This is a genomic window from Desulfoluna sp. CLI2B (genome assembly GCF_056847375.1).
Genome location: NZ_CP186557.1, coordinates 5,215,537 through 5,328,951, shown reverse-complemented (window position 1 = coordinate 5,328,951; position 113,415 = coordinate 5,215,537). Strand labels below are relative to the sequence as shown.

Here is a 113,415-nt window from a genome sequence, read left to right as displayed (position 1 = left end):
GGCTGGCATCATGGAAATACATGATGTCCGAGGTCTGGAGAGCCACAATGGCTGTTGCGGCAAGGCCCAGTGGGGCTAAAACCCATCGTTTTTTCTTAAGGCTCAGCACGGCCCCCAGCAGGAGGCACAGAAGGGTAAAAATGGCCGCCAGGGCCAGGTCAAACCGAAGGCCCCAGATCAGGCTGTAGGCGGCTTTGGAGGCGGAGAGCCCGGCAAAACTTTCCCGATGGCAGAGGTAGAAGAATACCCGCAACAGGGCGCCAAGCCCGGTTAATCCCAAAAACGATACCGTGAACAAACGAAGCCATACCATGAACTCTTGAACTCTCCATAATGGATGGTGGGGTTACGAAAACCTGCGTTTTTATCCGTGTGAACCTCACACGATTGGCGGAGTCTACCCCATGAGCCGTGGCAATGTAAATGCTTGAAATACGGTATGCTGCGGTGAGAGCGCTTCCTTACGGCGTATGGTACCGCCAGAGACCCTTTTCTGCGGTGCGGGCCAGGTCTCCTTCCCGGAGAAGGTAGAGGAGGGTGGCCTCGATCCAGCCCTGGGCAATGCTTCGCTTCAGGGGGGCCATGCGGGGGTAGTAGTCTCGGACCAGGCTCCGGCCGGTGAGGCCTTCGGGCCCTGCGGTCTCCACCTTTTCCCGGATCTCGGCCAGCCGTTTTTTGCGGTGGGCGATAAGGTGGGTGGTGCGCTTGACCGGATCGGTGACGGGCCGCCCGTGGGCCGGCAGGATGAGGCGCAGGCCGGGCAACTCCCGGATGGTCTCCAGGGTTTTTTGGTAGGTGACAAGGTCGGATCGGGGCGGACCCAGCCAGGTGGTGATGTCCGCCAAAACGTTGTCACCGCCCAAAAGGATGCCTGCCTCTTCATTCCAGAGCATGATGTGGACGTCGCAGTGGCCGGGACCGGCAAGGACCTCCCAGGTGCCTGCGTTGGTTTCGAGGCGGTCTCCCACGGCCAGGGGAGAAAAGGGCCCGGTGACCGCCCGGATGCCCATGGAAAGGGAAAAGGCCTCGTCCATGAGGCGGCCTCCCAAAGACCTTAAGGCCTCTTTCACGGCTCCTGCCCTGGGACGAAGGGCGCTTGCCCCTTCCCGGTACGCTGCCCGGTAACACGCCCGGGTGCGGACCAGGGGCACCATGGCCTCGGTGAGACGCACTGTCATGCGGTGCCGCTCCGCCAGGGCCGAGGCCCCGGAAAAATGGTCCCAGTGGCCGTGGCTGGGAAGGACCTGCCGCACCCGAGAGCCGGTCCGGTTCTCCAGGTCCAGGAGACACCGGGCCACATGGGCCACAGCCCCCCTGGTGCCGGAGCCCGCGTCAAAGAGGAGCCCGTCTTTTCCGGGCAGGGCGTAGAGGTTCATGGTGAAAGGGACCCAGCCCTTGCGCACCTGCTGGCGGATCCGGAACACCCCGGGTGCCATCTCATCATAACCGGCCATACCTAATCTCCGATGATCTTCACAAGGACCCGCTTAGGGCGCCTGCCGTCAAATTCGCCGTAAAAAATCTGCTCCCAGGTGCCGAAGTCCAGGGCGCCCTCGGTGATGGCCACCACCACCTCCCGGCCCATGACCTGCCGCTTCATGTGGGCATCGGCGTTGTCCTCCCCCACATTGTGGCGGTACCCGCTCACCGGCTCGTGGGGCGCCAGCTTTTCCAGCCATACCTCGTAGTCGTGGTGGAGCCCTTTTTCATCGTCGTTGATAAACACCGAGGCCGTGATGTGCATGGCGTTGACCAGCACCAGGCCTTCCTTTATCCCGCTCTCGGCCAGGCAGGCCTCCACGTCCGGGGTGATGTTGATAAAGGCCCGCCGGGCAGGCACCTCAAACCAAAGCTCTTTTCGATAACTCTTCATGGATGGTCTCATTTGTGTTCAGGGTAAACTCAAGGAAAATCAAAAATGCCTCCGGCGGCGAGGCGGAGCCGGGATCGCGAAAACACCTCGAAAGCATATTGCCCTTGCGCTTTGTCCCTCGGTCCTCGGGCAAAAGCGCAAGGGCCTTCGATTCAGACGGCGTCCGTCAGGCAATGTGATGAGCCAGAGGAACGAAGGCTCAAGAGCATTTCCGACCTTACTTATATTCCCAGCAGGGCCGCAGCGTTTTTTCCTAAGATTTTTTGCCTCAGGGCCTCATCTGCCACGTGGCCTTCAACCTCTTTGAGGTAGCGGGAGGGGCGGATGAGGGGGTAGTCGCTTCCGAAGAGGATGCGGTCTTCGCCTGCAAGCCGGGCCGCGGCCTCGTAGATCTCGGCATCGTAGAGATAAGGGGAGGCGGCGGTGTCGAACCAGAGGTTGGAAAGGGTCTTTTTGGCCTCTTTCTTGAGCAGGTTGAAAAAGAAGATGCCCCCGCCCCAGTGGCAGAGGACGATGCGGTTGTCCGGGTACCGGGCGGCCAGGTTGTAGATCTGCCCCAAGGTGATGGGGGTCTTGCCCGGGTATGCGTGGCCCACGGGTTCGTTGGTGTGGATCACCACGGGCACATTTGCCTCCCGGCAGAGCCCCATGACGGGCTCCATGAGGTCAAGGGCCTCGGCATCGATGCCGGAGTGGTAAAAGGCGAGCTCCCCAACTCCTTTGAGCCCTGCATCCAGGCAGCGGGCGGTCTCGGCGGCCGCGCCCTTGGCGCCCAGGTCAAAACAGGCCATGCCGATGAGCCGGTCCGGATCGTTTCGTACCGCCTCGATGACCGCGTCGTTGTTGTCTCGGAATCGCTTTTCGCTGCGCCAGGGAAACCCGAAGATCACCGATTTGTCCACCCCGTCTTCGTCCATGACGGCGATGAGGGCCTCGGCGTCCACCATGGCGGACTTGGGGGATTCGTAGAGCAGGGCGAATTCGGGCTCGTCGGCCAGGTGGGCGGCGCGGTTTTGTATCACCTCGTCCTGAAACACATGGGTGTGGAAATCAATGACCATGAAAATCTCCTCCCGTGGAATGCGTTTGGTGAAAAAGAAGCACAATTTCCACGTGTTGTAACACCGCTGACGGAAAATGAAAACGTCAAAGCCGGTGCAGGGCCTTTGTGTGACCCTGGAAGGTACGCCGGGGGCAACCCGTTTTTGCGATGTTTTGCCTCAAGGATGAAACGCTCTCAATGGTGGAGGCAGAGCCTCCGTGCATCATTCCCAGGCGGAGCCTGGGAACGAAAGCTATCCTGATACAAGGTGTTGCCCCTTGCCCTCGGTATTCACCACGGGCGAAGCCCGTCAGGGAATGCGATGAGCCTGAGGAACGAAGGCGAAAGAGCATTCACGAACCTGGGGTCCAGGGGTGGCGAAGCCACTTAGGCTAAAAATCCCCTGCCCGCCGGAGGCTTGTTATTTGTTTTTGCCCTGTCCTTCCTACCTGTCCCATCCCCCCTGCTGCCTGAGCTCTTCCACAATCGCTTCGGCCTGGTGGGTGAGGGTCAGCAGGTCCACCTTGTTGACTTTGTTGACGGGGAACTGCTCACCCACGGGCCAGAAGTGGACGTGGCAGGGGCGCTTGTAGGAGGCGATCTGTTTGCAGTGGGCGGCCAGCTCCTCTTCGGTGACGCACCCCTCTTCCGTGGGCTGCACAAAGGCAAAGACTCCGTCGGTGAAGAGGGCGTGGGGGGCGCCCACCACCTGTGCCTGGCTCACCTTGGGGTGGCGGGTGAGGTGGTCGGCCACCTCGTCCGGGAAGACCAGGTAGCCCTTGGGCTTGATGACAAACTTGCGGCGCCCGGCAAAGACGATGGCTTCGTAGCCGCCCATGGGTTTTAAAGAGCCCATGTCCCCTGTGTAGAGGATACCTTCGGTGGTGCGGCAGGCTCGGGTGGCCTCCTCGTTGTTGACGTAGCCCAAAAAGACGATGCCTCCCTCCACGCAGATCTCGCCCACCTCGCCTTTGGCCACCTCCTCGCCTGCGGTGCCGTCCGGGTTCATGGGCTTGCGGATGGTCACCGGGGCCAGGTCCGGAAAGAACTGTCCCACCTGGCCGGACATTTCGGAAACGGAGATCCCCTTGGGGGTGGCGGAGAAGAAGCCGCCGGATTCGGTCATGCCGTAGGCTGTGCCAAAGAGGGGGGACATCTCGGCCAGCTGTTCTAAAAAGGCCGTGTCCACGGCGCTGCCGCCGTAGAGGGCAAAGCGCAGGCTGCTGCGGTCGTAGGATTCGTAGTCGGGCAGGGCCCAGAGCATGCGGAAGTGGGTGGGGACTCCGCCGATGAAGGTGCTCCGGTAGGTTGCCATGGCTTCCATGGCCTTGTCCGGGGCGAAAAAGCCCATGGAGCACACGGAGCCCCCGGCGAACCAGGCACTCATGGGCCCCTGGGAGGTGCCTGCCACGTGGCTGGTGGGCATGACGTTTAAAAGGCGGAAGTTGGTGCCGTAGAGGCTGGCGCCCCGGCCGGCCACCATGTTGTTGATGAGGATGTTTTCGTGGCAGAGCAGGGCGGGCTTGGGATCCCCGGTGGTGCCGGTGGTAAAGATGATAAGGGCCGGGTCGCGGGTGGTGAGGGCGTTTTCCACGCTGCGCACGGCGTCTTTGAGGGCGGTGTCCTGCCTGAGGGCGTCAAGGGCCTCTTCCCCGAAGAGGCTGTCGAACCCAAGGGATCCCTCGGCCATCTCCTCGGGCAGGCCAAAGGGCATCCACTGGACGATGTGGGCAACCGAGGGACACGCCTTCTTGACGGCTTCGACCACCTCGGTGAAGTCTTTCATGGGGGTGGTGCCCGGACAGAAAAACGCTTTGGCCTGCACCTTGCCGATGTCCCTCACCACCTCGTGGGGCTGGAGGCGGATGTCCACAGGAGAGATGATGACCCCGGCCTTGAGGCAGCCGTAGACCAGGAGGAAGAACTCCGGCACGGCCAGGAACTGGGTGACAAGGATGTCGCCTCTTTCAAGCCCCATCTTTGTCAGGGCCATGGCGTAGAGGTCGCTGGCCTCGTCAAACTCCCGGTAAGAGAAGCGTTGCCCGGTTTCCGCCGATATCAGGGCGTCGTTTGTGGGGGTCTGCTTTGCCCATTTTCGCACATAATCCGAGATGAGGGGGAGCTGCCAGCTGTCGTAATCTTTGATCTCCGTATCTGTCGTCATTTTCTCTCTCCTTTGCCTTTGTTCGCATACCAAACAACCATCAAGGTCATAAACCTCTGACACGGGTGGTGTAAAGCTTTTTGGGGCAAGGAGAGCCCGGAGCGGAAAAGCCTGCGGCCAGGGGCATGGGGCCAAAAGGCGGGAATAGAACTGTGGCGGGGCTGCAACGCGTTGACATAAAAACGTATTCCATGCCACGATTGGGGGGCGCCACTTCCTTTAACACGCAAGGGCTTTCCTTTTTTATGGAGGTGTTCATGCGATACCGGGTTGTCAGCGAAGAGCTGGAGCACGACGGTCGGGCCTCGATCCATTTTGCCCTGCTCGTCTGCGTCATGGGGGTGTACGGAGGGCAGGTGTGCCCGGTGGTGGAGAGTTTTCCCCTCTGGCTCTGGGGACTTCACCTGCTGGTGCTGCTTTGTGTGTGCCGGGGGCTTCGCATGGCATCAAGCCGGTGGGTCTTTACGCGGGTGGGGCTCCAGCGGCAGGTGGGGGTGCAGCTGGTGGTGGACCTTTCTCTCTTTGCCCTGGCCGGGTACGGCATCGGGGTCCACAACATGGTGCGCTACGGCGCGGACATGGAGAGCACCCTCAGGCTGGGCACCGGGTTTCTGATCATGGGTTTTTTCATCGGCGCGGACCTGGCCCTGACCCAGGATCGCCTCCTGGCCCTGCGGCGCGGGGGCAACCCCCTGGCCGTTGCCGTGCCGCTGTTGACCGTTCCCCAGAAGTTTACCCTGGTGACGGTGATCTCCCTGTTTTCCGTGATGGTGATCCTCTACTTCGTCATCTCCTTTGACCTGAACTGGCTCATGACCGTGGGCATCGACAACCTGGCCATGGCGCGGCGGGCGGTCCTGGCCGAAATCGGCTTTATCATCCTCATCCTGGCCGCCTACACGGCCAACCTCATCGTCACCTACGCCAAGAACCTTCGCCTTTTTGTCTCCGAAGAGACCCGGACCCTCACGGACGTGGCCCAGGGAAACCTGGACACCCGGGTGCCCGTGGCCTTTAACGACGAGTTCGGTATCATCGCAGGGTACACCAACCGCATGATCGAGGGCCTTAAAGAGCAGAACGCCGCCATGGAGCTGCTCCGGGATGTGATCATCAACAGCATGGCCACCCTGGCCGAAACCCGGGACAACGAAACCGGTGCCCACCTTCGCCGCACCCAGCACTACGTTCGCCTGCTGGCCGAAGAGATGGCGGAGTCCCACGATCTGGATGGTCGTCTCATCGATCTTTTTTACAAGACGGCCCCGCTGCACGACATCGGCAAGGTGGGGGTGCCCGACGCCATACTCCTGAAACCCGGGGCCCTGACCGAAGAAGAGTTTGAGATCATGAAAAAGCACACCACCTACGGGGAGGAGGCCATTGCCCGTGCCGCCGAGCAGATGGGGGAAGACGCCGCGTTCCTCATCCATGCAGGGGAGATCGCCTCGGCCCACCACGAAAAGTGGGACGGCAGCGGCTACCCCAGGGGCCTGTCCGGCACGGCCATCCCCTTGTCCGCCCGGCTCATGGCCCTGGCCGATGTTTACGACGCCCTGCGTTCGGAGCGTGTCTACAAAAAAGCCCTCTCCCATGAAGAGGCCAAAATGTTTCTCATGGATCAGGGAGGCTCCCACTTCGACCCCGACGTGGTGGCGGCGTTTCTGCGGTGTGAGGCGGCTTTTATCCGGGTTGCCGAGCGGTTCCGGGATGAGGTAGAGACAGCGCCTTGATGATGGGTAACGTGAGTGGAAAAAGCAGGCCTCCGGCGGCCCTGCCGGGGGCCAAACTTTTGAAAAGTTTGATAAACAGGTTTTGTTTTTTGAGGATCCGTTCCTGCAGGGCATAGCCCATCTTCTTTTTTACTTTATCAAGGCGCTTCCCTTCAGCACCTGTGGGGCTGAAGAGAAGCGCCTTGATTACCGGAACGTTTTTGCGGAGCTTTTTTCAAAAAGCGACCCGCCGGAGGCAACCGGATTTTTAATTGCGCTGGCCCTGGGGCCGAGCCCCTAGGTTCTTTTTTTCGCGTCTTTGAGGTATTTGGCCACGTCCCGCCATTTTTCTTTTTCGATGCGGTCGGCGGTTTTGGCGTCCCGGTCGGAGAGGAAGGTGAGCTCCAGGCGCATTTTAAGGAAGTTGGAGAGGCGGTCCGGGGCCAGGGTGCCCTCTTCCACGGCCCGGATGACGTTGCAGCCGGGTTCGTGCTGGTGGGAACAGTCGTTGAAACGGCATCCTGCGGCGAGCTCTTCGATGTCGGGGAAGGTGTCTTTGACGCCGCCCTCTTCGTCGGAAAGAGAGATCTCCCGGATGCCGGGGTTGTCGATGATCATGCCCCCGGAGGAGAGAAAGATCATGTCCCGGGTGGTGGTGGTGTGCATGCCCTTGCCGTCGAAGTCGCTCACCTCGCCCACGATGCGGATCTCATCACCGGCGATGGCGTTGACCAGGCTGGACTTTCCCGCACCGGAGGAGCCCATGAGGCAGACGGTCTTTCCTTCGCTGATGTACGGGGCCAGCTCGTCCACGCCATCACCGTCCGTGGAGGAGATGAGGTGCACGGGCACGCCCACGGCAATCTCTTCCACCTCGGCCTTGAAGGGGGCGGGGTCCTCGTGGAGATCGGCCTTATTCAGGATCACCACCGGGGCCATGTTGCTGTTGTAGATGAGGGTGAGGTAGCGCTCGATGCGGCGCAGGTTGTAGTCCCGGTCCAGGCCGGTGACGATGAAGACCGTGTCGATGTTGGAGGCGATGACCTGCTTGGCCTTGGGGGCGGCGTCCAGCTTGCCCCGCCGTCCGGCGGCTCCCCTGACCAGTTGGTTTTTCCGGGCAAAGACTCGGGTGACCACCCCGTCCTTTTCAATGACAAAATCACCGGGCACTGGAAAGAGGGTGTTCTTGCCGTGGCCCCGGACAATGCGTCCCCGGGCCTTGACCACCACCTCTTCCTCTCCGTCATGGATGCGGACGTGGTTTTTCTGCAGGCCCGTGACCCGCGCAAGGCGGCCGTTGACCTTTTTCAGGGCCTTTTTCTGGTCTTCAAAAAACTCATCCCATCCCATGGTGGAAAGGTGCATCCGTTCTTGTCTCCTTGGCTTGCGGGGGCTTTTTGCCTCCGGCGGGTCGCTTGTTAAAAAAAGCTCCGCAAAAACTTTTCGGTTGAATGTTCGATACGTTTAAAACGCGCCAGCGTGCAGATAACGTTCGGTCTTCGGCAGGGCCGCCGGAGGTGGTTTTATGTGTTCTTTGGTTCTTGCTTACCCAAAGCCCATCATACACCATGAAGGTTTTTTTTGCGCCTGCCTCCTGTTCTCTGCGGCCCCATTTCCTTGCCCTGATCGCCCTGAGTGATATAACCGAACGCAAGCGGGTGTCAACGTTTTCCAACCCAGGATCAAGGAAATGAAATCACCATGGATTTTGACGTGACCGTTGTGGGAGCCGGGGTGGTGGGGCTGGCCGTGGCCGAGGCCCTTTCGAAAGCCGTTGGCCGGGTCCTTGTCATCGACAAAGAGGAAAGCTTTGGCCGGGGCGTGAGCAGCCGTAACAGCGAGGTGATCCATGCGGGGATCTACTACCCCCAAGGGTCCCTCAAGGCCCGGCTCTGCGTGTCGGGCAGGGAGCTGCTGTATGGGTTCTGCGGGCGTCACCGGGTGCCCCACCGCCGTTGCGGTAAATTGATTGTGGCCACCTGCAACGAGGAGATTGCCGAGCTGGATCGCCTTGAGGCCAACGCCCGCGCCTGCGGGGTGATGGATTTAGAGCGGCTCACCGGGGATCAGGTCCGGGCCATGGAACCTGTCGTCCGGGCCGAAGAGGCCCTGTATTCGCCTTCTACGGGCATTGTCAGCGCCCACGGCCTCATGCGAAAACTCTTCGCCCGGGCCAGAAAGGCAGGCACCCTCTTCTCCTTTGAGACCGAAGCCGTGGCCGTGGAAACCGAAGCCTTTGGCAGCCGCCTGACGGTGCGCTACCGGGACGGCCGACAAGAAGCCGTCACCACCCGGCTTTTCATCAATGCCGCCGGTCTTTTTTCAGACCGCGTGGCAGGCCTTACGGGGGTCCCTGCAGAAACAGCGGCCCTTCACTGGTGGAAAGGGGAGTATGCCGCCCTGGACCTGCCCCGCGGGCATCTTTCCACCCTGGTCTACCCGGTGCCCGAACCGGCCAACCAGGGCCTGGGCACCCACGCCACCTTGGGCCTCGACGGCACCGTCCGCTTAGGCCCCAACGCCCTGTACCTTGCCGACAAAGCCGAGGACTACCGGGTCGACCCCAGCCATCTCGCCGATTTTCACCGGGCCGCAAGCCGCTACCTTCAAGGGATTACCCCTGCCATGCTTCGCCCGGACATGGCAGGCATCCGCCCCAAGCGCCAGAAACCAGGCGACCCGGTGGCAGACTTTCTCATCCACAGCGATCCCCTCAAAGGCCAGGTCCACCTCATCGGCATCGAATCCCCGGGCCTCACCGCCTCCCTTGCCATTGCCAGGGAGGTGTGCGCCCTGATCGGGGGGTAGGCAGGGGCTGGGGAAAAGCGCCTCCGGCGGGCAGGGGCTACAGCCCCTGCACCCCAGGGTCGCGAATGCTCCGGGGCTCGTACCTCGCCCCGTCGCATTCGCTGACGGGCTGCGCCCGTTGTTTGTTGTGGTTGTGTCGGTTGTTTTTCTGTCTCTGTCAAGGGAGAGAAGTGGACAGGAAAAGCATGCCTCCAGCGGCCAAGGAATTTATAGCCTAGGTGGTTTCGCCACCCCAGGACCCCAGGTTGCGAATGCGTTTTCCCCTCGCTTTTCGGGAAAATCAAGTCCGTCTTTAAAACGGCATTCATGCAAATATTTTTTAAGACCTGTTTGTTAAACTTTTTAAAAGTTTAGCCCCCGGCAGGGCCGCCGGAGGCATCCTCAAACGCCACCCAAGGAGCATCTGATGAAACTGACCGTTCTCGTGGACAACACCACGATCATTGACCGCTATTTTCTGGCCGAGCCCGCCTTTTCCGTTCTGATCGAAGCCGATGGGCAGAGGGTGCTCTTTGACTGCGGGTACAGCGACATTTTTTTGAGGAACGCGGAGAAGATGGGGGAGGACCTGTTGCACCTGGACCATCTGGTGTTCTCCCACGGGCACGCGGACCATACCTGGGGGGTGGAGCCGTTGATGCGGGCCTTTTCCGTGGCTGCCATGGAGGGGCGGCCCCACCACCGGCCACAGGTGACGGCCCATCCGGATGTGTTTGTAACCCGCACCTTTCCGGGCATGGGGGAGATCGGAGCCCTGGTTTCGGCGGCAAAGCTCGGGGAGCACTTTCCCATGGGCCTGACCCGGGAGCCGGTGCAGCTGACGGAGCGCCTCTGGTTTCTGGGGGAGATTCCCCGGGAGAACGACTTTGAAGGAAAAAGTCCCCTGGGGGTCATGAACGGGGCGCCGGACATGCTTTTGGACGACACGGCCCTGGCCTGGAAGGGGGACGATGGGCTGGTGGTGATCACCGGCTGCTCCCATGCCGGTATTTGCAACATTGTGGAGCAGGCCCGGCGGGTGTGCGGAGAGGAGCGTGTGACCGACATTGTGGGAGGGCTTCACCTGCTTTCCCCGAGTCCCCGCCAGCTGGAGGGGGCCCTTGCGTACCTCAAAGCGCTCAATCTGTCGGCCCTTCACGCCTGTCACTGCACGGATTTTCCCTCCCGCAAAGCCCTGGCCGAGGTGGCCCCCCAGCAGGAGGTGGGGGTGGGCCTGGTGTTGAGGTATGACTGATCCCCAGGCATTCCTGGGCAATGGGGGCGGTACAGAGCAGCCGGTGTGGAAAGGGACGGGACGTTTTCGGCACGATACCGGGGGAGCGAAACGACAAAGGGGAGGCCTTTTAAGGCCTCCCCTTTGTCGTTTTGGCACAGGATCATGCCGGCGTGCGGGTCGCCCCCGGGGGATTCCGGGGGGCGGGCCCTTTGCGTTCGATCCATCCGCATAAAAAGAACGCGCACGTTGCCTGGGAGGAGCCGGTCAGCCGTGAAAGCCACCGGCACCCGAGATTATTTGACGAAGAGCATCTCCTGGTAGGTGGGCAGGGGCCAGAACTCGTCGGCCACCATCTCTTCGATGGCGTCGGCCACGGCCCGGAGCTCACACATGGCGGGGATGATCTTATCGCAGCAGTGTTTGGACTCGGCCAGGGTGTCGGCGTGCTCTTCGGCGATGAGGGCCTTGAGGTTTGCCGATGCAGCCCGGAGCTCTGCAGAGAGGGTGGTGATCCGCGTCAGGGACTCATCGTCGCAGGGCAGGCCCAGCTCCCGGAGCTTGAGACAGCTGTCTGCCAGCATGGCCTGGTGGGCCACGGCCGCGGGGTAGATCTGGGTGTCGGCCATTTTGATGGAGGTCTTGGCTTCCACGGCGATCTTGAGGTTGTACTGCTCAAGGTAGATCTCCGTGCGGCTTTCCAGCTCTGCCTTGGACAGGACGTTGAAGCGGCTGAACAGCTCCACGATGTCGTCGTCCATGAGGGTGGGCAGGGCGTCCGGGGTGGTCTTCAGGTTGGGAAGGCCACGCTTTGCCGCTTCTTCCTGCCAGGCGTCGGTGTAGCCGTCGCCGTTGAAGATCACCTCGCCGTGGGCGTCGACGATCTCTTTGATGACCTTTTTGACGGCGTCGTTGAGCTTGGCGCCGTCGCCGCCGGTGCGTCGCTCCAGCTCGGTGGCAATGTAGTCGATGGAGTCGGCAAAGATGGTGTTCATGGCCACAAGGGGCCCGGACACGGACTGGGCAGAGCCCACGGCACGGAACTGAAGCCAGTCCATCGGCGAAGATGGTGGCTGAATGGCCGCGTCCTTGGGAAGGTTGGGCAGGGAGTCCACGCCGATGTTGAGGGTACCGCCGCCCTTGGAGGAGGTGGCGTCTCCGTTTTTGATCTGCTTGAAGACGTCGGTGAGCTGATCCCCCAGGAAGATGGAGATGATGGCCGGGGGCGCTTCGTTGGCACCCAGGCGGTGGTCGTTGCCCGCTGTGGCCGCCACCGCCCGCAGGAGCTTGGCGTATTTGTGGACACCTCGGATCACCGCGGCGCAGAACACGAGGAACTGGGCGTTCTCGTGGGGGGTGTCACCGGGGTCGAGGAGGTTGCCCTGGGAGGCGTTGCCAAAGGAGTAGTTGACGTGCTTGCCCGAGCCGTTGATGCCGGAAAAAGGCTTTTCGTGCAGCAGGCAGGTGAGGCCGTATTTCCGGGCGACCTTTCTCAGGGTAACCATGACCAGCTGCTGGTGGTCTGTTGCCAGGTTGGCGGTTTCAAAGACCGGGGCCACCTCGAACTGGGAGGGGGCCACTTCGTTGTGCCGTGTCTTGACGGGGATACCGAGCTTGCAGAGCTCCCGTTCCACCTCGCACATGTAGGCCAGGACGCGGTCCGGGATGGCGCCGAAGTAGTGGTCGTCAAACTCCTGGCCCTTGGGAGCCGGGGCACCGAAGAGGGTGCGGCCGGCGGTGAGGAGGTCGGGGCGGGCCGTGACGAAGTTGCGGTCGATGAGGAAGTACTCCTGCTCGGCGCCGCAGGTGGAGTTGACGATTTTGTTGGAGTCGTCCCCGAAGAGCCTCAGGATACGCTGGGCCTGGGTGTTGAGGGCCTGCATGGAACGAAGGATCGGGGTCTTTTTGTCCAGGGCTTCGCCGGTCCAGGAGACAAAGGCCGTGGGGATACACAGGGTGGCCCCGTTGGGGTTTTCCATGATGTAGGCGGGGCTGGTGACGTCCCAGGCGGTGTAGCCCCTGGCTTCAAAGGTTTCACGCAGGCCGCCGTTGGGAAAACTGGAGGCGTCGGGCTCGCCCTGGATGAGGGTGGACCCGGAGAATTCGGCGATGGCGTTGCCCGCCAGGTCTGGCATGAGGAAGCTGTCGTGCTTCTCGGCGGTGAGGCCGGTGAGGGGAAAGAAGACGTGGGCGTAGTGGGTGGCGCCGTTGTCCAGGGCCCAGTCCTTCATGGCCGAGGCCACCACGTCTGCCACCGAGGGGTCCAGGCGGGTTCCCTCTTCCATGGTCTTGCTGATCTTCTTGAAGATGTCCTTGGGCAGGCGCTTCTTCATGATGGAAATACTGAAGACATTGTCCCCGAAGAGATCAATGGACGATGAGTTTTTAAAGTCAATGGTTGTCTCGAACGAGTAGTTGTTGATGGCCCTGATGGCTTCCCTTCTCACCGTGTTGCCGTTCATAATGCTCTCTCCGTCTTGTGGATTGATGAAGCACCGTTGCCCTGGGGGGCGTTTGCGCGGTTTCGTTATGGTTGTCCCGAAACAGTTCCGCAACGGGTTACGGGAGGATGGTACTGCAACAGGTGTGCCAAGGTGTGGGTTGGTGGGGTAGGATCCTGTTATCCAAGAATATTTCATTTAAACCGTCAGGGCAAGGGCGAATTCTCGAAATGACATTTTTGTGAAAAGCTTGCGGGTAAGTCTTACAAATTTGTGAATTGTTCCCGGTTCGTTCTCGGGGTATTTGTCGGATTTTCGCGGTTTTTCAGGGGAGAGGGGGGCTGGACGAGCCTGTTCCGGGGGGCTGGGCAGGGTGCCTGGGTGTGCCGGGGGCCAGTTAACAAAAATGTAAGGGGGAAAATCCACAGGGGGGACCCGCGGCCCCCCCTGTTTGCCCGTCATGGGGGCGATGCCTTGCCGTTTCGTGGTTAGAGGGCGTCGTAGCCCTCTTCACCGGTGCGGACCCGGATGGCGCGCTCCACGGGGATGATGAAGATCTTTCCGTCGCCGATTTTGCCGGTGTTGGCCACGTTGCGGATGGTCTCCACAATCTGGTCCACCCGGGACGCCTCGGCGATGATTTCAATCTTGAGCTTGGGCACAAAGTCCACATCGTATTCTGCGCCGCGGTAGATCTCTTTGTGGCCCTTCTGGCGGCCGTAGCCCTTGACTTCCGAGACGGTCATTCCCTGAATGCCGATCTCCCCCAGGGCCTCTTTGATTTCGTCGAGTTTAAACGGTTTGATAATCGTTTCGATTTTGCGCATACCCCACTCCTTTTCGTTCTGATCGCGTGTTTTTTATAATCTCATTCGTAAAATGGCTTCGAGGATGGCTTCCTTGACCCGGGCGATGGTATCGGCCCCGGTGACCTTCTGGCCGTCCACGGTTCTGACGTAGAAGATGTCCACCACCTGGTCCACGTGGGTGGTGATCTTGGCGTAGTAGATGTTGAGGTCCAGGTGAAAAATGGCATCGGTGACGGCAAAGAGCAGGCCCGGAAAGTCGTCGGAGTAGACCTCGATGATGGAGAAAAAGCTCGAACCGAGGTTGTCCAGCTCCACCCGGTCGGGTTTGTCGGAGATGGTGACCTTTTTCCGGATGGCCGGGTTGAACTCCTTTTCCATGAGGGCCCAGTGAATGTCCAGGCGGCCGTCTAAGGCCTCTTTGATGTTTTTTTCCACCCGCTCCCAGCGCTCCTCCTCCCGGGTGAGGTCGAAAAAGGGCTTGACCGTGAATATGTCCAGGGCCGTGGAGTACCCCCAGGTGTAGACCTGGGCGTAGAGGATGTCGAGGTCGTTCAAGGTAAAGACCCCGGCAAGTTTGGAGAAGAGGCCGGGCCGGTCCGTGCCGCAGACCTCGGCACGCCGGGTGGCGCTCCCTTCCTTTTTCTTGATGCTTAAGGTCACCCCCTCCTTGCCCATTTTGCAGTAGAGGCGCAGGTGCTCCACGATTTCCTCCACCGAGGCGTAGAGGAGGTAGCGGGGGGGCATGGTGTGCAGGTATTTTTCGATTTTTTCCGTGTTCACCAGCTTCAGGACGGCCTGCTTCTTTTTTTCGATGCAGCGTTCGCTCTTGGCGGTGGCCAGCTCGCCCTTTTCGATGATGTCCAGCACCTTGAAGAAGAGGTCGCGGAGCAGGTTTTCGGTCCAGGCGTTCCAGGCTTTGGGGCCGGTGGAGATGGAGTCTGCCACGGTGAGCAGGTAGAGCATCTTGAGCCGGTTGGGGTCTCGGATGGTCCGGGCACAGGAGACCACGGTCTCTTCGTCGTCAATGTCCCGCCGCCGGGCCACGTTGACAAGGTAGAGGTGGTGCTGGATGAGAAAGACGATGTCGTCCACTTTTTTCTTGCCCATGCCCCAGGAGAGCAGGAGTTTTTTGGCCAGGCGGGCCCCGGAGATGCCGTGGTCTTCTTCCCCTGGCACCCCTTTGCCGATGTCGTGGAGGAGGGCTGCCCAGAGGAGCCGCCCCTTGCCCTGGACCTCGCCGAAGATCTTGCCGTAGAGGGTGCAGAGCTCGGATTTGGGGTTTGAAAACTCGTTGATGGTCTGCACGGTGTAGAGGCTGTGCCGGTCCACCGGGTAGATGTGGTAGCGGTTGTACTGGATCCGGTTGACGATGCCCTCGAAGCTGGGGAGCAGGGTCTGGAGGAACCCGGAGATCAGCATCTTTTCAAGGACGTTGAATTTTTCCGTGGCCGTGGAGAGGATCCGTTCCATGGCCTTCATCACCGTGACATCCCGCCTGAAGCCCCGGACCAGGTGGCTGAACTCGCCGATGGTGCGCAGGGCATCGGCGCCCAGGGCGTACTGGAGCCGGGCGCTCTCTTCAAAGAGGTCCATGATGAGGGAGGGGCGGTTTACCACCTCGGCCGGGTCGGCGAAGTTCACGAGGCCGCCGTCGGAGACGATGCCGGGCTTGCGGGAGCGCTTGAGGAGGCTCCGTCCCAGGAACCCCTTGGTGGAGCGGGTGCACTGGGTGAGCATGAGGGTGAGGTGGTGCTTGATGAACTCCATGTGGCCGTGGAGTTCCCCCATGAAGCGCTCCACGGGCTTCTGCCCGTGGGTGTGGCCCCGAAACCGCATGGCTTCGGCCAGCTCCACCTGGTGCTCGAAGTGGATCTGGTCGAGTTTGCGCCCGCTCATGAGGTGAAGGTGGTTTCGTACCTTCCAGATAAAGGCCAGGGCCTCTTCAAGCCGCTTGAACTCCTTGTGGGAGAGAAACCCGGCGTACTCCATGTCCCGGGGCTCCCCGGCCGCCACCAGCACCCGGGAGAGCCAGTACATGCTGTGGTAGTCCCTGAGGCCCCCCTTGCCGTTTTTGATGTTGGGTTCCATCAGGTAGGAGGCGTCCCCGAAGGTCTCGTGGCGGCTCCGGCACATGTCGTTGATCTGGGTGACGATGCGCTTGGGGTTGCCCTCCACGAAGCGGCTGCGGAACTGCTGGATAAAGGCGCTGTAGATGGGGGACATCCCGCAGAGGAAGCGGGCGTCCAGGATGGAGGTCAGCACATGGAGGTCGTTTGCCGCCATCTCCAGGGACTCGGAGATGGAGCGCGTGGCATAGCCCACCTCCATCTTCAGGTCCCACAAGGGGTAGATGACTTCCTGGATGAGGCCGCCTGCTTCGTCGGGGACCTCTTTGTCAAAGAGGAAAAGGATGTCCACGTCGGAGTGAAGGCAGTGCTCCCTCCGGCCGTATCCCCCTAAGGCCACAATGGCAAAGGGGTGGCCTCCCATGGCCAGGGCCTGGCCGGTTTCACTCTCACCAAAGCTCTGGGAGAAGTAGTTGTCCACGGCCACGGTGCTGTCCATGAGCAGGGCGCTGCCCCGCCCCTTGCGAACGAGGGCTTTTAGTTTTTCGCGTGATTTTTTCAGCTCGACGGCTGCCGATTGTTCCATCATCCTGCTCCGATATCACCGGTGGCCGCCTGCCCTGGACCATCCTGCAGGCAAGAGGGAAAAAAGGGGCGCCTTGCTGAGGCGGGAACGGTTCCCGCACCAGGGGGCGGTTTCCTTGCGGCGGCCCGGTGATCCATCTGTCTGAATTGCTCTTCACTGTACGTGGCTATCATATTTCCATTTTCGGAATTTTTCAAACACCAAAATGATGTGACAATTTTGTATTTTTTAATCCCTGGCCCAGGCACCGGTGGGGCTCCTGGTGCTCACCGGCCCCCTGAGGCCGTGCAGGCCCGCGGGCGGCCCTTTTTTTTATGGCTTATCTGGTAGGAAAAAAAGAAGTCAATAATTTGTCAATCATCCCTCAACCATCCCGCAGGTTTTGCCGAAACCCTTTAATAGATTGGTTTTAGAAAAGTTCAGCCACCTGTTGCCTGAGCAATCCCATGACAACCGTGCGGCCTGAACAGGAGACCCGATGACGCCATGCGTCTTCCCCCCCGGCTCCGGTGAGCTTCCCCTCCCGGCCCGGGGAGCACGGCATTCGGGTTTTGATGTGGTTTCACCCCAATGCGGTCCTTTCAGGGGGCCGCCATGTAAGGATGGATGTATGTTCAGCAAGCTCAATCTCAAGGCCAGGCTTCTGCTCTTTGTCTGCCTGGTTACTGTGGTTTCGTTTTCGGTTACCGTTTGCGTGATCTCCTTTAAGGCCTTTCACTCCTCCCGGGAGGCCACCCTTGCCACCACCCGTGAGATGGCCTACCGCCACGGCGGTGAGGTGGGGGCGCAGATTCAGATCGCAGCCGACGCAGCCCGGTTCATGGCCGAGGCCATGGCCGGCATGGCAAGCGGCGACACCCCGCCGGAGCGGGCCCGCCTCAACACCCTTTTAAAGGGGGTGTTCGACAAGAATCCGGATTTCTGGGCCGTCTACACAGGCTGGGAGAAGGACGCCCTGGACGGCCGGGACGCGTCCTTTGTGGACACCCCGGGCAGCAACGGGGAGGGGCGCTACCAGGCCTTGTGGCTCCGCGGGGTCTCGGGCAACACCCTCTCCACCCTGAAGACCTATGCCCAGGGTGATCCCAAGGGCAAGTGGTACTGGATCCCCATGACCTCGGGCAATGTCTACGTGTCGGAGCCCAACGTGTACAATGTGGGGGGAAAGGACCGGATGCTGGTGAGCATCGTGGCCCCCATCCGAATCAACGGCACCTCCGTAGGGGTCTGCGGGGTGGATTACGCCATGGACCGGTTTGCCGACATGGTGGGTAAGATCGCGCCCCTGGGCGCCGGATATGGGGCCCTGTTCTCCAATGAGGGCAAGGTGGCGGCCTATCCCAAGGCCGATGCCGTGGGCAAGAACATCCGGGAGCTGGGCATGTCCGAGGAGGTTGCCGGGGCCGTTGCCGCAGGGCAGGAGACCCGGTTCGTCTCGTCGACCAATGCCCTGAACAAGGAGGCCTTCACCGTCTTGACCCCCATCGCCGTACCCGGGTGCGCCACCTCCTGGAGTCTTGCCGTGACGGTTCCCATGGACAAGGTGCTGGCCGGGGCACGCCATATCCGAAACATCAGCATCCTCATCGGTGTGGTCTCGGTGCTGGCCATGGTGTGGGTGGTGCATCTTGTCACCGGCGCCATGATCCTTCGGCCCATTCGCCAGGTGTCCGAAGGGTTGCAGGACATCGCCCAGGGGGAGGCGGACCTCACCAAGCGGCTCTCCATTGCACGGCACGATGAGATCGGGCAGCTGGCCGGGTGGTTCAACACCTTCATGGGGAACCTCCACGGGGTCATCTCCGATGCGGCCCGGAGCGCCCGGGAGGTGGGGGAAGCCTCGGTGACTTTGTCCGGAATCTCCGGGACCCTGGCCGGGGCCACCCAGGAGACCGAAGAGCGGGTGACGGACGTGGCCGATGCCACCCGCACCCTGAGCGACAACATCGATGCCGTGTCCGCGGCCATGGAGCAGGCATCGGCCAATGTGAACACCGTGGCCACGGCCACCGAGGAGATGACCTCCACCATTGCCGAGGTGGCCCGCCAGGCCGAGAGCGCCCGGGGGGTCTCTGAGACGGCGGTGCGGCAGTCCACGGGAGCTTCCGATAAGATGGGACGCCTGGATGCGGCCGCCGCGGACATCGGAAAGGTGACCGAGGCCATCTCTGAGATCTCCGAGCAGACCAACCTGCTCGCCCTGAACGCCACCATCGAAGCGGCCCGTGCAGGGGAGGCGGGCAAGGGCTTTGCCGTGGTTGCCGGTGAGATCAAGGCCCTCTCCAACCAGACGGCCGAGGCCACCCGGGAGATCCGGGAGCGCATCGCAGGGATCCAGAAGGTGGCCACCGAGTCGGTGGGTGAGATCAAGGGGGTGTCCGGCACCATCCGGCAGGTGGACGGGATCATCGCGGCCATTGCCACGGCCGTGGAGGAGCAGTCCGCGGCCACGGGGGAGATCGCCCAGAACATCACCCAGGCGGCAGGAGGCATCGGCCATGTGAAGGACAACCTGGGCGAGTCCGCCGGTCTGGCCTCCCGTATTTCCGGAGAGATCGCCGACGTTAACCAGGCCGCAGGCGATATCAACCGCAGCAGCGCAGAGGTCCAGGCCAGTGCCGGGGACCTGGCCGGGCTCTCCGAGGGGCTTGGCGGCCTTGTGGTGCGGTTTAAGCTGTGATACCACAATAATAACGGTGCCCTGAGGTGGCCCGGGGATTTCCCCCGGCCACCCCGGGGCCGTCCGGTCAATACCCGCTTGAGCCAATGCAGGAACGGATCTTAAAGACTCCTGCGTGTCACACCTTTCAACGACTTGCCCCCCGGCAGCATCGCCGGAGTCGATTTTCAGCCGCAGCATCAGTGTGTTTTCATCCTTGCGCATTTCCTTAAAATTTAAGGAGGACCATGACCATGGTGGAGGTGACGGAGGTTCGGAAAGTGTACAGGCAGGGGGATGTGGAGGTGCCGGCCCTGTCCGGGGTCTCTTTGTCCATCGATCCGGGGGCGTTTCTGGCCCTGGCAGGGCCTTCGGGCTCGGGGAAGACAACCCTTTTGAACCTCATCGGGGGGCTGGACGTGCCCGACGGCGGGCAGATTACGGTGGATGGTCTGGATTTAGGGAGCCTTTCGGCAACGGCCCTCACCGAGCTTCGCCTTCACCGCATCGGGTTTGTGTTCCAGGCCTACAACCTGATCCCCGTGCTTACGGCGGTGGAGAACACCGAGTATGTGATGCTGCTTCAGGGGGTGCCCAAAAAGGAGCGTCGGGAGCGCTCCATGGCCATCCTGGATGAAGTGGGGCTCTCCGGGCTCTACCACAGGAAACCCTCGGAACTCTCCGGGGGGCAGCAGCAGCGGGTGGCCGTTGCAAGGGCCGTGGTCTCCGGCCCGGCCATCGTTTTGGCGGACGAGCCCACGGCAAACCTGGACTCGGCAACGGGAGAGGGGCTCCTTGCCATGATGCGGGAGATGAACGAGGCACGGGGTGTGACCTTTGTCTTTTCCACCCATGACGCCATGGTGATGGGGGCGGCCCGGAAGGTGGTCCGCATGAAGGACGGCCGCCTGGACGGGGACCGGGAGCTGTGAGAGTCTGGTGGGGGGCCGTTGCGGCAGCGCTGGTCCTGGTAAGCGCCACCGGGGCGTCGGCCTTATCCGTGGAGGTGGGGGGGCAGGTGAAGGCTGCTGCCCGGGGAATCGCCTATGACGATGACGACGTGCGCGGCACCCTGGACCCTGTGGGCGAGTCTCCCTACGACGATTTGGAGAGCAGCGCCGGGTTCCGGGTGGCTTCCCGGACGGAGATCGTCCCCACCCTCACCCTGGATGTGGACTACGAGCTTTTCTACGAAGGGGGCGATGCCACCAAGCGCCGATCAGACCTTGCCGGGGCAGGCCTTTCCGTGCCGGGTGACGCCCGGGGCGATGAGGACCGCTACCGTCTCTTTGACCTCACCTCCGTGATCTCCGACTCCTCCCACCACCGCACCGTCCATCGCCTGGACCGCCTCAGCCTCAACAAGGAGCTGGGAAACCTCGATCTGCGCATCGGCCGCCAGGCCGTCACCTGGGGGGGCGGGCTTCTCTTCAACCCCATGGACCTTATCAATCCCTTCTCCCCCACCGACACCCTCAGGGACTACAAGGCAGGGGATGACCTGGCCTCCCTTCGGTACACCACGGCCCGGGGCATGGAGCTCCAGGTCATCGGCCGCCCGGGCCGCGAGGCCGCCACAGGCGACGTCTCCTCCGACGGGTCGAGTTACGCCACCAAGCTGCACGGCACCTTCGGCAGCCTGGAGGGGGACATCCTCCTGGGCAACCAGCGGGGACACAGCCTTTCCGGGGTGGGCTTTTCCGGGTATGCCGGGGAGGCGGCCTGGCGGTCGGATCTTGTCGTCTCCGACGAGGACGGAGGGACCCTGTCGGCCGTGGTCAACATGGACCTCTCCTGGGTGGCCTGGGACAGGAACTGGTACGGTCTTGTGGAGTTCTACCACAACGGCTACGGCACCTCGAACTACGCGGCCGCCCTCACCGACCCCGACACCCTGGAGCGCCTGGACCGCGGGGAGGTCTTCACCCTGGGGAAAAACTATCTTGCCGCCAGGATCCAGCTGGAGGCACACCCCCTGGTCAACCTTACCCTCACCGCCATCACCAACACAGGGGACCCTTCGGGGATTCTCCAGCCTTCGGTGATCTGGGATGCCCGCCAGGACCTTCGCCTGGACATGGTGGCCCAGCTGCCCTGGGGCGGCTCCGAAACCGAGTACGGGGGTTTTTCGCTTCCCGGCGGGGGCTGGCTTGCCCCGGCCGAAGAGCTTATCGTCCGGGGAACCTGGTTTTTCTGACGCCGGGCAATGGGTTGGAACGTTTGACAAACAGGATTCAAAAGCGATATCCGTGGTGCCGGTGCCGGTGCCGGTGCCGCAACGGGGCTGTGTGTCAGGAATGAATAAAGCCGGGTAACGCTCACTCAAGGCCTGTGTGTCTAATTCTTTAAATGTTTGGCCCCCTGCAGGGCCGCCGGAGGCAGCGGACGCGTTGCCTTAATATTAGGGAAGGATGTGTTGTGATAGATCGACAGGAAGGGGAGCCGGAGCGCCATGTGGTGCTGGTGGCCCCTGAAGTCCATTGGAATACGGGAAATGTGGGGCGGACCTGCCTCGGGGCCGGCGTGCGCCTGCATTTGATCAAGCCCCTGGGGTTCTCTCTGGACAGCGCCCAGGTGAAGCGGGCCGGGCTGGATTACTGGGAGCATGTGGATTTGTCGGTGTGGGACAGCCTGGACGCCTTTACTGAGGCCATGGCACCCGAAGACGGGGAGGTGGCCCTTTTTGCCAAGCTCGGGTCCCGCCCTTTCTGGGAGATGCCCAGGCCAAAGCGCCTTTTTCTCTTTTTCGGTTCCGAGACAAAGGGGTTGCCGGACTCAGTGCTGGATCGGTACCCGGACTCCCGGTACCACATCCCCATCAATCGGCAGATACGCTGCCTCAATCTCTCCACCAGCGTGGGCATCGCCCTTTACGAGAGCCTTCGCGTGGAAGGTCTCTCCCATGGCTGGGCCACCTGACGCGCTTCTCGCCCAAAAAAATGGGCGACCCATTGCGGGTCGCCCTTGGCGTGAAACGGAAGGGAAATATGTGGCGGGTAAACAGGTGATCATGATTATAGGGTGGGGGCGAATGTGAGTCCATAAGGGCAGCCCTTCATTTTACCGGGAGGATCTCCCTGTCCCCCCGTTTTTCTGGGGCCGACCCTCAAGGCTCTGCCTATCTATTCAGCTTTACAAACAGCCTCCGGCGGCAAGGTGTGCCACCTTGAAAGCAGGGTGCGGATGCGTTTTGCCCCTCGTTCCTCGGATCACATCACATCCGCCTTGAAACGATATCCATAAACATGTTTTTTTAAGACCTGTTTGTTAAACTTTTTTAAACGTTTGGCCCCCGGCAGGGCCGTCGAAGACACTCACCATCCACCACAAAAGAAGGGAGGCCCCTCACCCATGGCACGAATCACCCTCCTCGGAACGGGGACCTGCGTCCCCTCCCTAACCCGAAGTGCCTGTGCGGCCCTGGTGCAGACCGGGACCGAGACCCTGCTCATCGACTCCGGCCCCGGGACCATGCGCCGCCTGCTGGAAGCTGGGGTCTCCATCGACGAACTCACCGGTATCTTTTACACCCACATGCACCCGGATCACACGGCTGAGCTTGTGCCCCTGCTGTTTGCCACCAAGTATCCGGCCTGCACCCGCACCCGTCCCCTTCCCATTTACGGAGGCAAAGGATTCGGCGCCTTTTTCGAACAGCTTAAAGGGGTGTACGGGGAGTGGATGGACCCTGGGCCGGGCCTGGTTCGCCTCACCGAGCTCTCCGTGGAGCAGGAGGACCTGTTTCACCAGGGAGACCTGGCCGTAAGAACGGCCCCGGTGGCTCATCGCCCGGAGAGCCTGGCCTGCCGGGTGGTGCTCTCCGGGGGGCGCTCCGTGGTCTTTTCAGGGGACACCGGCCCATCCGAGAACCTGGTTTCCCTTGCCTGGGGAGCCGATATTTTTGTGTGTGAGTGCTCCACCCCGGACGCTGAGGCCGTGCCCAACCACCTGACCCCCTCCCTTGCCGGGGAGGCGGCAAAAGCCGCGCAAGTCGGGATGCTTGTGCTGACCCATTTTTACCCGGCCTGCGACAAAGTTGATGTTGAAAAAGAGTGCCGCAAAACATATGATGGGCAGCTGGTCCTCGGAGAGGACCTGAAACCCTTTGATCTTTAAAGGTGATCTGCGCCGGTTTGGCGGCGCGCGTCACAGACTGAAAGAGAGCAGACCCATGCGATACTATCCCGTAAGCCTTGATATTATGGGGAAGGCGTGCCTGGTGGTGGGCGGTGGTGCCGTGGGCACCCGCAAAGTCGAGACCCTGGTGCGCTGCGGAGCCCATGTGACCGTGGTGAGCAAGGCCTTTACCGATGAGCTGAAAACCATGGCGCAAGATGCTCCCGTCACCCTGGAGGAGCGGGCCTACGCCCCTTCCGATATGGACGGGAAGTTTCTGGTGATTAGTGGCCACCGACGATCAGGAGTTCAACACCCGGGTGAGCCGGGACGCCGAAGCGTCCTGCACGCTCTGCAACGTGGCCGACTATCCCAGTGCCTGCAACTTTATCCTCCCCTCCATCGTGCAGCGGGGGGACATGACCCTGTCCATCTCCACCTCCGGAAAGAGCCCCGCCTTTGCCAAGTGGATGCGTCGGCGCCTGGAGACAGAGTTCGGTGACAGGTTGAGGGAGCCTGACTCGTGGGCTGGCGTGCGGCGTCGGAGAAGCCTTTCGCCGACCCACGCCAGCCCGAGGCTCACAAGCCCCTTTTTGAGGCGCTCATTCCGGCGGGCTCCTTGGGATGGTGAAGGCCGGAGACAAAAAAGGGGCAGACGCCTTCCTCACCGAGGTGCTGGGAGAGGGCTACACCTGCGAGACGCTTGGTTTTTCTCTGTAATCACGACACCGTATGGTATCGGCTTCAACCATGGGAGGCGGGATCATGGACATACTGACAGCGGCGCTCTACCTGGCCAGTGCGGTGGCCTACCTGCTCTACCTCTTTTTTCAGAAGGAGAGGGTCCAGAGCGATTCTCTTTGGGGCGGGGTTTGCCGTTCACACCCTGGGGCTTGTCATTGCCTCGGTGCAGACCGGGTACCTGCCCGTGCACAACCTGCGTGAGACCCTGGGGCTGGCCGCCTGGGCCGTGGCCCTGGTGTTTCTTTTCTTAAGGGCCCGGTATCGCATCAAGGTGATGGGGGTCTATGCCGCGCCCCTGGCCCTTCTGGCCTACACAGCGGCCTTGCGGGTCCCGGACCTGCCGCCGACACAGCCCGAGGCGGTGTACGCCAACTTCTGGTTTTTTGCCCATGTCATCACCATCTTCGTGGGGGAAGCCGCCCTGGCCATGGCCTGCGGTGCGGGTATTCTCTATATCCTCCAGGAGAACGCCATCAAGGAGAAGAAACGGGGTTTCTTTTACCGTCGCCTTCCCTCCCTGGAGCAGCTTGACGGCATCGGGTATGCCAGCATCATCGCCGGCTTTACCGCCCTGACCCTGGGGCTGGTCACCGGCCTGCTCTACTCCAAGATCATCTGGCACCGGTTCATCAGCTGGGACCCGAAAGAGGTCTGGTCCGGAATCTCCTGGGTGATCTACGCCGTGCTCCTCCACGAACGGCTCGTGGGAGGGATGCGGGGACGCAAGGCCGCCTGGCTCGCCATTGCGGGGTTTGCGGTGCTGCTTTTTACCCTTTTCGGGGTCAATTTTTTCATGGAAGGTCACCACGGGGAGTTTACCCGGTTTTAGGTGAGTTCATCCGGTTTTAACGGACGAGAGACACGGCGTTATGCGAGAAATTGTACTGACAGGTTTGAATCACAAGACGGCCCCGGTTGCCCTCAGGGAGCGCCTTGCCATGAGTCGGCAGGAGTGTCTGGAGGCCATCGACGCCCTGAGGGAGCATCCCCATGTGGACGAGGTGCTGCTCTTTTCCACCTGCAACCGGGTGGAGGTGCTCATGGCGGCCAAGGACGGCAACGCCGCCCTGGACGCTGCCAAAGGCTACATTGCCACCCTCAAGGGGCTGCCCGTGGAGGAGTTCGACTCCTGCCTCTACGAGTACCACCGGGAAGAGGCCGTGCGGCATATGTTCAATGTGGCGGCAAGCCTTGACTCCATGGTCATCGCGCTTCTCCACATTGTCCTGGGGGCTGCGCAAGGATGCCTATCACCTCACCGCTTCCAAGAAGGCCACGGGCCCCCTTCTCAACCGGCTGATGCACCGCACCTTCCATGTGGCCAAGCGGGTGCGCAGCGAAACGGGCATTGGCGACAGCGCTGTTTCCATCAGCTACGCGGCCATTGAGCTGGCCCGGAAGATCTTCGGCTCCCTGGAAGGGCGCAAGATCCTTCTGGTGGGGGCCGGTGAGATGGCGGAGCTGGCCGTGGAACACCTGATCCAGCACCAGGCCGGGGACATCTTTGTGGCCAACCGAACCCTGAACCGCGGGGTGGAACTGGCCCGGCGATTCAACGGAAGCGCCATTGCCTTAGAAGAGATCCCCGAGACCCTCACCGAGGTGGACATCATCATCAGCTCCACGGATTACCACCCTCGTCATTACCCGGGAGATGGTCAAGCCGGTGATCAAGCGCCGAAAGGGGCGCTCCATTTTTTTCATCGATATTGCCGTGCCCCGGGACATCGACCCGGCCATCAACCGGCTCTCCAACGCCTATGTGTACGACATCGACGACCTGAAAGAGGTCATCGACGGCAACATCGAAACCCGACGGGCCGAGGCCATCAAGGCCGAACGCATTGTGGAGGAGGGCGTGGTGGCCTTCTCCCGCTGGGTGGAGGGGCTCCGCACGGTGCCCACCATCAAGGCGGTGCGTGAGAAGGTGGCCTCCATTGCCGAAGGGGAGGTGGAAAAGACCCTGTCGGGCATGGCGGGCCTCTCCGAGGAGGAGAAGGCCGCCATTCGCCGCATGGGCCAGGCCATCGTCACCAAGGTGGTGCACGATCCCATTAGGTTTATCAAGGACGGCTGCCACAACCGGGACGAATCCCGTGCCCTGAGCTATGCCCGCAGCTTATTTAACATTCACGATTAGGCCGGCAACGGCGCGCAGAAGGGGCCCGGGCGGTCTCTCTGCGGTATAGGGGAGGTCCAGACGTGACACAGACCGCTTTTCTTTTTCCCGGACAGGGGTCCCAGGCCATCGGCATGGGAGAGGACATTTATCAGGAGTTCGGGGTGGTGCGCGAGGTCTTTGAGATGGCCGACGAGATCACCAAGTCCCACCTGACCCGCCTCTGCTTTAAAGGCCCCATGGACGAGCTCACCCAGACCGTCAACCTGCAGCCTGCGGTGACCGCTGTGAACCTTGGCTTTCTGGCCGCCCTGGCCTCGGTGGGGGGTGACCGGTTCGAGGTGGCCTGCGGCCACAGCCTGGGTGAGTACGCCGCCCTTTGCGCCGCAGGGGTTGTCTCCCCGGAGGACACCCTTACCCTGGTCAAGACCAGGGTCCGTGGCTTCATGGACCAGGAGGCCCGCAAGCACAAAGGGGCCATGGCCGCGGTGCTGAATCTCGACTATGCCACGGTGGACGCACTGGCCGCGAGCCTCCGTGAGGAGGGGGCACCGCCCACCAAGGGGGTCTGGGCCGCCAACCACAACGGCGAAATGCAGATCGTGGTGAGCGGTGACCCCGACTCCGTGAAGCGGTTCGGTGCCGCCGCCCGCGAAAAAAAGGGGCGCGCCGTTCCCCTGAAGGTGAGCGGAGCCTGGCACAGTCCCCTGATCCAGGGGGCGGAGGAGCCGTTTCGCCGGGTCCTGGAATCGGTCTCTTTTAAGGGGCCTGCCAAGGGGCTTTTGTTCAATGTGACGGCGGAACCCGAAGAGGATCCCGTGGCCATGAAGGAGAATATGGCCCGCCAGCTGGTGAGCCCCGTGCGGTGGTACGACACCATGACGCGGCTTCTCGAAGACGGGGTGACCCGGTTTGTGGAAGTGGGGCCCGGCAAGGTCCTGTCGGGCATTGCACGAAAAATCGTCCCGTCAGACGGTTCTTGCGAGGTGGTGAATATTTCCTCCATGGCAGAGCTGGATGCCTGGATGAATACCCTGGCATAATCTCTTTTTTCTCTCATCAATTCGGTGTGTTGTTTCGCTTTTTCGGTGCCCTTGCCTCCCTCGCGGGGCCGGGGCGCCTTCCTCAATAGATCTTTACAAAATTCGTAAACTGTGTTTACAGTAGGCAGGTTAAACAAAAATTCGCCAACCAAGCTCAGAGGAGAGGTTTGAGTATGGATCAGGAAACACTGGAATATTTCAGGAAGTTTTTAACTGATCGGCTTAATGACCTTCTGGAACAGGCTGACAGCACTGTTGAAGGAATGACTGCCCAGAAGGAGAGCTTCCCCGATCCCACGGACCGAGCATCGCACGAGGAAAACAGGAACTTCATGCTTCGTATTCGCGACCGCGAACACAAGCTGATCAAGAAGATAAAACAAGCCCTGGAGCGCATTGATAACGGGGTTTTCGATATGCAAACCCGAAGAGTATGCATACCCATTGAGCGACTCAAGGCACGCCCCGTCACCACGCAGTGCATCGACTGCAAGACCCGGGCGGAAGCAAGGGAAAAAGCCCTTGGCCTCTGATCGCGCTTCGGCGGGGATCGACCTTCACATCCACACCACCGCCTCGGACGGGTCTCTGTCGCCGCAGGAAGTGGTGCGACGTGCCCGCAGAGCCGGCCTGGCCGCCATTGCCATCACCGATCACGACACCGTGGAGGGGGTCCGTCAGCTGATATCACACGGACTCCCGGATGATTTGGGTTTTATCACCGGGGTTGAGATCAGCTCCCTTCCCCCTGCGCCATATCGCAGCAAGGGCAGTTTCCATATTCTTGGTTACGGTATCGACCCTGAGGCTCCGCCCCTTGCGGAGGCCCTTGAATCTCTGCGTCTTCAGCGCGAGACGCGAAACCCCCAGATGATTGACCGCCTTAACGAGCTCGGCATGGATCTGACCCTGGCCGAGGTGTCGGCCGAGGCCGGCGGTGCCGTGGTGGGCCGTCCCCACATGGCCGCCGTGATGGTGCGGAAAAAATGGGTTGGCTCGGTTGCCGAGGCCTTTGACCGGTACCTGGCCACAGGGCGTCCCGCCTATGTAGAAAAGGGTCGCATTGATTTTGAAAATGCGGTAAGTCTCATTCGTGCCGCAGGGGGGCTCCCCGTGCTGGCGCACCCTGTGACCGTGGGGCTCTCCCCGGATGACCTCAAAGGGCTCCTTGAGAGCCTGGCCCGCCTGGGCCTGGCCGGTGTGGAAGCCTACTACTCCACCCACCCTCCGGAGCTCACCCGTTTTCTTCTCGGCTGCGCCAAGTCCCTGGGACTTGTGGTGACCGGCGGATCGGATTATCACGGGGCATATAAAAAAGGTATCGAGTTGGGCGTGGGGCGAGGCGATCTCCATGTACCCTTTGATTGTTACGCCACCTTAACCGCTGCATTGCCATGAATCACATTGAAGACCTGTCACAGTTGGAGGCCCACCTCAACTACACCTTCGGCGATCGAAGTTTCCTTGCCACGGCCCTGATGCACAGCTCCTATGTCAACGAACAGGGAGATGCCGTCCTGGAAGACAACGAACGCCTGGAGTTTTTGGGGGATGCCGTTTTGAACCTGGTTGTGGGCGACGCCCTGATGCACAACTTTCCCGAGCTCAACGAGGGAAACCTGTCTCGCATGCGCTCCAACCTGGTCAACGAGACCCAGCTGGCCGAGATCGCCAGGCAGCTGGAACTGGGGCAGTTTATCCGCCTCGGCAAAGGCGAGAGCCAGACCAACGGCCGGGATAAGAATTCCATTCTCTCCGACGTCCTTGAGGCGGTCATCGCCGCGGTTTACTTAGACGGCGGGTTTGATGCGGCCTATCGGCTCATCAGCCGTCATTTCAAGCCCCTCCTGAGCGGTGCGCGCCCCTCGCGCCTCAACAGCGACAGCAAGAGCCTGCTCCAGGAGTACTCCCAGGTCCACCTCAAGGAGATTCCCCGCTACCGCGTGGTCTCTGAGATGGGGCCTGACCACGACAAGACCTTTCAGGTCTGTCTCAAGACCCGCGATATCGAGACCATGGGCTACGGAAAGAGCAAGAAGGCCGCCGAACAGGATGCCGCCCGCATTGCCCTGGATCTTTTAAAGGAACGGGGGCTTTAAGTCCATGGCCCCTTTGAGCCGTCGGTGACCCGTCCATGGCCGCCGACACCCCCCGCCCCTTTGTCGTTCCCCTCTTTATTCCCCATGCGGGATGCCCTCACCACTGTATCTTCTGCAACCAGCATGCTGTCACCGGGTTAAAGCGCACAGGCGCCCCTGCCATGCCCTCCCTTGCCGCCATGGAAGGGGAGATCGAGCGATGGCTGAAATGGTCTGCAAACCGCCATCCCGTGGAGATCTCCTTTTACGGGGGCACCTTTCTGGGGCTGCCTCTTGAAACGGTGAGGGCCTGCCTGGACCTGGCCCATGGCTACGTCAAGGCAGGGCACATCCAGGGGATTCGTTTTTCCACCCGCCCCGACACCGTCACCCCGGAGACCCTTGAGCTTCTGGCCGGGTACCCCGTCACCACGGTGGAGCTCGGGGCCCAGTCCATGGAAGATGCCGTGCTCACGGCCAGCACCCGGGGCCATACGGCCGCAGACACCGAGAGCGCCGCAGCACAGTTGAAGGCAAAGGGGTACGTCACCATTCTTCAGATGATGCTGGGGCTTCCCGGGGAGACCCCGGCCCTCTTTCGCTCTTCCCTTCAGCGCATCCTTGACCTCGATCCCGAGGGCATTCGCATCTACCCCACCGTGGTCCTGAAGGGCAGCGGCCTGGCCGCCCTCTGGCGTGACGGGCGCTATGAGCCCCTCTCCCTGGAAGAGGCGGTGCAGCGGGGCAAGGAGGCGTGGCTCATGGCTGCCCGACGGGATATCCCTGTGATCCGCATGGGCCTTCAGGACAGTGAGGAGATGCGTCTTACCCATGTCCTGGCCGGGCCCCATCACCCCGCCTTCGGCCATCTGGTCCACAGCGCGCGGTTTCGGGACATGGCCGATGCCCTTGCCCGGCGGCTTTTTTCACCTGGGGATGCCCCGGTGTTTCGCGTCCACCCCAAAAGCGCCTCGCGCCTTCGGGGGAATAAAAACAGCACCCTGGAAAGCCTTAAGGCGCGATACGGCCTTGCCGGGATTGAGGTGGCCCTGGACGATACCCTGGCCGAGAGCTCTCTGGCCGCAGGTGGCTGGGTGGTGGACTCGGTACGACAATGCTTTGCAAAAGATCTGGAAAGTTGATAAAGAACATCGGATGATCAGCAGTGCTTTCCGTGAAAACATAAGCCAACCGGGACGCCTGCTCATCTGACTCCCGCCCGACAGACACCGGTCGATTCATACGAAGCGATTTAGATTTCAAGTGTTCCAAAGGAGCAGAGAATGACCAACGCAAACTACTTTTTTACTTCGGAGTCCGTAACGGAGGGTCACCCCGACAAGGTGGCCGACGCTATTTCCGACTCCATCCTGGATGCCATCATGGCCCAGGACACCCGATGCAGGGTTGCATGCGAGACCCTGGTCACCACCGGCATGGCCTTTATCGCCGGTGAGATCACCACCAATTGTTACGTGGACATGACCCAGATTGTCAGGGACACCATCCGCGAGATCGGCTACGACTCCTCGGACATGGGCTTCGACTGGCAGACGTGTGCTGTGATTTCCAGCATCGACAAGCAGTCCGAAGACATTGCCCAGGGCGTTAACGAAGGCGAAGGCCTCTTCAAGGACCAGGGCGCCGGCGACCAGGGCCTGATGTTCGGCTACGCCATCGACGAGACCCCCGAGCTCATGCCCATGACCGTGGTGTTCGCCCACAAACTCACCCAGCGCCTTGCCGAGGTGAGGAAAACCGGCGTGCTTCCCTACCTTCGCCCCGACGGAAAAGCCCAGGTCACCATTGAATACGAAGATGGAAAAGCTACGCGCGTGGACACCGTGGTGGTCTCTTCCCAGCACACCCCCGAGGTGAGCCACGAAGACCTTCAGGAAGGCATCATCAAAGAGGTTGTGCTCAAGGTCATCCCCCTTGAGATGATCGACGACAAGACCCGCTTCTTCATCAACCCCACCGGGCGGTTTGTTGTGGGTGGCCCCATGGGCGACTGCGGCCTCACCGGCCGTAAGATCATCGTCGACACCTACGGCGGCCGAGGAAGCCACGGCGGCGGTTGCTTTTCCGGAAAAGATCCCTCCAAGGTGGACCGAAGCGCCTCCTACATGGGCCGTTACATCGCCAAGAACATCGTGGCCGCTGGCCTTGCCAAGGAGTGCGAGGTCCAGGTGGCGTATGCCATCGGTGTTGCCGAGCCCGTTTCTGTCCTCGTGGACACCATGGGCACCGGGGTTATTCCCCAGGAGCGCATTGCTGAGATTGTCCGCGAGGTCTTTGACCTGCGCCCGGCAGCCATCATCGAGCAGCTCGACCTTCTGAAGCCCATTTACAAAATGACCTCGGCTTACGGCCACTTCGGACGTACCGACAGCGAAGGCTTTACCTGGGAGCGCACCGACAAGGTGGACATCCTTCGGGAGAAAGCAGGTATCTGAGGTTTTGCCGTATCACGGGTCTGACGGGTAGATGATTAAAGGGGTGCCTCCCTCATGGGGGCGCCCCTTTTTTATTTCCGGCGCTTGTCCGGGGGCGGGTCCAGGACAATGACGACCCGGCACTGGCTGAGGAAGGTGGTGTGGGAGACGTCTGAGCGGATGCGGGCGGCGTCCTGGCTGCTGATGATGATGTCGGTGCGGGCGCCCTCGGTGGTGCCGATGCCGGTGACCATGAGGGGGTTCTCTCCGGCTGAGAGGCCCTGGCCGGCCCGGGCCAGGGAGCTTTCATAGACAGCCACCCCACGCTGGACCGCGTATTCCCGGCTGATGACGGTGGGGCCGTAGACCTCTTCCCCGGATTCGGTGACCACGCGCGGGGCAAGCCCAGGAATGACGTCTACCCCTCGGGCATCGACGATGAGGCCGGTGTAGGCGTCGTGGGTGGAAAGGGCATCCGAGGCTTCGGACGTGAACAACGGCCTGATGGGGTTGATCTGCCGGATCTCTTCCGGAAGGATGAGCTGGGAGAAGGCCCCCCTGAGGGGGAGGGTGAGGGTGACCTGGACGGAACCGTCCGTGAGGAACCGTTTTTCCGTCATGGGGGTGGACAGGAACATCAGGTCCACCTGGGCGACCACCTCCCGGCTGTCTCCCATGACATCACCGCCGGTGGTGTCGCCGTGGATGGTCAGGTGCCGGAGGATGGACGAAAGGTTGGACCGGGCCGCCTCAACGGCCCGGTTGACGTAATGCTCCCTTGCTTCGGGGGAGGCAGGCTGCCCGGCCTTCTCATTGGGGGCATGCATCCCTTCGGCCCGCACCGAGCCGTTGCTCCAGTCGATGAGGCCGTGATCAAAGTTTTCTGTTATCCCCTGGCCCGCGGCACCGAAGAGGGGCCCGGAAGAGAGGAGCATCAGCGCTCCCAGGAGAACAAGGGTCATCAGGCGTCGTTTCATGACGGGCCTTATAAAAAGGTCGTAGACAATACCGCTCAGGGGAAAACCGAAGGGCCCTTGGAAAAAACACCGATTCCGGGGTCTTTTGACGGGGCCCGTGTCGTGGTTCGCAAAAACCCGATATCAGCGAACCCCTTCTTTGTCAATGGTGACCAGCGAGACGTTTTTGTAGTAGTGGTGCAAAATGGTGTCGTAGGTGAACCCGGACGCGGCCATTTTCCGAGCCCCCCACTGGCTCATGCCCACACCGTGACCGTAGCCGCACCCCTCGAAGGTGAAGTGCCTCTTTTTCCGGGTGACCGAGAACCGGGCGCTCTTGATCACCTCGGGGCCCATGGCCAGCCTGAACTCGTTGCCGGTGAGCTCAAGGCGTCCCCGGGAGGTGCTGATGATCACCCGGCCGTTGCGGCCGGAAGGGGAGGGCTCACTGGTTTCCAGGGAGATGATTCCCCCGGGGCGGTACCCCTTTTCCCACAACTTCCTGACCATGCTGTCGGCGTCCACCTCTCCTGTCCAGCAGGCATCCGGGGCCAGTCGGCTGAAGCTGTCCTTGACCCCCTTCAGGTAGGGAAGGGCCGCTCCCCAGACCGCGTCGGCGCTTTCGGTCATGCCGCCGCTGTTGGCGTGGAAGCAGGCGATGATGGGCAGGCCCTGAAAGGCGAGGTAGTGTCCCTTTGTGCTGTCCACCGGGGCGGTGGTCTCCGGGGTCTCGGCATCGGCGCCCCCGTAAACCTGAAAGGCGGTGGTGGCCTCCAGGTCAAAGCGGGCGTGGGCCTTGCGGTTTAGGAGGGTGTGGTAGGTGTAGGAGCGTGAGGCCACGGCCTGGGCTTTGAGTGCCTCTTCCGGCCAGAGGGGGCTCATCTCTTTGGGGAGGACCCCGTAGAGATACTCTTCCACCGGCAGGGTGTTGACCACGGTGATGCCCTCTTCATCCGGCCAGAGGGTCACCTCACCGCGGTAGGCGTGTCCGTCCACCCGGGGGCGCCCGGAGCCGGGCCCCAAGGTCAGGGTGAGGTTGCCGGCCACGACCCCGTTGACCACCAGGCCCTCCTGGCCCGTGGTGACGGTGACCGGCCCGTTGCCTTCAAACAGGGGGGTGCCGTCCCGAAGCACGGTCATGGGCTCACCGGTTCGGCCGAGGATCACCTGGTCCACCTGGTGGCGCAGCAGGACCCGGACCTTTTCCGGGAGTTTTGCCATGGCTTTGTCCTGGGCCTCCGGTGCGGGCTGTTCACCGGCCAGGATCTCGGCCTGGCGCAGCCAGGCCCGGGCCGAGGAGCTGCGCATGTGCTCGGGGTAGAGCTCCACAAAACGCTGGAAGTGGGTCACGGCTTCGGCAAAGCGGCCGTTGCGGTAGGAGACCGCTCCCAGGGCAAAGCGGGCGTCGATGATCACCGCGGTGTCGGGGTAGGTGGTCTCGATCTGTTCCAGGCAGGCCACGGCCGTGTCAGGCAGGTTCAGGTTGCGGCTGTAAAGAACGGAGAGAAAGAGAAGGGCCCTTGCGCGTTCCTCTCGATCGGTGCTGCCTTCCAGGATGCGTCGGTAAAGGGCCGCGGCTTCGAGGGAACTGCCCTGTTCAAGGAGGCCGGAGGCCTCTTCGAAGAGGTCGTAGCGGGGTGCGGATGCTGCAAAGACGGGCGGGACGACGAACAGGAGCAGGCAGAGGGTGACAAGGTATTTCAGGCGAATCATGGGGTGAGTTCCCTCCGGGTGAAACGGTTAAAATCGGTTGATCTTTGTCGATTGAATTGACTATACTTTTCCGGCAGAACAAGAGTAGCGGATAATGCGGATATTGACAACCAATCCACAGGGGCTTGCGTTGAAATGGATCGGACGAACATGCGGCTATGTCGGGCGAGTCACCCTGGACTTTGTGGGGATGGCCCTGGTTCGGGCCGCCTTTACCTTGCGTATTCTCACCCTTCTGGTGAGGCGCCCGGCCGACGGGCGTGCCCAGGTGAAGCGGGCGGTGGTGGAGCAGATCTACTTTACGGCTGTCCAGGCCCTGCCCCTGATCATCCCCTTGGCCCTGCTCGTGGGCAGCGCCATGATCATTCAGTTTACCAAGGTCTCCGGGGAGTTTGAGCTCGGAAAGGCCGCTGTCATTCTCGTTGTCCGTGAGATCGGCCCCCTCATCACCGCCCTGGTGGTCATCCTGCGCTCGGCCACGGCCGTCACCGCCGAGATGAGCTGCATGACCGTGTTCAACGAGATCGAAGCCATGGAGATGTCCGGGGTGGATCCCATGTGGGTTCTCTCCTACTCCCGGTTCACCGGCATCACTTCGGCGGTGGTCTGCCTCTTCGTGGTCTTTGACTTAGCCGCCCTGTTCGGTGGCCAGGTGGTGGCCTGGGCCACCACAAGTCAGTCCGGGGACATCTTTATCTTTCAGGTGGCCAAGGCCATCAGCGGCACCGACCTGGTAGTGAGCCTTGTCAAGGCACTGCTCTTTGGCCTGATTATCACGGTGGTGAGCCTGTTCCACGGGTACACCACCGTCCGCAAGGTCTCCCGTATCCCCGTGAGTGTCTCCCGGGCCGCCGTGGAGAGCTTTTTTGCCTGCATGCTGGTCAACGCCTTTGTCTCCATCGTTTTTTACCTGTAGAGGATGCCATGCCCATGTCGACACCTGCCGCCGGGGATGCCGGTACAGATCCCACACCGGTGGTCCGGTTGACGAATCTTTCGGTGGAGGACACCTGGAAGGGCAGGACCCTTACCGACCTGGATCTTTCCCTGCCCCCCGGGGCGGCGGTTCATCTCTCCGCCGACAACCCGGCCGACGCCCACCTGCTGCTTCGGTGCCTTGCCACCTTGAGCTGGCCCACCCGGGGCCGGTATTTTTTTGGCGGCGAAGAGCTGCCCTTTACCTGGTATGAGAGGCTTCTTCCGGTGAAGCGCAGGATCGGGTATCTCTACCCCATGGCCGCCATGGTGAGAAACCGCACCGTGGAGGAGAACCTCGATTATCAGGCCCACTACTTCAGCGACACGGATCTCGTCCGCCACCAGGGGCTCAAGGAGGAGCTGGTGAGGGCCTTCGGCATCCAGGACGCCCTTCCCTTCTGCCCGGAGCTGGTGAGCGCCATGGAGCAGCGGCGCGCCATCGCCGTGCGGGACATCCTCAAGGAGCCCCTGCTCTTTCTGGCCGAGTACCCGGAAGAGTTTGTGGGGCGCGGGTATTTCTCCTGCTTCATCGCTGAGATCCGGAAGGTCCTCTCGCGGGGGGGCGTGTTTGTCTACACCACCAACTACCGCGGGTTCGGCAAAGAGCTGACCCCCCTGGATCTTCGCCTGGAAAACGGCACGCTCGTAAAGGAGCTGGCACCATGATTGTTCGCTACGACACCCGCGAAAAGGTGGTGGGGGCCTTTATGCTCTCCATCATGATCCTTCTGGCCCTCACCGTGCTGGCCATCGGCCGGAGCAAGGACTGGTTCCGGGAGAAGGTGACCTACTTCACCACCTTTAAAGAGAGCTACAACCTGGAGACCAATGCGGCGGTGAAGCTCTTCAATGCCGATATCGGCAAGGTGACGGAGGTGAGCCTCGTGGGCAATGTGGTCCACGTGCGCATGGCCATTTTTGCCGAATACGCCCCGCGCATACGAAAAGACTCCGTTGCCACGGTCCAGAGCGTCAACTACATCGGCAACAAGTACATCTCCATCACCCCGGGCACCCCGGAGTCGCCCGAGCTTCTGGCCGACGAGGAGATCTCTTCGGAAGAGCAGCCGTCCGTGGCCGACCTCCTGGCAAAATTTGAGGTGGAAGAGACCGCCAAGAAGGTGATCCGGGCCGTTCAGGATGTCTCGGAAGTGGCCACCCTGCTCCGGGATCCCGAAGGGCCGTTGTTTGAGGCCTTGAACAGCATCAACAACTCCTTGAACGCCGTGGAGGTTCGCGTGGGGGCCATCCTGGACAGCCTGGCCGTGGCCGTGGACAAGGTGCCCCACACCGTGGATCTGGTGGATCGGGACCTGGAGAAGGTCCACGAGATCGGCATGGAGATCCAGACCAACATCGCCCTGTTGCAACAGGTCCTTGAAAATGTGGAGGTGGGAAGCCGGGACGTGCCCACCATCACCGAGACAACGGTCAAGGGGATTGAGGAGATCCGGGTGGGGGTGGAGCAGATCGATGAGGTGGTAAAATCCCTTAAAAAGAGCATCCTCATCCGGGGGAACCTGCCCCCGGGACCCGAGGTGAAGGGGCAGGACGCGGGGAGCCGTCCCTGACCCATTCGGGAGAATCGCTTTGGAGCCACCGGCAGGCATGCCGGTGGCTTTTTTATGCCAGAAAGGTCTCGGCAATGAAGTCGGCGACGCCCTGGGGATCGTCCGGATCCAGGGTGGGAAGGCCGTCTGCCTGGGGGGCATCGGTGATGCGGGCCACAAGCCTGGTGAGGCCTTTTAAGGGGGCTTTTCCCGTTTCCCGCCTGTGGACCTCGATTTTGGGGCGGGCCGAGCCCTTGTAGCCTTCGGTGATGATGAGGTCCAGGTCCGCCATCTGCCCTTCCAGCTCTTCCAGCCGCACAGGAGTGACCTTTCTCACCAGGGCGTAGGCTGTCTCCGAGGCCACCATCACGGCGTCGGCTCCGGCCTGCTGGTGTTTCCAGCTGTCTTTTCCTTCGTGGTCCATGGAAAACCCGTGGGCCGTGTGCTTGATGACGCCCACCCGAAAGCCTTTTTGCTGCAGCAGGGGGATGATGCGCGTGATGAGGGTGGTTTTTCCGGACCCCGATGTGCCCACAATGGAGAGGGTGACAGCCATGTTTTTGTCCTTGGTTTGGAAGGTTGGCCGCTGCCGACGGGCAGGGACATCGCTACCCTAAAAGATGGCCTTTGGCCTTGTCAAGGCCAATGAGGCCCCGGGGCAGGGCCAACGCATTTACCAATTCCGCTGCCTCCGGCGGGTCGCTTTTTGAAAAAAGCTCCGCAAAAATAAGAGGGGCTATGGCCGGTTGCGACGCATCCGAAAAAAATCAAACCTGCTTGTCTAACTTTTCAAAAGTTTGGCCCCCGGCAGGGCCGCCGGAGGCTCCTGGGCCCCGGGTTTTGGCCTCACCGACATCTTTTTTTGTGCATTGGGAAGGATCCTTTGAAAGCGCGGAGGCAATGGGGTATTCTGGCCCCCTTGAAGGCTTTGGATTCACGAGATGTAATGTCAGGAGCGCAACGCATGATAAAGAAAAACGTGGTACTTACCGGCATGCCCGCCGCGGGCAAGAGCACCGTGGGGGTGATTCTGGCCAAGCGCCTGGGCCTGAACTTCACCGACAGCGACGTCTACATCCAGACGTGCGAGGGGCGGCGTCTTTCGGAGATTATCCGGGAGGAGGGGCTGGATAGATTCAAGGAGATTGAAGAGGGGCGCCTGTGCGAGATGGCGGTCACCGGCACGGTCATCGCCACCGGGGGCAGCGTCATTTACGGGCAGAGGGCCATGGACCACCTGGCTACAGACGGGGTCATCGTCTACCTTCACACCCCCCTTTCCGTTCTCATGGAGCGGCTCAGCGACCTGGGCGCCCGGGGCGTGGTGATCCAGCCGGGGATGAGCGTGGAGAGCCTTTACCAGGAGCGCCATCCCCTGTACATGGGGCGCGCTCACATCGTGATTCCCACCGACGGCCTCACCCCGTCCGGGGTGGCAGACGCCATCCATGAGGCCTTGATCAAGAGGGAAGGCGAAACCTGGCGGTAGATCCGCTTAGGCGTCCTCTTTGGGGGCGTCTTCATCGCTTTGGACCGGGGGCTCGGTTTCGGGCTCCTCATCCTCATCGGCAGCGCCCAGGGGCCGCCTCCCAAAGGCCATGGCTCCGAAGATGCTCAGCTCGTAGAGGAGGATCATGGGGGTGGCCAAAAGGATCTGGGTGACCACGTCCGGCGGGGTGAGGATGGCCCCGAAGACAAAGAAGAAGACCACGGCGTATTTGCGGTTTTTTCGCAGGAAGGCAGGGGTCACAAGGCCCAGGGCGGCCAGGATGGTGATGAAGATGGGCAGCTCAAAGGCAAGACCAAAGGCCATGAGCAGCTTGGATGCAAAGGAGAGGTACTCCTTCATGGTGGGCAGGGCCCTCAACGACTCCGAGGCAAAGCCCAGGAAGAACTTGAACCCGAAGGGGAAGACAAAGAAATAGCCGAACAGGGCGCCGCCGGTGAAGAAGACGACGGAGAGCAGGACGGCCGGTGCCATGACCCATTTTTCCCGCTTGTAGAGACCCGGTGCGATGAACATCCAGATCTCGAAGATGATCACCGGGCTGGCCAGAAGCAGTCCGGCCAGGAGGGAGACCTTGAGGTAGGTGAAAAAGGCCTCGGGCAGACCCGTGAAGATGATGGCGTCGCCCTTGGGAAGCACCTCAATGAGGGGGCGTGTGAGGAGGTCGAAGATCACCTCCTTGAAGCCGTAGGCGACGGCCGCTCCGATGGCGATGGCGATGAAGCAGCGGATGAGCCGGGTTCTCAGCTCGTCCAGGTGCTCGGTAAACGGGAGTTTGTCCTCTTCCTGCATGATCCGTGTCTCTTTATAGGTGATCTCGGGGGCAGGATGAACGTGAACCCTCGGTCTGTTTCGGCGTTTCCGTGTCGGGGGAGGCGTCGTCTTTGGCGGCCAGGGTCACTTTTTTCATTTCACCACCGGCCTTTTCGGTGGAAGGGGTCTCTAAGTCCACCGTAAAGGTCTCCTTGAGATCGCTTGTTGCCTTGCGAAATTCTCCAAAGGCTCTGCCGAGGGTCTTGGCCAGTTCCGGCAGCTTTTTCGGGCCGATGACAATGAGTGCCACGGCCATGATCAGGAGGATTTCGGGCATCCCCATTCCAAACATGGTGGTCATCTCCTTGAAAAAATTGAGAGTTGTCTCGGGTAAAACGCAAGGACGGTTGTACTTGTTTTGGGGGGCGGTGTCAAGGTGAAGGGCCGCGGCTACAGGGTGAACGCATTTAACAATTCCGTTGCCTCAGGCGGGTCGCTTTTTGAAAAAAGCTCCGCAAAAACGTTTCCGCTGCGCTTGTCCGCAGCTGAGGGCATTTCGGCGATTTACGGGAAAGATTTGGGGTCCGATTGACAGGGGTCCGGGGAATGTACTACAAGGGATTGGCTGAAACATAAAGGGGTTGGGTTGGGTGCGCCGCTGTCGGGCGCCGTCTGAAACGGTTTTTGTGCTGTATGGAGGCGATCATGGCAATTCAATCGGTAAAACGGGCACTTGACATACTCTCCCTCTTTACTCCGTCCCAGCCTTCCCTGGGCATCACCGATATGGCCCGCCTTTTGGGCCTTGCCAAGCCCACCATCCACGGCCTGGGGACCCCAATCTTGCCGATGAGGCGTTCCTCAGCCAGAGCGATGAGACGAAAAAGTACGCCCTGGGCCTCAGGGTGTATGAGCTGGGGACCTGCGTGGTCAGCCACCTCAGGGTCAACCAGATCGGCGGCCCTGCGGCACGGCGCCTGGCACGGCAGACCGCCCTGATGTCCCGCATTGCCATCTGGGATCGGGGCATGGCCCTGGTGACCTTGAACCAGCTGCCCAACGACCCCTCCCTTCCCTTTACCAACCTGGGGCCCAAGGTCCCTGCCTATTGCTCGGCCGTGGGAAAGGCCATGCTTTCCACCCTGCCTGTGGACGCCCTTGACGCCTATTTTGATCGCACCCGGATGACCCCTTTGACCCCCAAGACCCTCACCGACGAGGGGGCCCTGAGAAGGGAGCTTGCCACGGTCCGGAGCCGGGGTTACGCCCTGGAGTCCGAGGAGTACATCATGGGCCTGGCCTGCATCGGCGCTCCTCTTTTTGATCACACCGGCAGGGCCGTGGCCGCCATCAGCGTCTCCGGTTCCCCGGAGCTTCTGGAATCAAAGGAGGTGCCGGCCATTGCCACGGATGTGATGCGGACGGCCGGCGAGATCTCCTTTGCTTTGGGCTTTACCCCGGAATCGACTCCCGATCAGTCGCCTTCGAATTCACACATGGCGTAGATCGGCGTGTCCCCGGTTTTGGCCCGGCCGCCCAGGTCGGGAAGCTCCACGATAAACCCGCACTCCACGATATCCCCGCCCAGGCTGTTCACCAGCTTGATGGCGGCTTCAATGGTGCCGCCGGTGGCGATGAGGTCATCGATGATCACCACCTTCTCGCCCTTTTCGATGGCGTCTTCGTGCATCTCCACTTCGGCCTCCCCATACTCCAGGGCATAGGACTCCTCAATGGTTTTCCAGGGCAGCTTGCCTTTTTTGCGCACCGGCACAAAGCCCACGCCGAGCTGGTAGGCCAGCACCGCTCCGAAGACAAAGCCCCGGGCGTCGATGCCCACAACCTTCTGGATGCCCTTGTCCTTGTAGCGTTCGTAAAAGAGGTCGCAGGCCTTGCGGTAGGCCTCGGGGTCCTGCATAAGGGTGGTGATGTCCCGGAAAATCACGCCCTCGATGGGCCAGCCGGGGATGGAACGAATGGTCTCTTTGATGTTCATGCTCTTTCCTGACATGGGGTTATATCGATCATTACTGTTTTTTTATGGGGTGCCGATCCTGGGAATGGCTTTGGTGAGAAGCCCTTTGACCCGGTCGGTGTTCTTGTGGAAGACCTCGAGGATCTCCTCCCAGGAGACGGGGGCCTCGTCCTCTTTCCAGCAGTCGTAGTCGGTGCTCATGGCCACGGCAGCGTAGGGAATGCCCGCTTCGTTGGCCAGGGCCGCTTCGGTTGCCACGCTCATGTTGATGACGTCGGCGCCCCAGGAACGGAACATCCTGGACTCTGCGCGGGTGGAGAAGCGGGGGCCTTCGATGGTCACCACGGTCCCTTTTTCGTGGGTGTGGTTGCCGTGGGTCATGCTGGTTTCGTAGAGCACCTTGCGAAGATGGGCATCAAAGGGAGTGGCCATGCCGGTGTGGACGGCGCCTCCGGAAAAGTCTTCGTGGAAGGTGTTGCACCGCTTGCGGGTGAAGTCGATGAACTGGTCCAGGATCACAAAGTGGCCCCGGTCGATCTCCTCGCGCAGGCTGCCGCAGGCCGTGGTGGCCACGATATGGGTGGCGCCCATCTCTTTCAAGGCGTGGATGTTGGCCCGGTAGTTTACCTGGCTGGGGCTGTACTGGTGCCGTCGGCCATGACGGGCCAGGAGCAGGACCCGGCACCCGTCGATGACGCCTCGGGTGATGGGGGACGAGGGCGCGCCGTAGGGGGTGGTGAGGGTGACCTCCTCGGCCTGTTGCAGGATGTTCGGATCGTCGAGTCCCGATCCGCCGATGATACCCACCTGAATCATGTGCATCTCCTTAGGGAATGTCTGTGGCCTCGTGTCGGTGCATGGGCGATGCGCTGAGAAATCATGAAGCGCCAAGGCCGGCTCCCGAGGGGTTGTCAACCCGTTCGGTTTTCACTCAATCGTGCGGCCGAAAGGGCGGGGCCGGTGACGCTCCGGTGGCCCGGATTCCCTTGAAAACCGCCGGATACCGCTATACGAGGCCCTTGAATTATGGTAATAAGGCTTATACGTTAATACGTGATATGAGACAATATTTTTGTTCCAGCCCCTTTGCTCACCCCCGGACAGGGGGGAGCCCACGATAGATATGAGGTCCCTATGAAGGTAGACGGCAAAGAGATGCGCCCCATCTGGCTCAGCAGCGACAACCCTTTGGAAGTTCATGTGATTGATCAGCGGATGCTCCCCCACGAGCTGGTGATTGCTCCTTTAAAGGACGTGGACGACACCATCCATGCCATCCGGGAGATGTTTGTCCGGGGGGCCCCCCTCATCGGCGCCACCGGTGCCTGGGGTGTGTACCTCGCCTGCATCAACGCCCCGGGGGGAGAGGTCTCTGATGCCTGGGTGCAGGCCGAGGCCGACCGCCTCAAGGCCTCGCGCCCCACGGCGGTGAACCTGGCCTGGGCCGTGGATCGCATGACGGCGCGCATCGCTGCCGTGGAAGGCGACGGCCAACGGGTGCGAACGGCCCGGGAAGAGGCTGCCGCCATCACCGACGAGGAGGCGGAGAACTGTCGCCTCATCGGAGAGCACGGCGTCTCCCTCATTGAGGCCATCAGCAAGAAGAAAAACGGGGAGACCGTCAACATCCTGACCCACTGCAACGCCGGGTGGCTGGCCTGTGTGGAGTACGGCACGGCAACCGCCCCCATTTACGAGGCATTCAACCGGGGGATCGATGTCCACGTTTGGGTGGACGAGACCCGGCCCCTGAACCAGGGAGCCCGCCTGACGGCCTGGGAGCTGGGCAAGCACGGGGTTAAGCACACCGTCATTGCCGACAATGCCGGCGGCCATCTCATGCAGCACGGCATGGTGGACCTGGTCATTACCGGCACCGACCGCACCACCTGGACCGGGGACGTGGCCAACAAAATCGGGACCTACTTAAAGGCCCTGGCCGCCAAAGACAACGACATCCCCTTCTGGGTGGCTCTTCCGTCCTCCACCTTTGACTGGGAGATGAACGACGGGGTTGGCGAGATTCCCATTGAGGTACGCAACCCCGATGAGATCCGCTACATTCAGGGGAAGGTGGACGGCAAGCTGGTACAGGTGCTGGTACCCCCCGCAGGGTCTGCCTGCGAAAACCACGCCTTTGACGTCACCCCGGCCCGCCTGGTGACGGGGTTCATCACCGAACGGGGCCTGTGCGAGGCCAGTGGGGAAGGGGTCCTGGGCCTTTTTCCCGAGAAGGGAAAGGAGGCGTCATGTCGCTAAGTGATCAGGAAAAGCAGGTGATCTCAGCCATTCAGGGGGACATCCCCGTGTGCGAAAACCCCTACCGGGAGCTGGCCGCAGGGCTTAACATGAGTGAAGAGGCCTTCCTTGAGGTCCTGCAGGGGCTGAACGACAAGGGGCTCATCCGCCGCTTCGGGGCCACCCTGCGCCACCAGAAGTCGGGGTTCACCGCCAACGCCATGGTGGCCTGGCAGGTGGAGGAGGCCCGTGTTGAAGAGGTGGGGTCCACCATGGCCACCTACAAAGAGGTGTCCCACTGCTACCGGCGAAACCCGGCCGAGGCGTGGCCCTACAACCTCTACACCATGATCCACGCCACCAGCAAAGAGGCCTGCCTCGACACGGCGCGCCGGATCTCCGAGCAGGCCGGGGTGGCTGTCTACCGGGTGCTCTTCAGCAAGCGGGAGCTCAAGAAGATCTCCATGACCTACTTTTCCCAGCCCGGGGCGTCGGCAGGAGCCTGATGCCTGGCTGACCCCGTAAGAATGGTCGTTTTGGCTTGTTTAAGGTGTTTGGACGTATTACCTTGTCACCTGGTCGAGCCGACCCCCTCCTTAAATGTTTTGTGAGCCCTTTGGATACCCAATCTCCTGACGGCGTTCCGGTGAGCCGGGGCGCCCCTGTGATGAGAAAAGGCTTGATGACCATGCATGTGGAACATGTCGCCCTTACCGATACGGGATGCAGGCGATCCCGGAATGAAGACGCCTTTTTCGGCTGCGATGCGCTGAAGCTCTATGTGGTCTCCGACGGCATGGGGGGGCACCGGGCCGGGGACGTGGCCAGCCGCCTGGTGGTGGAGGGCATGCAGGAATACATCCGGCGGGAGGCTCCCCGGAACGGGGGGCCGCTGGTCCCTGCGGACTCCGGGCTCTCCTGTCAGGCCGCATGCCTCGTGGACGCCATCGGTTACGCCAACCGGAAGGTGTGGGACGAGGCCCGTCGCCGGAGCGAATGCGAGGGCATGGGGGCCACGGTATCGGCGGTGTGGATCTGCGGAGATACTTTTGTGGCGGCCAACGTGGGAGACAGCCCGGTCTACTGCGTCCACGGCCAGGCCATCGAGATGGTGTCCGTGCCCCACACCTTTCCCAAGGAGGGCGACCACGTGTTGACCCGCGCCGTGGGAGTGGACCGGGAGGTGCAGGCCGATGTGTGCGAGAGCCAGTGCTATGGCGGGGATCGCTTTGTCCTCTGCTCCGACGGGTTGAGCAATCTGGTTTCCGAGGAGGAGATTCTGTTGACGGTGTGTCAGCAGTCCGCAGAAGAGGCCTCCCGGTCCCTGGTGGAGCTTGCCAAGGCCCGGGGCGGGGACGACAACATCACCGTGATGGTGGTGACGGTGGGTGCGAAAGGGGCCGTTTCAGGATGGCTGCGCCGGGTGTTCGGGCCCTTTTTGCCAGGTATGAAAACGAGCGCACGGCGCCATGGGGCATGATGAAAGGATAATTCGATGCCGGTAGTTCAGTTGCAGTACAAAGATCGGGTGATCAGTCGACACAGGGTGGAGCCGGGGGGAAGCCTGACCATCGGCCGGCACCCGGAAAGCGATGTGGTGATCGACAACGCCGCGGTGTCGGGAAAGCATGCCAAGATCGACGGCCTGGAAGGCGGCTATTTCATCACCGACCTCAAGAGCACCAACGGCACCTTTTTAAACAGCATCATGATCACGACCAGCCAGCTCCGGCACGGAGACAGCATCGTCATCGGGCGGCACCGGTTGATCTTCGGGTACGCCAAGGGGGAAGCCCGGCCGGAAAAGGAGCGGGCGCCCCTGGACAAGACCGTGGTGATGGACGCGGGCAGGCATCGCACCTCGGTTCCCTCGGCAGACGTCAACGCCTACCTCTCCGTTCTCAAGGGCGGAAGCGGTGAGATCCCCCTGACCAAAAAAGTGACCAAGGTGGGCAAGGACCCGGTGTGCGATATCGTGGTCTCGGGCTTTGGCGTGGGCAAGGTCTCCTTTACCATCAGCAAGATGCCCAAGGGGTTCCAGGTGAATTACATCAGCGGTTTTAAGCGTCCCAAAGTCAACGGCGAGCCCTTGAAGACCTCGTTGAAGCTCCGGGAGTTCGACACCGTGGACATCGGTGCCATGCGCATCCAGTTTGTCTACCGGGAGTCCCTTTTTATGTAGCGTTTGAAACCCTGTGGCGAATGCATTCGCGTCATGTGTGACATGTGGCAACCGTTTATGCAGGAGAGACCTGCATTTAAAAATTCTTGTAACTATTCAGCTCCAAAAAACAGCCTCCGGCGGCAAGGTGTGCCACCTTGAAAGCAGGTAGCGGAAGTGATTTGCCCCTCGTTCCTCGGGGCAAATCACTTCCGCATTTAAAACGGCATTCATGCAACTATTTTTTTTATGACCTGTTTGTTAAACTTTTTAAAAGTTTAGCCCCCGGCAGGGCCGCCGGAGGCTTTTTTCAACAAAGAGTGAGGTGGACGTGGCCACACTGCTTGTCGTCGACAACTACGACTCCTTTACCTACAACCTGGTTCAGATGTTCAAGGGGATCCCCGGGCTCACCACCAAGGTGTTCCGAAGCGACGCCATCTCCCTGCGCCAGGCCGAAGTCCTTTCCCCCGATTACATTCTCATCAGCCCGGGGCCCAAATCACCGGCCTACGCCGGGATCTCCATTCCCATGATCCGTGCCTTTTACAGGCGGGTACCCATCCTGGGGGTCTGCCTCGGCATGCAGTCCATCAACGAGGCCTTCGGGGGCAAAACCGTCCGTGCCCCGGTGCCGGTCCATGGCAAGCAGAGCCCTGTGGCCCATACGGGATCGGGGGTCTTCAAGGACGTGCCCTCCCCGGTGCGGGTGGCCAGGTACCACTCCCTCATGGTGGAGATGGCCGACGAGGCCCCCCTGGAGATCACGGCCCACTCCGAAGACGGGGTGGTCATGGGCCTTGCCCACCGCGATCACCCCTTGTGGGGGGTGCAGTTCCACCCGGAGAGCTTCATGACCGATCACGGCCGGACCATGGTCGCCAACTTTCTCAATCTCGGCCCCTTGAAGGGGCATGCATAGCCGCTAAAATTCATGGCGCCGGTTTCAGCCCGGCGGAAGCAGGGAGGCCCCACGGTGTTGGACAGGATTTTCAATTCATGGCCCCACGGCCTGGTGATCACGCGCAGAGCGCTGACGTTGACAGAACCCTTTGAGACCCTTGCCTCCCGGTTTGCACGGGACGAGGGCACCGTGGTGCTGCTCAGCGGGGGAGAACTCGACTCCGCCCGATATCATATGCTGGCCACCATGCCCTTTCTGACCCTTTCCGGGTACGGTGAGGAGATGACCCTTGCCGTAAAGGGGCGCACCGAGCGCTTCACCGCCGACCCCTTTGACGCGGTGCGGGCCCTGGCCCGGCGGTTTCCCCTGGACGGAGAGAACGATTGGGGGCCGGTGGCCTCCGGTCTTTTCGGGTACCTTGCCTACGACCTCAAAGATGCCGTGGAAAAACTGCCCCGCACCACCCTGGACCGCCGAAGGCTGCCCCAGCTCTGGTTTGCCGCCCCACAGGCCCTGGCGGAAACTGCGTCACGGCGAGGCCTCCCTCTGGGTGACGGCGGCGAGCCGGGAAGAGGCGGGCCGCACCGAAGAGGCCTTCCTGGAGCGGCTCAAAGGCCCTGCCCCTGCCCCGGGGCGCTTCGGCGGTATCGGCGGGTTCACATCCAATTTCGACATGCCCGGCTACATGGCCGCCATCGAGCGGATCAAGGAGTACATCCGTGCCGGGGACATCTATCAGGTCAACATGTCCCAGCGGTTTGAAGGGGGCTTTACCGGAGATCCCTACGCCCTGTTCACGGAGCTCTTTGCCGCCAACCCCGCACCCTTTTTCGCCTATGTCCAGGCAGGCTCCCACCAGATTGTCTCTACCTCCCCGGAGCGGTTCCTCAAGCTGGAGGGACAGGCCGTGGAGTCCCGGCCCATCAAGGGCACCCGTCCCCGGGGCAAGACCCCGGAGGAGGATGCGGCCCTGCAGCGGGAGCTGGAGACCAGTCCCAAGGATGACGCCGAGCTCTCCATGATCGTGGATTTGATGCGCAACGACATCGGCAAGGTGTGCCGGGCGGGAAGCGTTTCCGTGGTCCGGCACAAGAAGGTGGAGGCCTACAAAAACGTCTTTCACCTTGTCTCCACCGTGGAAGGGGAGCTTGATAGCGGCGCCGATGCCGTGGACCTGCTCCGGGCCACCTTTCCCGGTGGGTCTATTACGGGCTGCCCCAAGATCCGTTCCATGGAGATCATCGACGAGCTGGAGAGCGATTGCCGCCATGTCTACACCGGGTCCATGGGGTACCTGAGCTTCCACGGCACCATGGACCTGTCCATCGCCATCCGCACCGCGACCCTCTGCGAAGGGCGGGTGAACTTTTCCGTGGGGGGCGGGGTGGTTTACGACTCCGATCCCGAGGCGGAGTTCCATGAGACCCTCCACAAAGGAGAGACCCTCATGAACGCCTTTACCGGGCATCGCAAGGGAAAGGCCCGGGAGACGATGGTGTGGCTGGACGGCCGCCTGACGTCGGCAACAGGGGCGGGGTTTCCCGTCATGAGCCGTGCCGTGCAGTACGGGGCCGGGGTGTTTGAGACCCTGCGTGTGGAAAAGGGCAGGGTTCCCTTTCTCAGTCACCACCTTTCACGCCTTCACAAAAGCTGGTCCGGGCTTTTCGGGGGAGACCTGCCCGAGTTGACCTGGGAGGCCATTATCCTGGAAGTTGTGGCGGCCAACGGGCTTGCCGGAAAGACCGCGGCGGTCAAGATCATGCTGGGGCAGGGGGAGGATCAGAGCCAGGCCTTCGGCGGTCACGTGGCCGTCACCGCCCGGCCGTATACCCACCGCCTGGAGGTGGTGCAGAAGCCGGGGCTCAGCGTGGTCTCCTTTCCTTCGCTTCGGATGACCTCTCTGGCCGATCACAAGAGCCTGAACTACCTTCTGAGCCTCAAGGCCCTGGCCTATGCCGAGGGCATGGGGGCTGATGAAGCTCTGTTGATGAACGGAGACAACTCGGTGTCGGAGCTGGCCACGGCCAACCTGCTTGCCCTGTCCGGGGACCGGGTGATCCTTCCTGCCTCGCCCATGTGCTTCCCGCGGGTGCCCAGCTCCAGGGATCCTGATCCCGCAGCAGCAGCAGCAGCAGAGACAGAGGAGCTGCTTTCGGTCGATCTGGTTGCCATGGACGGGGTGGTGGCCACCAACGCCCTCATGGGGGCGGTGCCGGTTCTTGAGGTGGATGGGCAGGCTGTGAAAGGGGCGGTGACAGGGCTATGCGCGGATATGAATGCGGAGCTGGGGATTCGGTGAGGTGGGCTGGCCAACAAAAAAGCAGGCCTTTCGGCCTGCTTGGTTTGCTTGGCGGGGTGCCTCGGGTAACCGGGCATGGTCCGGGCGGCTAATCGTCGATGCTGGCGGCCCGAAGCATCTTGCAGAGGAGGGCGGAGAGTCGGTTGACGTGCTTTTCGATCTCTTCACGGGTTCTGCCGGGGTAGTTCCTGAAGGTCATCAGGATGCCGTTGAGGGAGGCGTAGAAGGCGTGGGCGTGGATGCGGTCGGCACAGGCAATGCCGTTGCGCTGGAGCACCTTCTCAAATTTGTTCAGCATGGCGCGCTGGACGCCGTTGTATTTGCGGAGCAGGTCCGGGGTCATGGACCCCTTGATCATGAGGTAGCTCATCATCTGGAAGGTGGGCTCTCGGTCGATCAGGTACCTGATCAGCGATTCCGAGAACTCTTCCAGGGTGAGTTCCTCGTTTGATTCCAGCAGATTCCCGAGCCACTTTTCCATCTCCCGGAGGTCCTTGATGAAGGCCTCCACAAAGAGATCTTCCCTGCTGGGGAAATACCGGTACATCGATGCGGGGGAGACGCCGACAGCGGCTGCAATGTCCCTGACGCCGATCTCATCGAAGGGTTTCTTGCCGAAAAGTTCCAGGGTGGCTTCAATGAGAATCTCTCGTCGAGCCTCCCGCTCTCCTTCTTTCAGCTTGAGAAACTTTGATTTATTGTCCATCATGTCCAAGAATCCTGATTGTTGCGTTTAAACTTCCCTTACCCGCATGCAAGCGGTCACTTCCATCGTGCGCAAAAATATCCATAGAGGAAGGTACAGCTCCGAATTGTGACGGATTGATCCAGCTTGTGTGGAAGGGGCTTTGATAAAACCTCTAATGACAGATATCGCTGTTTGGAAGGATTCGAGCTGAGCTGAGCTGTGTAATGGCTTCCAGAAATGAAAACGATATACCGTAAAGTTAACACCAGTATACCAGACGGAATGTGACTTATCAAGGAGAATTGACAGGGTTGCCTTGCCATGGGAAGCGGGCAAATGTATGATGCGTTTTTTGGCTGTTTCCCCTGCCCTGGGCTGGGGTTATGCTTCGAAGACAAGGCCGCGGACAGACGGTTGAACAACGGATACGATGGGCTCCTTTGCCGGAGCCATCGGTACGTCACGCACACACCGGCGAGATGCCGGAACCATAAAGCCCGAAAGGGCCCGGGAGAGACAAAAAAGTGAAAGAACTACAAGGGTTTCAGAGAAAATATTTGCGGGGCCTGGCCCACGGCATCAAGCCGGTGGTCTTTGTGGGACAAAAAGGGGTGACCGATGCCGTGATCCTCTCCATGGAAGAGGCCTTGAACGCCCATGAGCTGATCAAGGTCAAGTTCATCGACTTCAAGGAGAAGGAGTCCAAGGAGACACTCTCCGAAGAGCTGAAGGAGCGCACGGGCAGCTGCCTGGCCGGGATGATCGGTCACATGTCGATTTTTTACCGCCCCCACAAAGACCCGAAAAAGAGGCATATCGTGGTACCCAAAACACGGAAGGATATTCCGGTATAGCCGCATACCGGCGGATTTCCGACGAAGCAGGCTTGATAATCGATCAAAAAAAGGCGAGAGCCCCGAAAAGGGCACCCGCCTTTTTTTATTTGGGCGGACGTAACGACTCAACGCCTGAAAAGCTGCCTCCGGCGGCAAGGTGTGCCACCTTGAAGGCAGGTTACGAACGATATTACGCTGCGTTGGTGCAGGCTTCGTCAAAGCGGGCCTTGAGGTAGGCCAGCTTGTCCGCGTCGAACTCGTCCATGTCAAAGCAGTAGCCGTCGCTTCCCTTGAGGCCGTCGGGGATGAGGTCCCCCTCTTCGTCCGGGTCGGTGATCATGTCCCCGTAAAAGCAGACGGAGAGCCAGCGCTCGGCCGGGTCGTCGTCAATGACATCCACCATGACGAATAGATCTCGGTCGGTCTGGGCTGCGTGGCGTGCCCTGAGGGAGTAGCTGACACCGGGGCGGCTGTGGAAATCCAGGGTGACGCCCTCTTTGGTGTTCAGGTAGTCTTTGAGGCTGAGGAAGGCTTCTTTCATGCGTGTATCCGTCTCGGTCCAGCTTTCGGCGAAGGCGTTTACGGCATCGAGAATGGTCGAATCGGTCATGGTCGGGCTCCTTGGTGATGGGGTCTGGGAAAAAGAAAGAGAGGAAGACGGCCCGGGCTGGCCGTGGGTCTCGTTGCTTTTTGCCCTGGCCCGTAAGTAATCGGCGCTGTGGGTGCAGGGCCGTGGGTTTTTATAAGGTACTTTGCATGTAAATGGGGAGTATAAAAGATGGCTCGCCGCGGTGTCAAGGCAGCTGTTTATTGGCCGTTGATGTCTCGGGATTTCCGGTGTATAGGGGTAACCGACATAAAAGAAACGGCAATACGGCAAGGATGTTCTACCGGGAGGGAAACCATGGGGTGCGGGGTGTTGGAAGAGGCCGGTTACACGGAGAACCTTTACCGGGGCGTTCTACGCGGCGACCTTTGCCCGGCACGAAATCTGGCACGGGCAGCGGGCGGATGTGGGGGCCCTGGTCCGCATGGCCGCAAAGGCTCCGGCCGTGGTGGAGGCGCTGAAGGCACGGCTTGCCGACGGCGATGTCTCTCCCCGTCCCTTTACTTCGGTGAAAACCCCGTCGGGCACAGGATGCCTCATCGACACCTTGGACCAGGTCCTCTGGGTGGCCTTGGTCCAGGCCATGGGCCCCCGGGTGGAAGCCCTTATGCCCCGGTGGAGCTACGGGAGCCGACTGCACCGGTCCGAGTGGATCCATCGCACCGGGGGCATGGCCCGGTTCCGGGAAGGGTGGGTATCGACGCAGACGGCTCTTTTGTACCGCCACCCCACACGGGTCTGGCCGGCCTATCGCCGCCATATCCTCCAGGCGACCCGGGCCATGACCGGCCTCCAGAGCGAGCTGGATATCCCCGGTTTTTTCCGGGGGGACGAAGGGCGGATTTTGTTGGATGAATCAACCCCCTACCTTACCGGGGCCCCGGGTGAGGGGCCGGTGAGGCGGCTTCACTGGGCCAGCTTTGCCCTGGACACCGGGGCCGCAGACCCTGTGGCCGCAACGCTCAGAGGGTTTGCCTCGGTCTCTTCCCATATTGGGGAGGAGACGGTTGAGCTCCTGCAGCGCATGCTCTCCTTCGGGGCCCACGGGGTGCCGGAGGAGCTTGCCGTCTCCGGGTTTCTCCACAATGTCCGCATGCTGCCCGCGGACCGCAGCGCAGAGGCCGCTCTGGAGGCCGAGGGCATGAAGGGGGCTGTGGCCCACTTTCGCCATGACCTGGAGCACGTGATCATTGCGCGGGATGCCCGGCGCCTGACTCGGTGGATTGACCTTTATGAGAGCCTGCTGGCAGAAGAGGGGCTCGGGATCATCCGCCGCGATACCCTCTTGCCCCCCGGCCTGGGCGCCAAGGGGGCGGACTCCGACCACGGGGTGCGGCTGGACGCCATCAACCCCCTGCCTGAAGTGACCCGCCCCGTGGAGGCCATGGCCTCTATCCACACCACCGACTACACCCTCCTTGACCGCGCGGGGAAACGGGACTACATCGCCCGCCTTGAGACCTTGCTTCTCGACCCCTTTGCCGGGACAGGGCTCTCCGAGCGCCTGCGCATCGATTTTGCCTCGGCCCTTCTTTCGCGACGGGCTGCCCATGCCTCGGAGCCCGACCACTCGGTGGTCTGCTCCCTGGAGCGGGTCGGCGGCGAGGTCTCCGAGGCAGAGGCGGGGCATCGCCTTTACCGTCAGCGTGCGGCATCGGTTCGCCAGAGGCGGCGGAGCCTGCTGGTCCTCCTGGAGGCAGCAGAGCGCAATCCCCGGGTGCCGGCCCTTTGGAGCCGGGCCCTGGGCCATATGCGCCGAAGCGGATTCACCTCCCTGGCCCCACTGCTGGATCGCCTTCCCCTGGACCGGGACCACGCCCCATATCTCACCGCCCTGGTTCTGGGGCGCATGGCCCGTGAAGTGGGGATCTGCATGGAGACGATTCTGGATGCCCGGCGCCTGGAGAGCTACAGGGCCGATGCCCGGGGTTTTTTGGAGGCCGTGGCCCGGGAAGGGCTCACCTTTGGGGCAACGGGTCCTGCCTGGGTGGACTCGGCGCGAAAGGCGTTGGGGGAGGCCCTGTGCGCCGCAGGGGAACTCCTTGTGGAAGCGGGGCTGGCTCCGCTTCGGGCCAAAGGGTTGCCCGCAGACCCGGACCCCGAAGGCGTCGCCGCTTTTCGGCATTTCATGGCCAGGCATCGTTCCCGGGGGCCGGTGCCTTCCGGTTCGGGTCACAAGGCCCCCTCCCTTGCACCGGGGGAGATCTCCCTGATGCAGTGGGTCGGGGGGCTGACCCCGGATTCGGCTGAGGGGTTCGACCCCCGGGCCTCGGAGTGGACCGCCCTGTTTGTGGTGCGGGAAGCGTGCCGTGGGCTTATGGCACAGGGGCCTCGTTTTCTCCGGCCTAACGAGGTCTTTGTTCCGCTGTCCTGGGCAGGCCATGGGAGCGAGGGAGCCTCCTGGGATGCCTGGCGCCACCAGGTGACCGAGGAACTGCCCCGCGTCCTGCCCGACATCCAAGGCGAACCGTGGGGGCCGCCGGTGGAGGCCTTAGGAGACAAGGCCCGGGACTGGGAAGCCACACGGGGCCTGGCGCTTCTGCTTTTGGGCATCCTTCGGCGACGCTTTGACCTGCCGGTGGGGCTGGCCCATGCCTTCGGCCATCTGACGGATGAGCCCGTTCACGGCCTCGTGGAGTCCCTTTCCATCTCATCTGAAACAAGGCGGCTCCTGCTGGGGGTGCTGGAGCCCAGGCAGCTGGAGACCCTGATCCTAAGGCGGCAGGGGGCCGATCCCCAAGGGGACGACGCAAGGCTTGATCCGCCCGTGTGCGGAGCGCTGCCCGAGTTCATGGAATTGCTGGAACGTGCCATGCAGGCCCTGGAAGGCCATCAGGCCGGAGGCCGCACCCGCCACGCCCGGCAGCTGATACCCGTCTCCATGGTTCACCACGCCACCGCGGCCCGGGATTTTGCCCGGGGCGAGTATCGGCCCATGATGCGGGTGGGCTTTATCCAGACCACCACCGATGCCCGGGCTGCCTGGCGCAACGGTCCCCGCATGAGCCGGGCCGAGGGAGATCGCGCCTGGCACCAGATCCGGGAGGGGTTCCGGATTCTCACCCAGGCGGGCCCTGCGCCGTCATTTATCATCATGCCGGAGCTGGCTCTTCCCGTGCACCGGCTGGAGAGCCTCAAACGCCTCTCCGTCCGAAGCGGGGTGGCCGTGGTCACGGGCGTGGATTACCTGGTGGACCCCGCGGCCCGGCAGGTGCGCAACCGGGCCGTGGTTACGGTTCCCAGGCACTGGCTGAACCCCCGAAGGGCCGGGCGGTGCAGCACCTTCTGGTTCGGCAAGAGCTTTATGGCCCCTCCGGAGGCCAGCGGCATCCAAAAAAGCGGGAACACCTTTGTGCCCGACCCGGCGGTGTGGATCATCGATGCCGGTGCCTACGGGCGCATCGGGGTGTGCATCTGCTACGACTTCATGGACGTGGAACGCTACGCCATCTACCGGGGACGGATCCACCACCTCTTTGTTCTGGCCTACAACCGGGACATCGACTCCTTTTATCATCTGGCCGATGCCCTCTCCAAAACCCTCTTCTGCAACGTGGTGATCTGCAACACCGGTTTCTACGGCGGGAGCCTGGCGGTCTCCCCCTACTACGAACCCTGGCGGCGGACCCTTTATCGCCAGGAAGGCGCCAACCTCTTTTCCGTGCAGTCCGTGGGCCTGCCCGTGGCCGATCTGGCCCACGCCCAGGGCGGCGGGGTGGGAGACCCCCGGCTCTTCAAGAGCCTTCCGCCGGCCTATCAGGTCCCTGGCTCGGCAATGCACCGGCCCTTCGAGCCCTAAGCCGGCCCCGAAGTGGCCCTTGGGGTGTTTGTTGGGAGGTTTCAGAGGATTGACCAACGGCGAGGCCGTCGGGGCGCATGCTTTTTTATGCGTGGCGTGTTACAAAACAGGGGCGTCCCGGAAGGGTTTTGCGGCGTTTTTTAAGCGGCCCGCCGGAGGCTTTTATTGCAACGATGACCAAAGAGGGCTGCCTTGAGCTGAATGGTTACATGGATATGAAATGGAACAACGCGGATGACACCGGAACGTTTTGAAAAGTTAAAGGCCATCCTCACGAGCCGTCAGATGGATCTGACCGTGGTGATGGAGAATGTGCACAAACCCCATAACCTGGCGGCCGTGGCACGGAGCTGCGACGCGGTGGGGGTGTTCGAGACCCATGCCATCAGCGAGATCCAGGATGTGGTGCTGCGGCCCAGGGCGGCCAGCGGGAGCCGGAAGTGGGTGGGCGTCAGGCGCCACGGCAGCGTGGATGAGGCCTACGGCCATTTAAGGCGCAAGGGGTTTCGCATTCTCTGTGCCCATTTTGACGAGGAGGCCGTGGATTTTCGCTCCGTGGATTTTACCCAGCCCACGGCCCTTGTGGTGGGGGCGGAGCTGGAAGGCATCACCGACGAAGCCGTGGAAAAGGCCGACGGGTCCATCATCGTGCCCATGCTGGGCATGGTGCAGTCCCTCAATGTCTCCGTGGCAACGGCCCTGATCCTGTATGAAGCCCAGAGGCAGCGCCAGGAAAAAGGAATGTACGACGAGCGTTCCATGGACGACGAGACCTACCGGACCCTGTTGTTCGAGTGGGGCTACCCCCGGCTGGTTCCTTATTATAAAAAGCAGGGCAAACCCTACCCCGCCATGGACGATGAGGGTTACCTGGTCCTGGAAGAGCCCAGGGGAAAAGGACTGCCCCTTCCCTGAGGCTGGAGCTGCCATGGCCCATGAATCGATGTGTCGCCTGTTTGTGGGAATTCCCCTGACCACCGGGGTGCGCAGGCACCTGGTGGCTGCCCGGAAGGACCTGGCCCGGGCCGTTCCCGGAAATGCGGTGCGGTGGGTGGCTGAAGCCAACCTTCATCTGACCCTGAAATTTCTGGGGGAGCTGCCCCCGGGGCGCCTGGTAGAGCTCTCCCGGGGACTTGCCGACGCCCTGGCCGGTTGGCCGGCTCTGGCGGCCCGTGTGGACGGGGTGCTCCTGCTGCCCGGAACCCGTCGGCCCCGTGTGGTGGCCGCAGGGGTGGCGGGCGGAGAGCCTTTGCTGCAGCTGGCTGAATGTGTGGCGGAGTGGGCCCTTGGGGAGGGCGTGCCCCGGGAGAAACGAGGTTTTACGCCCCATGTGACCCTGGGCCGCGTGCGAAATCCGGGCGTCTCCTTGCCCGGGCTTGCCCGTGGGCGTATCATGCCCCTTGCGTGGGAGATGGACCGGGTCTGCCTGTATGAGAGCCGACTCACGCCCACAGGGACCGTCTACCGCGTGCGCCACACCGTGATCCTGGAGATGCCCCGATAACAACGAGACCCTTGATGGAAAGGAGAGACCCATGACCTCAGAGGAAAAATCATGGCTGCTGGAGAGGCGGGCCCACCGCTGCGTGGAGAATCTTGTTAAGCACCGGTTTGACGCCCATTTTCTGGAGAGCGGGGCGGAGGTGACCCAACACGTGAAGCCCCTGCTGGAGGCTGCCGCCACCGTAGGGTTCGGCGGTTCGGATACTGTCCGGTCCCTGGGCCTGCACACCCTGGCCGCAGAGATGGGCAAGACCCTCTTTGATCACCACAGGCCCGACCTCTCCTATGACGAGACCCTGGCCATGCGAAAGGGCCAGCAGGGCTGTGACCTGTTTTTTACCAGCGCCAACGCCCTGAGCGAGACCGGGGAGATCATCAATGTGGACGGCATCGGCAACCGCACCAGCGCCATGGCGTTCGGCCCCTCCCGCGTGGTGGTGGTGGCCGGTACCAACAAGATTGCCTCGGATCTTCACGGGGCCCTGCGCCGCATCCGGGAGGTGGCTGGTCCCATGCGGGCCAAGAGCCTCGGGGTGGAAACCCCCTGCGCCGTCACCGGCGTCTGCTCCGACTGCAACGCCCCCATGCGCATCTGCAACATCACCACCATCCTTCACCGCAAACCCATGCTCACCGACGTCACCGTCCTCATCGTGGGCGAAGAGCTGGGGTATTAATAGGCCTCCGGCGGGTCGCTTTTTGAAAAAAGCTCCGCAAAAACTTCCCGGTAACATCATTTTTCGCACCGGTAACCAAGGCTTGTCGTATCGCTCGTAAAAACCACCAGCATATGTTTCGGGCGAAGCCCGAGCCGAAGGCCGTTGCGATTTGGCCCGAGGAACGAGGGACAAAACGCAACGGCAATCAGCTTTCGAGGTGGCTCATCTCGCCGCCGGAGGCATGCTTTTTTTCAGCAGCTTTGACCATAGAAGGCAGGGCTTTTTAAAGCTCGGGTGCGCCCTTGGGGACGAGGCAGACGAAGGTCAGGGGAGAGGTGCCGGTGTTTCGGATCTGATGGGGTGCGCCGCCGGGCACAAAGGCCACGGATCCTTTTTTTACGGGAGTCCAGGTGCCATTGGCCAGGACCTCCCCGCAGCCTTCGTGGAAGAAGATTTCGTGTTCCCAGTCGTGGGTATGGCTGGGGGTGTGGCCCTCCGGGGCCAGCTCAAACAAGCGCATGCAGAAGTTTTCGGCCCCTGTTTCCCGGCCGATGAGGATGCGGCCGGTGACCCCTTTGGCCGGGCCGTTGTCAAAGGTTTTTGCCTCTTTGTCCTGCGCGTTGAATACCTGGGTTTCCATTGGCGTCTCCATAAATAATGAGGGTGCGTTGCTTCGGGGGACCGGGCAGCCGGTACCGGAATGCTTTTTATATCACAGGTTGGGGGACACAGGGAAAGGGGCCTTGGGAGCATGGCAAGGTCGCGGAGGGCAAAAGTCTAAAGACCAAAACAAAAAAGCCCCCGTATCCTTGCGGATCCGGGGGCTGTATCGTCATGTTGGAGCGGGAAACGAGATTTGAACTCGCGACGTCAACCTTGGCAAGGTTGCACTCTACCACTGAGTTATTCCCGCTCAGCACGGGAGACTTTATACCCCCATCCCTTCCGCGGAGTCAACCCCAAAATCCAAAAAAAATGGATTTGGCCTTCATTGACCCAAAGGCGGGCTCTCGGGCACCTCCGACCGAAGGACTATGGAGCAGGGGCGTCGCCCATCCGCTTTTTCCCTTCCCGGAGGGTGGGCGTCCCCGGGAAGGGGGCGTTGCGGGACAGGCGTGTTCCCTGATGGGTGACGCAATGTGTGTGGGTGCGGGGTACCAATCGCCGGAAGCCTCCGGCGTTAGGGGCCGAAGGGCCTTGAAGTCGTAAATTTCTTTGTGTGGTAACCGGTCGCAATCATGCAATTTTTAATTGGAAGGTCACTTTTTTGCGAAAAAAGCGCAGCTTTTGGTTGACACCATGGGCAAATTTCTTTAAACCTTCTCTCGTTTGGTGAGCCCAGGTAGCTCAGTCGGTAGAGCAGGGGACTGAAAATCCCCGTGTCGGTGGTTCGATTCCGCCCCTGGGCACCACCTGACAACCTTTTTAGGTTGCGGGGGTGTAGTTCAGTTTGGTTAGAACGCCAGCCTGTCACGCTGGAGGCCGCGAGTTCGAGTCTCGTCACTCCCGCCACAAACCTGAAAGAGAAAAGAAATCTTTGCGTCCCCATCGTCTAGCCTGGTCCAGGACACCGGCCTTTCACGCCGGCGACAGGGGTTCAAATCCCCTTGGGGACGCCACATTTCTCTTCTTTTTCGGTTTTTTTTTGCGTAAAAATCCTGAAAAAGGTTTCACTTCACCCATATGATGTGCCGGCTTCGCCCCATTTGGGCGGTGCCATCATGGCCGTCGTATTCATATATAGTATGCTCTGCTTTTGTATTGCATATCCGGTTTCACAGGCCGGGGTCCGCGTCTTCCAAACGCCATAACTCTCTCCTGAACCAAAGCACGCAAGGGTTTCGTCGCCCACGCGTGTGGCACTGTTTTGTCTGGGCGCGGGCCCGCCTGTGAATTCTCCGGATACCTCTCTTCTCCCCACACACGTTTTCCCCTTTAGACCCATCTCTCATCACGTCTGTGCGTAACGATTCCGTTGCCTCGGGCGGGGCTCTTTTTGATAAAATCTTCTACAAAAACGTTCCGTACCGACAAAACAGTCGGCTTGTCGATCTCTTTCGGCCTGAACGAGGCCCTCGCACGATCTGTTTATCGAATTTTTCGAAAGCCAAGCCTCCGGCAGGGCCGCCGGAGGCCATTTGGCGCTGACGGGTTACGCCCTGGTTTGAAAAAATTCGGTCATGGCCCGGTACAGGTAAAAGGCGTCCTCGCACCCGGCGGTTTCCCGGATGGAGTGCATGGCCAGCATGGGCACCCCGACATCCAGGGTCGGAATGCCGGTGGCAGCGGCTGTCAGGGGGCCGATGGTGGTGCCGCAGGGCATGTCGTTTCGCATGGCAAAGGCCTGGACCGGGACCCCGGTGCGCCGACAGATCTCTTTGAAGTACGCTGCGGTGGTGCTTGACGTGGCGTAGCGCTGGCTGGCGTTGTACTTGATCACCGGGCCCCGGTTGAGGCGGGGGCTGTGGTCGGGGTCGTATTTTTGCGGGTGCGCCGGGTGGACGGCATGGGCGTTGTCCGAAGAGACCATCAGGGAGCGCGCCGATGCCATGGCCCGCTCTTCCGGGTCCGGGATCAGCCGTTCCAAGACCTGCACCAGAAAGTTTCCGCCCGCCCCGGCCGGGGTGTGGCTTCCCACCTCCTCATGATCATTGAACACCACCAGGCTGGGCGCTTCATCCGTGGCCCCCACCATGGCGTGGGCCAGGGTGAAGCAGGAGAGCAGGTTGTCGATGCGGGCTCCGGTGATGAACTCCCGGTCCCAACCCAGGAAAGCCGGGGGCTGGGCATCGTAGAGGGAGAGCTCGTATTCCAGGATGGAGCCGCTGTCCACGACGATCTCCATGGTGGCCAGCTCCTTTTGCAGCAGAGCGCGGAGATCTCCCGGGAGTTCACCCGGAAGGGCCGTGAGGGGAGGCAGCTCGGTCTGGGGGTTGACCTGTCGTTGCTTGTTGGCGTTTCGGTCCAGGTGGATGGCCAGGTTGGGGATGACGGCCACCGGGCGTTTCAGGTGGATGTGTTGTTGCGCCACGGGGATTTTTGTCGCCGTCCCGGGTGGTGCTTACCCGCCCGGCCAGGGAGAGGTCCCTGTCGAACCAGGTGGTGAGCAGGGGGCTGCCGTACACCTCCACCCCCAGGCGGTTGCCGCCGTTGTTTTGCATGTCGGGAGAAGGCTTTACCTTCAGGCAGGGGCTGTCCGTATGGGCACCGGCCATGGAGATGCCTGTGTCGCAGAAAGGGCTGCGGCCCGTGGTGAAGGCGATGAGGGAGGAGTCGTTCCGGGTGACCACGTAGCGCTTTCCGGGGCGCAGGTCCCATCGGTCTGTTTCGTGGAGCCGCTCAAAGCCGTTTTGTTCAAAGAGGCTCACCAGAAGGGCCACGGCATGGTAGGGAGTGGGAGACGCGCCGATAAAAGAGAGGAGTTCGTCGTTAAACTGAAGCTTGTTCATGTCGGGGTCCTTTTTTGCCCGTGGGCGAATGGTGGTTGATCCAAAAGTGTACCACCGCCTGGGCTGCGCTGTCGAGCCCCTCAGGCCACGGTGCGCTCCCGGACGGTACGCTCGGCAGGGACCTCGATGCGCAGGCGCGTGCCCGCGCCCAGGGACGAGGTCAGCTTCATGGTGCCCTTGAGGAGGCTCACGCGCTCTTCCATGCTTCGGACACCCATGCGCTTTTCATTGACTGCTTCGGTGAGGCGTTCGTTGACCACAAACCCCCGGCCGTTGTCCTCCACGTTTAAGATAAGGTGGGGGTGGGAGGCGGTGAGACGGATGGTCACCCGGGTGGCGTCCGCATGCTTGCGCACGTTGGAGAGGGCTTCCTGCACCAGGCGGTAGAGGTTGATCTGGGTGTCGTAGGAGAGCTTGAGTTCCTGGACCCCTGCGGTGAATAGGTCGATGGGCAGGTTGAAGTGGGTGGTCTGCTCTTCGCAGTAACGCCGGATGGCCGTGATGAGGCCCAGCTGCTCCAGCTCCGGGGGTTGCAGGTTGTAGGCCAGGCCCCGGATGCTGTCGATGGAGCCCCGAAGCAGCCGAGACAGGGCCCGGGTTTTTTCCAGGAGGACGGGGTTGGTCTCGGAGAGTCCGTCCAGGAGGGTGTCCCAGCCGATTTTCAGGGTGGCCAGGTTCTGGGCCACGTTGTCGTGGAGGTCCCGCGCAATGCGCTGGCGCTCGTTTTCCTGGGCCTTGATCAGCTCCTGGGAGAGGGTTCGGATCTGGCGCTCCGCCGCCTTGAGGTCGGTGATGTTGGTGATCACCACAAAGCTGCCCCGGTTGGTGCCCTCCTTGTCCACAAGGGGTTCCGGTGAGATCTGGATGTGAAGGGTCTTTCCCGAGGCCGTGGTGAGCCGGGCCTCGTAGGAGGTGCGTTCCCCACGGGCCTGGGTGGTGAGCTTCTCCTTGGAAAGGGAAGGGGGCTCCGGGGACATGACAAAGGAGCCCAGTTTGCCGGTGAGGGTCTCCCGGCTGTAGCCTGTCATGGCGCAGAGGCAGTCGTTGATGTAGGTGAAGCGCCCTTGGGTATCGAAAATGGCCAGTCCTTCGTTCATGTTCTCCACCAGGAGCCGGTAGTGGGTTTCGGCCTTGGCCAGGGCCGCTTCGGTGGCGATGCGTTCGTTGATTTCCCCTTTGAGGCGGATGTTGATGTGCTCCAGCTCTTCGGTGCGCTCCGTGACCCGCTCTTCCAGGCGCCTTCGTGATTCTTCCAGCAGCGCCTCCCCCTCCTTTCTCTGGGTGATGTCCCGGGCGATGATGAGGATCATCTCCCGGTTGTCCACGTGGAGCATGGAGGCATGGAGCTCCAGGTGGATGTCTCTGAAGCCCTTGAGGGAGACTTTTTCCAGTTCGCAGGGCCCGGAGCGGCCGCAGATGAGGGTTTCGCGAAGCATGCGCTCCACCTGGAAGAGGTTGTCGCCTTTAAGGACCTTGAATTCATGGGGCCGCTTGTGCTTGACCCCCTTGGACGTCCTGCCCATGAGCTCCAGGGCGGCGCGGTTGACGCGGTTCACCTTGCCGGTGGGGTCGGTGAGGATGTAGGCGTCCGGGGCGTATTTGAAGGTATTTTTGAACTCCCGCTCCGATCGGGAGAGCCGCCGCATGATCTTTTCCCGCTCGCGGATTTCCCGCCTGAGTTCCTCGTTGGACCGGGTGACCTCCTGGAAGAGGAGGTAGTCCCGGATAAAGGTGGTGGCCACGGTGCGCGAGATCACCCCGCCCAGGAGGAAGAGGCCGATGAGGTGCATGTTTTCAAGGAGAAAGGGGCTCAGGGAGCCCTGGGTGACCCGGACCGAGGCCAACAGGCAGGTGAAGGTCCAGGCAAAGGAGAGGATCAAGGGCCCGGGGGGGAGGATCAGGGCGGTGCAGAGGCCGAAGATGGTCAGGTAAAACCGGGTGATCCCGCCCACCGAGGCGTACTCCACGCCCGCCACCACCGAGAGGGTTCCGCCCAGGCTGAAGACGGTCATTCCCAGCAAAAAGGGGGCGTGCCATCCTTTTTTGCGGTGGTCGATGCGCCGATGGATCAGTAGCAGGGTCAGGGCGGTGGCGATGATCACCGCCCCCATGGACAGGAAGAGGCCGTGGTGGTCGGGGGGGCCGAGCCTGCGGGCCATGATGGCCCGGAACGAAGAGAGGCCTGTGGTGGCCACGATGACCGCGGCAAACACGAGGTTGAGCCGCTTGGCGTTGGTGAGCCGTACGTGGGTGTTGAAGTCGGCCAGCATGGCCTCGGGAATCGGGGCCCAGTGGCGCTGAAGCCCTGCCAGGGTTGCGGAAAGGGGCTTCATGCCTTACTCCATGGGTTTGAAGAGGCGGGGCTGGCCGTAGATGCGGGACTTTTCCACATAGATCTCGGCCGAGGCGCGGATCACGTCCAGCACCTCCTCGGAGAGGGTTTTCTTGACGGTGCCCGGCATCCCCGCCACAAGGGAAAAGGGGGGGATCACCGCCTGTTCCAGGACAACGGAGCCGGCGATCAGGGCTTCACCGGAGCCTGTACCCACGCGGGCCCCGTTCATCACCACGGCGCCCATGCCGATGAGGCAGTGCGATTCAATGGTGCACCCGTGGAGAATGGCCCGGTGGCCCACGGTCACCCCTTCCCCCACGGCAAGGGGACGGCCCGGGTCCACGTGGAGCATGCACAGGTCCTGGATGTTTGTGCGGGCGCCGATGGTGACGGTATCGCCGTCGCCCCGGATAACGGTGTTGAACCAGACCGAGACCTCTTCGGCGAGGGTGACGCGTCCGGCCACCACCGAACCTGCCAGGTGAACCGCGGAGGGGTGGCAGCAGGGGCTGTGCTCTTTCAGGCTGTAGAGGGGCATGGGGCTCTCCTTGCCGGAGGTGGCGGGTGATCCCGCCGGGTTGTTGCGGGCCGCTGCCTCGGGTGTTGACGCCGGCCCGGGGTGATGAGAAGGTGAGCCGAAGCGGTAACATTGTGTGTCAATGGCGCGTGCTCGGGGAACAGGCAGGCATCTCGTAACTGCCTGTTCGTTAAGGCATAAGTCATAATGCATTTTATCTTGTTTTACAACCGTATTGGAGGATTATGGGACGGTCTGCAGCCGGTGAGTCAAAAGAGGAAAAAAAGGCCTGGGTGGAACTGCCCGAGTTGTATTGCGGCGTGCTTGTGAAACGTTACAAGCGGTTTCTCGTGGATGTGCGCATGGAGGACGGCACCCTGGTAACGGCCCATTGCAACAACACAGGGTCCATGAAGGGGTGTGCGGAACCCGGATCCCGGGTCTGGCTCAGCCACCACGACAATCCACGGAGGAAACATGCGTACTCCTGGGAGCTGGTGGAGGCCGGGGACTGCCTGGTGGGCATCAACACCCTGCTTCCCAACCTGCTGGTCGCCCGCGCCATTGAGGCCGGGGCCGTACCGGCCCTGGCCGGCTACGACAGCCTGCGCAGGGAGGTGACCGTGGCCAAGGGGACGCGTCTCGACATGGTCCTCTACAAGGAGGGACATCCCCCCTGCAACGTGGAGGTGAAAAACTGCACCCTGGTACGGGACGGGGTGGCCGCCTTTCCCGATGCGGTGACGGAGCGGGGCAAAAAACACCTGCTCACCCTGGCTGAGCTCAAGGCCAGGGGGGAGCGCAGCGTGATCTTTTTTTTCATTCAGCGACCCGACGCCCGGAGCTTTACCCCGGCCGACGACATCGATCCCGCTTACGGCAGGGCCTTGCGGGAGGTGGCATCCAAAGGGGTGGAGATCGAGGCGTGGCGAGCCCGTGTGACGGAAGAGCGTGTCTCCCTGGAGTGCCGTCTTCCGGTAACTCTTTAGTTGCCGGGGGCTTTTTCCCTTGACAGGCCCCATGGGAAGCAAATACTTTGTGCACAAACCATGTGAGGGCGCCTTCTGTTTCTGAAGATCCGCGGTTGATTGTTTGATGTTCCTGTAACGGGTGGAATCAACCGGGTTTTTTGGGTGTGATGCAGGGTGGCGCCTCTCCGGCCGGCCGCTGTGGGGGCTTATAGTTCGTATACGAATAATGGGCGGCCGTATCTGCACCGGGCACCGTACCGAGGTGGGACCGGGTGCTCCATGAACCGACAAGACCTGTTTGGCCCGAAGGGTGAGAAAATCGAGCAGAAAACCGTGAATTATAGTGTGTGTTTTTTTACGTGCCTCAGCTTTTCTCGATAACCACCTATCATAATGCTTTATTGCTTCGGCTCGGTCGTTTTTTATGAAATATCCGGGCGAAGAAGGGGGACCCATGAGAGATCCGATATATGAACCGATTCGCATCAACGGGCTGGAGCTGAAGAACCGCATCTGCCTTCCGGCCATGCACCTGGGCATGTGCGAGGATTTTCTGGTGAACGATCGCCTGGTGGCATTTTATGCGGAACGGGCCAAGGGAGGGGCCGGTCTCATTGTGGTGGGAAACGCCACCGTGGACGAGCGATCCGGCAATTCCCTGTACATCGGTGCCCATTCGGATGCCCACCTTCCCGGCCTCACCCGGCTGGCCGCAGCCATCAACGGCAACGGGGCCTGCTCCGCCGTGCAGCTTAATCACGCCGGGCGGTACAGCCACTCCCTGCTCATGGGGGGCAAAAGCCCGGTGGCCCCGTCGGCCATTGCCTCCCGCATGACCGGCGAGGTGCCCGAAGCCCTGACCCCGGAGGGGATCCGTGCGGTGATTAACGCCTTTGCCGACGCAGCGGCCCGCGTGAAACAGGCGGGGTTCAATGCGGTGGAGGTCCTGGCCGGAACCGGGTACCTCATCAGCGAGTTCCTCTCACCCCTGACCAACACCCGGGACGATGCATACGGGGGCTCCCCGGAGAACCGCATGCGCCTGGGCCTGGAGGTTGTTGCGGCCATCCGTGGTCGGGTGGGGGACGAGTTTCCTGTGATGGTACGCCTGGACAACAACGACTTCATGGAAGGGGGCACCCCCCGGGAGGAGCTGGAGTCCTTTGCCGTGAAGCTGGTGGCGGCGGGGGCCGATGCCCTGTGCGTCAAGGGGGGCTGGCACGAGGCCAGGGTGCCCCAGCTTACCCCCAATGTGCCCCGGGGCATGTACGGCTACCTTGCCCGCAACGTGAAAGAGAAGGTGGGGGTGCCCGTCATCGCCAGCCACCGCATCAACGACCCGGCCGTTGCCCGGGAGCTCATCGACGAGGGATGCTGCGACATGGTGGCCATGGGCCGGAGCCTCATTGCCGACCCGGACCTTCCTGAAAAGGCCCGCACCGGCCGGGAAGATGAGATCCTCCACTGCATTGCCTGCGCCCAGGGCTGCTTTGACAACCTGTTCAAGCTCAAGCACGTGGAGTGCCTCTGCAACCCCCGGGCCGGTCACGAGTGGGAAACCCCTCCCCTGAAGGCGGCCGAGCCCCGGCGCGTCATGGTGATCGGCGGGGGCGCCGCCGGGATGAGCGCGGCCCTTTCGGCCCATGCAAAGGGCCACGTGGTGACCCTCTATGAAAAGGGCGCGCGTCTGGGCGGGCAGCTGCACCTGGCTGCGGCACCTCCGGGAAGGCGCGAGTTTCTGACCCTGGCCGAGGACCTGGCCAACCAGCTGGCGGCCACGGACATCCGCCTGATGCTGAATACCGCGGTGGACGAGGCCCTCATCGATGCGGAAAAACCGGACCATGTCATCCTGGCCACCGGGGCAGAGCCGTTGACACCGCCCATCCCCGGGGTGGGCAGTCCCCAGGTGGTGCAGGCCTGGGATGTCCTGGCCGGAAGGGCCCGTACCGGGAAACAGGTGGTGATTGTGGGCGGGGGGGCCGTGGGGGTGGAGACGGCTCTTTTCCTGGCGGAGAAGGGGACGCTTTCGGCCGAGGCCGTGAAGTGTCTGCTGGTTAACGGCGGGGAGTCTCCGGAGACCTTGAGGGCCCTGGCCTCCCGAGGCTCCAAGAAGGTGGTGCTCATCGAGATGGAAGGCAGCGTGGGACGGGACATTGGAAAAAGCACGCGGTGGGGGATGCTCCAGGAGATGAGACGAAGCCGTGTTGCTGTCCGTACCGGCACCCGGGCCCTTGCCATCACCGATGAGGGGGTTCGCGTTCAGTGCGGGGAAGAGATTGGCGTCCTGGCTGCAGACACCGTGGTCCTGGCCTCGGGGGCTGTTCCGGTAAATCCCTTTGAATGGGTGGTGAAAGCAAAGGGAATCCCCTGTGTCGTCGTGGGGGATGCCGGGGGCATCGCACTGGCCTTTGATGCCGTGCATGAGGGGTTTGCCGCCGGGCGGGCCGTGGACTGATGGGCCTGGGAAGGGGCTCGGGGGCAGGCTGCGCGGTTATCTGCGGGCTGCTGCCGAGCTAATGGGCCCGACCCCAATTCCTTTGGTGTCGTGTCGGAGCCCATTGAATATCATCGTGGCGGCCGTTTGGTGTCGGTCCGGGGCGGGTGTCCCGGGCCGAGTGCTTGTGTGTGCAAAAGGGTCCCGCCCCTGAGACGGGCGGGCCAAGGCGCTTTAGGCGACCCTGTTGTATTTTCCCGAGCGGAAGAGTTCCAGCAGATGGATGTAATATTCCCTGGGGACCCGGTGGTTGCGGAGCCGCTCGCAGAAGAGATCCTCCATCTCCGATTTGGTGACCCGCAGGTCGTCGTCGGTATAGAGGTCCAGGAGGGCTTCAAGTTCTTCCTTTTCGGGTACGCCGCGCATCAGGGTGTAAGGCGAGATGCCCAGGGCTTCCGCGATTTCAGCGATGCGATTGATGGAGACACCCACGTGGCCGTTTTCCAGCTTGGCCACATACGAGCGAGAGGTGCCGATCACCTCAGAAAAGTCCTTCTGGTCATGGCCTTCCAGTTTTCGCCAGAATTGCATGGCTTTGCCGATGGACTTTACAACCTGCTTACCTTTGCCTGAGTCATGTTCCATGGTATTTTATCCCCCTTGGTGAGTAAAAAATCAAGAACGTCCGCCATAATTTTCCACTCGTATGAAAATCTGGGTAAAAAACGGATATAAAAAAATATTTTTCCCATTTCAATAGTGAAATTATTGTTTTTTCTTTGACCCGTGGTCAGCAATCGACCCTGCCTGCATATACTTACTGTCATCGTGCCCATTTAGGACGAGTTGCCGGAGGGGGATCGGAACGATGTTTTTTTTACCACCCGGGCAGTTTTCGAGTAAAAAAGGTCGGGCAGAGAGCATTTTGTGAGTGATGGTACCTCAGGGCTGTTGCTGGGTGCTTGAAAGGCGTGTTTTTATTCCCTCTCTGTGCCCTTTAGGGGTGCGTGGCGGGCTGTGGTTTGTCTCCAATCTATACCGGAATGGTGGGGTAAAAGAGCCCGTAAATTTCTGGGAAAAAAGGTCTGAAAGGTAGACATTTCCCGTGCTGTTGCGGGGAGGGTCAGGGCTGCGGGGATCGGGAGGCGACCAGAAAGAGCAGGGCCGCGGCACCCAGGGAGATGCCGGCGCTCATGAGAAAGAGGCCGGCCCCGTATCGGTCGTAGAGCCAGCCGTTGACCAGAAAGCCTGCCATGAGCCCCAGCCCGTATGAGACGGCGTTGTTGGCCACCTGGGCCACGGTGCGGTTGCCGGGGGTGGAGAGGCGGTCCGTGTAGAGGATACAGGCAATGTGAAACAGGGCGTAGGTTGCGGCATGGAGGAGCTGGGACAGGAGAATGGCCGCCGGGGAGGTGAAGGCAAAGAGCACCACCCACCGGAGGGCCGCCAGGAGACAGGCAAGCCAGAGGGCCCGGTGGATGGGAAGGTGCTTGAAAATCCGGGACGAACCCGTCATGACGGCCAGCTCTGCAAGGGTGGCCAGGGCCCAGGCCAGGCCGATGAATCCCGGGCCGTACCCCGTCTGTTCCAGGTGAATGGAGAAGAACCCGTAATAGGTGCCGTGGCCGGCCAGCATGAGGAAGTTGGCCAGGAGGAACCCCAGGGTCCTGCGGTTGAAGAGGCTCCTTATCTCCGAGGCACCGGCGGGCCTCAGGGGGGAGAGGTCCCTGGGCACGGCTGGGGTGCAGAGGGCAAGCATCAGGGAGGCCAGGAGGATCAGGGGCGGCACAAGGCGGGTGGAGCCGATCTCCATGACCTTGCCCATGAGCATGACCACCCCGATAAAGCTCAAAGATCCCCAGGCCCGGATGCGTCCGTAGGCGTTGGGGTCTGCGCCGGGGCGGTTCAGGGCCTCCATGGTGAAGGCTTCCAGAAAGGGGATGACCGGGCCGAAGAAGAGGGCATAGACCACGGTGACGCCCAGCATGGGCAGAAAGGTGTCGGTGAAGAGGTAGCCCCCGAAGGCAAGGGCGCTTAGAAAGCTGGTGAGGATGAAAACGGGCCGCCTCAGGGCAAGGCGGTCGGCCAGGGCCCCCCAGAGGATGGAGAAGAGGACCATGACCACGGTGCGGGTGGAGTTGATGGCCCCGATTTCAAAGCCGGACAGGCCGATGTTGTGGCAGAAGAGGTTGAAGAAGGGCAGGAAGATGCCCATCATGCCGAAGTAGAGGAAATAGTGGGCCGACAGAACGACCGAAGGGGGGCGGGCTCCCGATGGGATTGTGCTTATGTTGCGAGGGGTTGGGCCCATCTTTCCTTTACATCAATCCTGGGAACGTGGTATTTATTGATAACCCGGCGATTTAATCCAACCCAAAGGTTTTGTTTTGGTTCCATGAGCACCGCAGGTCGAAGTGCGTCCTGTCGTCACCTCAATGGTTGCCGGATTGATTGCAAGCGGTACCCGTGGCGAGCTGGCTTGAAACCCTGGGGCTGAAGCCCTTTCAGGCGGTCGCTTTCTGCGTTGCCGTGTCCCGGCGTTTCCGCCGGCAACTCCCTTAAAACCGGATCACGCGTTTCTTATCTTCATTCTCTTCTTCCTTGTCGAGCGTTATAGCACACCCACCTGACAATGCACACCACACGCCATGTAAAATCCTTCCCCGTAACGGTTTGATTTCCCGGGGTGGGTCACACAACCCGCAGGGTGCTTTTCCCCTGTTCTTGATTTTGGAGGCGACCATGTCCACGGTTCCAGCGGGACCCTGGCACCTGAAGAGATCCCGGAAGAGCTCTCGATTCTCCCCGTCTATGATGTGTCCCTTTTTCCCAAGATGGTGCTGCCGCTTCAGGCCACGGAAGGGGCTGCTTCGGATCTGGTGGAAGACGCCATGCAGGGAAGCCGGATCATCGGGCTGCTCTTGTCCAAGAAAACGAGCCCCGAAGGGCGCCACATCCCCTCGGAACTCCACCAGGTGGGAACGGTGGCCATGATCCTTAAGATGGCCAAAGAGGACGACGGCAAGATCCAGATGATGGTCCAGGGCATGGGGCGGTTCGGGACCCGTGACTACGTTCAGGAGCGGCCCTTTCTCCGCGCCGGTGTGGAGTTGATCCACGACATGCGCATGGACGAGAAAGAGGCCGGAGCCATGGCGGCCAACCTGCTGACCCAGTACCAGAAAGTGGTTAAGCTCACCCCGGCCCTGCCCCAGGAGCTGGGGGAGATGGCCCGTTCCATTCCCGACCCCGGCACCCTGGCGGACATGATCACCTCCACCATCAACGTCGGGCTTGAGGAGAAGCAGGCGGTGCTGGAGCTCTCCCGGGTCCGGGATCGCTTGAAAAAAGTGACGGAGCTGGTGAACTACCAGCTTGAGATCCTGGAGATCGGCACCCGAATCCAGACCCAGGTCAAGGAGGACATGAGCAACAAGCAGAAGGAGTTCTATCTCCGACAGCAGATCAAGGCCATGCAGGAGGAGCTGGGGGAAGAGGGCGAAAACGCGGCCGAGGTGTCCGAATACCGGGCCCGCATCGATGCGGCCAACATGCCCGAGGAGGCGAAAAAGGAGGCGGAGCGAGAGCTCTCTCGCCTGGCGCGCATGCACCCCTCGTCGTCGGAGTATACCGTGGCCATCACCTACCTTGAGTGGGCCACCTCCGCCCCGCGGTGGCAGGCAAGGACAACTCGTGGACAACCTGGACATCGTGCGGGCGAAAAAGGTGCTGGACGATGACCATTTCGGGCTCAGCAAGCCCAAGAAGCGCATCATAGAGTATCTGGCCGTCCGCAAGCTCACCCAGGCCTCCAAGGGGCCTATTCTCTGCCTTGCCGGGCCTCCGGGCACGGGAAAGACCTCCCTGGGGCGCTCCGTGGCCCGGGCCATGGGCCGGGAGTTCATCCGCATCGCCGTGGGCGGGGTCCGGGACGAGGCCGAGATCCGGGGGCACCGGCGGACTTACGTGGGGGCGCTGCCCGGGCGGATCATCCAGGGGCTCCGGCGCGTGGGGTCCCGCAACCCCGTGGTGGTTCTGGATGAGGTGGACAAGATCGGCAACAGCTTCCAGGGAGACCCCTCATCGGCCCTTCTGGAGGTGCTGGATCCCGAACAGAACCACACCTTCACCGATCACTACCTCGACGTACCCTTTGACCTCTCCCACGTGATGTTCATCACCACGGCCAACGTGCTCCATACCATTCCCCCTGCCCTTCTTGACCGCATGGAGGTTCTGGAGCTGCCCGGCTACACCGACGATGAGAAGGTGAAGATCGCCAACCGCTACCTGATCCCCAAGCAGCGGCGGGCCCACGGCCTTTCCGCCGGGAATTTTTCCATGACCAAAGGGGCCGTGAAAAAGATCATCTCCGGGTACACCCGGGAGGCTGGCCTTCGGAACCTGGAACGGGAAGTGGCCGGTGTGTGCCGGGGGGCTGCCACCCTCATCGCCCAGGAGGAGGCCGAGAAGGTGGCCGTCAACGTGGTCACCGTGCCCAAGTTCCTGGGCCCGGAAAAGTTCAGCCACGACGTCAACGACCGCATCAGCGTGCCCGGCGTGGTCATGGGCCTGGCCTGGACCCCTGCAGGCGGCGAGATCCTCTACATTGAGGTGACGGCCATGAAGGGAAACAAGGGCCTCAACCTTACCGGCCAGATGGGCAGCGTCATGAAAGAGTCGGTGAGCACCGCCCTCTCCTTTGTGCGGAGCAACAGCAGGGGCCTGGGCATCGACGACGAGATCTTCAAGGGCATCGACCTGCATGTCCATGTGCCCGCAGGGGCCATTCCCAAGGACGGCCCTTCGGCCGGGGTGGCCATGATGACGGCCCTGGTCTCCCTTCTCATCAACCGGGTGGTGAGAAAGAACCTGGCCATGACCGGAGAGATCACCCTAAGGGGCAAGGTGCTGCCCGTGGGCGGGGTCAAGGAGAAGGTGCTGGCCGCCCACCGCGTGGGAGTCAAGACCGTGATCCTGCCGCGCCAGAACGAAAAGGACCTGGCCGAGCTGCCCAAAAAGGTGGTGAAGGCCCTGACCATCCACCTGGTCTCCGACATGGTGGAGGTGCTGGAACTCTCCATCGACCGCCGCACCGCAGGGGAGCGGCGGGCCGCCCAGAAACGGGTCTCCCAGGACCGGCGCTATGCCGAAGGAGACCGCCGCCGACCGGCCATGGCAACGCCCATGCGCGGGAAAAAGGGCTGAAGCCCAGGGGCGGGCATGCACCTTCGCCTTCGTTAACCGACCCGCCGGAGTCAGTTTGGTTAAAGCGGATACTCAAGGGGTTACGATAGCGAGTCCTGGCCCTTAAAGGCTTGTGGGACAGCTCGGACAAACCACCAGCTTATGAATCGGGCGAAGCCCGAGCCGAAGGCGCTTGCGTATTTTTCTGAGGAACGAAGGAAAATGCGCAAGCGCAATGAGCTTTCGAGGTGGCTCCACCTCGCCGCCGGAGGCTCTTTTTTGTTTTTTTTGACTCCTCATTGACCATAGAAGGCAATCTGAATAGGAACAGAACGTCACCAATTGCCATGATTTCCGCACTCTGGTACATAAGTGTGGATGAAAATCGTCTACACCGCGGGCGGCTGTTGCGCTCAATCCCCGGCCCGCCGCCTCATCCTATCCTTTATGTCCATGATCGCCATCGGCGCGTTGCTGCTGATGCTCCCCGCCTCGTCCCGCACGGGGTCCCTCTCCTTTGTGGATGCCCTTTTTACCGCCACCTCGGCCGGGTGTGTCACCGGCCTTTCGGTGCTGGATGTGGCCTCAACCCTGACCCTCTTCGGCCAGGGGGTGCTCCTTGCCCTGATCCAGCTGGGTGGCCTGGGCATCATGACCATCTCCACCCTGTTGATCCTGGGCGCCCGGGGACGGGTGGGCTTTGCCGGAAACCTCATTATTCAGGACAGCTTCACCCACAGCGGGAAAAAGAGCCCCGCTGATATCCTGCGGGCCGTGATCCGGGTGACCGTCACCATTGAGCTTCTGGGGGCGCTTTTTCTCTTTATCCGGTTTTACCCGGTCTCCCCCACCGCAGCCCGTGCCTTGTGGCTCGCGGTGTTTCACAGCGTCAGCGCCTTTTGCAACGCCGGGTTTGCCCTCTACCCGGACAGCCTGACCCGGTTTCGGGGGGACCTCCTTGTCAACGGCACCATTTCCTTTCTGATCATCGCAGGGGGCCTGGGCTTTCTGGCTGTTTCAGAGCTCCAGGGGCGGCTGCGCCCCGGGCGCTGGCGCTGGGAGCGGCTCAGCCTCCATACCCGCCTTGTGGTCACGGCCTCGGCCATCCTCCTCCTTGCAGGGACCCTGGTTACCCTGCTCCTGGAGTGGCGCAACACCCTGGCCCCGTTGCCCATGCATGAAAAATTCCTGGCCGCCTTTTTTCAGTCCGTGACCCTTCGCACCGCGGGCTTCAACACCCTTGATTTCGGATCCATGGCCAACGGCACCCTCTTTTTGTCACTGATCTTCATGTTCATCGGCGCTTCGCCGGGCTCCTGCGGCGGCGGGGTCAAGACCACCACCGCAGCCACCCTCTTTCTCATGGGCCGGAGCCGCCTCAAAGGGGCTGCTCACGTCTCTGCCTTTTCCCGGACCATTCCCGCCAAAAGTGTGGAGAAAGCCACCCACCTCATGATGATGTCCGTTGCCGTGGTGATCCTCGGTACCCTGGTGCTCCTCTCCAGCGAGATGGGGAGCCTTGCCCACACCCAAAGCCGCGGCCGCTTTCTTGAACTCCTCTTTGAGAGCGTCAGCGCCTTCGGCACCGTGGGACTCTCCATGGGCGTCACCCCCACCCTCTCCACCCCGGGGCGCCTCTGCGTCACCCTCCTCATGTTTGTCGGCCGCCTCGGCCCCATGGCCATTGCCGTGGCCGTCAGCCGCGACATCGCCCCCCCCCACCGCTGGGCCGAAGAGGACATCATGATCGGATAAGGGGAAGTCATGAGCTAAGCCTTCTATGGTCGAAGTGGCCGGAAAAATCATGCCTCCGGCGGCGAGGTGGAGCCACCTCGAAAGCGGATTGCGCGTGCGCATTTTCCTTCGTTCCTCAGAAAAATGTGCACGCGCCTTCGGCTCGGGCTTCGCCCGATACATAAGTTGGTGGTTTATGCAAATTATCCCACAAGCCTTGGAGGGCCAGGATGCGTTACCGTAATCCGTTGATGATCAGCTTTAGCAGGCCAGCCTCCGGCCGATAGGGAGGCATCCCCTGGACCCCAGGGGCGCAAATGCCCGGGTGTCCCCTCTTGATGCATTTGGCTCGTGTAAAGCAATACGCAAAATCCATCAGCGTTTATGGTGGGCATAGCTCGCAGGGAACGCTTCTGGGCTTTTTTTGAAAAATAAAAAGGGCTTAACGATGATTTACATGGTTGGGTTTTAACTATGAACACCCCACTCCACTGACTACGGGCGAAGCCCGTCAGCAAATGTAACGTCCCTGAGGAACGAAGGGACGGAACATTTGCGAACCTGGGGTGCAGGGGATGTATCCCCTGCCCGCCGGAGGCATGCTTTTTTAGCTTTTTTCCTGCACCATCTGGACGGCCATGCGGTGGGTGGGGAGGTCCCAGGCCATGGAAGCGGCGGTTTCCAGGCAGTGTTGTTCCAGGGCCATGGCGATGAGGGGGTGGTCTTCGGCGCAGGAGCCGGGGAAGTCGGCGAGGATGGAGAGCTCCAGGAAGGAGGGGAGGGTGCGTCGGTATTGCACGGAAAGGTCCTCGGGGATCCAGCGGGTTTCGGCGAAGCGTGTGGTGAGGCTTTTTTCAAGGGTAGAAGGGATGGTGGTGGCGGCTTCGGTTCGGTGGCGCGGATCCAGTCGGAATCGGGCCTCCAGGCGGAACCCCTGGGAGAGGTTGGTGGGGGCCAGGGACAGGAACTCCGCCGGGGTGATCCGGCGAATGGCTCCGCCCAAAAGGCGCAGGCTTACCACATCGGGGCTCTGCACCGTCACCTTGGCGTGGGTGGTATCGGAGAGGAGCACCCAGTCTCCGCTCAGGGTGGGGAACCAGGGCTCGTCCGGGTGCCAGGGGCGGGAGCGCAGGTCAAAGAGGTCTTTCAGGGGCAGGCGCAGTCGGCCGCCCTGGAGGGCCTGGTTTTCCAGTTCCGAGTAGAGGTTGATGCTGGTGACTTTGTACGGGACCCCCTGGTAGATGAGGCGCTCTCCCTCGCGCACCGCCCCCAGGTTAAGGAGCATGCGGACCTGGCCCCACACTTTGGGGATGGCCTCCTTGGAGGTCCAGACCAGGCCGAACACAAGGATCAGCAGGATTGAGAGCAGGACCCAGTCGCTCACCAGGTAGAGGGAGCCCATGGTGAAGAGGAGGGCAACGGTGACGGTGACGATCATGTAGCTTAAGTCGAAGATACGGGCGTAGACGGTCTGGGCCTTGCCGTAGAGGCGGCTGTGTTTTTCGATGACGGACCTGAACTTGCCCATGGCAAAGAGAGTGCCGAAGAGGACGGCCAGGGCCATGAGGAGGTTGCGGCCCCGGCTTTTGAAGAAGAGGCGGGTGACGTCCTGGAATGATCCCGACAGGGTTCGTTTGGTGGCCTCCTTCTCCTCCAGCTTCAGTTCGGCCAGGCCCTTTAAGGAGATCAGCTCCTGTTCGCGGTGTCGCCACTTGGAGGCCAGGGTGTCCAGCTCCAGGGCCAGGGCCGGGGAGAGGTCGGGTTTGGCCTGCAGGTCGGTGATATTCTTCATGGCTGTGGCAATACGGGAGAGCTCCTCGTCATAGCCCTCCAGGGTGCTGCGGAGTCCCTGGATTTCCCGGGGACGGGACGTCATGTGCTTGATTTCCATGATCAGAGGGGCTAAAAGCTCTTTGAGTTCCGTGTTCCACTCAAAGGAACTGGCTCCGCCTGCCTGGGCCGTGGCTGATTTTTCCACGCCGGTTGCCAGCTGTTCAAATCCCTCTTCCAGGGCGGTGAGTCGGGCGCTGAGCCGGGTGATACGTGTTCGGTAGCGTTCCTCCTTGCCCAGGGCTTCCGGGCTGGAAAGGGCGCTTTGGGCCTCTGCCACCTCCCGTTTGACCTGGTCCATGGTGGTGAGGAGCCGCGTGAGCTGATCGACTTTGCGGTCGGGGCTTTCTGCGGGTGCCGACACCGGAACGTCGGCCCGCACAGGGGGGGCTGAAAAGAGGCTGAATCCTGCCAGGAGAAGGGCAAGGGCTGATACGACGAGACGTGGAACGGCGCGTGTCATGGGGACTCCCTGGGAAAGAGGATGAAAGAAGAATCAGGGGCGGACTGGGGACGCCCGGGCATCCATGTACCCGAAACCATGTATGCCATTGTACCCCTCAAAGTCAAGAAACGCTATTCCTGAGATACCTCATTGAAATCGTGAAAAAAACACGGGTTGACAATTGGGGCTTCCGCTGTTTTTTTCTTTACAATTGCTTTACAATAATAAAATATATTTTGGATTGTAAAAAGTTAGATTGTCAGACTGCAGCCGCCCCGGGCGGGGCAAAGGCTGCGTTTACAGTTCCGACGGCAAGGCAAGGCCAGGAAGGATCGCAGTATCGGCTTTTTACATGTTTTTCAACCGCGACAAAGGGGCCCTGTCGGTCCCTAATATACAAGGAGAAAAAGAGAGACCATGTCTGACTTTGATCGCGCACTCAAAATCGGTCGTCCCCCCACAGTAGAAAAACTTTTTCCCAACTCCAAGGCTCTGCTCGTGAGTGGTCGGTACATCGACCGCGCCATGCGAAAGAAGGGCGGGGCCATGACCATTGCGGCCAACGGACGCAGCCACCTTGTGATTCGCGGCGTTCTGGCCGCGGCCCAGCGTGCCGATGCCGCCATCATCATCGAGATTGCCAAGTCCGAAGGCGGGGCCAACGCCTATTGCCCCACCAGCCTCTGGAACATGGCACGCCAGGTGGATGCGGTGATGAACGAGCTGGGGGTCACCGTGCCCGTGGCCATCCACACCGACCACTACGCCATCAAGACCCAGGCCGACCTCGAGGCGGGCAAGGTGGAGATCCCCTCCATCTTTGATGCCGGGGTTACCTCCATCGCCATCGACGCGTCCCATCAGCCCGATGACGAGAACCTGTTGGCCAACATCGCCATCAACCCCTACATCCCCGAGTGGGCCGGTCTGGAGACCGAGGTGGGTGAGATCAAAGGCACCGAGGGACTCTCCTCACCGGAAGAGGCCCTGTTCCTCATCCAGGGGCTCAACGCCCACGACATCCATGCGGACTGGATCGCCCTGAACAACGGCACCACCCACGGCATTGAGGCCAGCGGCTCCGGCATCAACGTGGAGCTGACCGAAGAGATCCACAAGGCCCTGGAGCCCTACAAGGTCTCCGGTGCCCAGCACGGCACCAGCGGCAACGACTCCGACCGCCTGCGCGCCATCGCCGAAAAGACCGCCACCACCAAGGCCAACGTGGCCACGGCCCTGCAGCTCCTCTCCTGGGGCATGGAGGTCAACGAGTTCGGCAACGCGGTGATGGATGAAAACGGGGACCTCATCAAGATCAAGGGCGAAGGCCTTGGCGAAGAGCTTTGGGCGGAGATGAAGGCCTACGCCGATGAAAAGGGCATCAAGGGCAGCAACTTCAAGAAGCTGAACCTCCCCTTTGAGAACAAGATCCTCGGCCAGGCCCGTGAGATCCGTGAGCGCATGACCAAGCGTGTGGAAGAGTTCACCTACACCCTCCTCACCGAGGTTTTCAACGCCGGCGGTACCGGTTCCCTGTGTGTCCAGGACATCCTGGAGACAGGTTCTTACAACCCCGGCCCCAAGGCCGAGGTGGTGGAGGACAAGGCAGAGTGGACCGAAGAGAAGATCCGCGCCAAGGCCGCACTGATCTGCTCGGACAAAGGACCCGAAGGTGACTTTGACGAGTAGCAGGCGGCAACGGATCCCATGATCCGAACCCTGGGGACGCGTTGGTCTGCGGTTTGTTCCGCGGCCTTCGGTTTTGTCCCTTCAGTCTGCTGAAAGCGTTTCAGGCGGCCCGATGTGTGATCGGGCCGCCTTTTTCTTTGTTTTTGGGAGGGCCCATGGCACCTGATGCAATGCACTCTGCGTGCAGCAATCCAAAAGATTCCGTGACCACGTCTCGACAGAAGACCCATTGCCCCTTTTGCGGGGGGCTCCTCTCCAGGCGTTTTGTGGAGGGGCGGGATCGCCTCTACTGCGAGGCCTGCGCCACCCCTTTGTATGAAAATCCGGTTCCGGCCTCCTGTGTGGTGGTGGTGGACGACAAGGAGCGTCTGCTCCTCATCAAGCGCAACGTGCCTCCCAAGGTAGGGATGTGGTGCCTTCCCGGAGGGTTCATGGAGCTGGGGGAGTCCCCGGAAGAAGCTGCCGTGCGGGAGCTCCGTGAGGAGGCCGGCATCGACGGCCGCATCCAGAGCCTGCTGGGGGTGACCACCAACCCCAACCCAGATTACGGAACCGTCCTGCTCATGGGGTACCTGATTCGGTCCTGGACCGGCGTGCCCGTTGCAGGGGATGACGCGGACGACGCCTGCTTCTTTCCCCTGGACGACTTGCCGGAGGTCGCCTTCCGCAGCCATCGGCATTTTATCCGGAACTATCTTCTGACCCGCAACTGACGGGCTCTACGGCTTCCCTGTTAATTTTGTTTGTTTTTTTCCTTAATGTCTGGGCAATTTTTGCCGATGCCAAGACTAAGGAGAAAGATGTCATGCATGTACCGTCATACCAGATAAACAATGTTTTAAAGACTTACAGCAAGCAGGTGAGCCAGAATAAGGCATTGAATCGTCAGAAAGATCTCGGTCTTGACAATGCACCGACCCATGATAAGATTACCTTATCGGCGGAAGGGAAGCGGAAGGCCGTTATCGACAAAGTGGCTTCTGACATCATCAATCGCCTGACTACCACCGGCGCATCCGGTGACAAGGACGTGGAGGCGGCCGCCCAGGTCTGGAAAGAGAAGGGCGGGGAGTCCGAGCTCGAACGCAAGAAAAACGGGCGGTTTGTGTACAATTACATCGGTGAAAACGATGAGAAGACCACCAGCACACTCACCGTCGGCAACAACGGTCCCCAGGGACAGAGGATCCGCTCCCTGATGGACCATTACAGACGCGAGGACGGAAACCCCGACCCGGAGGAGAGACATGAAAATCTCTGAATCAAATGCCAATTACGGCAGGCAGCTCTACATGCGAGAGGTGTCGGAAGCCAACCCTGCAAAGCAGGGGACGCAGGCCGGTAAGGGTCCAGAGCGTGCTGCGCAGGACAGGGTCACCCTCTCCAGGGATTCCCGTGACATGCAGATCGCCCGTGACGCCATGATGAACACCCCGGACATCCGCACCGAAAAGGTGGAGGAGCTCAGGAACGAGGTGAAGGAGGGGCGCTACGCCGTGCCCGCAGACAAGGTGGCCGACAAGATCATCGCCTCGGCCATCAACGAGTACGTCTGACCGGACACCGGGGTACCGTGACCCCGGCCGACTCGTTATTACAGACAGCCCGACGGCACCGGTGGGAAAAATTTTCCCCTACACCGGTGCCTTTTTTTATCCAAAGGGCGGTACAATCCCCGTCAATGTTGGGTTTTGACGAAAAACAGCCAGAAAGCTCCATCTGTGGCACACCTTTTGAATAGATTTGAGGGTGGCAGGCTTTGCTTCGTACCGTGGGGCAAGGCGTACAGATAAACCGTCGGATCGCGTGGCGGGCGTGTTTAACCGGAACCGGAAACGCGCGCACGGGGGTGAGGCCCCGGTCAACCGATCCCACCACAGGAGTCCACCATGAAACTCAATTCCATCAACCCCATGGGGCCCGCGGGAACCGCGAAACCCGCAGCAGGCGCCGCCACGTCCCGGGAAGGGGCCGCCTCCTTTGATCAGGTGTTGAACCAGGCGTCCCGGGAACAGGCCGGCCCCTCCGAGGGGACTGCAACCAAGGCCCCGGGAGCTGCTTCCGCCGCCGCTCCCCTGGGCGAGATCCGTGCGGTGATGCCCCCTGTTATTCCCGCAGCAGGCCCGTCACCCACGGCCGAGCGCACCGCCGCCCTGTTGAATCTTCTGGAAGACTATTCCCAGAAGATGGAGTCCCCGGATGTGCCCCTGAAAGAGGTGGCGTCCCTGGTGGGGGAGATGGGGTCCCTGGCCACGGAGCTTGCCGCCTCCTTAAGCGATGAGCCCGACCCCAAGGTGCGGGAGCTGGCCGAGCAGAGCGCGGCCCTGGCCGGTATCGAAGCCGTGAAGTTCAGGCGCGGTGATTATGTCTGATCCCTTTAAGGGCGTTCATTCCAGGCCTTGATGATGAAGGCCGCTGAGATTTTACACAAGGCGCGGGTGTCCGCAGCGACACGTACAAAAAAAGGCCGAAAACGATTTGAAAAAGATCGTTTTCGGCCTTTTTGTTTTTTACGGGGGTATTGGCGAGCCGGTTGTTACCAGCGGTGCCTGACCTTGACCCCGGCGTCATGGAGGTAATCCTTGATGCCCGGGACCGTGTAGTCGCCGTAGTGGACCATGGAGGCGATGAGGGCGGCGTCTGCCTTGCCGTCGGTTAACACCTCCCGGAGGTGTTCGGGCTCTCCGGCGCCCCCCGAGGCGATGACGGGGATGTCCACGGTTTCGGAGATGAGGCGGGTGAGGTTTACCTCGTAGCCGGTCTTCATGCCGTCGGCGTCGATGGAGTTGAGGCAGATCTCGCCGGCTCCCAGCTCCTGGGCCTTGAGGGCCCACTGCACCGCGTCCATGCCCATGTGCTTTCGTCCGCCGTTGATGACGATCTCATAGCCCGAGGGGATGGCTTCGCTTGCTTCCACCTGCTTCACGTCCATGCCTAGGACCACGCACTGGTTGCCGAAGGCCTCGGCGCCCTGGCGGATGATCTCCGGGTTTTTGACGGCCGCGGAGTTGACGCTCACCTTTTCCGCACCTGCAAGGAGCACGGCACGCATGTCTTCCACCGTACGGATGCCCCCGCCCACGGAAAAGGGGATGAAGATGGTCTCTGCCACGCGGCGGACCACGTCGATCATGATGTTGCGTTTTTCATGGGAGGCGGTGATGTCGTAGAAGACGATTTCGTCGGCGCCCTGCTCGTAGTAGAGCTTGGCCATCTCCACCGGGTCCCCGATGTCCACGTTGTTCTTGAATTTGATGCCTTTGGTGGTGCGCCCTTCGCGCACGTCCAGGCATGGGATGATGCGCCTGCTTAACATGGTTGCCACCTGCAGAAGTTGTCTAAGATTTTAAGGCCTGCCTTGCCGCTCTTTTCCGGGTGAAACTGGGATGAGACCAGGTTCTTGTGGCCCAGCATCACGGGAAAGGTGATCCCGTAGGTGCACTCGGCCAGGGCATGGGTCCGGTCCGCGGGCTCTGGGTAGTAGCTGTGGACAAAGTAGAACTCGTCCTCTTCGGTGATCCCCTCCAGGATGGGGTGGTCTGCCACGGGGCGGATGCGGTTCCAGCCCATGTGGGGAATTTTCAGTCGGGAGCCGTCGGTGTCGTTCATCTTCGCGGGGAAGGCTTCCACCTCCCCGCCGAGGAGGCCGAGGCAGGGGGTGTCGTGCTCACGGCTGTGGGAGAGGATGATCTGGGTGCCGAGGCAGATGCCCATAAAAGGGCGGCCCGATGCGTAGACCTCGTGGATGACGGTGTCCAGGCCGGTGCGCTTCAGGCTTGCCATGGCGCTGCCCGCCTGGCCCACGCCGGGGAAGATGACCCGTTCGGCCTCTCGGATGGTCCGGGCGTCACCGGTCACCACACAGTCGCGCCCCAGGGACCGAACGGCCCGCTCGACGCTGGTGAGGTTGCCGGCTTCGTAGTCGATGATGGCTATCATGGTGTGTCACATCTCCAGTTACGTGTTGGGGGCATCGTCTGCCCCGTCGTTGATCTCTTTGGCGCGCTCCCACATGGCGTCCACAGAAGAGGAGCTGCTTCGGTCCGGTCGCTGTCCCTCTTTGGCCAGGAGTTGCTCCATGAGGCGGTAGCGTTTTTCAAACTTGGCCACCGAGGAGGCCAGGGCTGCGTCGGCGTCGATACCGGCAAAGCGGGCCACGTTGACCAGGGTGAAGAGCAGGTCGCCGAACTCTAAGGAGGCGGCCTTTCTGTCCCCCGAGGCCAGGGCCTCGTTGAACTCGGTCCACTCCTCGTCCACCTTGTCCATGACCCCGTCCATGTCGTCCCAGTCAAATCCGGCCTCGGCCGTGACCTTGGAGACGTCCCGGGCCCTCATGAGGGGCGGGGTGCCCGAGGTGACCGTGTCCAGGAGGGAGGCGGGGGTCTCGGCCTTCTCCTCTTCCTTGACCCTGGCCCAGTGGGTCTTCACCTCATCCACGGTGTCGGCACTCTCTTCCCCGAAGACGTGGGGGTGGCGCCGGATCATTTTGCGCTGGTTGGCCTTGACCACTTCGGGAAACGAGAGCCCGTGGGCCTCTTCCAGCAGGTGGATGAGAAAGACCATTTGAAACCAGGTGTCTCCAAGCTCATCGGCCATTTCACCGATGTCCCCGCCGTGGATCGCTTCCTGGAGCTCGTAGCTCTCTTCAATGAGGTACCGGACCATGGAAACGGGGGTCTGTTTACGATCCCAGGGGCAGCCGTTGTCGGCCCTGAGGCGTTGGATGAGTTTTCGTGTGTCGTTCACAAGGGTGACCTTTTAATAAAAAAGGCCCTGCACAGGGCAGGGCTGGTTTTTTCGGGGGTGGGGACGGGTCGGCCAGTGGCGCTATAACCGTTTTTCCCAAATTTTTCTTGCATCTTCGATTTTGGAGGTGAATTCCTGGCGAAGGTCCTTGGACGCAAAGCCGGAGAGGGCCTCCGAGACGATGGTGATGTAGGGCGCTGTTTTGGACTGCCGGATCAGGGGAGAAATCCTCGTCGAGGAAGGTGGCAAAGACCATGAGGACTACGGCGGAGATCAAGACGCCCTTGACCAGGCCGAAGCCTGCCCCGCAGAGACGGTCCACCCAGCCCAGGAATACCACCTTGAGGAGGTACTTGACGAGGATGCCCAGGGCGGAGACAGCGGCAAAGACGGCGCCGAAGATGACAAGAAAGCTGATGATGTTGAGCCAGGCGGCAGAGTCGATGAACCGGCTGAGCTGGTCGGCCAGCAGGGGGTAGTAGTTGTAGGCGGCGAAAAAGCCGCCGAAGACCCCGATGATAGCGGAAGCTTCCTTGACGATTCCCCGAAAGGCGCCCCGGATCAGGCAGAAGGCGATTACGATGCAAAAGGTGATATCCAGTGGGTTCATCAGCGGGCCTCCATGGTGAGATGCGCCTGGTAAAACGGTAAGGTGAAAGCGTCGAATGCCACGGCACGGTGCGGCCTTCGCACCGATCAATCTGCTTGCTTAGCAGAAGCTGCTGCGGGGAGTCAAGGCATTTTTCCTTGGGTTAAAGGGGGTTACGTTTCAGTTTGCATTCGGCAAATCATGTGTGCTAAGAATGCATACATGTCAAAATGACTTTCACTCTCAGGCAGATACCCCCGAAATGGTGACCCTGAGGGGCACCGGGCGGCTGTACCGTTCCGGTTTTCTGACGTTACCACCGTTTTTGATTTTCCCTGCTGAAATCGGGTCAGGCAACATACAAGGGAACGCCCGGCTTTGTTTCATGTTGTGACAGGGCAGGGCATCGCGAAGGCTCATACATGGAAGAAAATTTGGAGAACAGCACCAGCGAGTTGTCGTTTTCAAACAACGCGCACGTCATACAGCTGTTCGGTGAGAAGAACCGTCACCTCACCAAGATCGCAGACGCCCTGGCCATAACCATCCATGCCCGGGGCAACAAGGTGACCCTTCAGGGGGATGCCGTGGCCCGCAAGCTGGCCGTCACCCTGCTGAACCAGCTTTATTCCCTCGTCAAAGAGGGGCTGCCCCTCTACCCCAGCGACATCGATCACGCCATTAAGGCGGTGAGCGGTGATCCCGAGGTGAACCTGAAGTCCATTTTCATGGACACGGTGTTCACCACCGCCACGAAACGCCCCATCACCCCCAAGAGCCCCCATCAGAAAGCGTACATCGATGCCATCAGGGAGCACGACATTGTCTTCGGCATCGGCCCGGCAGGGACCGGAAAGACCTATCTGGCCATGGCCATGGCCGTCGCCGCCCTGACCAGTGGCCAGGTGAACCGCATTATCCTCACGCGTCCGGCCGTGGAGGCCGGGGAGTCTTTGGGGTTTCTGCCCGGTGACCTGGCCGAGAAGGTGGACCCCTACCTTCGCCCCCTGTACGATGCCCTGCACGACATGCTGCGTTACGAAAAGGTGACGGAACTCATGGAGCAGGGAGCCATTGAAGTGGCCCCCCTGGCCTTTATGCGGGGGCGGACCCTGAACAACGCCTTTATCATTCTGGATGAGGCCCAGAACACCACCTCCGAGCAGATGAAGATGTTTTTGACCCGCATCGGGTTCAACTCCAAAGCGGTCATCACCGGTGACGTGACCCAGGTGGACCTTCCCAACGGAAAGGTGCCTGGATTGAAAGAGGCCCGCGGTATCCTTAAGGGAATCCGCGGGATCTCGTTTGTGGAATTCACCAAGGACGACGTGGTGCGCCACAAGCTGGTGATGAAGATTATCTCGGCCTACGAGAAGAACGACCTTTCCAAGCGTCGACGCGCGGAACAGGCACTTTAAGAGGCGTACGATACAAGATGAATCTTCGACCTGAGAAGCGGCTTCCCTTTCGGGAGTCGGTCCGTGCATATTTTGTGACCAGTGGCCATGTGCTCTGGATCCTGCTGGGGCTGATCACCCTGTTTTTTACCCGACGCACCCATCCTATTTTCCGCCACCAAATTCTCCTACAGCGTGGGAGACATCGCAGAAAAGAACATCAAGGCCCCCCGTGACTTTCTGATCCAGGACGACGCCGCCACCGAGGCGAGCCGGAAGCTCGCCATCCGTTCGGTCCTGCCCGTGTACGACAACAACACGGAGGTGGTGGGCCGCCAGGTGGCCAATGTCCGGAGCGCCTTTTCCGAGTTTCGGACCATTCTGACCCAGCCGCCGGTTCCCCCGCCTCCCCAGCCCACGGTGGAGCCCGGCAAAGAGTCCACGGCTGCGGCCACGCCCCTGGACGAGGTGTGGCTGAGAAAGCAGGAGTTTGAGGACAAGATGGGCATTGAGGTGAGCCGGGGCGCCTTCCAGGTCCTTGAGACCCACCTCTTTTCCAAGACCATTGAGGACCTCATCTGCCGCATCTACACCGAGATCATGACCAACGGGGTGGTGGCCAACAAGGAACTCCTGCTTCGCCAGGTGGACAGGGGCATTACCCTGCGCACCGTGGACGGCAAGGAAGAGTCCGTGGCCAAGAACCTCAAGGCCTACTACGGCCTGGAGCAGGCCCAGACCATGGTGCGCATCGTGGCCGATCCTCTGTTCAAAAAAGAGGCCGCGGATGTGGACTACACGGCCCTGAACCTCATCGTGGATTTCACCCAGCGCATGCTGCAGCCCAACATCACCTTGAACGGCAGCGAGACCGAAAGCCGTGCCAGGCGTGCCGCCGAAGAGGTGAAGCCGGTCCTTTTCAAGGTCAAGGTGGGGGAGATGATCCTGCGTGAAGGGGAGCGGGTCACCGAGCTTCAACTGGCAAAACTCCAGGAACTCCAGCACCAGACCCGGAATCGCCACCTGTTCTCCCGAAGCATCGGTGCGGCCATGGTGACGGCCTTTTTCCTCATGATCGCCTTTCTGGTCCACTACCGGCCGAAAAACGAGGGCATCGAAGACCGCAACAAGAACATGTTCTTTCTGGCCACGGTTCTTGTCACCTTTCTGCTGGTGGCCAAGATCTCCCTGTCCGTGCCCGGTGTCATCGGGGCGTCGGTGGAGTTCGATATCCATGAGATCTCGGTCTATTTCGGCATGCCCGTGGCTGCCGGGGCCATGGCGGTCTGCCTTTTCATGGGCATGGAGGCGGCCCTTTTCTTCTCCATTGTCTTTGCCGCCCTGGTGACCCTGGTGTTTGCCAACCAGTTCCCCATGTTTATCTACATCTTCCTGAGCTCGGCCATGGCCGCCTTCTGGCTGAAAAACTGCCGGGAACGCAAGGTGTTCATCAAGGCCGGCGCCAAGCTGGGGCTCCTCAACGTGGTTCTGGCCACCGGGGTGGTCACCTACACCAGCGACATTTCCCTGGAGATCTACCTGTGGAGCGCCCTGTTCGCCTTTACCGGGGGGATCGCCTCGGGCATCGTCACCGCAGGCATTGCGCCCCTTCTGGAGATGCTCTTCGACTACACCACGGACATCAAGCTCCTGGAGCTGGCCAACCTGGACCAGCCCATCTTGAGGCGGCTCATGATCGAGGCCCCGGGCACCTACAACCACAGCGTCATCGTGGGGACCCTGGCCGATGCCGTGGCCTCGGAGATCGGGGCAAACCCCCTTTTGGCGAGGGTTTGCGGCTACTACCATGACATCGGCAAGATCGAGAAGGCCCAGTACTTCATCGAAAACCAGAGCGACGGGAAGAACCGCCACGACAAGCTGGCCCCCTCCATGAGCGCCCTGATCCTTACGGGACACGTCAAGGCCGGTATTGAGATCGCCAAGCAGTACCGCCTGGGCAAGCCCATCATGGACACCATCCAGCAGCACCACGGCACCAGCATCATCGAGTTCTTCTATGAAAAGGCGAAAGCCCAGAAAGAGGACTCCGAAGAGACGGTGAACCCCGACGACTTCCGGTATCCCGGACCCAAGCCCCAGACCGTGGAGGCCGCCATCGTCATGATGGCCGACGTGCTGGAAGCGGCAACCCGTTCCCTGGACAATCCCACCCCGGCCCGTATCCAGGGCCTGGTGCAGAACCTTATCAACAAGATTTTCGCCTCGGGCCAGCTCGACTATTGTGAGATCACCTTAAAAGACCTCCACATCATGGCCAAACGATTCAACGTGGTGCTCAGCGGCATCAACCACCACCGCATCAAATACCCCGAAAAATCGGGCAACGGACAGAAGGCAAAAAATGGAGATTCAAATCGACAATCGGCAGGAGACGCACCCGGTCCCGCAGAGCGCGATCCTGGAGAAGGGGAAGGTCATCTTAAACGCCTTGGCATTAAGTGACCGGGAGCTCTCCCTCTCCTTTGTGGACGACGAGGAGATGCGCGAGATCAACGGCCAGTACCGGGGAAAAGACGCCACCACCAATGTCCTCTCCTTTGCCATGGACGACGGCGACTCGCCCTTTGTCTCCCCCCTTCTGGGGGATGTCATCATCTCCTGCGACACCGCGGCCCGTGAGGCGGACGATCGGGGCGTGACCCTTGATCAGCGCTACAGCCAGCTTCTGGTCCACGGCATTCTCCACCTGGCCGGGTACGACCATGAGCTGGGGGAGGAAGAGGAGGTCGCCATGGCCGAAAAGAGCGTGGAACTCCTCGGCCTCATCGAACCCGGGGCCGGGCTGGACTATTTTTGATTCGCAAGACACCTCAACGATATGTAAGGGCTCCAATCCGGAGCCCTTTTTTTATGGGGCGTGGCAAGGCAGGGAACCTGTTGTCATCAATCCTTCTTGGAGAACTCGCAGGAGGTGATCAACGGGGGTTGATCCGGGATAACCCCGGTGTTACACTCCGGAAAAAGCAGCCGGGTACCGCCCTCTGCGGCCCCTGCTTTTCCATGCTCGACAACTCCTTCGCTTCGCCTTTTCCATGTTCGACGCAAGCGGAGCCATCACAACCAACCGATCCAATTGGGAGTACCCATCCATGGCAGGACTTGCAGTCAATATCGATCACATCGCCACCCTTCGCCAGGCCCGCAGGGCCACCTACCCCGACCCCGTTGCCGCTGCCACGCGCGCTGAAATGGCCGGTGCCGACGGCATTGTCGCCCACTTGAGAGAAGATCGCCGCCACGTGCAGGACCGCGACATCCGCCTGCTTCGCCAGGTGATCCAGACCCGCTTCATCCTGGAGATGGCCGCCACCGAAGAGATGCTGGCCATCGCCTTGGACATCAAGCCCGAGCTGGTGACCCTGGTGCCTGAAAAGCGCGAAGAGGTGACCACCGAAGGGGGCCTGGACCTGCTGGCCCAGAAAGCCCACATCGCAGAAGCCGTCAAAGAGCTCCAGGACGGCGACATCCCCGTGAGCATCTTCATCGACCCGGACCTGGACCAGATCCGCTGCGCCAGGAGGCGCGCTCGATCATCGAGATCCACACCGGGGCCTTCTGCGACGCCGTCACCGACGCTGAAAAACGCGAGATGGACCGCATCAAAGCCGCCGCCAAACTCGGCCACGAACTGGGCCTGGGCGTCAACGCCGGCCACGGCATCAACTATGATTCCGTGAAAGCCTTTAAAGAGGTCCCGGAAATCGACGAGTACAGCATCGGCCACAGCATCATCGCCCGTGCCTCCATGATCGGCCTGGACCAGGCCGTCCGCGATATGGCTCAGCTCGTGAAAGAGCTGCATAACTAACTGCAAAAACGCCTCCGGCGGCAAGGTGGAGGCACCTTGAAACCTGAATGCGAATGCACGAAGGCCATCGGTACCCAAACGGCTTCGAGGCATTCGCGTGGAGGGGGACATATGGCAAACGCCTTTGCAGGAGAGGCCTTTTCTATTTATATGTAATACCCGGTGCGAGTTTTTTTGATTGGTTCGCCTGTCTTCCTGATTCACATCGGGTAAACCCGATAATCAACGGGTTACGATAAGGAGACCTTACCCTTCAAGGCTTGTCGTATCGCTCGTATAAACCACCAGCATATGTTTCGGGCGAAGCCCGAGTCGAAGGCCCTTGCGCTTTGGCCCGAGGCACGAGGGACAAAGCGCAAGGGCAATCAGCTTTCGAGGTGGCTCACCTCGCCGCCGGAGGCTGGTTTTTTTCTGCGATTTTGAGCATAACAAGGCATATTTGTAAGGAGGCTCCCATGCAGGTAACCACCGCAACGCAGATGCAGGAGATCGACCGTCGGACCATTCTTGAGATCGGCATTCCCGGGCGCGTGCTCATGGAGAGTGCGGGGCGCGGGTGTGTGGCGGCCCTTGACCGGTTGGCCGGGGGCAGGGCTCTTTCGCGTGTGGTTGTGGTGGCGGGCCGGGGGAACAACGGGGGTGATGGGTTTGTGGTGGCCCGGTATCTGGCCGAGCGCGGGGTGGAGGCCCCGGTGTTTGTGGTGGGGGGCACGGACGGTATCTCCGGGGAGGCCTTTGAGAACCTTTCGCTACTGGAGGCCCTGGGCGTTGCGGTGGTGGAGGTGGTCGAAGAGGTGGACCTGACGGCCTTAACGCGTGCCTTGTCCCACTGCGACATGGTGGTGGACGCTCTGTTCGGGACCGGTCTTCAGCGGGAGGTCACCGGCCTTTACGCAGAGGTGGTTTCGGCAGTGAACGCTGCCAAAGGCCCGGTGCTGTCCGTGGACATTCCTTCCGGGGTGTGTGCGGACACGGGGCGGGTGCTGGGGTGTGCGGTGAGGTCCCAGGCCACGGCTACCTTCTGCCTTCCCAAGGCGGGGCATTTTCTTTATCCGGGCAGGGAGCACTGCGGCGAGCTTACCGTCGTGGACATCGGCATTCCAAACCGGGCCGTGGAGCAGGCCGGCATAGCCTGCAGTCTGATTACAAGTCAGCAGGTCATGGGTCAGATGGCTCCTTTCAGCCCCCACGCCCACAAGGGCACCCGGGGACATCTTGCCCTGATGGGGGGCTCTTCGGGAAAAAGCGGGGCCGTGATCCTGGCTGCCGGAGCCGCGGTTTCCGGCGGTGCCGGGCTGGTGAGCGTGGCCCTTCCCGCGTGCATCAACACCGCCTTTGAGTCCCGTTGTCTGGAAGCCATGAGCCTGCCTTTACCCCACGGGGAGGACGGCAGCTTTCACCCGGGGTGCGGTGAGGCTTTGGCCGGGTTTCTTTCGGGCAAGGACGCTGTGGCTGCGGGGCCCGGCCTGACCACCACAAAGGGGGCATTGGCCGCCCTTGCCGCTCTTCTTGAGTTTTCCGTGGTTCCCATGGTCCTGGACGCCGACGCCCTGAACCTTTTGGCTGAAAAGCCCGAGCTGATGCGAGAGATCAAGGTCGAGGCCGTGATTACCCCGCACCCCAAGGAGCTGGCGCGGCTCACCGGCGCATCGGTCCGCGAGATCCAGGAAGATCGCCTGGGGGCTGCCCGGGCCTTTGCCGAACAGACAGGGCTCCATGTGGTCCTCAAGGGGGCGGGTACCGTGGTGGCTCACCCGGACGGCAGCTGCGCCGTCAACCCAACGGGCAATGCCCTTCTGGCAACCGGCGGCACCGGCGACGTGCTTACCGGACTCATCGGCGCCCTTTTGGCCCAGGGGTTTTCCTGTAGAGAGGCCTCGGAGATGGGCGTGTACCTCCACGGCGAAGCCGCCAACCGCCTCATGGACCAGGGGCTTCAGACCGGCATGGCCGCTTCGCGCCTCATTGATCTGTTGCCCGGCGTCCTCTCCGACGCCATGGCCGGCAACCTTGAATCCCGAGCCCCCGAAGCTCGGGTCATCTAAATGGCGCCTCCGGCGGGTCGCTTTTTGAAAAAAGCTCCGCAAAAACTTTCCGGTATGTCCGTAATGTTTAAAACAGTCGGCTCACCGAGAGCTTTCGGCCGGTCCGCGTCGTTCGTAAGACCTGTTTGTCAAACTTTTCAAAAGTTTGGCCCCCGGCAGGGCCGCCGGAGGCTGTTTTCAACCCTTTGACCCGGCGGCCGGTGATGCGCCGCAGCATGGCAGAATCAATGACCCAACATTCATCGTATATCGGCGAGTTGCTCGCCCGGGGCCGCGTGGTCCTGACCACGGCATCCACGGAAGAGACCGAAGAGGTGGGACGCCTTATGGGCTGTGCCGTGAGCGGCCCCCTTGTGCTCACATTGGCCGGGGATCTGGGCAGCGGAAAGACCTGTTTTGCAAGGGGACTTGCCCGGGGCCTGGGGGTGGACGAGGCGTATCACGTGACGAGCCCCACCTACACCATCGTCAACGAGTACCCGGGGCGTCTGCCCCTGTTTCACCTCGACCTTTACCGGCTGGGCGGGGGGGATGAACTGGAGGAGATCGGGTATCGGGACATGCTCCAGGAGGGCGGTGTCATCGTGGTGGAGTGGCCCGAGCGCTCCGATGACACCGAGCTCGGCACGGATCTGGTGGTCACGATTCGGGAAGAAGGCCCGGACGAGCGCGTGATCACCATGGCGTGTGTGCATCCGGATGTGGACTTGAAGGCGCAAGTCTGATACAAGACCCTGAAACATATACGGCTTTTACAATGGAGAAACAATGGCACTGATCGTACAAAAATATGGCGGCACATCCGTCGGGGATCTGGAGCGCATTCACAATGTGGCCAAGCGCGTTGCCAGGGCTTACGACGAGGGGAACGACGTGGTGGTGGTGCTTTCGGCCATGAGCGGCGTTACCGACAGACTGATTGAGATGGCCCATCAGGCCTCGAGCAAGCCCTGCAAGCGGGAGATGGACGTGCTCCTCTCCACCGGCGAGCAGACAACGGTTTCCCTGATGTCCATGACCCTTCAGGAGATGGGCTACAAGGCCGAGTCACTCCTCGGGTTCCAGGCGGAGATCCAGACGGACAACGGGGCGGGAAAGGCCCGGATCATGCGCATCGGCGCAAGCCGCATCAAACGTCTTCTGGATGAGAAGAAGATCGTCGTGGTGGCCGGGTTCCAGGGCATGGACTGCGACGGCAACATCACCACCCTGGGGCGCGGCGGGTCCGACACCTCGGCTGTGGCCATTGCCGCGGCAGTGGGAGCCGACGCCTGCGAAATCTATACGGACGTGGACGGGATCTACACCACCGATCCCAGGATCTGCGATAAAGCGAGAAAACTTGAGAGGATCTCCTATGACGAGATGCTCGAAATGGCAAGCCTGGGGGCCAAGGTCCTTCAGATTCGCTCCGTGGGCTTTGCCAAGAAATACAACGTGCCGATCCACGTTAGATCATCTTTCAATGAGGAGGAAGGGACCATGGTTGTCAACGAAGATTCCGGCATGGAGCAGCTTGTCGTCTCCGGTGTTACCTTAGATAAAAACGAAGCGCGCATCACCGTCAAGAAGGTTCCGGACCAGCCCGGAGTCTCCGCCAAGATTTTCTCTCCCCTTGCCGCCTCCGGCATCCAGGTGGACATGATCATCCAGAACACCCGCTCCGGCGGTGAGACCGACCTTACCTTCACGGTCACCAAGGCCGACTACCAGGAAGCCATCGAGATCACCCGTCGGGTGGCCGAAGAGCTTGGGGGCAAAGAGGTCCTCGTGGCCGACGACATCGCCAAGGTGTCTGTCATCGGCGTGGGCATGAAGAACCACTCCGGCGTGGCGTCTCGCATGTTCCAGGCCCTGGCCGATGAGAACATCAACATCCGCCTGATCACCACCAGCGAGATCCGCATCTCCTGCGTCATCGACGAACGCTACGCCGAGCTGGCCGTGCGCATTCTCCACGACGCGTTTAAGCTGGACGAGCTGTAGGCCCTGCCTGCAGGCATCCTGGGTGCGATTTACATAAAAAAGGCCCGCCGATGAGGCGGGCCTTTTTGTGTTTTGCGCTTGGGGTCGTGAAAAAAGAAACTAGTTTTTCCGTTTTAACGGGCCAGCCCCGTCCGGGTCTGCCAAGGGGCGCTTGAGGTGGGAGAGGTTGCCGTCGATGGTGCGGTCAAAGGAGACGGCAAAACCGTTGCCTTCGCCCCGGACCACGGTGCCGGAGACGCGGATGTGTTCCCCTTCGGGAAGTTCAAAGGAGAGGATGATCTTCTCGCCGGATTCGGCCACATCCGGGGTGTCGATGAAGACCCCTTCGGTGCTGATGTTTTTGATAAATCCTGTGTATGCCCTACCCTTTACCACATAGACCGCCTCGCCGTAGTACTCGAATCGCGGGGACTTCCGTTTCTTCTCGAAGTGTTTCTTTTCGACAAGCTCCAGAAGATCCATGATTTCTGCCTGGCCCATTTTGAGGATATGGGAGATCAGGCGGGAGGTCGCTTCAGACAGGGACATCTCTCTTTTTGCTTTGGATCGCTTTTCCATAGGTCCTGAGTTATGCATCTCTATCTGTGGATAAGAAGAAATGATTTGTCCGGGCTCGGATAGACATTACCAAACCGATTATCGATGCGGGACGCCTTGTCTTCAGGCGTATGAATCAAAAAAACACTGGCAAAAAGCTCACTGGATTTGACCACCCCGTCAAGGTCCGGGGGCGGGCCTTGAATACACCTCTTATTCCTTTTTCCGCTTCAGTATATCTAAATGAGTTGTCTCCGGTTTGTCAATCGGTTATCGGCATAAGGGTCAGGATCGCATGACGATTTTTTCCGGTTATCTGCCATGCAATCCCGTGTGGATTGAAGATTTACTTGCTCGGGCAGGGCGCTTTACTCATCGTCTTCATTTTCTTCATTTTGATAATCTTCGGGCCAGTCCAGGGAAATGCGGCCCAGGTCACCGGCTTTGATCTCTTTGCAGACGATCTCAGCGGCCTTGTGCAGGTCCACCACCCCGCCCTTGCGAAGGCAGCCCCGTTTTTTGCCGATTTCAGCCAGGAGATCCAGCCCCTCTTCGGGAACGGTTTTGAGCTTGTATCGCCCCACCAGCAGCTCCCGGTAATGGGTGAGAAGGTCCACCACGGCCTGGGGGGCAACTTCCAGGTAGTCCAGGGCCGTGTCCCGCACGGCGCCGGTTGCGCCCAGCCGGATGCCGCCCCGATGGTCTGCGAGGTTGGGCCAGAGCACCCCGGGGGTGTCGGCGATGTCAAAGCCGTCCCGGCCGCCGTCGATGCGGACATGCTGCTGGTGGCGGGTTACGGCGGGCTCGTCGCCGGTCTTGGCCACCTTGCGGCCTGCCAGGGTGTTGATGAAGGTGGATTTCCCCACGTTGGGGATGCCCACCACCAGGGCCCGGACCCCGCGTTTCATGTCGGGTGGGGCCAAGGAGGCGGCAAGGTTCTTTACCTTGTCCACCTCTTTTTTCTTGAGGGCCTCGATGGCCACGGCCCGGGTGTTCGCCTCTTTTTCCATGGTCTGGATCCAGCGGGCGGTGACTGCCGGGTCGGCGAGGTCCTTTTTATTAAGGACTTTGACGCAGGGTTTGGAGCCCCTGAGCTCTTTGAGCATGGGGTTGGAACTGGATACGGGAATGCGGGCGTCGATGATTTCGATGACCACGTCCACTTTTTTCAATGCGCTGCGAATTTCATCGCTCGCTTTTTTCATATGGCCGGGGTACCACTGGACCGCCATATTGCCTCCTCACAGGTTGCGATATCGTCACCGTGGCGTCGCATCTTTTCGGAATGAACGAAAAGGGGATCGCACGGGGTCTGGTTGCGTTTGGATGAAGGGGGGAACCTTTGCTGGTCAGGACCCCTTGTGCAATAAAAAAGTTTGTTTTCTTCATAGCATGGAGAGGGTGGTCAATGAAACGAGATTCAGAGCTGACGCCTTGAAATAAAGATCACTTTGTGCCACAAATAGAACGACGGTTTCATAAAATAGACATTGATGAAAAGGGGACCGAATCCTCATGTTGAATCGACTGATTTCCACTTTGTTTCTGGCTTACATCGGCATTACCTGTGTCTTTTTCTACCTGGGTGCGGTGCTTATCTGGCTGGTGACCCGCCCCTTTGACAAACGGCTCGTGGTGCTTCACCTTTACTCCTGTTTCTGGGCCTCGGTCTATATCTGGACCATGCCTGCCTGGCGCATCTCCACCAGGGGACGCGGCAAGGTGGACTGGAAGAAGACCTACATGGTGGTCTCCAACCATCAGTCCCAGCTGGATATCCTGGCCGCCTTTACTCTGTTTTTCCCCTTTAAGTGGGTCTCCAAGGCTGAGATTTTCAAGGTGCCCTTTGTGGGGTGGAACATGGTGATGAACCGGTATGTTCGCCTGAAGCGTGGGGACAAGGAGAGCATCGCCGAAATGATGGATGTCTGCGAAAAGACCCTGAGGCAGGGAGCCTCGGTCTACTTTTTCCCGGAAGGCACACGGTCTTTTGACGGGCACCTGAGGCCTTTTAAGCCCGGGGCCTTCATCCTGGCCCACAAGCTGAAACTGCCCATCTTGCCCATCGCCATCAACGGGACCCGCAAGGCCCTGCCCAAGCACAGCATGAACTTCCACGGCAAGCATCATCTGGACATTGAGGTCCTGGACGAAATCCCCTACGCGGATTACGCCCATCTCTCCGTGGAAGAGACAGCCGAGATGGTCCGACAGCTCATCGGTTCCCATGTGGAAGAGCACGTGTGTGCAACGGAGACCACCGTGACCGGTGGAAAGGCCAGGCGAGCCGGGAACCAGGGGCTCACCGCAGGCTCCTGATCCGCATCCATACCGGGCAGCGGATGTGATGTACCATGGCTGCCCGGTTAAAGATGCCTCCGGCGGCCCTGCCGGGGGCTAAACTTTTAAAAAAGTTTAACAAACAGGTCTTAAAAAAAGATTGGTGAGTAACCCCTGATTTTTAAGGGCGAATGTGATTTTCCCTGAGGGACGAAGGGGAAAGCGCCTTCGCAACCAGCTTTCGAGGTGGCACACCTCGCCGCCGGAGGCTCGGTTTTTGTTTTTTTGGCTATTTTACTTATCAAGGAAGGCTTCATGAAGAGTCACGGTACCCAGCGGATTTGTCACATTGTGTCCGGTGAGGTGCGGGAAACCACCCAGGAGCTCCTGGCCGAAGAGCCCCTCTCCATCCGCGTGCAGGGCAACCCCTACACCGTGGTGATGCGCACCCCCGGCGATGAGATCGCCCACGTGGCGGGGTTTTGCCTCGGGGAGGGCATCGTGGATGCGGTGGAGGATTTCGGGACCCTTGCCTTTTGCGATGAAGACGTCAACGTGGTCACGGTGACCCTGACACCCCAGCGCAGCGATATCGTCCCGGAGATCCTGGACCGACGCGGCTTTATCAGCCAGACCAGCTGCGGCATCTGCGGCAAGGAGCTCATCGACGACCTGCGCCAGGCCACCTCAATGGTGGACGCCTCGCCCGTGGCCTTTGGGGTGGTCAGCAACGCCCTGGACGAGCTCGGTTCCCACCAGCCCCTTCGAGAGATCACCCGGGCTTCCCACGCCGCGGCCCTGGCAGATGCCGCAGGCACGATCCTCTCCGTTGCCGAAGACGCCGGTCGCCACAACGCCCTGGACAAGGCCGTGGGCAAGCTCTTCCTTGAAAAGACCCTGGGCCAGGCCCGTTTCCTCGTCCTCTCCTCTCGCATCAGCTACGAGATGGTCCAGAAGGCTGCCCGCGCCGGTATCGCCATCATCGCAGCCGTCTCCCGCCCCACCGCCCTTGCCGTGGAACTGGCCGAAGGCCTTGGCATCACCCTCTGCTCCCTTGCCCGGGGCGAAGGGCTTTTCGTCTATACCCACCCCCATCGAATCCAGACCCAATCCCCGGAATAACAGCACCAACGTGAATGAAAAAGCGCCTCCGGTGGCCAGGTGAGGGCACCTGGAAACCCTATGGCGAATGCATGGAGGCAGCCATGATGCTATCGTTTTCGGGGCATTCGCGTGGGGTGTGACGTGGGGCAACCGCTTATGCGGGAGAGGCCGTTTCATTCTTCTGAAAACACGATGAAAGTCACTTGGGATCCGTTTGGCTTGAACCGGAATAACTCCGGCGGCAAGGTGTGCCACCTTGAAAGCAGGTTACCGCCGGGCTTTGCCCCTCGTTCCTCGGGTCAAATCACAGCGGTATTCTGGTGAATCATTGTCTGTTTATGTAAATCAGCCGGTTAACCAACGCACCCGGACAAGATGAAATAGCTTTCAAAACCTGTTTGGCTACCTTTTTAGTAACTATTCAGCTTGCCTCCGGCGGGTCGCTTTTTTGAAAAAAAGCTCCGCAAAAAACTTTTCTAATGTGAAAAGGTGGAAATTATTTCGGCGGAGCCTGGAAAGGCTTGCTTAAGACCTGTTTGTCAAACTTTTTAAAAGTTTGGCCCCCGGCAGGGCGGCAGGGCCGCCGGAGGCACGTTTGCTTGGTTCTGTCAAAACGTATGAAAGATACCGGCGTTGAAAGTCCAGCCGCCCAGGTCGATGGTGTTGTCGCCGAATCGGTCGATGACAGAGTAGACGGTTTCGAGGATGACCCCGGCCTTGTTGTCAAAATAGGGGTCGCGGGTGAAGAGTTTGATGCCGGCGCGTCCGTGGTACCCTGCCACCCCGTAGTCCCCGTCATCCCATGCATCCACTTTATGGGTATCGCTCGTCTCCCTGTAGTACCAGTAGTCCAGCCCTCCGCCTGCAAAGAGAATGACCTCTTGTGCCACGCGACTCTCCCAGGTGAGGCTTGCCGTGAGCGGGACAAGGATCAGCTCGGTTTCGGCCTTGCTCTCCTGGCCTGAGTCCGTGCGTTTGGTGCCGGTGCGCTTGACGTAGCCTGCTTCCAGGGAGGCTGTGAGAGGGCCGTTCAGTGATCGTTGGTAGAAGAGGGTTCCGGAGATGGCGTTTTCACCGTAGATGTCTTTGTAACGGTCGTCTGTGAGGCGGTGGAAGCCTGCCTTGATGCCGATGGTGTTGGGGTCTTGGGTGTGGCCGGTGGCAGGCGGGAGCAGGAGAAGGGTGGCCAGCAGGAGGGGGTTGACCCGGGGTTTTACGGCAAGGCCCAGGACCGCAATGGCCAGGGCCAGGGGGACGACGGGGAGTGGCCGGGGGGAGGCCCTCTCTTGGGAAGTATTGACAAAGCAGCCCCCTTCAAAGGTTTCCGGATCGTCCAAAAGGGCGTGCACTTCTTCCACGAAGATGGAGACGCTTTGGGCGGACTGGGGGGCTTCGTTGATGCTGGTGTCGATGGCCGAAACGCGGAAGGTGTAGTGGGTATCTTCGGCAAGGCCGGAGATGACGGCATCATCTTCGGGTGAAAAGTCCTGCTGGTCGGTCAGGTTGGCGGGGTCTGTGCCGTAGTACACTCTGTAGACCGACAGGTCGGCCATGCCGTCGTTGTTTCCGTTAAAAAGGATGCGTACGCTCAGGTTTTCAAGCAGTTCAGGGGGTTGGTCGTCCTGGGAGAGGATGGGTGTCTCCGGGGCCAGGTTGTCTCGGATCTGCCCTGCGGCGAAGGTATCCACCACCAGCCAGGACGACGGGTCGGAGTTCCCCTGGGCGTTGGTGGCCGTGACCCGGAAGCGGTAGCGGGTGTCGGCATCGAGGCCGGAGTAGGTGGCCTTGGGGTCGTTAACGTCGATGGGAGAATCCGGTGTGAGGGAGATGCTTTGAAAGACGCCTGCGACTCGTTTTTCCACGCTGACCGTATAGGCGGTGACATTGTCGGAGTCCGCGGCTTTGTCCCAGCTGATGGTGATGCTGGCATCGGTGCGCAGGTCCAGGGCGAGGTTGGCCGGGGCGGGGGGCACCTCGGGGTCGGTATCCGTGGTGATGGATTCGATGCCGGAGAGGGCGCTGTCCCGGTCGCTTTCAAAGGCGGAAATGGCCACATAGTAGGTGGTGTCGGGCTCCAGGGTCACCCCGGAGGCGGCGCCTATGGTAAAGCTCACATCCTCGCCTGCGTCCACCGGGTCCGTGAGCCCCAGCTCGCTGTTGGTTCGCTTCAGGGGATTGGTTTCGTCCGTGACTTCGGTTTCGGTTTCGCCCCAGAAGATGGTGTACCCGTCGGCATCGGCCACGGTTTTCCAGGAGACGGTGATGGTGTTGTTGGTGGCGGACAGGGTCGGGTCATCCGGGACATCGGGCAGGGCAAGGGCAACGGCCGCCAGACACAGGAGGACGACGAAAAAAACCGGGGACACCAGGCGGTGCGGTTTCATGGAGTGCTCCAAAGGGGATTGACCAACGTGATTGTAAGATGGGTGTTTTTATAAGGAATGAATTAATGGTTGATTTTACGGTTTTTTCCGTACGGTGTCCAGTTTTTCAGGAGGCGGCACTGGGCCGCCTTTTTAAAACCTGTTTGGCAACCTTTTTAGAAGGTTGGCCTCCGGCAGGGCCGCCGGAGGCTCTTTTCCTTTCTTCTTACCCCGCCTTGCGGGTGAGGTAGAACATGTGGGGATCGATCATGCGGTTGGGTTTGTTGGTGCCGTCGTAGAAGAGATCGATGACGGGCACGCCGTAGCGCTCCTGGATCTTGCGGAAGATGGAGGCGCTGATGACCCCGGGGCAGCAGAAGACCGGGTTGACGTGGATCACCGCCGAGACAAGGTCGTGCTTCACGTAGTAGAGCATTCTGCCCAGGGAGACGGCGGTCTCACCGGCGATGAAGCTGGTGAGGCCGAACTCTTCCATGAGGGCCTGGCATTCGTCCAAGGGGGGCTCGGTGACCCCTTCGAGGAGGCCTTCGAAGATGGCTTCGAACTTTTCCTCGTAGCCGGTCATGGTGGCCAGGAGTTTCTCCCCGGTATCGTTTTGGCGGGTATCCGCGAAGATGGAGTGGACCACCAGCTCGTTGTAGGAGGGGAGGATGATTTCACCGCCCAGGGCTTCGGCGTGGTCGCAGATGGCTTCGTTCAAGACCTCGTTGTACTTGGCGTACATGTCCCCGAGGATGCCGATGCGGGGTTTGCGTTCAGGTGTCAGGGGCAGGGTGTCGAAGAGCTCCCGAACTTTTTCCGCAGCGGTCATAAGGGATTTTCGGTTGGCGATATGCCAGGCGATGATGGCCTCTGCTTCGTTTACGGCCTTCATGGTGGCCCCTTCCTCGGTTTCGTAGGGGAGGAAGCGGAACCTCAGCTTGGAGAGGATGGAGCTTAAGATGGTCACCGAGAGGAGCTGGGCGTTGTGGCGGGCGGAGATGCCCGGTACGGCGGCCTGTCCGTTGGTGTTCATCACCTTGATGCCTGCAAAGCCTGCCTTGGCGCCAGCAGCCTTGATGAGGTTGGCGTACTGGTTGAAGTTGCAGGAGAGGCAGATGTTGGGCAGGTAGACAATGGCGTTGTCCGGGTTCAGGTCCCCCTGCGAGAGCCTGGAGACCACAGAGCCCACGATGGCCACGTTGGGCAGGCACTCCCCGCCGCTGGCAAAGCGGTACCCCAAGTTCAGGGTGGTGTTGTCCATGGGGAGGACCTCGGCCTTGTAGCCTGCGGCCTTGAAGACCTCGGCCTGGAGGCGGTTGATGCGGGCGTCCACCATGGGGATGAGGACGGTGTCCCCTTCTGCCGGGGTGTCCGGGGCAAAGGTGGTCCTGGGGATGACGATCTCGTTGCTTTCGGCTTTCCTGCGGTCGTAGTCGGCCACAAAGGTGTCAATGGCCGCTTCGATGCGGGTGAGGTAGCCCACGTCGCTTGCGTGCTCGTCCAGCTGGAGGATGAGGTAGGGCTTGCCCATCTTCTCCATGGCGTCCTTGATGTGGTTCATCAGGTAGGCGTCTGGGCTGCATCGGAAGCAGGTGAGGAAGACCGGGTAGAGGTCGGGGTGTTTCCGCACCGCGTCCAGGGCCAGGAGGATCTGCTGGCCGAAGTACCAGTGCATGTTGGCCAGGTGATCGGGCAGGTCATCGGGTGTGGGCGTCAGGTCCAGCATGGACTGGGAGACGAGTTCAAAGCCCATGGACTCCATGCGGGCGGGGATACCCAGGTTGACCCGCTTGTCGAAGAGGGCGTAGGGGCGGCCCAGCAGGAGGATTTTTGGTTTGTCGACCTGGGCGGCCAGGCGTTTGGTCCCTTCGGCTGTCCAGGCTGTCTTTTGTGCGGTGAAGGCCTTTTTGGCGTCGATGAAGGCGTGGACCACGGCCTCTTCCGAAAGCCCCAGCATCGGCGCAAGCTCGGCGGCGAGGCGCTCTCCCACGATCTCGTCGGCCACGTTGTTCATGCGGACGGTGGGGTGGAGCAGGCGGCCGCCAAAGTCCATGCCGGGCAGGTTGTTGATGATGGTGGCCGCATAGGAGGAGTAGTAGCAGAAGTAGCTGTCCGTGCTCTTCTCCGCAAAGGGCTGCTCCATGGGAAGGGTCTCAAGGAGGTTCTGCTCGCTGATGAGGGTGGGCAGAAAGATATAGTCCACATCCGGGCGATCCAGGGCGGCCACCATGCCGTGGGTGAGGGCCATGGGGGTGCAGAAGTCGGCGTTGATGAGCTTCATGCCCTGGGCCAGTTTTTTGGCCGTGCTCTTTTCCACCACCACCTTGAAGCCCAGGCGCTGGAAGAGGTCCTTGAACAGGGGAGCGTACTCCACCATGAAGAGGGTCTCGGGGATGCCCACGGTTTTTTGGCCTTCGGCCGCTGTGTCCTCGGTTTTGAAGGTGGCCTTGAACTGTTTTTCAAGGCGGGAGACGGTCTCTTTTCCCCCCACTTTTTTCTCTTCGTAGTCCCTGCCGCACTTCAGGCCCCAGGCGTTTTTCTTGCCTCCCACGGTGTAGACCCGCAGCTCGCAGCGGTTGGTGCAGAGCTCGCAGATCTCGGTCTCCACGGTGCAGGAGAAATCGATGCCCGTGAAGGTGGAGGTCGCAAGGCCTGCATCTTTCAGGGCCACGGCGCAGCCCAGGGCGCCGGTGAGGTGGCAGAACTTGGAGACGCGGACTTCCTGGCCCAGCTCCCGCTCAAAGCAGGCCACCAGGGCTTTGTTGCGGGCTGTGGCCCCCTGGAAGTAGACCCGGCTGCCGGGGGTGCTTTTGCCCACCACCTTGGAGAGGTAGTTGTCCCGGACGCTGTGGAGCACCGCGGACATGATCTCTTCCCGTTTCCATCCTTCGGCCAGGAAGGTGTTCAGATCCCGCTCCATGTAGACGGTGCAGCGGTCTGAGGTAAAGGGTGCCTTGGCCCCTTCCACGATGTCGGAGATTTCGGGCAGGGTCATGTGGAGGCGTTTGGCCTGCTCTTCGATGAAGGAGCCGGTGCCTGCGGCGCAGACGTAATTCATGACGGCGTGGGTTACCACCCCGTCGTTTAAGAGGGTGAACTTGGAGTCCTGGCCGCCGATTTCGATGATGGTGTCCACGGCAGGGTCCAGGAAGGTGGCGCCCTTGGCGTGGGCTGTGATTTCGTTGATGGCAAGGTCGGCGCCCACGACCTCCTTGATGAGCTCCCGGCCCGAGCCGGTGGTGGCCACCCCGCAGATGACGAGGTCCACCTCTTTGAAGAGCTCTTTGACCTGGCCGAAGAGGCGGGTGACGGCATCCACGGGGTCGCCCTGGGTGCGGCCGTAGAGGCCTGCCAGGATGGCGCCCTCTTTGTCCGTGAGGACCGCCTTGGTGCTGGTGGAGCCCACGTCGATGCCCATGTAGGCTTCAGAGTTGTTGGGGAGGGTGAAGTCGATGCCGTCGGCCTCGTAAGCGGAGAGCCCGTCAAACACCGGGTAGTGAGGCATGTTCGTGTCCAGGCTGGGGCGCACGGAGCGCTCCCGGCCCATGCGGGCGATGAGGTTCGTGCTTGCCTCCCAGGGCTGGTCGGCCAGGGAGGCAGCCCCGATGGCGTTGAGGGCCTGGGCGTTTTCAGGGACCGTGACGGCAAGGCCAAGGGCCGCCTCCACCTCCCGGACAATCTTGGCGTTGGCCGCCATGCCGCCGATAAAGAGCAGGTCTCCGGTGAGCTCGCGGCCCCTCACGGTGTTGGCCAGGACGCTTCGGGCCACCCCTTCGCACAGGCCGGTGGCGATGGCCTCTTTGGCGTAGCCCTGGGCCTGGGCGTGGATGATGTCGCTCTTGGCAAAGACCGCGCAGCGGGTGGCAATGGACGGGGCCTTGCCGGTGAAGGCAGCGGCCTTTTCGGCAAGGGCTTCGGTGGAGAAGCCGAGGCGCTCGGCCTGCTGGTCGATGAAGGAGCCGGTGCCCGAGGCGCAGTCGGAGTTCACCACATGCTCCATGTAGTTGCCCTGGTCGTCCAGGCGGATGAGGTAGAAGCTTTCGCACCCGATGGAGAGGATGTTCCGGCAGGTGGTCTTGAGAAAGGACGCCGCCTCCACAGAGGCAATGACCGGGTCAAAGACGCGGGCCTCGGAAAGGGTGATGTTGCCGGTGACCCCGAACCGGGTGATGGTGCCGCCCGCTTCGGCTTCCATGGCCTGCCTGGTCCGGGCAAGGGCCTCTTCCAGGTTGCCGTTGTGGAGGGTGCTGCCGCTGGCAACGACGCGATGGGCGTCGAGGACGGCGTAGTGGATATATTTGGATCCGAAGTCAAGTCCTGCTTTCATGGGTGGGCACCTCTTGTCTTTCTCTCTCTCGTAAAGGTCGTGCCCCCCCGGAGGTGGGGGATCAGATGGGGCTGAGGGTGGCGGTCCGGGGGGAAGGGGTTCGAGTCTAGAATATGTGTTCTACGTTAACGCATGCGCTTTTTTAAACATTTTCTTTGGGGTGAGTCAAGATCAAAGGGTTGAACGACACCGGTGGGTCGAATCGAATTTAGGGTGGGGGATCTTTGTTTTTATAGGGGTGAAACACGAAAACGGAGGCCCAGGCTGCCCCTGAGATCAGGAGAGCGGGTTTTCTTAACAATCCAGTTGGCATTCCGGATTAGTACAACCTGTCGGATGCAACGGCCTTAGGCGTTGACCTCTTCTTTGATCTTGGTGGCGATCTTGTAGAGGATGGTCACGACCAGAAGGCCCACTGCGTAGACACCTACGGTGATGAGGATCTCCAGGGGAGTGGGGACGTACTCATGGTAGGTGTGCATGGGGTTGGGCACAAAGCCGCCGGCGATCATGCCCATGCCTTTGTCGATCCAGGTCCCTAAGAACACCATGATGCAGAGGAAGGGCATGTACTTCTCGTTGTTCCGGATCTTGGGAATCACAAGAAGGATAATGGCCGCAAACATCAGGAACATGGAGGACCACATCCAGGGCACAAGGGCTGCCTTGTCGCCGTGGCCGAAGAAGAGATACTTCATATGGTCCATGTGCTCGGGGATCTTGCTGTAGAAGACGGTGAAGACTTCGCACAGGAAGAAGAACACGTTGGCGATAAGCGCGTAGGTGATGATCTTCATGAGGGTCTGCATCGCTTTTGTGCCGGGATCGAAGTTGGTCACTTTGCGAACGATGAAGCAAAGGAGGATCAACACCGAGGGACCGGCGGCAAAGGCCGAGGCCAGGAACCTGGGAGCCAGGATCGCCGTGAGCCAGTAACCGCGACCGGGAAGGCCGCTGTAGAGGTAGGCTGTCACGGAGTGAATCCCGAAGGCCCAGGGGATGGAGACGTAGATGAGGAACTTCACCCACTTGGGTGCGGGAACCGCATTGCGCTCAGCTTCCAGGAGCTTCCAGCCGATGATGATGTTCAGGAAGAGATAGCCGTTGAGAACAATGGCATCCCACATGAGCATCGAGTGGGGCGTGGCGTTTAAGATCACGTTCATGGCACGCGTGGGCTGACCAAGGTCCACCACGATGAAGAGCATGCACATGACCACGGCGGCCACGGCCAGGAATTCACCGAGGATGGTGATGCGGCCGAAGGCCTTGTAGTCGTGCAGGTAGTAGGGCAGGACCAGCATCACGCCCCCGGCGGCAACACCGACGAGGAAGGTGAACTGGGCAATGTAAAAGCCCCAGGAGACGTCCCGGCTCATGCCGGTGACACCGAGACCGAAGTGCCACTGCTCCATGTATCCCATGAAGGCCACCGCAATGACGGCCGTCAGACCGGCAAGCCACAGCCAGTAATTTCTGCTTCCGCTTAATGCTTTTTCAAGCATGATGACCTCCCGTTAAACGATGTAGAAGACCGAAGGCCCGGTACCGAGACTGGCCTTTCGCCGAATGGTGTAGTTCTCTTTGAGGACCTTGCGAACTTCCGAGTTTTCATCGGAGAGGTCGCCGAAGACGATGGCGCCTTCAGAAGCCTCCACGCAGTAGGGATTCTTACCAACGGCCAGTCTTTCCGCGCAGAAGTTGCACTTCTCCACGACACCCTTGGTACGGGTGGGGAACTCGGGGTTGGTGGGCTTCCCGTCTTCCAGGCCGTTTCTGGGGTCCTGGAAGTTGAAGCTGCGGGAGCCGTAGGGGCAGGCAGCCATGCAGAAGCGGCAGCCGATGCAGCGGTGGAAGTCCATGAGAACGATGCCGTCTTCCCGCTTGAAGGTCGCCTTGGTGGGGCAGGCCTGGACGCAGGGAGGGTTCTCGCACTGGTTGCAGAGGACCAGGATGGGGGCGTGGTGAGCCTTCTCAGACTGGAACTCGTTGGGCTGCTGGGTAAAGGCGTGCTCGTAGTGCTCTTCCCAGATCCACTTGATCTCGTGGTTTTTGTTGTTAAGCTCGGGAACGTTGTGGTTCAGGTGGCATGCCTTCCCGATCTTTTCGTTCAGCTCGTGGGTGAGCTTGCGGGTGTCGATGACCATGCCCCATCGATCCGCTTCGGTGACCTTCTGGTCTTTGATGGCTTTGCCTGAAGGGATGAAGTACTCGCCGATGGCATGCGCATTGGACGCGGCTGTCAGGCCCAGTGCGGATACGCCGGCGATCTTCAGGAAGCTTCGTCTGCTCTCTTTCATCACTACTTCTCCTTCGGATTCACGTGGCAATCCCAGCAGTAGGGGTTAACAGAGGCGTACTCATGGCACTTGTCGCAGAAGTCCGCCTTGTTGGTGTGGCACTCAAGGCAGGTGTTGGACAGGCTCATGTTGTACTTCTTGCCGTCATCCGCCACATAAATGCGGTGACCGTCGCGAACCACCGAGTTTCTCCAGCCGTCCAGAAGCTGCATGTGCTCCTTGGCCATCTGGTCCTTGGGGAGGATACATGCTCCGGCGGCTTTGGCTTCCGGAGCGATGACCAGCTCCGGCGCAGGCTTGGCCGATCCCGTGTTGTACCAGAACGGGAAGGAGACCAGGACGGCGAAGATGGCCACTCCGGCTAATATTTTACCTTTATCATTCATCAGAATCACCCTCCGCTCCAGGTAAATCCTCAAACCTCAGGTTTGTGGTTCGTTCAATTTCACCGTCCATGACCAGGGCGTTGGCTACCAGCTCGTGGAGGCCGGTGACTTCCACGCCGGGTACCCAGTAGTCCATGAGGGGAGGCAGGGCCGCCCTGTCGATGGCGCACATGCAGGCCAGGGTGTTGACGTCGTACTTGTCGTGGACGTATTTGACCGCGTTGGCACGGGGCAGGCCGCCTCGGAGGCGCTGTTCCATGATCTCTTCGGTGTTGAGGCCCGCACCGGAGCCGCAGCAGAAGGTCTGCTCGCGGATGGTGTTGACAGGCATTTCGTGGAAGTTGTTGCAGACGCTCTTCAGCACGTAGCGGGGCTCGTCGAGCATGCCCATGGCACGGGCCGGGTTACAGGAGTCGTGCCAGGTGACCTTCAGGTGGTCGTTGCGGCTCGGGTCGAGCTTGAGCTTGTTGTGCTTGATGAGGTCGGCGGTGAACTCAGCGATGTGGATCATCTTGGTGGACGCGGCGTTCTCGAAGACGGTGCCGGTGATGGGGTTCACCGGGGTCTCCAGGAAGTTGGCCGGGCCGTTCATGGTGCCCATGTACTGGTTGATGACGCGCCACATGTGGCCGCACTCGCCGCCCAGGATGTACTTGACGCCGAGGCGCTCGGCTTCGTGGTACATTTTGGCGTTGAGTTTTTTCATCTGGTCGGCGGAGGTGAAGAGGCCGAAGTTGCCGCCCTCAGACGCGTAGGTGGAGAGGGTGTAGTCCAGGCCGATGTGCTCGAAGAGCATCAGGTACCCCATGAAGGTGTAGGTACCGGGGTCGGCGAAGGCGTCACCAGACGGGGTCACAAAGAGGATCTCGGCACCCTTGCGGTTGAAGCTGGGGTTGATCTTGACGCCGGTGATCTCTTCGATGTCTTCGCAGAAGAACTCAATGATCTCTTTGAAGTTCTGGGGCTGGATGCCGAGGTGGTTACCTGTCTTGGAGCAGTTGGCCACGGGATCCTTGATCCAGTTGATGTTCACGCCGAGGAGGTTCAAGAGCTCGCGGCCCATCATGGTGATCTCGGCGGTGTCGATGCCGTAGGGGCAGAAGACGGAGCACCTTCGACATTCGGTACACTGATAAAGATAGGAGAACCACTCTTTGATGACCTGGGGGGTCATCTTCCGGGCACCGCCGAACTTACCGAGGAGCTTGCCCACGGTGGTAAAGTCGTTTCGGTAGATGCTTCGGAGCAGCTCGGCCCTTAAGAAAGGCATGTTCTTGGGGTCACCCGAGCCAATGTAGAAGTGGCACTTGTCGGCGCAGGCACCGCAGCGGACACAGATGTCCATGAAGACCTTGAGGGAGCGGTATTTGTCCAGGCGCTCCTTGAAGCCTTCGTGAATGATCTGCTGCCAGTTTTCGGGAAGCTGCCAGTCCTCGTCGGCGGGGGACCAGTCGCGACCGTTGGGGAGCCCAAGATAGTCCAAGGTCTTGGCCTTGGCGGGATAGCAGAACTTGCCTTCGGACAGGTCCGGCGGCGTGTCCATCCACGACTTCTTGGGAACAGCGTTGTCTATTTTGATCATCTCTTCCGGTTTGATATCCACGATTTATGACTCCTTTTCCACTGGGAGACCCGCCTCGATCATCTTCTCTCTGAACTCGTTTTCGTATTTCTCGTAGGTTACGAAGGGAAGATCGGGGTTCCAGGGGTTGATGTGTCTCTTGGCTCGGCTGTTGTTGGCCATGTTTCGGGTGGGAGAAAGGAAAATACCACCGGCATGCATCAGCTTGCTGAAGGGGAAGTATACGAAGAGTACGCATACGCAGAACAGATGCACGTAAACGAAGGGGTCAATGTTGGCCGGAATCGTGGGGTGCAGTGTCGCCAGGCCCATGGTGAGCTCTTTGACGGCCACTACGTCCACCCTCAGGAAGTATCGCATGTAGATGCCGGTACCTGCGATGGCAATGATCAGGAAGAGGGGGAAGTAATCGGCTGCCAGGGAGGCGTACCGGAGGTTGGGTTTGGTCACGCGCCGCAGGAAGAGAAAGCAGGCCGCGGCAAGCAGGACCACCCCGGAGAGCAGTACGATGGGAAGGCCGATCTGGAAGAAACCGTCGATGAATTCCAGGGCTTCGATGCAGAACGGCACAGGCTCCAGGAAGAAGCGCATGTGACGGACGAGCACCGCCAGGAAGCTGTAATGGAATGCCAGGGCAAACAGCCAGAGCCAGATTTCCAATTCATAAGAGATCCGGTCACCCTTGATTTCGGCCTTGGTGTTGCGGAACAGAGACCTGAAGGTCAGGATCTCAAAGGCCATGCGGCCCACCACACCGAGTCCGGTGTAAGGGTTCTCAAGCTTGTCATGCTTGATCCAGGGCAATGATTTTTGCTGACCGCAGGTGGTCGGGATGCGGAAGGGAACCGGTGACTTGGCCCACTTCATGATACGCCAGATAAAACCGCCCAGGAACACGACAAAGGCGATGTAGGGTATCAGGATCCCAAACACTCCCTGCAGCGCAGGCGCACTGCCGCCCAGAAAGGCGAGTGCACCCAGCACAACGACCGCTACCAGGGACAACACAATATTAACGTTCATACCTTTTCCTCACCCTTTGGTGCTTGATCAAACGAACGCACCCGGATTGAAAGTTTGTAAAAGACGGACACAACCTCACATGTCGGGAAGGCCGGCAACCCTCCCGGAGAGGCTGACACACCCCCGCCCTACAGCCCTCGATCCGGTTCCTCGTCCGATTTCTCAAAGCCCCCGTTTTTATAAACATCATGTGGTAAAATTTCGGTCCCGACTTCGGGAACCTCACACAATATATCCTTGTTCTTCAAAATGTTGAGCGTGCGGGTACGCACCTCGCTGGCCCGCAGGCGGTAGATCTGCTCCCGGCAGGCCATGTAGATGTCAAAGGCCGCCAGGCTGATCCGGTCCACGCGGTTGTAGAAGCCGTCGAGATCCTTCTGGGTCACCTTGCCCTCTTTGATCTCTTTTTTCAGCGCTTCTTTCACCACGGTTTTCAGCGCAAAGACAAAGGCCACCCCTTCGCTGGGGACAAAGGCCTGCACCGCACGCAGTCGAATGAGCGGGTCGAGCTTCTGGCGGAGTACCTCGGGGTCGGGCTCGTTTTTCGCGGCCACCAGGTTAAAGACGTCGGTGAACCCTTCCTTGGCCATGGCGCCGATGGGGTTGTTGAAGGGGTCTTTCTCCTTCATGATGAATCGGCTGCCGTCGGAAGAGTAGTTTCCGGCAAAACGGGCGGTCCATGCGCTGATGATCTCTTTGGCATGGCTGTCGAGGTGTTTGTAAATACCCATGGTTCCTCGCACCCGCCTGCATGCGCACGCGGGTTTCCTAAGAATTACATTTGTAACAGCAACTTAATGATGAAACGGAACTTTCCGAGTTTAAACGATTGATATAGAACAATTTCCGTTTTTGTGTCAAGAACTACTTTCCTTTCAAACGAGGCTGAAGTATGCACCGTTAAAGGATATTGCGTTTGCCTACCCGTAAGGATACGAACCTGTTTTTCCTTCGTTACCTTTCACGGTTTTGATAGTATAAACGGTATCAAAAGCCGTGGCTTACCCCAGGGCGAATCCTGCGGGATTCATGCTCTGTTCGCCGCCGGGCAGTGGGCTTGCCGGGCCGGAGGCCAAGGTGACAAAGGAGAAAATCGCAGGGTAACCCGGCCATGCTCGTCGGTTGTCGGCGCACTGGTTTGCCGCCGGGCACCGTGCTCCGGTGCAGCGCGGCTTCCTTCGTCCTAAGGTTCCATCGTTTGATTATGTTCCTGATAAACCGCCGCACTATAGCAGAAGCGCGGGACCAAATAAATGGTGCTCAAACGTGAATTATTTTGATTTCATTGTTCATTTGGCTTGATGGATGGTTGCGGTTCGTAGGTCACGTGATCTTGCACGGTTTTCCCTTTTCCTGTATATACGAATAGTCAATCAGGTGTCATCCGGCGATTTTACCTCATCACGGAGGCAAACCCGGTGGCACCCTTCATTTATCGGGTTGTCAGGGCCATACTACCCTGCTCCGGCGGCGTGTCGCCCTGCTCCCGGCATCGCTCTCTTTACCTGAACCCCAGGCATCACCATGCAAAAGTTGACCTCTTTTCCTGTTGCGGCATGTTTTTTCTTTGGATGGCTCCTGTCGTGTCTTCTGCCGACGGGGCCGTTGTGCGCCACGGCCCGGGCCGAAGGGCCCGAGGTGCTCGTCATTCCAATCTCCGGTGAGGTTTCTCCGGCCATGGCCGCCTTTGTGGAGCGGGCCACACGGGACGCCGAAGGGGCTTCCCTGGTGATTTTCGAGATGGACACCTTCGGCGGTCGGGTGGATTCGGCCTTTAAGATTGTCGATGCCATCACGGCCCTTGAATCCCCCAGCGTGGCCTGGGTGAAGACAAAAGCCATCAGCGCCGGGGCCCTCATCGCCCTGTCCGCCGACGCCCTGACCATGTCTCCGGGCACCACCATCGGGGACTGCGCCCCCATTGCCGTGAGCCAGGAAGGCCCCAAGATGCTGGGAGAGAAGTTCCAGTCCCCGCTGCGGGCCAAGTTCCGCGCCCTGGCCCGGAAAAACGGATACAGCGAAGCCCTGGCCGAGTCTATGGTGACCGCCGAACTTGAGATTGTGGCCTACGAGGCCGACGGCAAGACCGTCTATCTGGAGAGGCAGGCCTACGAGGACTTGAAGGAGAAGCCCGACCACGTGCGAACCGTGGTGCGGGAAGGCGAGCTGCTGACCATGGACGATGTGGAGGCCAACGAATTCGGCTTTTCCAAGGCCACCTTGAAAACCCTGGCCGAGGTGGTGGCCGGTGAGGGCAAGGGCGGGGTTGTGCCGGAGCGCGTGGACCCCTCCTGGTCCGAAGACCTTTCCGGGTGGATCCTTTCCATCGCCCCCATTCTCATGATTATCGGGCTGGGGGCCCTCTACACCGAACTCAAGGCCCCGGGCTTCGGGATCTTCGGCATCGTGGGGCTCAGTGCCCTGGCCCTTGCCCTGTTTGGCCATCACATTGCGGGCCTTGCCACCTATGCGGAGATCATCATCATCGTCATCGGCGTGCTTCTCCTGGTGGTGGAGATTTTCGTGCTTCCGGGCTTCGGACTGGCTGGCATGATCGGTTTTCTGCTGGTGATGCTGGGGCTGATCCTCTCCCTGCAGGATTTTGTGATTCCCGACCCGGACCTGCCCTGGGAGGGCGACCTGTTCCGGGTGAACCTTCTTACCGTGGTGGCCTCCTTCGGCGCCTCCCTTCTCATGGCCATGGCCATGCTGCGCTATCTTGTCCCGGCCATGGCCGGTCGGGTGAGCGGGCCATACCTGGACGCGGACTTAAAGGCCTCCCATGCCGATTCCAAAGAGACGGCACGCATTGAAGAAGGTGCCACGGGCGTGGCCTTGAGCCCCTTGAGGCCGGCCGGAAAGGCCGCGTTTTACGGCGAGCCCTTTGACGTGGTCACCCGGGGTGATTTTATTGACCGAAACGAGCATGTTGTGGTCACCGCCGTGGAGGGGAACCGTGTCATTGTGGCCCGGAAAGAGTCCCCTTCCGAACCTGTTGCATAAAGGAACCCAGCCAAGCCCATGAAACTTGCCTTAACCGTCATTGTCCTTCAAGTTCTTGGGGTTGCCGCCATCATCGCTGAGTTTGTCATCCCCTCCTTCGGGGTGATCTCCGTGGTGGCCGCGTCCCTGTTCGTGCTCTCGGTGTATATGGTTTTCACCGAGGCCTCCACCCAGATGGGGTACGCCCTGCTGCTGGCCGATATTTTTCTTATTCCCGCCGCCATTTTCATCGGGGCCAAAGTGCTGGAGCACTCCCCGGTGACCCTGAAGAAGCAGCTTAAAAGCGAGGAGGGGGCCACGTCCCAGAAAAAGGGGCTGGATCATTTCCTCTGGGCCTTTTCTTGAGGGCGAGGCCGTCACCGACCTTCGGCCCTCGGGGGTGGCCCTTCTCGGGGAGGAGCGCATCGACGTGGTGACACGCGGTGAGTACATAGAAAAAGGGAGCCGGGTCTCCGTTCTTTCGGTCACGGCCAACTCCGTTGTGGTGAAGCAGCTGATAGCGGCTGATTGAGTCCTTACTGTTTGAAACCCGGCCCTTCGTTATGGAAGGGCCCTGTATATAACGTGAAAATCAGGAGAACGTAATGTCCCCAAACATGATTTTAACCTTTGTCGCCCTGGCCATCGTGCTGGTGATTCTTTTTGTGGTCGCCTCTGCCATCAAGCTTTGGATCCAGGCCCTGGTGTCCGGTGCCCATGTGGGTATCCTGAACATCGTCTTCATGCGGTTCCGGAAGGTGCCGCCCAAGCTCATCATCGAGTCCAAGATCATGGCGGTGAAGGCAGGTATCGACATCAGCACCGACCTGCTGGAATCCCATTACCTGGCCGGGGGCAACCTGGCCCGTGTGGTCCAGGCCCTTATCGCGGCCGACAAGGCCAACATCGACCTGGAGTTCAACCGGGCGGCGGCCATTGACCTGGCCGGGCGCGACGTGCTCGAGGCGGTTCAGATGAGTGTTAACCCCAAGGTCATCGAGACGCCCAAGATCGCGGCCATGGCCAAGGACGGCATTCAGCTCAAAGCCATCTCCCGCGTGACCGTGCGGGCCAACATCGACCGCCTGGTTGGCGGGGCCGGTGAAGACACCATCCTGGCTCGCGTGGGCGAGGGCATCGTCTCCACCATCGGCTCTTCCGAGAACCACAAGCAGGTTCTGGAGAACCCGGATACCATCTCCAAGACCGTTCTTGCCAAAGGCCTTGACTCAGGCACGGCCTACGAGATTCTGTCCATTGATATCGCCGACGTGGACGTGGGCAAGAACATCGGCGCCGACCTGGAGACTGACCGTGCCGAGGCAGACAAGAAGATCGCCCAGGCCAAGGCCGAAGAGCGTCGTGCCATGGCCTACGCCGTGGAACAGGAGATGAAGGCCAGGGTCCAGGAGATGCAGGCCAAGGTTGTGGAAGCCGAGGCGCAGGTTCCCCTGGCCATGGCCGAGGCATTCCGCAGCGGCAACCTGGGGATCATGGATTACTATAAAATGAAGAACATCATGGCCGATACCGATATGCGCAGCGCCATTGCAGGCGATGAGAAAGGACCGGATGACAAGGAGACCACCTGATGGGCGGTATCAAGTTCCTTATCACCCTCGTGGTGATCTACCTCGTCTTTCGCTCCGTCATGCGGAAGATCATCTCAACGGTGAACCCGGAAGGGGGCGATAGCCCCAAGAGGGGGAAGCTGGGGGACATCATCGCCCAGATGAAAGAGGAGATGGAGAAGGCCCGGCTCGAGGCAGAGCGTGAAGCCGCGGGCGAGGAGGACGACTTCCTGGATGACGACCCCTGGGCCGACCTTCGGGAGGATGCGGAGACCCTGGAAGCGGACTCCGACATGTCCGGAGAACGCTGGGATGCCGATGACGACAGGCCCTCTCTCCACGAGCGCTGGGAAGCGGACGAGGAGAGGCCCTCTCTCCATGAGCGATGGAATGAAGAGGATGAGAGGCCCGCTCTCCATGAACGCTGGGACTCAGCTGAGGAGGGAACTTCTCTCTGGGACAGCCCGGAAGGGAGGCGCCCTGCACGGCGGTCGCTTTCAGAGGAGCCGGCGCCCGGCACCGACACCTGTGCCCGGAGCGGGAAGCGCCGCACGAGGCTGAAAGAAGCCATCGTCTGGAAGGAGATCCTTGATCGGCCCGTGGGGCTTAAGTCCTGAGTCTCCGCCTTCCGGTGGTGCAGAACAAACAGTGTGACAGACGGTTGTGAGCCGCACGGGGATTCCGCTAGTTGTCCGTCGCCGTTCCCCTTGGTATGGTTGGCCCGGGGGGGA

General features: G+C 60.8%; 98 protein-coding genes, 4 tRNA genes and 5 pseudogenes (1 of these 107 only partly in view). 66 read left to right on the top strand and 41 right to left on the bottom strand.

Annotated elements, in window-relative coordinates; translation table 11 throughout:
• The 5 genes from ACOYW2_RS24860 to ACOYW2_RS24840 form a co-directional block, all read right to left on the bottom strand.
• A protein-coding gene (locus ACOYW2_RS24860; RefSeq protein WP_482768313.1) for an LTA synthase family protein crosses the window boundary here: on the bottom strand, positions 1-313 show its beginning. 1,481 nt of this gene lie to the left of the window's left edge; only the first 313 of its 1,794 coding nucleotides appear in the window; its start codon is at positions 311-313; its stop codon lies beyond the left edge, outside the window.
• Between the two features lie 148 nt (positions 314-461).
• Positions 462-1,454: an MBL fold metallo-hydrolase gene (locus tag ACOYW2_RS24855; RefSeq protein WP_482768312.1), complete on the bottom strand. Its 993-nt coding sequence runs from the start codon at positions 1,452-1,454 to the stop codon at positions 462-464.
• Positions 1,455-1,456: 2 nt separating this feature from the next.
• Positions 1,457-1,873 carry a secondary thiamine-phosphate synthase enzyme YjbQ gene (locus tag ACOYW2_RS24850; RefSeq protein ID WP_482768311.1) on the bottom strand — a complete coding sequence of 139 codons (417 nt, stop codon included), beginning with the start codon at positions 1,871-1,873 and terminating at the stop codon, positions 1,457-1,459.
• Between the two features lie 221 nt (positions 1,874-2,094).
• Positions 2,095-2,934, bottom strand: a complete 840-nt coding sequence (locus tag ACOYW2_RS24845; protein WP_482768310.1) for an amidohydrolase family protein — start codon at positions 2,932-2,934, stop codon at positions 2,095-2,097.
• A 426-nt stretch (positions 2,935-3,360) separates the two neighbouring features.
• Entirely contained in the window at positions 3,361-5,079 is a 1,719-nt protein-coding gene (locus ACOYW2_RS24840; protein WP_482768309.1) for a class I adenylate-forming enzyme family protein, read from the bottom strand.
• Positions 5,080-5,336: 257 nt separating this feature from the next.
• On the opposite strand from ACOYW2_RS24840, the gene ACOYW2_RS24835 reads away from it, so the two are divergent.
• The gene (locus ACOYW2_RS24835) at positions 5,337-6,812 is read left to right on the top strand and encodes an HD-GYP domain-containing protein (RefSeq protein ID WP_482768308.1); all 1,476 of its coding nucleotides are present in this window, start codon (positions 5,337-5,339) and stop codon (positions 6,810-6,812) included.
• Positions 6,813-7,088: 276 nt separating this feature from the next.
• Here the strand turns inward: ACOYW2_RS24835 and rsgA are convergent, their stop codons facing one another.
• On the bottom strand, positions 7,089-8,156 hold the full coding sequence (rsgA, locus tag ACOYW2_RS24830; RefSeq protein ID WP_482768307.1) for a ribosome small subunit-dependent GTPase A: 1,068 nt from the start codon (positions 8,154-8,156) through the stop codon (positions 7,089-7,091).
• A 336-nt stretch (positions 8,157-8,492) separates the two neighbouring features.
• Between rsgA and ACOYW2_RS24825 the strand changes: the two genes are divergently transcribed.
• Positions 8,493-9,599: an NAD(P)/FAD-dependent oxidoreductase gene (locus ACOYW2_RS24825; RefSeq protein ID WP_482768306.1), complete on the top strand. Its 1,107-nt coding sequence runs from the start codon at positions 8,493-8,495 to the stop codon at positions 9,597-9,599.
• A 406-nt stretch (positions 9,600-10,005) separates the two neighbouring features.
• A complete protein-coding gene (locus ACOYW2_RS24820) occupies positions 10,006-10,833 on the top strand; it encodes an MBL fold metallo-hydrolase (protein WP_482768305.1) in 828 nt (275 codons plus the stop codon).
• A 275-nt stretch (positions 10,834-11,108) separates the two neighbouring features.
• On the opposite strand, the gene ACOYW2_RS24815 is transcribed toward ACOYW2_RS24820, so the two are convergent.
• The 3 genes from ACOYW2_RS24815 to glnD form a co-directional block, all read right to left on the bottom strand.
• On the bottom strand, positions 11,109-13,274 hold the full coding sequence (locus tag ACOYW2_RS24815) for a glutamine synthetase III family protein (protein ID WP_482768304.1): 2,166 nt from the start codon (positions 13,272-13,274) through the stop codon (positions 11,109-11,111).
• 467 nt (positions 13,275-13,741) lie between these two features.
• The gene (locus ACOYW2_RS24810) at positions 13,742-14,080 is read right to left on the bottom strand and encodes a P-II family nitrogen regulator (RefSeq protein ID WP_180138026.1); all 339 of its coding nucleotides are present in this window, start codon (positions 14,078-14,080) and stop codon (positions 13,742-13,744) included.
• 33 nt (positions 14,081-14,113) lie between these two features.
• Positions 14,114-16,717: a [protein-PII] uridylyltransferase gene (glnD, locus tag ACOYW2_RS24805; protein WP_482418493.1), complete on the bottom strand. Its 2,604-nt coding sequence runs from the start codon at positions 16,715-16,717 to the stop codon at positions 14,114-14,116.
• Positions 16,718-17,324: 607 nt separating this feature from the next.
• On the opposite strand from glnD, the gene ACOYW2_RS24800 reads away from it, so the two are divergent.
• The 17 genes and pseudogenes from ACOYW2_RS24800 to metK all read left to right on the top strand — a co-directional run bounded on the left by ACOYW2_RS24800 (position 17,325) and on the right by metK (position 31,929).
• Positions 17,325-19,394, top strand: a complete 2,070-nt coding sequence (locus ACOYW2_RS24800) for a methyl-accepting chemotaxis protein (protein ID WP_482768303.1) — start codon at positions 17,325-17,327, stop codon at positions 19,392-19,394.
• 227 nt (positions 19,395-19,621) lie between these two features.
• Positions 19,622-20,305 carry an ABC transporter ATP-binding protein gene (locus ACOYW2_RS24795; RefSeq protein WP_482768302.1) on the top strand — a complete coding sequence of 228 codons (684 nt, stop codon included), beginning with the start codon at positions 19,622-19,624 and terminating at the stop codon, positions 20,303-20,305.
• Positions 20,302-21,570, top strand: a complete 1,269-nt coding sequence (locus tag ACOYW2_RS24790) for a hypothetical protein (protein WP_482768301.1) — start codon at positions 20,302-20,304, stop codon at positions 21,568-21,570. The genes ACOYW2_RS24795 and ACOYW2_RS24790 overlap by 4 nt, the downstream gene beginning before the upstream one ends.
• Before the next feature lie 221 nt (positions 21,571-21,791).
• On the top strand, positions 21,792-22,292 hold the full coding sequence (locus ACOYW2_RS24785; RefSeq protein WP_482418489.1) for a tRNA (cytidine(34)-2'-O)-methyltransferase: 501 nt from the start codon (positions 21,792-21,794) through the stop codon (positions 22,290-22,292).
• A 432-nt stretch (positions 22,293-22,724) separates the two neighbouring features.
• Positions 22,725-23,489, top strand: coding sequence for an MBL fold metallo-hydrolase (locus ACOYW2_RS24780; RefSeq protein WP_482420402.1), 765 nt, complete (start codon positions 22,725-22,727; stop codon positions 23,487-23,489).
• A gap of 55 nt (positions 23,490-23,544) precedes the next feature.
• Positions 23,545-23,718, top strand: a pseudogene (locus ACOYW2_RS24775) (precorrin-2 dehydrogenase/sirohydrochlorin ferrochelatase family protein); the annotation flags it as partial.
• 58 nt (positions 23,719-23,776) lie between these two features.
• A pseudogene (locus tag ACOYW2_RS24770) lies at positions 23,777-23,974 on the top strand (precorrin-2 dehydrogenase/sirohydrochlorin ferrochelatase family protein); the annotation flags it as partial.
• Positions 23,975-24,288: 314 nt separating this feature from the next.
• Positions 24,289-25,062, top strand: coding sequence for a cytochrome c biogenesis protein CcsA (gene ccsA, locus ACOYW2_RS24765; protein WP_482768300.1), 774 nt, complete (start codon positions 24,289-24,291; stop codon positions 25,060-25,062).
• Between the two features lie 40 nt (positions 25,063-25,102).
• Complete coding sequence (locus tag ACOYW2_RS24760) at positions 25,103-25,621, top strand: hypothetical protein (protein ID WP_482768299.1); 519 nt, start codon at positions 25,103-25,105, stop codon at positions 25,619-25,621.
• Positions 25,521-25,965, top strand: a pseudogene (locus ACOYW2_RS24755) (NAD(P)-dependent oxidoreductase); the annotation flags it as partial. The gene ACOYW2_RS24760 and the pseudogene ACOYW2_RS24755, both read left to right, overlap by 101 nt.
• On the top strand, positions 25,948-26,373 hold the full coding sequence (locus ACOYW2_RS24750; protein WP_482771085.1) for a hypothetical protein: 426 nt from the start codon (positions 25,948-25,950) through the stop codon (positions 26,371-26,373). The pseudogene ACOYW2_RS24755 and the gene ACOYW2_RS24750, both read left to right, overlap by 18 nt.
• A 62-nt stretch (positions 26,374-26,435) precedes the next feature.
• Positions 26,436-27,395 (top strand): ACP S-malonyltransferase, encoded by a 960-nt coding sequence (gene fabD / locus ACOYW2_RS24745; protein ID WP_482768298.1) that lies wholly within the window; start codon positions 26,436-26,438, stop codon positions 27,393-27,395.
• 173 nt (positions 27,396-27,568) lie between these two features.
• Positions 27,569-27,928 (top strand): RNA polymerase-binding protein DksA, encoded by a 360-nt coding sequence (gene dksA / locus ACOYW2_RS24740; protein ID WP_482768297.1) that lies wholly within the window; start codon positions 27,569-27,571, stop codon positions 27,926-27,928.
• The gene (locus ACOYW2_RS24735; protein ID WP_482768296.1) at positions 27,918-28,793 is read left to right on the top strand and encodes a PHP domain-containing protein; all 876 of its coding nucleotides are present in this window, start codon (positions 27,918-27,920) and stop codon (positions 28,791-28,793) included. The genes dksA and ACOYW2_RS24735 overlap by 11 nt, the downstream gene beginning before the upstream one ends.
• Positions 28,790-29,494, top strand: coding sequence for a ribonuclease III (rnc, locus tag ACOYW2_RS24730; RefSeq protein ID WP_482418482.1), 705 nt, complete (start codon positions 28,790-28,792; stop codon positions 29,492-29,494). Before ACOYW2_RS24735 ends, rnc begins: the two co-directional genes overlap by 4 nt.
• A 35-nt stretch (positions 29,495-29,529) precedes the next feature.
• Complete coding sequence (locus tag ACOYW2_RS24725) at positions 29,530-30,615, top strand: elongator complex protein 3 (protein ID WP_482768295.1); 1,086 nt, start codon at positions 29,530-29,532, stop codon at positions 30,613-30,615.
• A 141-nt stretch (positions 30,616-30,756) separates the two neighbouring features.
• Positions 30,757-31,929: a methionine adenosyltransferase gene (metK, locus tag ACOYW2_RS24720; RefSeq protein WP_482420392.1), complete on the top strand. Its 1,173-nt coding sequence runs from the start codon at positions 30,757-30,759 to the stop codon at positions 31,927-31,929.
• Positions 31,930-32,000: 71 nt separating this feature from the next.
• Here metK and ACOYW2_RS24715 read toward each other — a convergent pair whose 3' ends face one another.
• Complete coding sequence (locus ACOYW2_RS24715) at positions 32,001-32,885, bottom strand: hypothetical protein (RefSeq protein ID WP_482768294.1); 885 nt, start codon at positions 32,883-32,885, stop codon at positions 32,001-32,003.
• A gap of 123 nt (positions 32,886-33,008) precedes the next feature.
• Positions 33,009-34,577, bottom strand: coding sequence for a SpoIID/LytB domain-containing protein (locus ACOYW2_RS24710; protein WP_482768293.1), 1,569 nt, complete (start codon positions 34,575-34,577; stop codon positions 33,009-33,011).
• A gap of 130 nt (positions 34,578-34,707) precedes the next feature.
• On the opposite strand from ACOYW2_RS24710, the gene ACOYW2_RS24705 reads away from it, so the two are divergent.
• The 3 genes from ACOYW2_RS24705 to ACOYW2_RS24695 are packed head-to-tail and all read left to right on the top strand — an operon-like array spanning position 34,708 to position 37,126.
• Positions 34,708-35,493 (top strand): MlaE family ABC transporter permease, encoded by a 786-nt coding sequence (locus ACOYW2_RS24705; RefSeq protein WP_482420389.1) that lies wholly within the window; start codon positions 34,708-34,710, stop codon positions 35,491-35,493.
• A 14-nt stretch (positions 35,494-35,507) separates the two neighbouring features.
• Positions 35,508-36,221, top strand: coding sequence for an ATP-binding cassette domain-containing protein (locus ACOYW2_RS24700; protein WP_482768292.1), 714 nt, complete (start codon positions 35,508-35,510; stop codon positions 36,219-36,221).
• On the top strand, positions 36,218-37,126 hold the full coding sequence (locus tag ACOYW2_RS24695; RefSeq protein ID WP_482418475.1) for an MlaD family protein: 909 nt from the start codon (positions 36,218-36,220) through the stop codon (positions 37,124-37,126). Before ACOYW2_RS24700 ends, ACOYW2_RS24695 begins: the two co-directional genes overlap by 4 nt.
• Before the next feature lie 52 nt (positions 37,127-37,178).
• Here ACOYW2_RS24695 and mobB read toward each other — a convergent pair whose 3' ends face one another.
• Positions 37,179-37,661, bottom strand: a complete 483-nt coding sequence (mobB, locus tag ACOYW2_RS24690) for a molybdopterin-guanine dinucleotide biosynthesis protein B (RefSeq protein ID WP_482768291.1) — start codon at positions 37,659-37,661, stop codon at positions 37,179-37,181.
• A gap of 408 nt (positions 37,662-38,069) precedes the next feature.
• On the opposite strand from mobB, the gene ACOYW2_RS24685 reads away from it, so the two are divergent.
• On the top strand, positions 38,070-38,594 hold the full coding sequence (locus ACOYW2_RS24685) for a shikimate kinase (RefSeq protein ID WP_482768290.1): 525 nt from the start codon (positions 38,070-38,072) through the stop codon (positions 38,592-38,594).
• A gap of 6 nt (positions 38,595-38,600) precedes the next feature.
• On the opposite strand, the gene tatC is transcribed toward ACOYW2_RS24685, so the two are convergent.
• Entirely contained in the window at positions 38,601-39,404 is an 804-nt protein-coding gene (gene tatC / locus ACOYW2_RS24680; RefSeq protein WP_482768289.1) for a twin-arginine translocase subunit TatC, read from the bottom strand.
• A gap of 13 nt (positions 39,405-39,417) precedes the next feature.
• The gene (locus ACOYW2_RS24675) at positions 39,418-39,717 is read right to left on the bottom strand and encodes a twin-arginine translocase TatA/TatE family subunit (protein WP_482420384.1); all 300 of its coding nucleotides are present in this window, start codon (positions 39,715-39,717) and stop codon (positions 39,418-39,420) included.
• Between the two features lie 341 nt (positions 39,718-40,058).
• Between ACOYW2_RS24675 and ACOYW2_RS24670 the strand changes: the two genes are divergently transcribed.
• Positions 40,059-40,364 (top strand): helix-turn-helix domain-containing protein, encoded by a 306-nt coding sequence (locus ACOYW2_RS24670; RefSeq protein WP_482768288.1) that lies wholly within the window; start codon positions 40,059-40,061, stop codon positions 40,362-40,364.
• A complete protein-coding gene (locus ACOYW2_RS24665; protein WP_482768287.1) occupies positions 40,292-40,870 on the top strand; it encodes an IclR family transcriptional regulator in 579 nt (192 codons plus the stop codon). The genes ACOYW2_RS24670 and ACOYW2_RS24665 overlap by 73 nt, the downstream gene beginning before the upstream one ends.
• Here the strand turns inward: ACOYW2_RS24665 and ACOYW2_RS24660 are convergent.
• Complete coding sequence (locus ACOYW2_RS24660) at positions 40,840-41,361, bottom strand: adenine phosphoribosyltransferase (RefSeq protein ID WP_482418471.1); 522 nt, start codon at positions 41,359-41,361, stop codon at positions 40,840-40,842. The two genes, ACOYW2_RS24665 and ACOYW2_RS24660, sit on opposite strands and share 31 nt — an antisense overlap.
• Positions 41,362-41,403: 42 nt before the next feature.
• A complete protein-coding gene (mtnP, locus tag ACOYW2_RS24655) occupies positions 41,404-42,156 on the bottom strand; it encodes an S-methyl-5'-thioadenosine phosphorylase (protein WP_482768286.1) in 753 nt (250 codons plus the stop codon).
• A gap of 318 nt (positions 42,157-42,474) precedes the next feature.
• Here mtnP and mtnA point away from each other — a divergent pair, with 318 nt between their 5' ends.
• The 7 genes and pseudogenes from mtnA (at position 42,475) to pabB (ending at position 48,942) form a co-directional block, all read left to right on the top strand.
• Positions 42,475-43,599 carry an S-methyl-5-thioribose-1-phosphate isomerase gene (mtnA, locus tag ACOYW2_RS24650; RefSeq protein ID WP_482418469.1) on the top strand — a complete coding sequence of 375 codons (1,125 nt, stop codon included), beginning with the start codon at positions 42,475-42,477 and terminating at the stop codon, positions 43,597-43,599.
• Positions 43,590-44,084 carry a siroheme decarboxylase subunit beta gene (gene ahbB / locus ACOYW2_RS24645; RefSeq protein WP_482768285.1) on the top strand — a complete coding sequence of 165 codons (495 nt, stop codon included), beginning with the start codon at positions 43,590-43,592 and terminating at the stop codon, positions 44,082-44,084. Before mtnA ends, ahbB begins: the two co-directional genes overlap by 10 nt.
• A 176-nt stretch (positions 44,085-44,260) precedes the next feature.
• Positions 44,261-45,058, top strand: coding sequence for a protein phosphatase 2C domain-containing protein (locus ACOYW2_RS24640; protein ID WP_482771084.1), 798 nt, complete (start codon positions 44,261-44,263; stop codon positions 45,056-45,058).
• A gap of 15 nt (positions 45,059-45,073) precedes the next feature.
• A complete protein-coding gene (locus tag ACOYW2_RS24635) occupies positions 45,074-45,760 on the top strand; it encodes an FHA domain-containing protein (protein WP_180137976.1) in 687 nt (228 codons plus the stop codon).
• 310 nt (positions 45,761-46,070) lie between these two features.
• Positions 46,071-46,661: an anthranilate synthase component II gene (locus ACOYW2_RS24630; RefSeq protein ID WP_482768284.1), complete on the top strand. Its 591-nt coding sequence runs from the start codon at positions 46,071-46,073 to the stop codon at positions 46,659-46,661.
• Positions 46,662-46,673: 12 nt separating this feature from the next.
• Positions 46,674-47,144, top strand: a pseudogene (locus tag ACOYW2_RS24625) (hypothetical protein); the annotation flags it as partial.
• A gap of 49 nt (positions 47,145-47,193) precedes the next feature.
• Complete coding sequence (pabB, locus tag ACOYW2_RS24620; protein ID WP_482768283.1) at positions 47,194-48,942, top strand: aminodeoxychorismate synthase component I; 1,749 nt, start codon at positions 47,194-47,196, stop codon at positions 48,940-48,942.
• 88 nt (positions 48,943-49,030) lie between these two features.
• Here the strand turns inward: pabB and ACOYW2_RS24615 are convergent, their stop codons facing one another.
• Positions 49,031-49,651: a TetR/AcrR family transcriptional regulator gene (locus ACOYW2_RS24615; protein ID WP_482418465.1), complete on the bottom strand. Its 621-nt coding sequence runs from the start codon at positions 49,649-49,651 to the stop codon at positions 49,031-49,033.
• Between the two features lie 503 nt (positions 49,652-50,154).
• Here ACOYW2_RS24615 and yhbY point away from each other — a divergent pair.
• On the top strand, positions 50,155-50,484 hold the full coding sequence (gene yhbY, locus ACOYW2_RS24610) for a ribosome assembly RNA-binding protein YhbY (protein ID WP_482418464.1): 330 nt from the start codon (positions 50,155-50,157) through the stop codon (positions 50,482-50,484).
• 172 nt (positions 50,485-50,656) lie between these two features.
• Here yhbY and ACOYW2_RS24605 read toward each other — a convergent pair whose 3' ends face one another.
• A complete protein-coding gene (locus tag ACOYW2_RS24605) occupies positions 50,657-51,076 on the bottom strand; it encodes a hypothetical protein (protein WP_482418463.1) in 420 nt (139 codons plus the stop codon).
• A gap of 403 nt (positions 51,077-51,479) precedes the next feature.
• Between ACOYW2_RS24605 and ACOYW2_RS24600 the strand changes: the two genes are divergently transcribed.
• The 4 genes from ACOYW2_RS24600 to ACOYW2_RS24585 all read left to right on the top strand — a co-directional run bounded on the left by ACOYW2_RS24600 (position 51,480) and on the right by ACOYW2_RS24585 (position 57,052).
• The gene (locus ACOYW2_RS24600; RefSeq protein ID WP_482768282.1) at positions 51,480-54,872 is read left to right on the top strand and encodes an RNA-dependent RNA polymerase family protein; all 3,393 of its coding nucleotides are present in this window, start codon (positions 51,480-51,482) and stop codon (positions 54,870-54,872) included.
• 234 nt (positions 54,873-55,106) lie between these two features.
• A complete protein-coding gene (trmH, locus tag ACOYW2_RS24595; protein ID WP_482768281.1) occupies positions 55,107-55,787 on the top strand; it encodes a tRNA (guanosine(18)-2'-O)-methyltransferase TrmH in 681 nt (226 codons plus the stop codon).
• 13 nt (positions 55,788-55,800) lie between these two features.
• Complete coding sequence (gene thpR, locus ACOYW2_RS24590) at positions 55,801-56,376, top strand: RNA 2',3'-cyclic phosphodiesterase (RefSeq protein ID WP_482768280.1); 576 nt, start codon at positions 55,801-55,803, stop codon at positions 56,374-56,376.
• Between the two features lie 31 nt (positions 56,377-56,407).
• Positions 56,408-57,052: a lactate utilization protein gene (locus ACOYW2_RS24585; protein WP_482420372.1), complete on the top strand. Its 645-nt coding sequence runs from the start codon at positions 56,408-56,410 to the stop codon at positions 57,050-57,052.
• A 265-nt stretch (positions 57,053-57,317) separates the two neighbouring features.
• On the opposite strand, the gene ACOYW2_RS24580 is transcribed toward ACOYW2_RS24585, so the two are convergent.
• Positions 57,318-57,674 (bottom strand): cupin domain-containing protein, encoded by a 357-nt coding sequence (locus ACOYW2_RS24580; protein ID WP_180137957.1) that lies wholly within the window; start codon positions 57,672-57,674, stop codon positions 57,318-57,320.
• A 198-nt stretch (positions 57,675-57,872) separates the two neighbouring features.
• A tRNA-Gly gene (locus ACOYW2_RS24575) sits at positions 57,873-57,947 on the bottom strand.
• Positions 57,948-58,370: 423 nt separating this feature from the next.
• On the opposite strand from ACOYW2_RS24575, the gene ACOYW2_RS24570 reads away from it, so the two are divergent.
• The 3 genes from ACOYW2_RS24570 (at position 58,371) to ACOYW2_RS24560 (ending at position 58,653) form a co-directional block, all read left to right on the top strand.
• Positions 58,371-58,446, top strand: a tRNA-Phe gene (locus ACOYW2_RS24570).
• A 22-nt stretch (positions 58,447-58,468) separates the two neighbouring features.
• Positions 58,469-58,546, top strand: a tRNA-Asp gene (locus ACOYW2_RS24565).
• A gap of 29 nt (positions 58,547-58,575) precedes the next feature.
• Positions 58,576-58,653, top strand: a tRNA-Glu gene (locus ACOYW2_RS24560).
• A 533-nt stretch (positions 58,654-59,186) separates the two neighbouring features.
• Here the strand turns inward: ACOYW2_RS24560 and ACOYW2_RS24555 are convergent.
• The 4 genes from ACOYW2_RS24555 to ACOYW2_RS24540 form a co-directional block, all read right to left on the bottom strand.
• Complete coding sequence (locus ACOYW2_RS24555; RefSeq protein ID WP_482771083.1) at positions 59,187-60,032, bottom strand: zinc-binding metallopeptidase family protein; 846 nt, start codon at positions 60,030-60,032, stop codon at positions 59,187-59,189.
• Positions 59,926-60,483 carry a hypothetical protein gene (locus ACOYW2_RS24550; protein WP_482768279.1) on the bottom strand — a complete coding sequence of 186 codons (558 nt, stop codon included), beginning with the start codon at positions 60,481-60,483 and terminating at the stop codon, positions 59,926-59,928. The genes ACOYW2_RS24555 and ACOYW2_RS24550 overlap by 107 nt, the downstream gene beginning before the upstream one ends.
• A gap of 80 nt (positions 60,484-60,563) precedes the next feature.
• Positions 60,564-62,816 carry a PAS domain-containing sensor histidine kinase gene (locus ACOYW2_RS24545; protein ID WP_482420369.1) on the bottom strand — a complete coding sequence of 751 codons (2,253 nt, stop codon included), beginning with the start codon at positions 62,814-62,816 and terminating at the stop codon, positions 60,564-60,566.
• A gap of 3 nt (positions 62,817-62,819) precedes the next feature.
• On the bottom strand, positions 62,820-63,356 hold the full coding sequence (locus ACOYW2_RS24540; protein WP_482420368.1) for a gamma carbonic anhydrase family protein: 537 nt from the start codon (positions 63,354-63,356) through the stop codon (positions 62,820-62,822).
• A gap of 224 nt (positions 63,357-63,580) precedes the next feature.
• On the opposite strand from ACOYW2_RS24540, the gene sfsA reads away from it, so the two are divergent.
• Together sfsA and ACOYW2_RS24530 are read left to right on the top strand one after the other, a co-directional pair.
• Positions 63,581-64,324, top strand: a complete 744-nt coding sequence (sfsA, locus tag ACOYW2_RS24535) for a DNA/RNA nuclease SfsA (RefSeq protein WP_482768278.1) — start codon at positions 63,581-63,583, stop codon at positions 64,322-64,324.
• Between the two features lie 436 nt (positions 64,325-64,760).
• Complete coding sequence (locus ACOYW2_RS24530; RefSeq protein WP_482768277.1) at positions 64,761-66,764, top strand: oxidoreductase; 2,004 nt, start codon at positions 64,761-64,763, stop codon at positions 66,762-66,764.
• Positions 66,765-66,977: 213 nt separating this feature from the next.
• Here the strand turns inward: ACOYW2_RS24530 and ACOYW2_RS24525 are convergent, their stop codons facing one another.
• Both ACOYW2_RS24525 and ACOYW2_RS24520 read right to left on the bottom strand, forming a co-directional pair.
• The gene (locus ACOYW2_RS24525) at positions 66,978-67,388 is read right to left on the bottom strand and encodes a helix-turn-helix domain-containing protein (protein WP_180137950.1); all 411 of its coding nucleotides are present in this window, start codon (positions 67,386-67,388) and stop codon (positions 66,978-66,980) included.
• A gap of 478 nt (positions 67,389-67,866) precedes the next feature.
• Positions 67,867-69,054: an MFS transporter gene (locus ACOYW2_RS24520; RefSeq protein WP_482768276.1), complete on the bottom strand. Its 1,188-nt coding sequence runs from the start codon at positions 69,052-69,054 to the stop codon at positions 67,867-67,869.
• Between the two features lie 523 nt (positions 69,055-69,577).
• Here ACOYW2_RS24520 and ACOYW2_RS24515 point away from each other — a divergent pair.
• The 3 genes from ACOYW2_RS24515 (at position 69,578) to ACOYW2_RS24505 (ending at position 73,685) form a co-directional block, all read left to right on the top strand.
• Positions 69,578-70,483, top strand: a complete 906-nt coding sequence (locus ACOYW2_RS24515; protein WP_482768275.1) for an LON peptidase substrate-binding domain-containing protein — start codon at positions 69,578-69,580, stop codon at positions 70,481-70,483.
• The gene (lon, locus tag ACOYW2_RS24510) at positions 70,437-71,951 is read left to right on the top strand and encodes an endopeptidase La (RefSeq protein ID WP_482768274.1); all 1,515 of its coding nucleotides are present in this window, start codon (positions 70,437-70,439) and stop codon (positions 71,949-71,951) included. Before ACOYW2_RS24515 ends, lon begins: the two co-directional genes overlap by 47 nt.
• 357 nt (positions 71,952-72,308) lie before the next feature.
• On the top strand, positions 72,309-73,685 hold the full coding sequence (locus ACOYW2_RS24505; RefSeq protein ID WP_482768273.1) for a TrkH family potassium uptake protein: 1,377 nt from the start codon (positions 72,309-72,311) through the stop codon (positions 73,683-73,685).
• Between the two features lie 586 nt (positions 73,686-74,271).
• On the opposite strand, the gene ACOYW2_RS24500 is transcribed toward ACOYW2_RS24505, so the two are convergent.
• Positions 74,272-75,957, bottom strand: coding sequence for a coiled-coil domain-containing protein (locus ACOYW2_RS24500; RefSeq protein WP_482768272.1), 1,686 nt, complete (start codon positions 75,955-75,957; stop codon positions 74,272-74,274).
• 399 nt (positions 75,958-76,356) lie between these two features.
• Between ACOYW2_RS24500 and ACOYW2_RS24495 the strand changes: the two genes are divergently transcribed.
• From ACOYW2_RS24495 to ACOYW2_RS24475, 5 genes are all read left to right on the top strand, one after another.
• The gene (locus ACOYW2_RS24495) at positions 76,357-77,628 is read left to right on the top strand and encodes a class II fructose-bisphosphate aldolase (RefSeq protein ID WP_482420362.1); all 1,272 of its coding nucleotides are present in this window, start codon (positions 76,357-76,359) and stop codon (positions 77,626-77,628) included.
• A 155-nt stretch (positions 77,629-77,783) separates the two neighbouring features.
• On the top strand, positions 77,784-78,341 hold the full coding sequence (locus ACOYW2_RS24490; protein WP_482420361.1) for an NUDIX hydrolase: 558 nt from the start codon (positions 77,784-77,786) through the stop codon (positions 78,339-78,341).
• 92 nt (positions 78,342-78,433) lie between these two features.
• Complete coding sequence (locus tag ACOYW2_RS24485; protein WP_180137938.1) at positions 78,434-78,889, top strand: DVU0524 family FlgM-associated protein; 456 nt, start codon at positions 78,434-78,436, stop codon at positions 78,887-78,889.
• Positions 78,876-79,184, top strand: coding sequence for a flagellar biosynthesis anti-sigma factor FlgM (gene flgM / locus ACOYW2_RS24480; protein ID WP_180137936.1), 309 nt, complete (start codon positions 78,876-78,878; stop codon positions 79,182-79,184). The genes ACOYW2_RS24485 and flgM overlap by 14 nt, the downstream gene beginning before the upstream one ends.
• Positions 79,185-79,517: 333 nt before the next feature.
• Positions 79,518-80,000: a hypothetical protein gene (locus ACOYW2_RS24475; RefSeq protein ID WP_482418446.1), complete on the top strand. Its 483-nt coding sequence runs from the start codon at positions 79,518-79,520 to the stop codon at positions 79,998-80,000.
• A 164-nt stretch (positions 80,001-80,164) separates the two neighbouring features.
• On the opposite strand, the gene hisF is transcribed toward ACOYW2_RS24475, so the two are convergent.
• The 4 genes from hisF to ACOYW2_RS24455 are packed head-to-tail and all read right to left on the bottom strand — an operon-like array spanning position 80,165 to position 82,984.
• On the bottom strand, positions 80,165-80,944 hold the full coding sequence (gene hisF, locus ACOYW2_RS24470; RefSeq protein WP_482768271.1) for an imidazole glycerol phosphate synthase subunit HisF: 780 nt from the start codon (positions 80,942-80,944) through the stop codon (positions 80,165-80,167).
• Positions 80,938-81,567, bottom strand: a complete 630-nt coding sequence (gene hisH, locus ACOYW2_RS24465; protein ID WP_482768270.1) for an imidazole glycerol phosphate synthase subunit HisH — start codon at positions 81,565-81,567, stop codon at positions 80,938-80,940. The genes hisF and hisH overlap by 7 nt, the downstream gene beginning before the upstream one ends.
• Positions 81,568-81,585: 18 nt before the next feature.
• Positions 81,586-82,374: a nucleoside triphosphate pyrophosphohydrolase gene (gene mazG / locus ACOYW2_RS24460; RefSeq protein WP_482768269.1), complete on the bottom strand. Its 789-nt coding sequence runs from the start codon at positions 82,372-82,374 to the stop codon at positions 81,586-81,588.
• Positions 82,310-82,984: a CvpA family protein gene (locus ACOYW2_RS24455; protein ID WP_482768268.1), complete on the bottom strand. Its 675-nt coding sequence runs from the start codon at positions 82,982-82,984 to the stop codon at positions 82,310-82,312. The genes mazG and ACOYW2_RS24455 overlap by 65 nt, the downstream gene beginning before the upstream one ends.
• A 401-nt stretch (positions 82,985-83,385) precedes the next feature.
• On the opposite strand from ACOYW2_RS24455, the gene ACOYW2_RS24450 reads away from it, so the two are divergent.
• From ACOYW2_RS24450 to ACOYW2_RS24415, 8 genes and pseudogenes are all read left to right on the top strand, one after another.
• A complete protein-coding gene (locus ACOYW2_RS24450; RefSeq protein ID WP_482418441.1) occupies positions 83,386-84,384 on the top strand; it encodes a PhoH family protein in 999 nt (332 codons plus the stop codon).
• A 174-nt stretch (positions 84,385-84,558) separates the two neighbouring features.
• Positions 84,559-86,829, top strand: coding sequence for an HD family phosphohydrolase (locus tag ACOYW2_RS24445; RefSeq protein WP_482768267.1), 2,271 nt, complete (start codon positions 84,559-84,561; stop codon positions 86,827-86,829).
• Entirely contained in the window at positions 86,816-87,184 is a 369-nt protein-coding gene (gene ybeY, locus ACOYW2_RS24440) for an rRNA maturation RNase YbeY (RefSeq protein WP_482768266.1), read from the top strand. Before ACOYW2_RS24445 ends, ybeY begins: the two co-directional genes overlap by 14 nt.
• Positions 87,185-87,419: 235 nt before the next feature.
• Positions 87,420-87,848 (top strand): annotated as a pseudogene (locus tag ACOYW2_RS24435) (pyridoxine 5'-phosphate synthase); the annotation flags it as partial.
• 47 nt (positions 87,849-87,895) lie between these two features.
• Positions 87,896-88,195 carry a pyridoxine 5'-phosphate synthase gene (locus ACOYW2_RS24430; protein WP_482771082.1) on the top strand — a complete coding sequence of 100 codons (300 nt, stop codon included), beginning with the start codon at positions 87,896-87,898 and terminating at the stop codon, positions 88,193-88,195.
• Between the two features lie 455 nt (positions 88,196-88,650).
• Positions 88,651-90,240: an NAD(P)H-hydrate dehydratase gene (locus tag ACOYW2_RS24425; protein ID WP_482768265.1), complete on the top strand. Its 1,590-nt coding sequence runs from the start codon at positions 88,651-88,653 to the stop codon at positions 90,238-90,240.
• A gap of 227 nt (positions 90,241-90,467) precedes the next feature.
• Positions 90,468-90,965: a tRNA (adenosine(37)-N6)-threonylcarbamoyltransferase complex ATPase subunit type 1 TsaE gene (tsaE, locus tag ACOYW2_RS24420; RefSeq protein WP_482418436.1), complete on the top strand. Its 498-nt coding sequence runs from the start codon at positions 90,468-90,470 to the stop codon at positions 90,963-90,965.
• A 43-nt stretch (positions 90,966-91,008) separates the two neighbouring features.
• Positions 91,009-92,226, top strand: coding sequence for an aspartate kinase (locus ACOYW2_RS24415; RefSeq protein WP_482418435.1), 1,218 nt, complete (start codon positions 91,009-91,011; stop codon positions 92,224-92,226).
• 99 nt (positions 92,227-92,325) lie between these two features.
• Here ACOYW2_RS24415 and ACOYW2_RS24410 read toward each other — a convergent pair whose 3' ends face one another.
• Positions 92,326-92,784 (bottom strand): PilZ domain-containing protein, encoded by a 459-nt coding sequence (locus tag ACOYW2_RS24410; RefSeq protein ID WP_482418434.1) that lies wholly within the window; start codon positions 92,782-92,784, stop codon positions 92,326-92,328.
• Between the two features lie 347 nt (positions 92,785-93,131).
• On the bottom strand, positions 93,132-93,995 hold the full coding sequence (gene ylqF, locus ACOYW2_RS24405) for a ribosome biogenesis GTPase YlqF (RefSeq protein ID WP_482418433.1): 864 nt from the start codon (positions 93,993-93,995) through the stop codon (positions 93,132-93,134).
• A 283-nt stretch (positions 93,996-94,278) separates the two neighbouring features.
• Here ylqF and ACOYW2_RS24400 point away from each other — a divergent pair, with 283 nt between their 5' ends.
• Together ACOYW2_RS24400 and fdhD are read left to right on the top strand one after the other, a co-directional pair.
• Positions 94,279-95,082 (top strand): lysophospholipid acyltransferase family protein, encoded by an 804-nt coding sequence (locus ACOYW2_RS24400; RefSeq protein WP_482418432.1) that lies wholly within the window; start codon positions 94,279-94,281, stop codon positions 95,080-95,082.
• 276 nt (positions 95,083-95,358) lie between these two features.
• A complete protein-coding gene (fdhD, locus tag ACOYW2_RS24395) occupies positions 95,359-96,165 on the top strand; it encodes a formate dehydrogenase accessory sulfurtransferase FdhD (RefSeq protein ID WP_482768264.1) in 807 nt (268 codons plus the stop codon).
• A 590-nt stretch (positions 96,166-96,755) separates the two neighbouring features.
• On the opposite strand, the gene ACOYW2_RS24390 is transcribed toward fdhD, so the two are convergent.
• The 8 genes from ACOYW2_RS24390 to ACOYW2_RS24355 all read right to left on the bottom strand — a co-directional run bounded on the left by ACOYW2_RS24390 (position 96,756) and on the right by ACOYW2_RS24355 (position 108,862).
• On the bottom strand, positions 96,756-98,531 hold the full coding sequence (locus ACOYW2_RS24390; RefSeq protein ID WP_482768263.1) for a fibronectin type III domain-containing protein: 1,776 nt from the start codon (positions 98,529-98,531) through the stop codon (positions 96,756-96,758).
• A gap of 205 nt (positions 98,532-98,736) precedes the next feature.
• On the bottom strand, positions 98,737-102,840 hold the full coding sequence (locus ACOYW2_RS24385) for an acyl-CoA dehydratase activase (RefSeq protein WP_482768262.1): 4,104 nt from the start codon (positions 102,838-102,840) through the stop codon (positions 98,737-98,739).
• Positions 102,841-103,187: 347 nt separating this feature from the next.
• Entirely contained in the window at positions 103,188-104,345 is a 1,158-nt protein-coding gene (dsrP, locus tag ACOYW2_RS24380; RefSeq protein ID WP_482418428.1) for a sulfate reduction electron transfer complex DsrMKJOP subunit DsrP, read from the bottom strand.
• Between the two features lie 12 nt (positions 104,346-104,357).
• On the bottom strand, positions 104,358-105,140 hold the full coding sequence (gene dsrO / locus ACOYW2_RS24375) for a sulfate reduction electron transfer complex DsrMKJOP subunit DsrO (RefSeq protein ID WP_482418427.1): 783 nt from the start codon (positions 105,138-105,140) through the stop codon (positions 104,358-104,360).
• Between the two features lie 2 nt (positions 105,141-105,142).
• Positions 105,143-105,526, bottom strand: coding sequence for a sulfate reduction electron transfer complex DsrMKJOP subunit DsrJ (gene dsrJ / locus ACOYW2_RS24370; RefSeq protein WP_180137892.1), 384 nt, complete (start codon positions 105,524-105,526; stop codon positions 105,143-105,145).
• A complete protein-coding gene (dsrK, locus tag ACOYW2_RS24365) occupies positions 105,519-107,108 on the bottom strand; it encodes a sulfate reduction electron transfer complex DsrMKJOP subunit DsrK (protein ID WP_482418828.1) in 1,590 nt (529 codons plus the stop codon). The genes dsrJ and dsrK overlap by 8 nt, the downstream gene beginning before the upstream one ends.
• 24 nt (positions 107,109-107,132) lie before the next feature.
• Positions 107,133-108,131 carry a sulfate reduction electron transfer complex DsrMKJOP subunit DsrM gene (dsrM, locus tag ACOYW2_RS24360; protein ID WP_482418426.1) on the bottom strand — a complete coding sequence of 333 codons (999 nt, stop codon included), beginning with the start codon at positions 108,129-108,131 and terminating at the stop codon, positions 107,133-107,135.
• A 128-nt stretch (positions 108,132-108,259) separates the two neighbouring features.
• Entirely contained in the window at positions 108,260-108,862 is a 603-nt protein-coding gene (locus ACOYW2_RS24355) for an RsbRD N-terminal domain-containing protein (protein ID WP_482420347.1), read from the bottom strand.
• Between the two features lie 793 nt (positions 108,863-109,655).
• On the opposite strand from ACOYW2_RS24355, the gene ACOYW2_RS24350 reads away from it, so the two are divergent.
• From ACOYW2_RS24350 to ACOYW2_RS24330, 5 genes are all read left to right on the top strand, one after another.
• Positions 109,656-111,134: an NfeD family protein gene (locus ACOYW2_RS24350; protein WP_482420346.1), complete on the top strand. Its 1,479-nt coding sequence runs from the start codon at positions 109,656-109,658 to the stop codon at positions 111,132-111,134.
• Between the two features lie 18 nt (positions 111,135-111,152).
• On the top strand, positions 111,153-111,479 hold the full coding sequence (locus tag ACOYW2_RS24345; RefSeq protein ID WP_482768261.1) for a hypothetical protein: 327 nt from the start codon (positions 111,153-111,155) through the stop codon (positions 111,477-111,479).
• Positions 111,454-111,645 carry an NfeD family protein gene (locus tag ACOYW2_RS24340; protein ID WP_482771081.1) on the top strand — a complete coding sequence of 64 codons (192 nt, stop codon included), beginning with the start codon at positions 111,454-111,456 and terminating at the stop codon, positions 111,643-111,645. Before ACOYW2_RS24345 ends, ACOYW2_RS24340 begins: the two co-directional genes overlap by 26 nt.
• Before the next feature lie 73 nt (positions 111,646-111,718).
• Positions 111,719-112,705: a flotillin-like protein FloA gene (floA, locus tag ACOYW2_RS24335; protein ID WP_482418422.1), complete on the top strand. Its 987-nt coding sequence runs from the start codon at positions 111,719-111,721 to the stop codon at positions 112,703-112,705.
• Positions 112,705-113,301, top strand: coding sequence for a hypothetical protein (locus ACOYW2_RS24330; protein ID WP_482420345.1), 597 nt, complete (start codon positions 112,705-112,707; stop codon positions 113,299-113,301). Before floA ends, ACOYW2_RS24330 begins: the two co-directional genes overlap by 1 nt.
• The last annotated feature ends 114 nt before the right edge of the window (positions 113,302-113,415 follow it).

What these genes read in the sequence shown, in the direction of transcription:
- ACOYW2_RS24855 (WP_482768312.1), bottom strand. Translation starts at nt 1,454, where the DNA reads ATGGCCGGTTATGATGAGATGGCACCCGGGGTGTTCCGGATCCGCCAG.
- ACOYW2_RS24850 (WP_482768311.1), bottom strand. Translation starts at nt 1,873, where the DNA reads ATGAAGAGTTATCGAAAAGAGCTTTGGTTTGAGGTGCCTGCCCGGCGG.
- ACOYW2_RS24845 (WP_482768310.1), bottom strand. Translation starts at nt 2,934, where the DNA reads ATGGTCATTGATTTCCACACCCATGTGTTTCAGGACGAGGTGATACAA.
- ACOYW2_RS24840 (WP_482768309.1), bottom strand. Translation starts at nt 5,079, where the DNA reads ATGACGACAGATACGGAGATCAAAGATTACGACAGCTGGCAGCTCCCC.
- ACOYW2_RS24835 (WP_482768308.1), top strand. Translation starts at nt 5,337, where the DNA reads ATGCGATACCGGGTTGTCAGCGAAGAGCTGGAGCACGACGGTCGGGCC.
- rsgA (WP_482768307.1), bottom strand. Translation starts at nt 8,156, where the DNA reads ATGCACCTTTCCACCATGGGATGGGATGAGTTTTTTGAAGACCAGAAA.
- ACOYW2_RS24825 (WP_482768306.1), top strand. Translation starts at nt 8,493, where the DNA reads ATGGATTTTGACGTGACCGTTGTGGGAGCCGGGGTGGTGGGGCTGGCC.
- ACOYW2_RS24820 (WP_482768305.1), top strand. Translation starts at nt 10,006, where the DNA reads ATGAAACTGACCGTTCTCGTGGACAACACCACGATCATTGACCGCTAT.
- ACOYW2_RS24815 (WP_482768304.1), bottom strand. Translation starts at nt 13,274, where the DNA reads ATGAACGGCAACACGGTGAGAAGGGAAGCCATCAGGGCCATCAACAAC.
- ACOYW2_RS24810 (WP_180138026.1), bottom strand. Translation starts at nt 14,080, where the DNA reads ATGCGCAAAATCGAAACGATTATCAAACCGTTTAAACTCGACGAAATC.
- glnD (WP_482418493.1), bottom strand. Translation starts at nt 16,717, where the DNA reads ATGATGGAACAATCGGCAGCCGTCGAGCTGAAAAAATCACGCGAAAAA.
- ACOYW2_RS24800 (WP_482768303.1), top strand. Translation starts at nt 17,325, where the DNA reads ATGTTCAGCAAGCTCAATCTCAAGGCCAGGCTTCTGCTCTTTGTCTGC.
- ACOYW2_RS24795 (WP_482768302.1), top strand. Translation starts at nt 19,622, where the DNA reads ATGACCATGGTGGAGGTGACGGAGGTTCGGAAAGTGTACAGGCAGGGG.
- ACOYW2_RS24780 (WP_482420402.1), top strand. Translation starts at nt 22,725, where the DNA reads ATGGCACGAATCACCCTCCTCGGAACGGGGACCTGCGTCCCCTCCCTA.
- ACOYW2_RS24760 (WP_482768299.1), top strand. Translation starts at nt 25,103, where the DNA reads ATGCGAGAAATTGTACTGACAGGTTTGAATCACAAGACGGCCCCGGTT.
- dksA (WP_482768297.1), top strand. Translation starts at nt 27,569, where the DNA reads ATGGATCAGGAAACACTGGAATATTTCAGGAAGTTTTTAACTGATCGG.
- rnc (WP_482418482.1), top strand. Translation starts at nt 28,790, where the DNA reads ATGAATCACATTGAAGACCTGTCACAGTTGGAGGCCCACCTCAACTAC.
- ACOYW2_RS24725 (WP_482768295.1), top strand. Translation starts at nt 29,530, where the DNA reads ATGGCCGCCGACACCCCCCGCCCCTTTGTCGTTCCCCTCTTTATTCCC.
- metK (WP_482420392.1), top strand. Translation starts at nt 30,757, where the DNA reads ATGACCAACGCAAACTACTTTTTTACTTCGGAGTCCGTAACGGAGGGT.
- ACOYW2_RS24715 (WP_482768294.1), bottom strand. Translation starts at nt 32,885, where the DNA reads ATGAAACGACGCCTGATGACCCTTGTTCTCCTGGGAGCGCTGATGCTC.
- ACOYW2_RS24710 (WP_482768293.1), bottom strand. Translation starts at nt 34,577, where the DNA reads ATGATTCGCCTGAAATACCTTGTCACCCTCTGCCTGCTCCTGTTCGTC.
- ACOYW2_RS24700 (WP_482768292.1), top strand. Translation starts at nt 35,508, where the DNA reads ATGTCGACACCTGCCGCCGGGGATGCCGGTACAGATCCCACACCGGTG.
- ACOYW2_RS24695 (WP_482418475.1), top strand. Translation starts at nt 36,218, where the DNA reads ATGATTGTTCGCTACGACACCCGCGAAAAGGTGGTGGGGGCCTTTATG.
- mobB (WP_482768291.1), bottom strand. Translation starts at nt 37,661, where the DNA reads ATGGCTGTCACCCTCTCCATTGTGGGCACATCGGGGTCCGGAAAAACC.
- ACOYW2_RS24685 (WP_482768290.1), top strand. Translation starts at nt 38,070, where the DNA reads ATGATAAAGAAAAACGTGGTACTTACCGGCATGCCCGCCGCGGGCAAG.
- tatC (WP_482768289.1), bottom strand. Translation starts at nt 39,404, where the DNA reads ATGCAGGAAGAGGACAAACTCCCGTTTACCGAGCACCTGGACGAGCTG.
- ACOYW2_RS24675 (WP_482420384.1), bottom strand. Translation starts at nt 39,717, where the DNA reads ATGTTTGGAATGGGGATGCCCGAAATCCTCCTGATCATGGCCGTGGCA.
- ACOYW2_RS24670 (WP_482768288.1), top strand. Translation starts at nt 40,059, where the DNA reads ATGGAGGCGATCATGGCAATTCAATCGGTAAAACGGGCACTTGACATA.
- ACOYW2_RS24660 (WP_482418471.1), bottom strand. Translation starts at nt 41,361, where the DNA reads ATGAACATCAAAGAGACCATTCGTTCCATCCCCGGCTGGCCCATCGAG.
- mtnP (WP_482768286.1), bottom strand. Translation starts at nt 42,156, where the DNA reads ATGATTCAGGTGGGTATCATCGGCGGATCGGGACTCGACGATCCGAAC.
- mtnA (WP_482418469.1), top strand. Translation starts at nt 42,475, where the DNA reads ATGAAGGTAGACGGCAAAGAGATGCGCCCCATCTGGCTCAGCAGCGAC.
- ahbB (WP_482768285.1), top strand. Translation starts at nt 43,590, where the DNA reads ATGTCGCTAAGTGATCAGGAAAAGCAGGTGATCTCAGCCATTCAGGGG.
- ACOYW2_RS24640 (WP_482771084.1), top strand. Translation starts at nt 44,261, where the DNA reads ATGACCATGCATGTGGAACATGTCGCCCTTACCGATACGGGATGCAGG.
- ACOYW2_RS24635 (WP_180137976.1), top strand. Translation starts at nt 45,074, where the DNA reads ATGCCGGTAGTTCAGTTGCAGTACAAAGATCGGGTGATCAGTCGACAC.
- ACOYW2_RS24615 (WP_482418465.1), bottom strand. Translation starts at nt 49,651, where the DNA reads ATGATGGACAATAAATCAAAGTTTCTCAAGCTGAAAGAAGGAGAGCGG.
- ACOYW2_RS24605 (WP_482418463.1), bottom strand. Translation starts at nt 51,076, where the DNA reads ATGACCGATTCGACCATTCTCGATGCCGTAAACGCCTTCGCCGAAAGC.
- trmH (WP_482768281.1), top strand. Translation starts at nt 55,107, where the DNA reads ATGACACCGGAACGTTTTGAAAAGTTAAAGGCCATCCTCACGAGCCGT.
- thpR (WP_482768280.1), top strand. Translation starts at nt 55,801, where the DNA reads ATGGCCCATGAATCGATGTGTCGCCTGTTTGTGGGAATTCCCCTGACC.
- ACOYW2_RS24585 (WP_482420372.1), top strand. Translation starts at nt 56,408, where the DNA reads ATGACCTCAGAGGAAAAATCATGGCTGCTGGAGAGGCGGGCCCACCGC.
- ACOYW2_RS24580 (WP_180137957.1), bottom strand. Translation starts at nt 57,674, where the DNA reads ATGGAAACCCAGGTATTCAACGCGCAGGACAAAGAGGCAAAAACCTTT.
- ACOYW2_RS24550 (WP_482768279.1), bottom strand. Translation starts at nt 60,483, where the DNA reads ATGAACAAGCTTCAGTTTAACGACGAACTCCTCTCTTTTATCGGCGCG.
- ACOYW2_RS24545 (WP_482420369.1), bottom strand. Translation starts at nt 62,816, where the DNA reads ATGAAGCCCCTTTCCGCAACCCTGGCAGGGCTTCAGCGCCACTGGGCC.
- ACOYW2_RS24540 (WP_482420368.1), bottom strand. Translation starts at nt 63,356, where the DNA reads ATGCCCCTCTACAGCCTGAAAGAGCACAGCCCCTGCTGCCACCCCTCC.
- sfsA (WP_482768278.1), top strand. Translation starts at nt 63,581, where the DNA reads ATGGGACGGTCTGCAGCCGGTGAGTCAAAAGAGGAAAAAAAGGCCTGG.
- ACOYW2_RS24530 (WP_482768277.1), top strand. Translation starts at nt 64,761, where the DNA reads ATGAGAGATCCGATATATGAACCGATTCGCATCAACGGGCTGGAGCTG.
- ACOYW2_RS24525 (WP_180137950.1), bottom strand. Translation starts at nt 67,388, where the DNA reads ATGGAACATGACTCAGGCAAAGGTAAGCAGGTTGTAAAGTCCATCGGC.
- ACOYW2_RS24520 (WP_482768276.1), bottom strand. Translation starts at nt 69,054, where the DNA reads ATGGGCCCAACCCCTCGCAACATAAGCACAATCCCATCGGGAGCCCGC.
- ACOYW2_RS24515 (WP_482768275.1), top strand. Translation starts at nt 69,578, where the DNA reads ATGGTGCTGCCGCTTCAGGCCACGGAAGGGGCTGCTTCGGATCTGGTG.
- ACOYW2_RS24505 (WP_482768273.1), top strand. Translation starts at nt 72,309, where the DNA reads ATGAAAATCGTCTACACCGCGGGCGGCTGTTGCGCTCAATCCCCGGCC.
- ACOYW2_RS24500 (WP_482768272.1), bottom strand. Translation starts at nt 75,957, where the DNA reads ATGACACGCGCCGTTCCACGTCTCGTCGTATCAGCCCTTGCCCTTCTC.
- ACOYW2_RS24495 (WP_482420362.1), top strand. Translation starts at nt 76,357, where the DNA reads ATGTCTGACTTTGATCGCGCACTCAAAATCGGTCGTCCCCCCACAGTA.
- ACOYW2_RS24490 (WP_482420361.1), top strand. Translation starts at nt 77,784, where the DNA reads ATGGCACCTGATGCAATGCACTCTGCGTGCAGCAATCCAAAAGATTCC.
- ACOYW2_RS24485 (WP_180137938.1), top strand. Translation starts at nt 78,434, where the DNA reads ATGCATGTACCGTCATACCAGATAAACAATGTTTTAAAGACTTACAGC.
- flgM (WP_180137936.1), top strand. Translation starts at nt 78,876, where the DNA reads ATGAAAATCTCTGAATCAAATGCCAATTACGGCAGGCAGCTCTACATG.
- ACOYW2_RS24475 (WP_482418446.1), top strand. Translation starts at nt 79,518, where the DNA reads ATGAAACTCAATTCCATCAACCCCATGGGGCCCGCGGGAACCGCGAAA.
- hisF (WP_482768271.1), bottom strand. Translation starts at nt 80,944, where the DNA reads ATGTTAAGCAGGCGCATCATCCCATGCCTGGACGTGCGCGAAGGGCGC.
- hisH (WP_482768270.1), bottom strand. Translation starts at nt 81,567, where the DNA reads ATGATAGCCATCATCGACTACGAAGCCGGCAACCTCACCAGCGTCGAG.
- ACOYW2_RS24455 (WP_482768268.1), bottom strand. Translation starts at nt 82,984, where the DNA reads ATGAACCCACTGGATATCACCTTTTGCATCGTAATCGCCTTCTGCCTG.
- ACOYW2_RS24450 (WP_482418441.1), top strand. Translation starts at nt 83,386, where the DNA reads ATGGAAGAAAATTTGGAGAACAGCACCAGCGAGTTGTCGTTTTCAAAC.
- ACOYW2_RS24425 (WP_482768265.1), top strand. Translation starts at nt 88,651, where the DNA reads ATGCAGGTAACCACCGCAACGCAGATGCAGGAGATCGACCGTCGGACC.
- tsaE (WP_482418436.1), top strand. Translation starts at nt 90,468, where the DNA reads ATGACCCAACATTCATCGTATATCGGCGAGTTGCTCGCCCGGGGCCGC.
- ACOYW2_RS24415 (WP_482418435.1), top strand. Translation starts at nt 91,009, where the DNA reads ATGGCACTGATCGTACAAAAATATGGCGGCACATCCGTCGGGGATCTG.
- ACOYW2_RS24410 (WP_482418434.1), bottom strand. Translation starts at nt 92,784, where the DNA reads ATGGAAAAGCGATCCAAAGCAAAAAGAGAGATGTCCCTGTCTGAAGCG.
- ylqF (WP_482418433.1), bottom strand. Translation starts at nt 93,995, where the DNA reads ATGGCGGTCCAGTGGTACCCCGGCCATATGAAAAAAGCGAGCGATGAA.
- ACOYW2_RS24400 (WP_482418432.1), top strand. Translation starts at nt 94,279, where the DNA reads ATGTTGAATCGACTGATTTCCACTTTGTTTCTGGCTTACATCGGCATT.
- fdhD (WP_482768264.1), top strand. Translation starts at nt 95,359, where the DNA reads ATGAAGAGTCACGGTACCCAGCGGATTTGTCACATTGTGTCCGGTGAG.
- ACOYW2_RS24390 (WP_482768263.1), bottom strand. Translation starts at nt 98,531, where the DNA reads ATGAAACCGCACCGCCTGGTGTCCCCGGTTTTTTTCGTCGTCCTCCTG.
- ACOYW2_RS24385 (WP_482768262.1), bottom strand. Translation starts at nt 102,840, where the DNA reads ATGAAAGCAGGACTTGACTTCGGATCCAAATATATCCACTACGCCGTC.
- dsrP (WP_482418428.1), bottom strand. Translation starts at nt 104,345, where the DNA reads ATGCTTGAAAAAGCATTAAGCGGAAGCAGAAATTACTGGCTGTGGCTT.
- dsrO (WP_482418427.1), bottom strand. Translation starts at nt 105,140, where the DNA reads ATGAAAGAGAGCAGACGAAGCTTCCTGAAGATCGCCGGCGTATCCGCA.
- dsrJ (WP_180137892.1), bottom strand. Translation starts at nt 105,526, where the DNA reads ATGAATGATAAAGGTAAAATATTAGCCGGAGTGGCCATCTTCGCCGTC.
- dsrK (WP_482418828.1), bottom strand. Translation starts at nt 107,108, where the DNA reads ATGATCAAAATAGACAACGCTGTTCCCAAGAAGTCGTGGATGGACACG.
- dsrM (WP_482418426.1), bottom strand. Translation starts at nt 108,131, where the DNA reads ATGAACGTTAATATTGTGTTGTCCCTGGTAGCGGTCGTTGTGCTGGGT.
- ACOYW2_RS24355 (WP_482420347.1), bottom strand. Translation starts at nt 108,862, where the DNA reads ATGGGTATTTACAAACACCTCGACAGCCATGCCAAAGAGATCATCAGC.
- ACOYW2_RS24350 (WP_482420346.1), top strand. Translation starts at nt 109,656, where the DNA reads ATGCAAAAGTTGACCTCTTTTCCTGTTGCGGCATGTTTTTTCTTTGGA.
- ACOYW2_RS24345 (WP_482768261.1), top strand. Translation starts at nt 111,153, where the DNA reads ATGAAACTTGCCTTAACCGTCATTGTCCTTCAAGTTCTTGGGGTTGCC.
- floA (WP_482418422.1), top strand. Translation starts at nt 111,719, where the DNA reads ATGTCCCCAAACATGATTTTAACCTTTGTCGCCCTGGCCATCGTGCTG.
- ACOYW2_RS24330 (WP_482420345.1), top strand. Translation starts at nt 112,705, where the DNA reads ATGGGCGGTATCAAGTTCCTTATCACCCTCGTGGTGATCTACCTCGTC.